This window comes from Nosocomiicoccus ampullae (genome assembly GCF_019357495.1).
In the GTDB taxonomy this organism is placed as follows: Bacteria; Bacillota; Bacilli; order Staphylococcales; family Salinicoccaceae; genus Nosocomiicoccus; species Nosocomiicoccus ampullae.
Map to the genome: position 1 here is coordinate 1,153,432 of NZ_CP079110.1, position 115,343 is coordinate 1,268,774.

The following is a 115,343-nucleotide window of genomic DNA, read 5'->3' on the forward strand; positions in this document are numbered from 1 at the left end:
GTTTAACAATGAGGTTTCTGAGTGCTTTAATAATTTCGTTATGGCTACGTTTTTGAATCAAACAGTGTTCAATATCTACAACGTCTTTACCATTTTTGTGGAATTGTCCAATGACGACATTACCATGCTGTTCTCTGACTGCGAACACTGTTTTATTTCTATAATAGTAAAGTTCATCAAGTTCAACTGTATCATTTACTTTTATATTTTTAATATGACGACGTAACGTATTAAATACCGCTTCTTTTTTAAAATCACGTTCTTCTATATCATTCATATGCTGGACGTGACAACCACCACATTCGTTTATATAAGGACACGGTGGTACTGTGCGATTTTTACTTTTGGTTAAGACATTAGTCACTTTACCTTGATTAAACTTTTTACCAGTACGTGTTAATGAATACTCGACTGTTTCATCTTTTAAAGCACCACGAATAAACGCAAGATGATGATCCTTTACGACTCCTCTTCCGTCATGGGTATAACCGGTCACTATTCCGTTATATATTTTGTCCATATTATCTCCTTATTTCTCTTTAAAAAATATAGAAAATTATCTATAATATTATTATTATGATTTAAGGAGGGTATTATATGAGAGCAAGTAAACTTATGCTTTGGGTGCTGTTTGCTTACTGTCTCGTTACATCGTTTGAACTCGGTCTTCCAGCGATTATTATGACTGGTGTTTCGTTTTTTATTGCTTTAAATTTTACCCTCGTTCGAAATACTCATATTGAAAAGTTTAATGAGACACATGCAACCTCTTTTGAAGAAGAAATTCAAACAATTAAAGAAGATGAAAAGTCAAAGGAATAACTCTGTGAGTTATTCTTTTTTTAATCTCACTTTAATCGCTTGTTTTAAATTAACGAAGTGTGCAGGTAATACTCCACCAAATTCACCATCTAAATTTAACTGAACCTCCTCAAAACTCGTGACATATAATTCTTTTGTTTTAAAATATTTTACCTTTTCATGTTTTAAGTGCTCCCCACGCATTGCAAGTGTTAAAACATGTGCGAGTTCTGCTAAATTCACTTCTTCTAGTATCAATACTGAAAAATACCCATCATCTAATTTAGCATCTGGCACTAGTTTTTCAAACCCTCCAATTGAATTTGTAAGTCCAATTAAAAAAATCATCACTTTACCAGTATAGATGCCTTCATCGTGTTCAATGCGAATAGGAATCGAAGTAATTTGAGGAATTAACTCTATTCCCTTTACGTAATAAGCAAGTGATCCGATGACTGACTTTAAACGACTCGGTGCTTCGTAAGATACTTCTGTAATTTTTCCGCCGCCACCAATATTCATAAAATATTTGCCGTTCATTTGCCCTAAATCAATTGGCGTCGCTTCTCCTTTAATAATAAATTCAAGTGCACCAAAAATATCGTTTGGTATGCCTAGAGCATTCGTAAAGTCATTCACAGTTCCCATTGGGATAATTCCAAGCTCTGGTGGATGATCAAATTGAAGCAACCCATTAATAACCTCGTTTACCGTACCATCTCCACCAACCGCAATGACTAAATCAAAATTTAATTCACATGCAATTTTCGCCGCACGCGTCGCATCCCCTTGGCTTCTTGTACGATGTGCACTTGCGATAAAGTTCGCACGCTCTAAACGGTCAAGCACCTCTGAAAGATTTTCTTCAAACACTTCTCTACCCGCAGTCGGATTGTAAATAATACGCGCTGTCTTCATCCCTTTACACCTACTAACTGTTGTAAACTTAACATCTCACGTTCATTTTCATTTACAAAATAATAGTTAATAATATAGTCTTTAAAATTATTTGTCATTATAACTACATCTTTACTTATATTGTTTAAACGAAATCCTTCTGCGACAAGTATTTCTATATAGTCTCTGATATCTTCATTCTTTTTAGTGACACATAAAATGTTAATTGTATCATCTTTCATTATTTCAGACTGAATATAGTGCACTTCTAATACAATCATACGTACCATTTCAAGTATAGAAAGTGCTGCTTCAGTATATATGTGTTTTATTGTTTTATTTATCATTTAAATCAATCCTATCTCGTAATGTTAATGAATTATATTCGAGAAAATGATATTATTTAGTTTAGATTAGTATATCATATAGGCTATACATATATTTATAATAACGGAGCGATACAATGAAAAAAATAATAGTTGGAGTACTATCACTTGTATTTTTAAGTTTACTTTACTTTAACTTTATTTACGAAGGTAAAAGTAGTATTCAAAACAATGAAGTCACAAAAAATAATGAGGAAACGACAGAGACCTCTGAATCATCAACTTCCTCTGAGACTAAAGAAGACAATGAAGAACAAAAAGAAAAAACTTCTGAACCCTTAGTATTTAACGAAGATGTAATTCAAGAAAGATACGATGAGAATTATAAAAATAACGAACCACTTATCGTAGATGTGGTTTTACCAACATATTATAGTGATTCTTTTATAAATGAGTTAGAAAATACATTCAACTCAAATTCTATTCAGTTTAATCGTATTGATATTGATGTAAACTCAATGGAATTAAGTCAACTAGACGTTCACGAAAACTCAGACATCGTCATTTTAAGTGCATTACAAATACAAGACTATAACAGCGAAGTATTGCCAGATCACGACTTACAAAATGTATTAGATATGTACATGTCACTCCTTGATGATGAAAAAATTGCTGTCGTTTTAAGCGAAGTAAATGTCTATGACCACATCAACTTAGAAAATGCCATTTATGATGACCAAACATATATGAATGACTACGATTACTTCTACGTTGATAATAGCGATGTATATTTAGACGATATGTATGACGATGAGAATAATACGTTAACGAAAGAAACTGAAACAGAAGTCGCTAAAAATATTAAACAGTTCTTCATACAATAAGAAAAGACTTTGCACGATGTGCAAAGTCTTTTTTTAATTTTTATCTCTTATTAATTTCTTCTAAAAGAATTTTATTTACCATTTGTGGGTTGGCTTGTCCGCGTGATTTCTTCATAATTTGTCCAACTAAGAAGCCAATCGCACGGTCTTTACCATCCTTAAAGTCAGCAATTGATTGTGGATTTTCATTAAGTACTTCTTCAACCATTTCACCAAGTACTTTTGGATCAGAAATTTGCTCCATACCGAGTTTTTTAGCTGTTTCTTTTGCTTCTCCACCGTTTTTAATTAGTTCAGTGAATAACTTTTTCGCTTGCTTACTTGAAATCGTACCGTCTTCAATAAGTCCGATCATTTCAGCTAAGTTTTTCGGTGTGATTTCTGTGTCGTGAAGTTCTACTTGTTGTTTATTTAAGTACTCGTTCACACTTGTCATAATCCAGTTTGATGCAAGTTTAGGATCTGCTTGATGTGTTTCAACCATCTCGTTAAAGAAGTCTGAATGTTCTTTTGTGAGTGTTAAAATATCTGCGTCGTATTCTGGTAAACCGTAAGTTTCAATATAACGTGTTTTTAACTCGTCTGGAAGTACTGGAATACTCTCACGTACAGACTCTCTCCACTCGTCACTAATTCTCACTGGTCCAAGGTCTGGATCTCTGAAGTAACGGTAGTCGTCTGCTGTTTCTTTAACACGCATTAAAATTGTTTCGCCAGATTTTTCATCGAAACGTCTCGTTTCTTGCTCGATTTCTCCACCAGACATTAGAACTTGTTGTTGACGTTTTTCTTCGAATTCTAATCCTTTACGTACGTGGTTAAATGAATTTAAGTTTTTTAACTCTGTTTTTGTACCAAATTCATCTTGTCCGTATGGACGAATTGAAATGTTCGCGTCTGCACGCAGTGATCCTTCTTCCATTTTAACGTCAGATACACCTGTATATTGAATGATTGATTTTAGTTTCTCTAAATATTTGTACGCTTCTTCAGGTGTACGGATATCTGGTTCCGAAACAATCTCTACAAGTGCTGAACCATGACGGTTTAAATCTACAAGTGAGTGGTCGTCTTTATGGACTGATTTACCCGCATCTGCTTCTAAGTGAAGACGTGTAATACCGATTTTTTTCTTTTTACCATCGACCTCAATTTCGATATGCCCATGCTCACCGATTGGTTCTTTATCTTGTGTGATTTGGTAAGCACTTGGGTTATCTGGGTAGAAATAATGCTTTCTGTCAAAACGAGTCACTGATGGGATTTCCATGTTTAAAGCAAGTGCTGCTTTCATTGCATACTCGATTGCCGTTTTATTAACGACTGGTAACGCACCGGGATGAGCGAGTTCCATAACAGATAGATTCGTATTCGGTTCTGCACCAAAGTGTGACGGTGCACCTGAGAATACTTTTGATTTTGTATTTAACTCGACGTGAACTTCGAGTCCGATTACTGTTTCAAAATGCATTTATTTAACCTCCAATGTGAGATTTTTTAATTCATCGTGAAGATTAAATTGTTGTTCGAATTTATATGCTGCATTGTAAATCTTACCTTCTTCAAAGTGATTTCCAATGAGCTGTAATCCGATTGGACGATTATCTTCAGTTAAACCACATGGCAGTGAAAGTGCTGGTAGTCCTGCTAAGTTCGCTGGAATTGTTAAGACGTCTGTCATCCACACATTGTCATCTGGTTTTTCAAATTCATGCGCTGGTGCTGCCGTTGTAGGTCCTAAAACAAGATCATATTTAGAGAATACGTCCGCAAATTGTTCTATGATTAAGCGACGTACTTTTTGTGCTTGCTCGAAATACTCTTCAAAGTGACCCGCTTGTAACATGTAAGTTCCTAAAATAATACGGCGTTTCACTTCTTCACCGAAGCCTTCGCCACGTGTTTTCTTATATAAATCTTCTAGATTTTCTGCTTCTGCACGGTATCCAAAACGAATTCCGTCAAAACGTGCTAAGTTAGAGAATGCTTCACTTGAACTTACGATTTCATAAATTGAAATCACTTTGTCTAAATGATCGATACTTATTTCTTCAACTTCAGCACCAAGTGATTTAAATGTTTCAACTGCTTTTTCAACACTTTCACGTACTTCAGCGTTCACATCATCAGTCATAAACTCTTTTACGACTGCGATTTTTAACCCTTTAATGTCATTGTCAATATTTTCAAGAACGTTTACTTCTTCGTCTGCTGACGTACCATCAAACTCATCAACACCGCTTAATACGTCGAGTAAAATCGCATTGTCTTTAACAGTTCGTGTAATTGGTCCAATCGCATCGAATGATGAACCAAATGCAATTCCACCAAAGCGTGATACTCTACCATATGTTGGCTTCATACCGACGACACCATTAAAGCTTGCTGGTTGGCGGATTGAACCTCCAGTATCTGTACCAAGTGCTGCTGGAACGAATCCTGCTGCAACAGCGGCAGCTGATCCACCAGAAGATCCACCTGGAACGAGCTTACTATTCCAAGCGTTCGTTGTTTTCTTAAAGTAAGATGTCTCAGTTGTAGCACCCATCGCAAACTCATCTAAGTTTAACTTACCAAGGCTTACTGAGTTTTCATCTTGTAATTTTTTAACAACCGTCGCATCGTAAATTGGGTTAAAGTTTTCTAGCATTTTAGATGCTGCTGTAGTCGTGATACCTTTAGTTAAAATATTGTCTTTAATACCAACAGGTACCCCGAATAATTTACCAGTCATCTCATTTTTTTCTTGAAGTTCGTCTAATTTAGTCGCTGCTTCAAGTGCTTCTTCTTTAGTAAGACGAATGAACGATTTAATATCGTTATCATGTGCGTCAATTCTATCATATAATCCTTCAACGACTTCTGAAGGTTTTAGTTCTTTATTGTCGATTTTAGAAACGATTTCTTCAACCGTTAAGTTATGAATATTAGTCACAATGACCCTCCTAGGAAATCATTTTCGGTACTTTAAATTGACCTTCTTCTGTTGATTCTGAATTTAATAGCGCTTCTTCTAATGGTACTTGGTTGTTCGGAACATCTTCACGTACAACGTCGTAAATTTCTAATGGATGCGTTGCAGGTTCAACGTCTTTTAAATCCATATTCTTTAAATCTTCTGCACGTGTAATAATATCGCTAATTGATTCAGTATATCGACTGACTTCTTCGTCTGTAAGTTCGATTTTAGCGACATCCGCCATACTCAGAATATCTTCTTTAGTTACTTCAGCCATGATTATCCTCCTTTATGAAACACTTTATAATTTTATCAAAAATTTTATATTTATTCTAATATTTATTATTCCATAATGTAGAGCTGAACATCATCGTCGCCGTTTGACGTAATCGTTGCGTACACTTTTGATTTATCTTGAATCTTTGCAGTGACCTTTGTATTACCAAAATGTTTTTCGACAAGTTCATGAACAAATTGACTAATCCCAATCATTTCACCGCGTGATTCATATTCAAATGGAATTTCTATCGATAATTCTTCAAGCTTACCATCACGCATGACACCTCTACCGACACTTGTTGTAAATGATTTAAAGTAGCTTTCTAATTCTCTATTAAACGCACGGTATTCATTGTTTATTTCTTCAGGTACTGATTTGTCATTGGATGGAAGTAAGACATTTTTTTCATCAATAGTTTCAAATTTATCGATTTTTTCTTCTCCTGGATCAACGACTGCATAGGATACGAAGTTCCCAGGAATAATATCTGTACCTTTTGACTGAATGAACACCGCAAACATTACTTTTTTATCAGCATAATCGCTATTTGCACGTAAACGCTCTAACATTTCACGTGCCATTTCTTCACCTTGTTTTTTCACTTCTTCTAAGTCAAGCTCTTCTTCATATGTCGTACCGTACTGCTCTTTTTGATATAAGTACTCACTATTCATCGCAAGACCAAATGTAATCCCTTCAAATGACTGATTGCCATCTTCATCAACTTTTAAATAATCTTGCTCTAAAATATGTGATAAATAGATCGGTGCATTTTTTGCAAGTTTTTCAGGATCTGTTTCACCGTTACTCGACGGATTTAATCCGAGGTTACTAAATGCACCTGTCTTTTTTAACTCGTCTTCATCCATCTCTTCAATTTGTTCTTCAGAGTATTGGCGCTTTAAGTATTCTCGAGTCATTTCTTCGGACATAATCTGTCCCTCACGAAAGACATAATCATCTGTACTAAAGACTCCTTTAGATAATTCGAATAAGCCTTTCTCGAACGCCTCCATATTATAAGTTGAAACCATATTAGAACTCGTCAATCCTCGTGCAGGTGAAAGTTCATAAGGTAAAACAGATTGATAATATTCTTTAGACGTACTCTTTGTGACACTGTCTTGAACATCTTCTCTTGGAACTGTCTGTATATTTTCATTTTGTTCATTATTTTCTGCTGCGTTTTCAACGTCTACAGAGCTATTTGAGCAAGCTGCTAAAATAAGTGTTCCAAGTGTCATCGTTGTGACTAGTTTTTTCATCTGTTAACCTCCTAATCTTTCGAGTAAATCTTGTTCAGACCACACTGTAATCTCTAATTCTCTCGCACGGTCGAGTTTAGATCCAGCATCACTTCCTGCAACAACGACATCTGTGTTATTTGAAACACTACTTGTCACTTTACCACCGTTTAACTCGATTTTTTCTTTCGCTTCGTTACGTGTCATTTCTACTAATTTACCAGTTAATACAAATGTCATACCGTCAAATTGATTACTTTCGTTTTCTTCTACTTCTTCAGTCATATTAACGTTTTCTGCTTTTAGCTTTTCTATTAAGTGTTTAAAGTCATCGTTAGACGTATATGTCACGATAGAATCTGCGATAACTTCTCCAATTTCAGGAATTTCAATCAATTCATCTTTCGTCTTCTCCATAACGTTATCCATCGTTAAATATTCTTCTGCGATGAGACGGGATGCTTTTTGGCCAAGGAATCGTATACCAAGACCAAATAATAATTTTTGAAGCGGTTGTGATTTAGAATTTTCAATCGCACTTAATAAATTCGTCGCTTTTTTCTCGCCCACACGTTCGAGTTTAACGAGTTTTTCTTTTTCTAACGTATATAAATCCGCCACGTCCTTAATAAGTTCTGCGTCATATAACTGATGAACAAACTTCTCACCAAGACCATCGATATTCATTGCCCCGCGTGACGCGAAGTGAATAATATCTTCAACAATTTGTGCTGGACATGTCGGGTTAATACAGCGAATCGCAACCTCTTCATCTAACTTCACTGCTTCATGGCCGCATGATGGACAAGTGGTCGGTGCTTCATAAACTTCTTGGTCAGAACGCTCTTCATATACCACTCTCACAACTTCAGGGATAATATCTCCCGCTTTATGGATAATTACAGTGTCGTTAATACGAATATCTTTTTCTTCTATTAGTTCATGGTTATGTAGAGATGCACGTGATACTGTTGTTCCTGCCACTCTTACTGGTTCTAAAATCGCAGTCGGTGTAATAACACCTGTACGACCGACAGTAAGTTCAATATCTAATATTTTAGTTTTTGCTTCTTCAGCTGGAAATTTATACGCAGTCGCCCACTTTGGTGAACGTACTGTGTAACCAATTTCCTCTTGTAATTTCAAATCATTGACTTTAATTACGATACCGTCTATTTCATATGGTAAGTCATTTCGATGTTCTACCCAGTAATTGACGTATTCAATAACACCATCGATATCTTTTTTTACTGCGCGCTCTTGATTCGTTTTAAACCCTAACTCATCTAACTTATCGAGTGCTGCACTTTGTGAGTTAACGTTTAAAATTTCAGGGCGTGTCGTACCATATAAAAATATTGATAAATGTCTTTTACTTGTGAGACTAGTATCTAACTGACGCAAGCTTCCAGCAGCTGCGTTTCTAGGGTTTTGAAACACTTGTTGGTTGTTTTCTTCACGCACTTTATTTAGTTTCTCAAACGCACTTTTAGGCATATATGCCTCCCCACGTACTTCAAATTGTTCAGTTAAATTTGTCGTTAATGGGATTGCGTGAATTGTTTTTAAATTCGCAGTTATATTTTCTCCTACTGTTCCGTCACCACGTGTTGCACCTTGAATAAGTTTTCCATCATTATATAAAAGTGATACTGCAAGACCATCAATTTTTAACTCGCACATATATTCCACTTTACCAACCGCTTTTTCGATACGATCGTTAAATGCGCGTAAATCTTCTTCGTTAAATGCATTAGATAAAGACAACATCGCTGTCTCATGTGACACTTTTTCAAACTTATCTAGTACAACGCCACCGACTCTAGTTGTCGGAGACGTATCACTTTTTAATTCTGGATGTTTTTCTTCTAAATCTAATAGCTCGTGGAATAATTGATCATACTCGTGGTCAGATATTGAAGGATTATCTAACACGTGATACTCATAATTATATTTTGTGAGAAGTGTTTCTAACTCCCTCATTCTTTTTTCCATATACAATCAGTCCTTCTTCTCAATTGGTGCAAATTTCGCAAGTAAACGTTTTGGTCCAGCTTTAGAGAATACGATATCTAACTCTTCACTATCCCCAGAACCGTTAATAGCCGTTATCATACCGTCACCAAATGTCTGATGGGTCACTTTATCACCAATATTAAACGATACACCAGAGTTATTTGTAAATACTTGGCTTTTTGCACGAGGCTTACGTTTTTTAGTTGCGCCGGTATAAACAGAAATTAAGTCTTCACCTTCAATTAAATCCGCAGGAATTTCTGACCAGAACTGGCTTTCCATCGCATTATTTGTTTTACCGAAAATTGTACGTGTCGTCGCACGTGAAATAATTAAACGCTCCATCGCACGCGTAATCGCAACGTACATTAGTCTTCTTTCTTCTTCTAATTCTTCCTCAGTATCCATAGATCTAAATGACGGGAATAACCCTTCTTCTAATCCAACGATGAAAATTACTTTAAATTCTAGTCCTTTTGATGCGTGAATGGTCATTAAAGTCACCGCATCTAAATCATCAACATTATCTTGGTCACTAACGAGTGCCATATCACTTAAAAAGTCAAAGAGTAACTCGTCGCCGATTTCATGTGTTTCATCGAATTCTTTTGTAACAGTTTTAAACTCTTCTAAGTTTTCAATACGAGAATTACTTTCTAACGTGTTTTCTTTAATGAGCATATCGACGTATCCAGTATCATGTAGTATTTCATCGACTAAATCAGTAATTGTCATAAATTTAGATTTTTCTTTTAAGTTTTCAAGCACTTCTAAAAGATTCGCCAAGTTTTCAGCATTCTTTTTTGATAGTCCAATGAAGTCTGCATCTTTAATTGCGTCATAAATGCTCGATTCTAAACTTCTCGCGTGATTTCTTAGTGTGTCTATCGTCTTTGGACCAATACCTCGTTTTGGTGTATTTATAATTCTTTCCATCGCAATATCATCATGCACGTTTAAGACGACTTTCATGTAACTCATTAAGTCTTTAATTTCTTTACGCTGATAGAACTTCATACCCCCAACCATATTATATGGAAGTGACGATTTAACAAGTGCATCTTCAATTGCACGTGACTGAGAGTTCGCACGATATAATACAGCCATATTGCTAAAGTTATATCCTTCATTTTTAAGTTTTTGAATTTGTTTAACGATACGCTGACCTTCTTCACGTTCATTTTGTGAAACAATTGATGTAATCTTTTCACCTTTACCACGACTTGTGACTAAGTTTTTCGGCACACGACTCGTATTATTTTCAATGACATTGTTTGCTGCATCTAAAATACGCTGGTGTGAGCGGTAGTTTTCTTCAAGTAAAATTGTCTTAACGTTATCATAATCTTCTTCGAAGTTTAAAATATTCATAATATCCGCACCGCGGAATTTATAAATTGACTGGTCGCTATCACCAACGACACAAATATTTTCGTATTTTTGACTGAGCATATAAACGAGTTTATATTGTGCGTGGTTTGTATCTTGATATTCGTCGACATGAATATATTGAAACTTCGTTTGATAGTAGTTTAAAACACCAGATTCTTTTTCAAATAATTGAATCGTAAGCATAATGAGATCATCAAAATCTAATGCACTATTTCGATATAATACCTCTTGATATGCTGAGTAAATATCTGCATTTAACTTCTCTCTAAAGTCATATGCATTCTCTTTTGCTTCTTTTTCAGTAATTAACGCATTTTTAAAATTCGAGATTGCATTTAAAAATTGACGAGGTGGATACTGCTTTTGATCTAAATTCATCGATTTTAAAACATCTTTAACAACATTTAATTGATCTGTCGTATCTAAAATAGAAAAACTTCTGTCGTATCCAAGCTTATCAATATCTCGGCGTAAAATTCTTACGCACATGGCGTGGAATGTTGAAATCCACATTTGTGACGTGTCTTCTTCTATAAGTTTGTCAACACGCTCTTTCATTTCTTTTGCAGCTTTATTTGTAAATGTAATTGCTAATATATTATAACTCGGTACATCTTTTTCTTGTAATAAGTATGCAATACGGTGCGTCAAGACACGTGTTTTACCACTTCCAGCTCCTGCCATCACAAGGACTGGACCTTCTGTTGTTGTGATTGCTTCACGTTGTGCTTTATTCATTAAAGATAAATCCATTACTCTACCTCATTTGTCGTTTTTAATGCATGTTTAAAGTCGCTATAAATAGAATTTCCAACGACTAATGTTTCTGCGTAAGGCTTTCTCTCTTTAAACTCCTCGCGAGTTTTAATACCTCCGCCGTAAATTAAATGACTGTTATTTACAAGTTCTGAAATTGATTTTAACTGTTCAACACTTATTAATTTCCCACTACATTCTATATATATGTACTCTGATTTATATAACTGATCAATCATCGTGACAAGACTTGTTAATGTCTCATTATCTGGTAAATAGCATTCTGCTTTTTTAAATGCTTTACAATCTTCATTTAAAATAATGTACGGTAGTATTGATACTTCATCGTAATCGATAATTTCATGATACTCATTTAATGCTTCAACGAGTAGTCCGTTATGATACTTCATATTCGTCGTATTAAACACGACAGGAATGAAATAATGATCAAACCCACCAATGACTGAATGTGTGTTTGAAAGTTCAAGTGCTAACGGTACACTGTAACGACGTACACGCGCGAGTAAGTCTAAAACGTTATCTTCTGTAACATTATCTGTCCCACCGACTACAATTAAATCTGTTTTACTTTCAGCTAATTCTTCTAATTCTTCGTCACTAATCTCTTTCGCTGGATCTAACTTAAAGATATGTTTTACGTCGTTTAACATAAGTATCCTCCATAAAATTCAATATTATAATTATAGCATTTTTTTATATGTCATTCTAAATGTACTCATATGAAAATAAAAACTCAGACAAAGACTTGTCTGAGTTTAATAATTATATACCGACTCTTTCAAAAATACGGTCCACTGATTTTAAATAATGTTTATTATCAAATGCATCGTCAATATCTTCTTGAGATAGATGTTTTGTAATTTCTTCATCACTCTCAATTAACGGTTGGAGTGCTTTTTTATTTTTCCAAGCTTCCATTGCACGTGGTTGTACGAGGTCATACGCCGCTTCACGTGACAGTCCTTTGTCAATTAAACCGAGCATGACACGTTGAGAGTTCACAAGCCCATACGACTGTTCAATATTGTTTTTCATATTATCTTCAAAGACGACTAAATTCTTAATGATATTTTTAAAACGATTTAGCATGTAGTTTAACGCAATCGTTACGTCAGGAAGCATAATACGCTCTGCACTTGAATGAGAGATATCTCTTTCGTGCCATAGTGGTACGTTTTCAAACGCTGTCGTCACATATCCGCGAATCACTCTCGCAATACCAGTTACGTTTTCTGACCCTATTGGATTACGTTTATGTGGCATTGCACTGGATCCTTTTTGACCTTTTCTAAATGCTTCTTCTACTTCTCGAACTTCACTACGCTGTAAATGACGTACTTCAACAGCAAACTTTTCTACAGACGTTGCAATTAACGCGAGTGTTGAAATGTAATGAGCGTGACGGTCGCGTTGGAGTGTTTGCGTAGATACACGTGCATAATCTAAACCGAGATGTTTACAAACATACTCTTCAATTTCAGGTGGAATATTCGCAAAGTTTCCAACAGCTCCACTCATTTTACCGACTTCTATATCTTCTCTAGCGAATTTAAAACGCTCTAAGTTACGCTTCATTTCTTCATACCATAATGCAAGTTTAATGCCAAAAGATGTTGGTTCAGCGTGAATACCATGTGTGCGTCCCATCATTAACGTGTATTTATGCTCGTTTGCTTTTTCTTTTAATACGTCTAAAAATTCATTGAGATCATTTTCGATAACATCGTTTGCTTGTTTAATTAAATATCCTTGAGCGGTATCGACAACATCTGTCGATGTTAGACCATAGTGTACCCATTTTTTCTCTGGTCCTAACGTTTCAGAAATTTGTCGTGTAAACGCAACGACATCATGGCGTGTTTCTGCTTCAATCTCCTTAATTCGGTCAATATCAATTTTAGCATTCGGACGGAGTTGTTTTACTTCATCCATTGGAATTTCTCCGATTTCTGCCCATGCTTCAGCTGCTAAAATCTCTACTTCTAGCCATGCACGAAACTTATTTTCTTCAGTCCAAATATTAGCCATTTCTTCTCGAGTATAGCGAGAAATCATGTACGACACGTCCTTTACTTATTTTCGATTAATTTACCTTCGAATATAATTTCTTGATGACTGACTTCTACTCCGTGATCAGTCTCTTTAAACACCGGTTTTTCCATGCGTCTCACTGGCATATAGCCTTCTTCACGCATTTGTTGTAACACTGATTCAATCGTTTTATCTTTTGTAACTTCAAATTTTTTCTTTTTTAACTTCTTTTTATTTTTCATGATGACCGACTTCTTCTAAAATTTCTTCTACTTCTTCTATTTCATACGAAGCGACTTGACGATTACGTACACCTTTCGTCCAGAAACCACCGTGAATTGATTTTGGTTCATATGACACGATAAATGCATTTGGGTCAAGTTCTACAATAGTACTGATTAATTTTTTCTCGTGTCGTCTTGGCGTTAGTATTTGCATCGTCGTACGTTCACCGTCACGGCCGTAACTATAACCATGCGTCACTCCGTAACCTAAATTTCTCAACTGCATCGGTAAATCTTTATCTTTTTCTGCAGTAATTGCGTTAACAACTTGATAACCAAGTGCAAGTTTTTCTTCAATACGAATACCGAGTAAAATTCCCGTTCCAAAACCAAACGCGTATGCGAGTATGTTAATTGGTTTGTCTAAGTTATCTAAAACTAAACCGAGACCAATAATATAGATAAGTGTTTCAAAAATACTGAGTAGTGCTGCAACATATTTATATCCTTTTAACGTAGATATTGTACGCATCGTTAAAAACGTCACGTAAAAAATATTGATGATAAAAATCGTCAGCACCATCAGCCACGCATTTTCACTAATTAATTGTAGCAATCATTATTCCTCCATATTTTGCGGTAAATTATAGCGGTGGTACGCTTTGTCTCGTTTATGTTGACTCGTTTTATATAAATGAAGGATGCGATTAAATGCTTCTTTCGGTACTTCTTTACCTTCTAAAAAGTCATCGATATGTCCATAACTGACTTGTAGTGCTTCTTCATCACTTAAAAGTGGGCGATCAGATTCTAAATCTGCCGTCGGTATTTTTAAATATAAATGTTCTGGACAATTTAAATATTTTAAAATTTGCTGGCCTTGATGTTTATTTAAACCAGTAAGGGGCATAAGATCTGCTGCACCGTCACCAAATTTTGTGTAAAATCCAGTAATCGCTTCTGCAGCATGATCACTGCCAAGTACAACACCTTTTTTATCTGCAGCAATCGCATATTGTACTTTCATACGTTCACGTGCTTTTTCGTTACCAATCACAAAATCACTGATATTAAAACCTGCGTCATTTAAGGCTTTTACACCACTATCAACAGATTCTTTTATATTTATAGTTACATCGTAATCTGGTTGTATAAAGATTATCGCGTCATCGACGTCTTGACTATCAAGTTGTTCACCGTACGGTAATCGCACCGCGTAAAACTCTATTTCTTTTCCTTCAGTACGAAGTTCTTCTACTGCCATTTGTGCAAACTTACCGAGTAATGTAGAATCTTGTCCACCGCTAATACCTAACACAAAACTTTTAATGAAGTCATGATTATATTTATACCCTTTTAAAAAGTCAATAATTTCACGAACTTCTTCTTTTACATTAATTGTAGGCTTCACATGTAATTCTTTTATAATATTTTGTTGAATATCATTCATCAATATCACGCTCAGCAATTTCTTCAATTAGCGATTGTCTGTCTTCCCATAATTGTAAGCTTAAATCCACAGGATAAATCTGAGGGTTTAATAGACGTCTGTTTTCTTCCCATAATTCGTCTAAGCTAGCTATTCTTAATTGATTCATTTTTTCAATTGATGGTGACTCGTAAACAAGTTTACCGTCAATAAAAATATCATATAACTTTTTTACTGCAGTATAGTTTTTAACATATTTACGTTTTACTGGATAAACTGGGTCAAACATAAATAAAGGTGATGAATGATCAATTTCCTCACCGACACGTGTAATATAATCTCCTTCAGATTTTTTAGTGTCATTGTTAATAATACGATACACTTCTTTTTTACCTGGATTCGTTAATTTTTCAACGTTACTTGAAATTTTCATACGATCAACTAAGTGACCATCTTCATCCTCAATCGCACATAACTTATATACAGCGCCAAGTGCTGGCTGATCATATGCGGTAATAAGTTTAGTTCCAATACCATAGCTATCTACTTTAGCACCTTGAGTGAGTAATGACTGAATTGTATATTCATCTAAGTCGTTAGAGACAACGATTTTTGCATCTGTAAACCCAGCTTCATCTAGCATTTTTCTCGCTTTTTTTGATAGATACGCAATATCTCCAGAGTCTAAACGAATACCGACAAAGTTAATTTTGTCCCCGTATTCTTTTGCAACTTTAATTGCAGTAGGAACTCCCGACTTTAATGTGTCAAATGTATCGACTAAAAACACACAATTTTTATGAGTATCTGCATAAGCTTTAAACGCAGAATAATCATCACCAAATGTTTGAACAAGCGCGTGAGCATGTGTACCTGTTGGAGTTAAACCAAACTTCTTAGCAGCACGGACGTTTGATGTTCCATCAAATCCACCGATAATCGCTGCACGTGCTCCCCAAATTGCCGCGTCATACTCTTGTGCACGACGTGTTCCAAATTCCATTAACTGATCATTTGGTACCAGCTCTCGAATACGACTTGCTTTTGTTGCAATTAATGTTTGGAAGTTAATAATATTTAAAATTGCTGTTTCAATTAATTGGCACTCTGCAAGTGGTGCATCTACTTGAATGAGTGGTTCGTTATTAAAACAAATATCCCCTTCTCTAAACGCACGAATTGTCCCTGTGAAATGAAATTTCTTTAAGTAATCTAAGAATTCATCTTCATAGCCTAAACTTTTTAAGTATTCGATATCTGAATCAGTAAATCTTAAGTTTTCAATGTAATCAATGATACGTTCAAGCCCTGCAAATACTGCATACCCATTCTCAAATGGCATTAATCTAAAATATGCTTCAAAAATAGCACGTCTATTATGAATACCCTTGTCGAAATATGTTTTTACCATATTGATTTGATACAAATCTGTGTGTAACATATAGCTATCGTCTTTAAACATGGACTTAACCCCTTATTTTTAGATATTTTTAATTTTTAGAATTAAATTAACAATTATGTACATTATATATGAATTGGCGGGTGAATTAAATGAAATTTACTAGTTTCAGAGCACGCTTCATCGTACTATCCATTATCGTATGTATTAGTGGTTTCTCTCAAGGTATGTTACTTCCATTAATATCATTTATATTTGAATCACGCGGTGTGAGTGCAACATTAAGTGGATTTCATACAGCTGGATTATACCTTGGTGTATTCGTTTCTAGCTTCTTTATAGAAGCACCACTTAGAAAGTATGGCTATCAAAAACTTGTTATTTTCGGCGGAGTCGTCGTCGCAGTATCTTTATTTTTATTCCCAATTTTAGATTCGATAATGTTTTGGTTTATTTTACGTATTATTATTGGTATTGCGGATAACGTATTACATATGTCGACACAAACTTGGTTAACATCCACAACTCCTCAACACAAAATCGGAAAAGTCATTGCCGTTTATGGATTATTCTTTTCTTTAGGATTTATGATTGGACCGAAAGTTGCAGACTTAGTTGTATTTGGTACACATGTACCATTTGTACTTTCGAGTGTGGTAACAATGATGGCTTGGCCACTTATATTTACACTTAAAGGTGCGAGTGAGGCAAAACCTGCGAGTAACAATGTACCAATTACATTTTTATCAACATTAACAAATTTTAAAACCGTGATCGTCTTCGGATGGGCAGCACTTATGTTCCCTATGTTATACGGTTTTTATGAAAGTTCTTTAAACTCAAACTTTCCAGTATTCGCACTTAGAAATGGTTTTGAAATTAGCCAAATCACATGGATTTTACCAATGTTTAACTTAGGTGCGATTCTATTCCAACTTCCAATTGGTTCACTTGGTGACCGAATGGGACGTGGCCGCTTACTTACATGGTTAGTCTCAATTGGAAGTGTTGGATTTTTACTAATGGAATTAAACAAAGAATCATTTGTAATGCTTACAGTTTTATTTGCCTTAACAGGAATCGTTTGTGGTTCAATGTATAGTTTAGGCTTAGGCTATTTAACTGATGTCATTCCTAAAACACATATTGCAGCAGGAAACTTATTAATTAGTATGATTTTCTCAATCGGAAGTATTATTGGACCTGTACTCGGTGGAGCGTTAATCGGAGTATCTGGTGGTACACTGTACTTCTCTTTCTTTACTGCGGTAATGATTCTCGTACTTATTGGAAATGTTATATTCCAACACCAACTGAAAAATAGAATGAATTCATAATTCGTGATAAAATAATAACTAAATTAGACAATTATAAGGAGTAAGATCTTAATGACAGTTAAAATTTTCGGACATAAAAATCCAGATACAGATACGATTACGTCAGCGATTGTCACAGCGACAATTGAAAAAGAACTGGGCGGAGATGCGAAAGCTTACCGCCTCGGTGAAATTAACAAAGAGACAGAATATGCATTAAATTACTTCAACGTAGAAGTACCAGAATTACTTGAATCTGTAAATGATACTGATGAAGTAATGCTCGTTGACCATAACGAATTTCAACAGTCCGCAGACGGTATCGAACAAGCGACAATTACTAGTGTTATTGATCATCACCGCGTAGCGAACTTTGAAACGGACGCACCACTCTACTTTAGAGCTGAACCTGTTGGGTGTACTGCGACTATTTTAAATAAGATTTATAAAGAAAATAATATCGAAATTACAAAAGAAATGGCTGGACTTATGATGTCAGCGATTATCTCTGATACTTTATTATTAAAATCACCAACGACGACAAAACAAGATGAAGAAGCACTTCATGAACTTTCAACAATCGCAGATGTCAACTATGAAACGTACGGTTTAGATATGCTTAAAGCAGGCGCTTCTACGAAAGATAAAAGCGCAAAGACACTAATTACAGGTGACGCAAAGTCATTTGATATGAATGATAATCACGTGCGTATTGCACAAGTAAACGTTGTTGACTTAGAAGAATTATTCGAAAGAAAACAAGAGCTGACTGAAGAAATGCAAAAAGAAAGTAACGAAGAAAACTATGATCTATTCATTTTAGTCGTTACTGATATTTTAGCATCGGACTCAAGAGTAATTGCGATTGGGGAAAACAACACAGTTATTGAACGTGCATTTGACGTTGCGTTAGATGATAACGAAGCTTTATTAACAGGCGTCGTGTCACGTAAAAAACAAGTTGTTCCAAACATCGAAAAAGCTTTTAAATCATTATATGAATAAAACAAAAGTCACTCACATAAATTTATGTGAGTGACTTTTTATTTTAAAAGTATTCGGTTAAATATCGACGTTTTTCCAGTTGGTAACTTCTCTTTAGAACACGCACCTAATATATCATATTCTTTTTCATTTAATGCGTTATTAAAAGTCACTTCGTCAATCCAATTAGAATGTTCATTTTCATCGAAACAATCTGGGTGTATGATTTCTCGGCTTGTATTGTCGATAATAACACGCTCTGATTGACTCGTTTTGTCCACTACTGGAATAAATAAAATAATCATTAAAATAAGTAATATAATAATTGTTTTCTTTTTCATTTGTTATTTAGTATTTATCTTCAATAAATAAGACTGCTTGTTTTTGTTGTTCGACTGCTTTCATTAAATGTTCAGCAAGTTTTGTCGTTGTAATCGCACCAACACCACCTGGAACTGGTGTAATAAACCCAGCAACATCTTTAACTTCATCGTAGTTTACGTCACCAACAAGTTTACCTTCTTCAGTAAAGTTAATTCCAACGTCAATGACAACTGCACCTTCTTTAACGTGCTCTTTTTCAATTAAGTTAATTGCTCCTGCCGCACTCACGATAACATCTGCATCTTTACATTTAGCGACTAGGTCGTCTGTGTATAAGTTACAAGTTGTAACTGTTGCGTCTCGGTTCATCATGAGTAGTGATAATGGTTTACCAACAACGGCACTTGCACCAACAACTGTGACGTTTTTACCTTTTAAGTCTAGATTGTAATAGTCAAAGAATTCCATTACCGCTGCTGGTGTACATGGTTCTAAACGATCATCTGCATTTGTTAATACTTTACCTAAATTCATGACTGTTAATCCGTCAATATCTTTAAATGAACGCATGAGTTGCGCTGTTTTCGTAACACTAATATGTTTTGGTAGTGGTTGTAATAGTAGAATTCCGTTAATTGAAAAATCCCAGTTTATTTCTTTAAACTTGTCTAAAAATTCATTTTCTGAAATATCTTCAGGAAAATGGAATTGCTTTGTTTCAATACCTAATTTTTGGAATCTTTTAACTGCTGCATTTTCATATGAAATCGAATCTTCTAAGTCACCAACACGAACAAATGCTGCTGTAGGTGTGATCCCATGTTCATGAGACTCTTTTACTGCTTGTTTAATCTCATCAGATAAATGTGCAGCAACTTTTTTTCCATCTAAAATTTCTGCCATTATTTTAACCTCCTATTATCTCTTGTGATTATTATATCATAATGTAAATGTGATGATAAAAAATAAAAAACAACCACATCTTTTCAGATATGGTTGTTAGAAAATCTTAATTATTTAGTTTCACGGTGAAGTGTAACTTTGTTTAATCTTGGGCTGTATTTTTTAAGTTCGATACGCTCAGGATTGTTTTTCTTGTTTTTAACTGTATGATAGTTACGGTCACCTGTTTCAGTACATTCTAAAATAACTTGTACGCGCATGATTGTCACCTCTTCAAATAAATTTTGTGTGATTTCCCTTCAACTGGCCAGTTGATCATCAACGGATGATTACAAACATTTAAATCACTTTAACTATATTACAGCAAATACTTTCACTTTTCAAGTTAATTTAAAAATTGACATTTGCTAAATCGTAAGTATTACGATATACTGTTCAAGTATTAAAATTTTGGAGGGAAAAAATTTGAAATTAAGAGCATTACTAATTTCATTAATTGCTGTAATTATGCTCGCTGGTTGTAGTAGTGATTCAAATGATAGCAAAACAACTAGTAACGAAGATAACAACAGCGAAAAACAAGAGCTTAAGGTGTATACAACTGTATTTCCACTTTACAGTATGACTAAAGAAATCGCAGGAGACACTCTAGAAGTAGAATCTGTTTATCCTAAAAACGTTAATATGCATAACTATGAACCATCTCAAAAAGATATTTTAAGCTATGCTAAAGGTGATTTATTTATATACACTAACCATGAGTTAGATCCTGTTGCTAAAAAAATTGATGAAACAATCGGTAACGATGTAGAAGTATTAGAAGCATTCGAAAATAAAGATGAATTCATTAAAGATGAACATCATCATGACCATGATCACGATGGGGATCATGAACATGGTGAACACGAGCATGATCATGAAGGTGAAGACCACGATCATGAAGGTGAAGACCACGATCATGAACATGGTGACCATGACCACGACCATGATCATCACCACGGTGAGTTTGACCCACACGTTTGGTTAGATCCTGAACTTTCTATTCAAATGGCAGAGAACATTATAAACAAACTTGTTGAACTAAATCCAGATGAAGAAGAAACATACGAAGCGAATTACGAAACTTTAAAAGCTGACTTAGAAGATGTATCTAAAGAGCTAGATAAAGCAACAAAAGACAAATCACGTGACACAGTATATATTTCACACGAATCAATTGGATACCTTGCTAATAAATATGACTTTGAACAAGTTGGTATTAATGGTTTAAACGATGATGAACCATCACAAAAAGAATTAACTAAAATGATTTCTGATATTAAAGAAACAAAAACACCATATATTCTAAACGAACAAAATGTATCATCTCGTCTTACAGATATGGTTGCAAAAGAAACAGACGTTGAATTCTTACCATTCCATAACTTAGAAGCATTAACTGACAACGACCCTGAAGATGCTACTTACCAAAGCCTTATGAGAGAAAATATCAAATCACTTGAAAAAGCATTACATGATTAATAAAAAAGACCTTTTGTTTAAATAAACAAAAGGTCTTTTTAAATTTCATTACTGAACTACTCTTCCATTTCTAAACGAATACGTTCAGTGAATTCTTGAATTTCTTCAACATCTTTTTTAACAACAAAGTATGCAACAACTAAACCAATTCCTGTGAATGCTGTTAATACTAAGATTGTTTTAAATAAGAAACTAAATAATCCTTTAATAAGATCCACAATTATCCCCCCTGAATCATTCGAGCAGCAGGTATATCTGCTGGTGCTAATAGTATATTCCCTAATTCTTCTCGTTTTAACCATCTTTTTTCAATATGTTCTTTTAATTTTAAGTCACCTTTTACAACTTTACTATAATAGGTCGTTAATATGACGATACCAAATTCATATTCGTGACGCGTTGTTGTAATTTTATCGAATACTTCAATTTCAGTATCCATTTCTTCTAAAATCTCTCGTTTTAGCGCTACTTTTTCATCTTCATAAGGTTCTACTTTTCCACCTGGAAATTCCCACATATATTCTAAGCTTTTCCCTGGTGGACGCTGTGCAACAAGTATTTCGTCGTTATCATTTACAATAACTGCAGCGACTACATTAATTTCTTTCTTCATGATCTTTATCCTTTATATTGTAATTAATAATTTCAAATCGCAATGATAATGGTACAAATAAAAACATATATATGCCAAATAATATTAAAACAATATATACTCTCGTCGAATTTAATACCGGTAAGTTTGGTACAACAAATATAATTCCAATAATTAATAGTACTAGTGCGATATACTCATACGTAATCGATTTTGTGGAAGGTTCGATATATGTTTTACATTTAGGACAACGTGTTCTTGATCTTGGCTTAATCATATAACCGAGTAATTTTTCTTTGTATGTCCATTTATGACCGCAATACGGGCATATTGCACCGGCTTCTTTTTTCTTTCCCATCAAATCCCCCATTTTTTAAAATTTGATATGCTAGTATAATAGTAATAATCATTAAGGAGTGTTTAACTTGAAAATAGAACTGCGTAAATCGTTGAATACGATTTTGATCATTATTGCGCTAGCGGTCATTTATAGATTCTCGTTACCGTATTTACCCGGTATTTTTAAACCTGCGGTATTTGTATTATTTTTACTCATCGGTTTAATATCTGTAATGAGTATATTTAAAAGGGAGTACGAAGAACATCCATTTGACAAGCACGATGACGATATAAATAATTAAAGTTCTTCAATTCGGTCCCCTTGAGTGAGAGTTTCATGGTTTTTAAAACGAATTCTAATTGAATCTTTATTTAACTCTTTTCCACTCATTATTTGAAAGTGTAGGTGCGGCAATGTTGTCGCACCACTATTTCCTACTTGTGCGATGACTTCTTTTGCTTTTACTTTATCTCCAGGTTTTACTTTTACACTATTACGTTTTAAATGTGCGAGCAAGCTATACTCGTGATTATCGTGCTCAATTATAATATAATTTCCAGATGGCTCCTCGCTATTTACTGTACCTATACGATTATCTAATAAATCTTTTTTTACTTCGACAACTGTACCATCTAATGGTGCTAAAACATCACCTCCATACGCAAAATATGCTTCAAGATCTGCTGGTGCACCGTTATGTTGATACAACTCAATCATATTTGTGAAATCATACGCGTAGCGCTGATTATCACTTTGATAATGATAATTATGGAAAATTCCAATTCCACCTGCTGAAACAACCGCTTCCTCTAACGGAACATAATACTCATTTTTAGTCCAAATATTATCTGTATCGTATTTATGATTTAAATGAAACTCTATACCTACAATATCATTTTTATCAGTAAATGCGACGATTAAAAAATGCGTTTTTTTGTCGTTCATGTAACTGTATCTATGAAAGTTAACTTTTAAAGTGTTATTGTATTTCATGCTTAAGTCGTTAGCTTCTCTATGAAAAATCGTACATAACTCAACGAATTTTTCTTTACTAATATTTGCTTTAAACTGTTCGAACGTTTGATTGTAAATTTCTTTAAAGTTTTCATTATTAAAGTTTTCGCTAAAATTTTCTGGTGTAATCATTCCGGTCACATCCTTAAATGTAAATATAAAATGAAAGCACCCATTAAGAGTGCTTATTATTTATTATTTAACTTATCAATAATTGTTTTCGTTTGATATTCAATCGATTGTAAATCATTCGGTCTAAAATTATACATATCAATATATATGATCTTGGTGTCATCAATATTAAACGCTTTAGCAAGTTGTCCTTGTTTCTCTTTGTTATCTAAATCTTCAGTCGCAACAAATAAGTAATCAAGCTCTGCACTACTGTAATCTTCATCGACATATACCTTACTATCATCACTTTCTAAAATACGTTTAATATATTTCGGTTGTTTAAAGCCTAATATATCAAACACAGCTTCAGTACCGTAACTCGTAAATTCTGGACGTAAATAATATTTGTTGTTCTCCTCTAAGATAACTGCTGCATTTTTGTCCGTTACTTGTTCGTTTAACTCTCGACGAAGTTTTGGAATTTTTTCTAAGAAGTCATCTGCAATTGTTTTTGCTTCTTCTTCTTTATTTAAAATAACACCTAAATAATAAAAATGTGTTAAATAAATTCTCTTTTTATATGGACTAAATGCACTTGTAATGTATCTCATCTCAATAGTTGGTGCGATTTCACCGTACTCACTAGAATACTCATCTGGAGCATAAGTGACTATTAAATCTGGGTTAAGATTTCTAACTTTATCGGTGTCACCTGGAGTAATAAATTCTCCATTTAATTTTTCTTTAACTAAATCTGTATGTTCTAACTGACTGTTAATGCCAGCTGGTGAAACACCTAGAAGTTCAGCATTTAAAGGATCTGCTGCTCTAAAGAGTATAGGTCTCTTGATTGTCTTATTAATTTGTAAATGCCCGGCTTGCTCTGTTGTAATAGTACGCGTTGTTTCGTCACTTTCAACCTCTTGATACGTACTACACCCTACTAGAGTAAAGAATAGTAAGCCCGTCGTAATTAACTTCTTCATGAATTATCCCTACTAATATAACCAATTATAAATATTTCTACTTTTTTAAAAAAGTATGCAATAAGTATTCCAATTAATGTACCAACTACATTTAAAATAACATCGTCAATATTCGTCGTACGTCCAAGGGGCAATATATATTGCAACGTTTCGATACTTATTGAAAGTAAACATCCTAATATACTTGTTAAAAAATCTTTTTCAGTAATTAAATAAATGAAAAATCCGAGTGGTATAAATAATACGATATTCATACCTATGTTGTTGATAATCGCCTCATCAGTACCGTAATAATATAATTCTTTCATCGACTGAAACGGCGCTACATTTAACGTATGGCCTTCTATATTCGTTGGCATCAACGTAATTAAAAGTATTCCAATTACACTCATCATCATACCGACAAAAAGTACAAAGTCTCGCAGCTTTTTATATGTATTTAATCGATATCCAAATTTTCTATTAATATATATTGATATTAATAACAATATTAAAATAAAACCAAAAAAGGTTGGAATTACCGGCCAAAACGCCTCAAATAAAACTGACATTCATCTACTCCAATACTATCCTACATAGACTCACTTATTTTATTATTTTACCACACACTTATTATTAAAGCGTAATTTAAAAGATAAGATAGATAAAAAATGACATTGAGAGTTCTCAATGTCATTACTTTTTCATTACTTGTTTATAGTACATTTCTTTATATTTACCATCTTTAGCAATTAGCGCTTGATGATTTCCTGATTCAACGATGTTTCCTTTATCTAGCAATAATATCTGATCTGCATGTTGTATTGTCGATAATCGGTGGGCAATAATCACTGTCGTACGGTTTGAAGATACAATTTTCATTGCTTTTTGCACGAGTTGTTCTGTTTCACTATCCACGTTAGATGTTGCCTCATCGAGAATTAGTAATGTCGGTTTAAATGCAAGTGCACGAGCAAATGAAATCAGTTGACGCTCTCCAAGAGATAAGGTCGAACCACTTTCTATTAGCTCCTCATGAATTCCGTTTTCAAATCGTTCTAAAATCATTTCTCCCCCAACAGAAATCAGCGCATCTTTTGCTTCTTTTTCAGTGATACTTTCATTACCAAGACGAATATTATATAACAGCGTTCCGTTATAAATATACGGATCTTGCAAAACGATTGCCGTATGCTTTCTCATCGACTGCTTATTAATCGTTTTCGTGTCGACACCGTCAAATAATATTTCTCCACTATCTGGGTCATAAAATCTCATTAGTAAGTTAATAATCGAACTTTTACCAGACCCCGTATGACCAACAAGTGCAAGCGTTTCGTTTTGGTTAACTTTAAAATTAATGTCGTTTAATACAGGGTGTCCTTTAACATAAGAAAAGTTAACATCTTTAAACTCGATATTACCATTAAATATTTTCAGCTCACCAGTGTCTTCTTTTTCTTCTTCTTCGTCGAGTAATTCATATACTTTATTTGTCGCAACTCGTGCTTGTTCGATAACATCAAACACACCAATAATTCCGTATAATGGCATCATAATCTTTCCTGCATAGTCAATCATTAAGTACATAGAACCGATGGACCACGTTGTATTTTGGAATAAAAACATATAACTAAACACAAATATTAAAAACATAAGTACGACGCTCTTTAACGATTCAATTAAGTTCGTGTTTGTTAATGCATTTAATCGTGATAAGCGAACAGAACTTTCATAGTAATCTTCATTCAGTTTTAAAAATTCGTTAAACACTTTGTCTTCGTTGTTAAACGCTTGAATAACACTCATTCCACTGATTGATTCATTAATCGATGCGTTCATTTCACTATTTTTCTCACGTTTTATCATATTGTATTTGTTAGATGCTTTACGATATAAGTATAGCCATAAAAATAATACCGGTAAGATGAGTAGCATGAGTAATCCTGCATATACGTTAACAATAAACGATGCAATAACAACTCCAATAATCGTAAATCCACTTGTGATGAGCTGTGATAGCACTTGAGTAAATACTGTTAAAATCGTTTCAGTATCATTAGTAATTCGCGCAACGACTTTACCTGCTGGTAAGTTATCAAAATATCTCACTGGAAGTTTTTGTATGTGTCTAAATACTTTTAGGCGGATATTTTGAATGACTTTACTTCCGGCTTTTAATGTAATTATTTTAGAATAATAGGCAACTAGACCATTTGTGATTTCAACGAGTAAATACACTAAAAGCATAATGACAATACCTTTAACAACGATATTATCTTTCACTAAATAGTTATCTAAAATAATTTTTAATATAAACGGACCGAATAAATTAAGTCCAACCGCAATTAAACTAAGAAGCGCACCAAATATAAGGAGAGATCGCTGACCGATTGTAAATTCATATAGACGTTTAATTTGGTTCAACCGTCTCACCCCCATGTTTAAAGTACTCATGTTGCGTTTTGTACCATCCATCTTTTTGAGTTAACTCATCATGTGTTCCTGACTGAACGATTTCACCGTCATCAATAACGATAATTTGATCTGCATGTTCAACCGCAGAGAGTCTATGCGTAATAATGATTGTTGTTTTATCTTTGCGTGTTCGTTTTAATGCGTCGATAATATGTGCTTCAGTATTTGCGTCAACCGCACTTAATGCGTCATCTAATATAAGAATTTCTGGATTTTTAATTAAACTTCGCGCAATTGAGATTCTCTGTTTTTGACCGCCAGATAACGCGACACCCTTTTCTCCAACTTTCGTCTCTAAACCGTCAGACATATTATTTAAGTCATTAATTAATGCACTATTTTCAATCGCAGCTTGCAGTTCTTCATCTGTAGCATTCTCTTTACCAAAGAGTATGTTTTCTCTCACTGTTTTACTAAATAAGAAATTCTCTTGAGGAACATATCCAATTAAATCTCTGAGTTCTTCTTTACTAATATCTTTAATCGGCTTCCCATCGATAATGAATGAACCATTTCCTTCAGTATAGTACTTTAAAAATTGCTTAATAAACGTTGTTTTACCGCTTCCAGTTTTACCAACGATTCCAAGTGTTTGCCCTTTTTTCAGTTCAAGATCAATTCCTCTTAAGTTATCTCTAGTAGATGTCGGATATGTAAACGAATAATTTTTAAACGACACGTCGTTATTTTTTACAGCTCCATCAGATAATAAGACGTCATCCGTTTCGTATAATACGTCTTCAATTCTATTTAATGATGCGCGCCCTCTTTCAGTAATATCTAACATCATTCCAAATGCAAACATTGGCCAAATCATCATATTTAAGTAAATATTAAATGTTATAAATTCTCCAAGCGTAACGATATCATTTTGGATAAAATAAGCACCCGCCGCAAACGAAATGATAAATGATGATGCGACAATCAATGTTGTGACTGGTTCAAATAGTGCTTCTAATCTTACAACTTTCATGACACGTTCAATGTAATTTGATGTCATCGCTTTAAAATCGTTATATTCTTCATTTTCTTGAACGTAACTTCTCGTTACTCTTACACCTTCAACGACCTCTAGTACATTATTATTCATTTTACCGAATGCTTCTTGTGCAGTCATATGATGATCCATAATCTTTCTACCAATTTTAACTTCAGTCACAATTAATAATGGAAGTGGTAATAGTGCAATAATCGTTAATACAGGATTAACGACGACCATCATCGTGATTAAAATAATCGTTCCGTATATTAGCGTATCTAAAATTGTAACAATTCCAGCCGTTGTTCCCATCGTAACACTGCGTAAATCATTCGTAATTCTTGCCATTAAATCTCCAGAGCTATTTCTTTCATAAAAAGACGGAGACATCGCCAAATATTTTTTTACTAAGCGCTTACGTAAAATCGCATCGATATGATACCCTGACTGAGAAATATAATATATGCTTAAAAATGTAAGCAAATAAATTGATATAATAACAACAGAAAACAATATGAGAATATTTCTCATTAGCGTGACAGATAATGTTTCTGTCGTTATAAAATCGATTGTTTTCCCAATAATCAGTGGTGGCATAATTTCAAGTAAATTTAAAATAATTGCGGACACTAAAATTATAATGAATTTAAATTTATGCTTTTTATAGTACCAACTGATTTTCTTTAAAAAAGTAATCATCACATACTCCTTTCTTCTATATAATTATGTATAAAAATAGGAGGGAATCATCCCTCCTACTAATGATTTAACTATATATTACGATTTTTAAAATAATTATTCAATACAATTATTCTTCGCCACGTGCAGCTTCATCAGTAATTAAAATAACATTATCATGGTTATGAAGAATAGATGCCGGAACATCTTCAGACACTTTTCCACTTACGAATAATTCACGTGCACGTTGTTTATTATCTCCTGAAATAAGTAAGATAATTTGCTTAGCTTTCATAATCGTTTTAAGTCCCATCGATAGTGCTTCTGTTGGAACGTCTTCTTTCTTCTCAAAAAATCTTGAGTTATCTTCAATTGTTTCATCAGTTAACTGAACTTTTCCTGTTAATGATTCAAAGCTCGTACCTGGTTCATTAAACGCAATATGACCATTACGTCCAATTCCTAATACTTGAATGTCGATACCAGTTTCGTCGATTAATGATTCATATTCTTTTACTTCTTTATCTAAATCACTTGCGACACCATTTAAGATATTGATATTTTCTTTAGGAATATCTAATTTACTAAATAAGTGTTCGTCCATAAAATAATGATAACTTTGATCGTCGTCTTCATCTAGACCAACATACTCATCTAAGTTGAATGTCGTTAAGTGTGATAAATCTAATTTTTCATCGTTAATAAGTGTTGCGAGTACTTCATACATCCCTTCTGGTGTTGAACCAGTCGCAAGCCCTAACGAAAATGTTTCGTTCTCTTTTAATGCGTCAAAAATAATTTGTGCCGCTTCACGACTCATATCTTCATACGTTTTCGTTTTAATTTCTTTAAAATTTGTCATTGTTTGCCTCCACTAAACTACAGAGTTGTAACCCTTTGTTACATTCAGTACTTAACTACTATCTACGTTAAGTATTCATACATTATATTCCTTTTAAAATTAACTGTAAAACGATAACTGTAAAATATCATAGATTGATATAAAAATAAGTGCGAAGAGTACAATTAATGAAATCACACCATATACAAATAACCACGCCGGATGATTGTAGTCCTTTGTGATATCTTTACGTTTAGATGCATGTAAAACTCCACCTAATATCACAGGTATAATGAGTCCATTTAATATTGACGCTACATTAATGAGCATCACATCTTCTCCAGCAAGTAAGTAAACGAACCAACTCGTTAATACAATCATCATTAAAATCGTATCAATATGAGTTTTAATAATGACGTTTACTGGCTTAATAAACGTTCCAATCGTATAAGTTGCTCCGATAATTGAAGAAATAGAAGCAGCAATAAATAAAATTCCAAGTGCATATATGCCTAGATCACCGAAAATTTCTAAAAATGCCCCTTCTAATATACTATCTTCAAAGATAATGACATTTTTATTCGTTAACCCTAGAATTGTTAAAAATAATATAAAGCGTACGGCAGTTACAATTAGCACACTAAAAACTGCTGCTTTTGTCACTTCTTTTTTATATTGTTCACCTGTTACACCAACGTCAATTAAACGGTGCGCACCTGAGAAACTAATATATCCTCCTATAGATAACGCGACCATCGTTGCAATTGACGTAATCGTATTAAATTCAATGTCTGGAATCACTGTACGTGCAAATACGAGTGAATATGGTACGTCAAACATAACAAATAAGAAACTTAATAAGATAATTGATGCGATAAAACTAAACAATACGATAATAAAAGTATAAAGTGTCATCCGATTTTTATTGAATAAAAATATTAATATCCCAATTAATATACCAATGGATGCACCGAGTTTAACATCGATATTAAATAATAAACTCATCCCGATCCCAAGTCCTGCAATGTTTAATATATTAAAAGCAACTCCACCTAGTAATACAAGCACCGACGTAAATGGCAGAGATTTTGGGATAATTTTTTCAATGACAATATTTGCAGGTTGATTCACTGCAGTGAGTATTCTCCAAATGTTCATTTGAATACCTAACTCGATAATTGCAGTCATTATAATAATAAATGCTAAATTCTCTTTAAATTGGAACGTATCTTCAGCTGTCGATAATAAAAATAAAGGACCAATTGAAGCGGTGGCCATTAAAAATATCGCACTAAATATTTTACGTTTAGTTGTAACAGTTTGATTCATGACCCTCACCTCAATTGACCCTTTTTAATAAAGTGGTTTTAATATGTTATTAAATTGTTGTGTAACAAATAGCTTACGTCCTAAAAAGCGTAAATAAGTTCCGAAATTACTCGTTTCAACATCTGATGAAATTACAAGTTCAGAACGTGACTCTACTGGCACGACGTTAATCATCGTGTGAAGTAAAAAGTCAAAACCATAAATCGTAAACTCTAAACGACGATTTTCAACATGTTTTGTAACTTTTCCTAAATAAGTCTGCCCATTAAAAGTAATTTGAAATTTTGTTCCTTCTCTTCTTAAGTCTTTTGATTCAGATACGTATTTAATCGCTGATAGACCTTCAATTGAATCGATGAGTGTTTCATCTGATGATAAATACTCAAAAAATGTTTCTGGCAGCAGTTCTAACTCTTTGTTGTGAAAATATAGTTGAAGTTTCATTGATTTCTCCTCTTATCTTAAATAATAAAGTTACCAAGCACATCGTTTACGTCGTGTACAACTACGAATGCAGATTCATCATTTTTCTTAATGACACGTTTTAATCGACCGAGTTGGTTTTTGTTAATAACAATATATAACACATCTTTGTTTTCTTGTGTGTAATATCCTCTACCATGCATGATTGTTACACCACGCTTAATATCTTTTGTGACGTGTTCAGCGAGTAGTTCTGGTTTATTTGAAATAATCGTCACTGCTTTTTTAGGATTCATACCTTCGACAATGAAGTCCATTACTTTTGTTGCAACGTATAATGCAATTATAGTAAGTAGTACTCTTTCTAAAGGAATTACTGTTAGACCTGAAAGTACAACAAGTAAATCAAAGAACAGTAACGCATAAGAAACATTTACATCTAAATATTTGTTTGCGATACGTGCTAAAATCGTCGTACCAGCAGTCGTTGCACCTACTCTAAAAATTAACCCTATACCGATACCGATGAACATTCCACCAAAAATCATATTGACAATGACGTTTTCAAATTGCATTTGCCAAGTCTCTGTAAACCAGAGCATCAGTGATGTCATTGGTATTGAGAATATTGTATAATACATCGCGCGTCTCGATAAAAATTTAAAACCAATCGCTAAAATAATCGAGTTAATAATTAAGTTCGTTAGTGCAGTAGACCAACCAAACGCATAGAAAAGTATGATCGATATCCCGATAACCCCACCTTCAGCGAGGTTTCCACCGATCATAAACGTATTAACTCCTACTGCGAATATAAAAGAGCCGATAGTGATAACGATTGCGTTAATTAATGTTTGAACAGTCCAATTTTTATTAAATGAAAGCTTTCGCTTGTTAAAACTTTCAATTTTTTCTTTTTTATTCGCTTCCATTTAACCGACTCCTTTTATTAATAGTATAGGTTTAATTTTATAAGATTTGAGAACTTTATTCAATGCACTTATCGAGTTAATTCACACCTTTGATATAATTGACACAATAAAAGAAAGGAGAATTTTAATGAAATCAATGACCCCATTCTTAATGTTTGACGGACGTGCGGAAGAAGCAATTTTATTTTATAGATCAGTGTTTAAAGATTTTGAAGTTGTGTTTATAAACTACTTTGAAACAGGCGATATGAAAGGCAAAGTAATGCAAAGCCTTGTCAATATTCATGAAAACAACATTATTATTAATGACGCTTCAATTACTCATGATTTTTCATTCACACCATCTATGAATTTTTTCATCGAATGTGAAAGTGAACAAGAACAAATTGATTTATATGAAAAACTTAAATCAAAAGGCTCAATATTAATGCCATTAGATGATTACGGCTTTAGTAAGCAATATGCATTTGTCACTGACCCATTTGGTGTTGGTTGGCAGTTAAATTTATCTGAATAAATATAAAAAAACCGAAGTCTAAGACTTCGGTTTTAATCTATATTACGTATTCATTAATAAAAATACGAATTATCCAAGTAATTTAGAGAAAATATTTGTAAATTTACGGTTAGATTTACTTTCTTTAAGAATTTTATTGTTTAAAGCTTCTGTTTTATATTCTTTAATACGTTGTTCAACCGGAATAATGTTAGTAGTATACAATTTGTTTCCTCCTGATTTTTATTATTTATTTCATTTAGTTATTTTCTTTACTGTCTTAATTATAGGCTTTATATCAACGTTTATCAATGTTTTTGATTGTTTAAATACAAAGTAAATCTATTAATAATATTCTGTTATTTCAAATACTTTATTTTAAAAACGAAATATAATTTCTTTTATTTTTATAATTAATTAAATTATACATATAAATGTATATTAATACGTATGATAACGTTTTAACATGACTATTATAAGTTTTTAGATAATTAATACAAATTTACGTAACATTTTACACTGAAATTTTAGTGTAAAATGTATACGTTTTCTCAAAATTCATTAAAAAAAGAATGTGCTTTCACACATTCCTTTTTACTTATTTTTTGTTCCTATTTTTAAATATCGCTGTACTTAACACGTGTGGTATGTCGTAACTATCTTTTTTCTCAGTACTTTGAAGCATATTATCAATTTCTGTTAATACTGATTCCTTTCGATGATCACTAAAACGAGATAGCCAAGAAGACGTCTCAATTCTCTTTAGCCATTCTTCATCTGTAAATTTTACTTGGTAATCTTTCTTAAAAAGATTTGTTAAGTCAAATTTATGATAGTTAAAGTCACTAAACCATTCGACTGGGAAGCTGTTAATCATTTGAATTGAGTATTTTTTAGATCCTGCTGGCTCTAATTGATTGTATTTAGAATTAGAACGAATAATTCTCATTGTTTCTTTCATCATTGAATTATTTACTCTAAACCCTATATCTGAAATAATCATTAAGCCATGTGGTTTTAATAATCTTTTCACTTCTTTTACTGCTTCATTTGAGTCGAAATATTGCCATGCACGAAGTGCGAAAATTATATCGTACCCCTCATCTTCAACAAGACCTGTATCTTCTGCGACTCCATCATAAAATGTTACATTTTTACCATTCGTATAGCCCTTACCCATATTTCTAAATACTTCACTCGGCTCTAACGCGTCAACAACTACACCTTTATCTGAAAGCATTGCTGATAAAAACCCGGGACCGGCACCAAGGTCTAATATACGTTTACCATTAATATCTACACCCATTTGCTTCAATCCATCAAAAAGTTCTTCTGGAATATCGTTACGACTATTAAAGTATTCTTCTTCAAAATTTTGTAGCTTAAAACTCATTCGTTATCCATCCTTATAATTCAATCTGTTTTATTGTATTCTCACTATAATTAACGGTATGATTAATAGATAATTGTCTATGTATAAATTTGGGGTGAATCGTTTATGTCTAAAACGTTACTTGCGTTTACATTAATTGCGCTAATGATTTTATTATCCTACTGGGGTGTGACATTTGTTGCACCGAATTTTGGTTACGCACGATCAGTCGCAATATCTATTATATTAGGAAGTGTAGCAGGATTCTACATATATACTATTATTGATAACAATTATTTAGATTAACGAGGAGGGTCTTCCCTTGGAAAAGCCAACAGAAAAACCGGATTACCGGTTGATTATCATTTTAATTAGTGGTGCATTTATTGCATTTTTATCAAACACATTTTTAAACGTCGCATTACCATCGATTAAAAATGACTTTAATATTTCAACAGGAAGCGTTCAGTGGGTATCAACGTCATACATGCTAGTTGCTGGGATTATTATACCAATGACCGCTTACTTCATGAACCGTTTTAGTGCGAAAAAGATATTCTTAAGTGCGATGGGATTATTTTTAATTGGAACGACAATTTCAGGACTCTCATTTGCATTTCCAATGTTAATTGCCGGACGTATGATTCAAGCAACCGGAGCTTCTATTTTAATGCCCTTACTTATGAATACGATGATTCGTAGTTTCCCTCCTGAAAAACGCGGAACTGCGATGGGGTTATTCAGTTTAGTTATGTTCTTCGCACCAGCAATTGGTCCGACACTTTCAGGGATTATTATTCAAAAACATGATTGGCATGTATTATTTTTAATGATGATTCCTTTATTAATCATCATTTTGGTTTCTGGTTATATCTTACTTCCAGACGTAACCATTCAAAAGAAAGCCGTGATGGATATTCCATCGGTGATTATGTCAACGATTGGATTCGGTGCTTTATTATACGGACTCGTTTCAGCGGGTAACAATAAGCTTCTAGCGATAGAGACATTTGTTCCAATACTCATTGGTGTAATCGTCATTTACTTCTATGTCATAAGACAAATGAAATTAGAAGTACCAATGTTAAATTTTAGAGTGTATAAGTACCGTATGTACTTACTTGGTACACTAATTAGTATGGCGACAAACATGGGATTATTTGCCGGAATGATTTTAATTCCAATATTTTTACAAGACATTCAAAATAGAACACCACTAGAGACAGGCCTTCTAATGTTACCGGGCGCATTAATTTTAGGTTTCTTATCTCCAGTATCTGGAAAATTATTTGATATGTATGGCCCTAAAGTAATGGCGATTACTGGTTTAGCACTCGCAACAGTCACAACTGCATTTTTAGGTCGTCTTACAATTGACACAAGTTTTACTTATATTTTAACAATTTACGTTATTCGAGCATTTGGTATGACTCTAGTTAACACACCAGTGATGACAAACGGAATGAATGATTTACCAAGAGATCTAACACCAGATGGATCTTCACTCAACTCGATGCAAAACCAAGTGTCTGGAGCTGTAGGGATCGCCCTACTCATTTCAGTTATGCAAGGATATGTAAACTTTAAATTAAGAACGATAGATTATGTAACACCTGAAATTGAAAACGAAATAATGATTCAAGGTATTAACTTAGCATTTAACGTCGGAGCAGTATTTATGGGGCTTGGACTCATTACTGCATTCTTTTTAAAGCGTGTCTCAAGTGACGATACTCTGGATAGTAAATCATTCTCTGCACGACCTGTTGGAGAAGCACGAAAAATAAACCGTAAAGAAGATTAATCTTCTTTACGGTTATTTTTATCGTTCAGCAATTCTTTTTACGATTTCAACGATTGTTTTTGAAGCTTTTTCCATATCATCAACCGATGTAAATTCATGTCTACCGTGCATATTTTCTGTACCAGTAAATATATTTGGTGTCGGTAATCCCATATATGATAACTGAGAACCATCTGTTCCACCACGTACTGGACGAATGATCGGTTCGATACCAAGTGATTCCATCGCTTCTTTTGCGATATCCACGATGTAAAATTTTGGTTCAATTTTTTCTTTCATGTTGTAGTACTGGTCATTTAATTCTAATAAGACGTTTTCTTTACCATATTTAGATTGGTATGCTTCAACAATTTTTCTCATATGATTTTTACGTGACTCAAAATTATCTTTATCGAAGTCACGAATAATATATTCTAATTCTGTTTCATCAGTTGATCCGCTAATATTTAATAAATGGAAGAAACCTTCATATCCTTCACTATGTTCAGGTGTATCTGTTTCGTCAAACTCTAATGCAAATTTTGAAGCGATTGTGAGACTATTTACCATTTTACCTTTAGCAGTACCTGGATGAATATTTTTGCCTTTAATAATCACTTTGACACCTGCAGCATTAAAGCTTTCATACTGAAGCTCACCGACTGGTCCTCCATCAATCGTATAGGCAAAGTCTGCATTAAATTTCTCAACATCAAACTTATGAGGCCCGCGACCGATTTCTTCATCTGGTGTAAATGCAACGCGGACGTCACCATGTTTTATATCACTATTCAAAATTTCTTCAGCTGCAGTGACAATCGCAGTAATTCCTGCTTTGTCGTCTCCACCTAAAAGTGTTGTCCCATCAGTTGTAATAAGTGTATGTCCATAATAATTTTTTAAATTTGGAAAATCTTTTTCTTTCATAACGATATCGTTTTCTCTATTTAAAATAATGTCTCCACCGTTATATTCAACAATTTGTGGGTTAACATTTGTTCCTGTAAAATCTGTTGCGGTATCGACGTGTGCTAAAAATCCAACAGTTTCCGCGTCGACGTTTCCAGGAATAGTTGCAAATAAATACCCATTATCATCTAACGTAATTTCTTTTAATCCTAATTCTTCCAGTTCATCTTTTAGCATAATTAAAAGATCCCACTGCTTACTTGTCGATGGTGTTGTTTCACTACATGCGTCCGACTGTGTATCTACTTTTGCGTAGCGAATCAGTCTTTCTGTTAATTTTTCTTTCATGAAATTCCCCCTTTTACATTATTATACCGAACTTTTAAAACCCTGAATCAAACTTAATATCATTTTTCTCATTATATTTTTCAATACTTAAATCGATTAACTTATCAAGTAATTCACTATAAGGAATACCGCTTTCTTCCATCAGTTTTGGATACATTGAAATGGATGTAAATCCTGGTAACGTATTAATTTCGTTGACGATTACTTCGCGAGACTCTGTTAAAAATACGTCGACTCTCGCGTAGCCTAAACAATCTAATGTGCGATACGTATTTTCAGCGACTGCTCGAATTTTTGCCGTTTCATCGTCCGTTAATTTTGCAGGAATAATTAATGTCGCACCGTCATCTGTTAAATATTTTGATTCGTAATCATAAAAGTCAACGTTAGAGACTATTTCTCCCGGAACTGATACTGTTAACTCATCATTACCAAGTACAGATACTTCAATTTCTCTCCCGACAATCGCCGCTTCGATGAGTACTTTATCATCAAAATCGAAAGCACTATTTAAAGCGTCGTTAAATTCTTTTTCATTATTGACTTTACTCACACCAACAGATGACCCTTGGTTTGCTGGTTTTATAAACATCGGTAACCCGAGCGCTTCTTCGATAAGATTATAATCAACCGCTGATTTCTCGTAGCGATGAACGACAACACCGTCTGCAACTTGAATGTGATGATAGTCTAATAGACGTTTTGTAACATCCTTATCCATCGCAACAGCACTACCTCTTGTGTCACAACCAACATAGGCAACGTTCGCACATTCAAGTAATCCTTGTACGTTTCCATCTTCACCGTAAGTTCCGTGGAGTACTGAAAAAATTGAATCGAGTTTTATTTTTGTCGTTTCAGTCTCAAATTGTTGCCCAGGAACAACTTTCATTGTTTCCTTCTCCTCGACTAACGTTAAGTCAATTTCTGAAAGGTTAGTTGTTGTGACCCACTCACCTGTTTTTAATACATGAATTAAACGTACATTATATTTCTCTTTGTCTAACGCATCTAATACACTTTTTGCTGATCGTAATGACACTTCATATTCAGTGGATTTCCCACCGTAAATTAAACCAATATTTAACTTTTTCATAATTAAACGTCCTTTATAATAAAATCGTCTATATTTTAGCATAAACAATATTTCTAAATCATCTAATTTTAAGTTTAGACTATTTTTAATATGATATACTTTTTGTATTACATTATAAAGGAGAACTGTCATGAGGCGATTTTTTTCATACTACAAACCTTATAAAGGCTTATTTATGTTAGATTTTTCATCGGCAGTTTTTGTCGGGTTGCTTGAATTATTATTTCCACTTATCGTTAGTGGATTTATAGATAATCTACTCCCAACAGAGAACTTTAAACTAATATTCATAGCAACTCTTGGATTACTTGCGGTATACATTTTGAATACTTTTTTACAATATATTGTGACGTACTATGGACACTTACTTGGAACTAATATTGAAAGAGATATACGTAACGACTTATATAGTCACATTCAGTACTTATCTTATCGTTACTTTGATAATACGAAAACCGGTAAACTATTAACACGATTAACAAATGACCTTATGAATATCGGTGAGATAGCCCACCACGGTCCTGAAGATTTATTTATTGCGATAATGACGCTATTAGGCGCTTTCGGGATTATGCTTTGGATCAACCCAGAACTCGCTGTTATATCATTTGTCATTGTTCCACTTATTCTAGTTATCGCGATTTACTTCAACAAAAAGATGACAGTCGCATTTAGAGAGTTATTCGGACGTGTGTCTGAATTTAACCACCTCATTGAAGATAAAATCGGTGGCATTCGCCTCGTTCAAGCATTCGCACGTGAAGAAGATGAAATTAAAGCGTTTAAGGAAATTAACAGAAACTTTAGAAAAACAAAATTAAAAGCGTATAAAATTATGGCATTAAATAACTCAATTTCTTATATGCTCATGCGTTTTGTGACAGTGTTTATTTTAATTGCCGGTGCGTACTTTGTATTAAACGATAAAATTTCTTACGGAGATTTTGCGGCATTCATTTTAATTTCTAATATTTTATTTAAGCCACTTGAAAAAATTAACGCAGTCATCGAACTATACCCAAACGGTATCGCAGGATTTAAACACTTTACTGAAACGATGAACGAAGTATCTGATATTCAAGAAAAAGAAAACCCAATTATTTTAAAAGATACAACAGGTGAAATTACATATGAAAATGTTAATTTCTCATATGAAGATAAAAAAATATTACATGATTTATCGTTTGAAGTGAGTAGCGGAGAGACAGTAGCACTCGTTGGTCCGAGTGGTGCAGGTAAAACGACAATCACCAACCTTTTACCACGATTTTACGATGTCACGAGTGGCTCAATCAAAATCGATGGTGTCGACATTAAAGAGTACTCTCTAAAATCTTTAAGAGAAAATATCGGTATCGTCCAACAAGATGTCTTCTTATTCTCTGGAACATTAAGAGAAAACGTCGCTTATGGTAAACCTGACGCGACAGATGAAGAGATTTACGATGCACTCTATAAAGCACAACTGAAAGATCTCGTAGATAGTTATGAGGACGGTCTCGATACAATTGTCGGAGAGCGCGGGGTTAAATTATCGGGTGGACAGAAACAAAGAATTTCTATCGCAAGAATGTTCTTAAAAAATCCACCAATTCTAATACTAGACGAAGCAACAAGTGCGTTAGACACTGAAACTGAAAGAGAAATTCAATCTGCATTAAATAGACTCGCAGTCGGTCGTACAACACTCGTTATCGCACATAGACTCGCAACAATTAAAAATGCAGACCGTATTTTAGTTGTGACACCAAATGGAATAGAAGAATCTGGTAGTCACGAAGAACTATTAGAAAATACCGAAGGAATTTACCGCGCGTTACACGACGCACAATTTGCAGCTCTTTAAATAAAATAACCATCCCTTATTAAAAGGGATGGTTTTTTATAACCAAATTGTTTTTTCTTTTTTGTCTGTACGTTTTCTACTAAGCTCTTTTGCATTATCGTTTTCTCCGAAGAATATAGCTCCAACGACTTCTTCGTCTTCTTCTATACCTAATGCTGATTTTACTTCTTTACTATTATAAACAGGTCCAGTTTTCCAAATCGAATCGATACCCATGCTCGTCGCTTGAATGAGCATATTTTGAATCGCAGCGCCGACTGCTAATATGTCTTCTTCATATTTACCACGTGTTTTATTTTTATTTTTACTATAGACTGCTAAAATGACTGTTGGTGCGACCATTGTTTTATTGACCATTTTCACTTTCATACGTTCAAATTCTTCTTCAGTAATATCTCGATTTTTTTGGAATTCCACCGCAGCATCATAGAACTTCTGCATATTATCACCTTGCATAACAAAAAACTTCCAAGGCTCTGTAATATGGTGATTTGGTGCTTGGATTGCCGCTTCTATAATCGTTTCAACCGCTTCTTTAGAAATCGGTTCAATTTTCTTAAATATTTTTGTACTTTTTCTATCATAAATTGGTTTAATAACGTCCATTAACAATTCTCCTTATTGAAATTCGTGTAGTGATTCAAATTGTATATTTATTTCATCACCAATGTCTATATTATTCTCTCTAGTGAGTAAGACAAGTCGCTGATTTTTATATGTAAATGATACAAATATATCTCCACCAATTTTGTTTACGTCTATCACTTGTACTTTAATACCGTCTTCTACAATATAAATGTCTTCTCGTCTCACCCCACAAAGTTTACCATGATATTTAAAAACATTCATCGGATGAGTTCCGAAAAACTGTGCGACAAACGGATTATTCGGATGACTATATACTAGAGATGCGTCACTAAACTGCTCGACTTCTCCGTCATTAAGAACGAGTATTTTATCGCCTAATTTCATTGCTTCATTATGATCGTGTGTGACATAGATAATCGTTTTTTTCTCTTCAGTTTTAATACGTAAAATAAGATCTGTAATTTCACGCTTTAAACTTGTGTCAAGACTCGCAAGTGGTTCGTCCATTAATATAATATCCGCATTTGTCGCAAGACTTCTAGCGAGGGCGACACGCTGCCTTTCTCCGCCTGAAAGTTCATGTGGGCGCTTATTTAAATGGTTAAAAATATCCAGTTCAGTCGCAATCGTTTCAACATGCGTTGTTAACTCCTCTTTACTCATATTTTTCTTAATACTAAATTCGATATTTTGTTTTACTGTTAAGTGTGGGTATAATGCAAGATTTTGAAAGACAAACGTTAAATTACGATCTTTTGGCTTGGAATAGGTCATATTTTTATTTTCTATAAAAACTTCACCGCTTGACGGTTCTAGAAGTCCAGCGATTATTCTTAAAATCGTACTTTTGCCAGACCCAGACGGTCCAACAACTGCGAGGCACTCCCCTTCTTTAATATTAAAACTCACATCATTAAGTGCAGTGCTCTCTTTAAAGTACTTACTAATATTATTTAATTTAACTTTACTCATAAATCTATTATACATAATACACTTACTTATTGAACTATCTTGAAAAATTTAGCATAATGTAAGTGATAGGCAATATATGCTTAATAATATTTTAGGAGTGGGAATTCTTTCATGTCACATTTAGACAAAGTAACAAATGGTAATGGATTTATTGCAGCGTTAGACCAAAGTGGTGGTTCAACACCTAAAGCTTTACGCTTATATGGTATCTCTGAAGATAGCTACGATACTGAAGAAGAAATGTTTGATCTTGTACACAAAATGCGTACACGCATCGTGACGTCACCAGCATTTACGAGTGACAAAATTTTAGGTGCAATTCTTTTTGAACAAACAATGGAAAGTAAAGTAGATGGTAAATACACTGCTGAATATTTAACTGATAAAGGTATCGCACCATTCTTAAAAGTAGACAAAGGACTTGCAGATAAAGAAAACGGTGTTCAGTTAATGAAACCAATGCCTGAACTTGATGAGTTATTAGACCGTGCAAACGAACACGGCATCTTCGGTACAAAAATGCGCTCAGTTATTCATGAAGCAAATGAAGATGCAATTAAAGAAGTTGTAAAACAACAATTCGATATCGGTAAAAGAATTTTAGACAAAGGTTTAGTACCAATCATCGAGCCAGAAGTTGATATTCACTCAGAAGATAAAGAAAAAATCGAAGACATTATGAAAGTTGCGATTTTAGACGAATTAGACAAATTAGAAGAAGGACAAGACGTCATGCTAAAACTGACAATCCCTTCAGTAAGAAACAACTTTAAAGAATTAGTCGAACACCCACGTGTGATTCGTGTTGTTGCATTATCAGGTGGGTATAGCCGTGCAACAGCAAACGAACTATTAAAAGAAAACGATGGTATCATCGCAAGCTTCTCACGCGGATTAACAGAAGGATTATCCGTCGATCAAACTGATGAAGAATTCAACAACATGCTTGAAGATTCAGTAGAAAAGATCTACGACGCTTCAGTAAATAAAAAATAATTAAACATGATAAAACCGAAATGCACTGACCCCCTAAATCCGGACACGGATTTAGGGGGTTATTCGTATGTCAAAGTATAGTTATGATTTGAAGTTAGAAATTATAAGAAGATATGAAGAAGGTTTTGGAGCAATCATTCTTTCAAAAGAGTTTAATATAAGCCATGACACGATCAACAATTGGATAATGGCTTATAATCTCTATGGCGAAGTTGGTTTAAAGAAAAGTTTATCTAAAACACGTTATTCTGGTGAGTTTAAGTTATCCGTATTAAAATATAGGATAAATAACGAAACTTCCTATTCAGAAACAGCTCAAGTCTTTGGAATCAAGAATCCATCTACAATAGCTGGTTGGCAGCGAAAGTATGATTTGGAAGGCTTTAGTGGTTTGTGTGGTACTTTAGGAAGACCTAGAAAACGTGAGGGAACGACTATGCCTAAGAATAACGATGAACCAAAAGAACTATCAAAGTCTGAGAGAGAAGAACTTATTGAACTAAGAGAAAGAAATGAGTACCTCGAAGCAAAACTGCTTTACCAAAAAAAGTTGGATGCCTTGCTTCGGGAAAAGCGTGCTCAAACAAAGAAAAGACGCAAGTAGTACTAGAAGTAAGGCAAATTAAAACAGAAGTTAAACTGAGTACTTGGTTAGAGATTTCTGAGTTACCAAGATCTTCATTTTATGAATGGAAAGAAAAATTAAATCAGGTAAATGAATCTGAGCAGCGATTAGTTCAACAAATACAATCCATCATTCAAGAATCTAGATTTACTTACGGCTATAGAAGAGTTGTACTCGCACTAAAGAATCTAGGTATTATTGTGAACCATAAAAGAGTGCTCAGACTTATGAAGAAGTACAATTTATTGTGTACGAAATTCACAACAAGAAGTAGAAAGTATAGTTCGTATAAAGGTGAAGTTGGAAAAATTGCAGATAATGAGCTAAACAGAGCATTTAACGTAGATCAGATGAATGAAGTTTATGTCAGTGATGTAACTGAGTTCAAAGTGGACAACTCAGATGTAAAAGTGTATCTCTCACCCATTATGGACTTATATAATAGTGAGATTGTGTCATTCAGTATCTCTACATCACCTACAGTAAAATTTACTTGTGAGTCCCTAGAGAAAGCTATTAAGAAGCTGCCTATAGAGCATAATCTCATGATTCATACAGATCAAGGGTTTCATTATCAGCATGTCAAATGGACACAATTACTAGAGCAGAATAATATCAAGCAGAGTATGTCTAGACGTGGAAATTGTTTAGATAATTCACCTATGGAGAATTTCTTTAGTTTGCTTAAACAAGAAATCTATTACGGTGTTAAATATCAAAATGTTCAAGAATTAATCGAGGCATTAGAAGAATATATTGATTGGTACAACAACAAAAGAATAAAAGAGAAATTAAATGGCCTGTCTCCTGTTCAATACAGGAAACAAGCCATATAAGAATTCACGGACAAGAATGTCCGGATTTATGGGTTCGGTACAAAATCAATAACGATTTCGGTTTTTTTGTTTATTTCGTTCGTCTTATAATCATTATTATGATACCGTTAAAGTCAATATAACAAAAAGTAGGTTTAATTATGAAGCTAGATATTTTATACGAAGACAACCACGTCATTGCTGTAACAAAACCAAATAATATCCCCGTTCAAGCAGATAATTCTAATGATAAAGACATGCTGACAATTGTAAAAGAATATATTAAAGAAAAATATCATAAACCAGGCAACGTATTTTTAGGACTTGTCCATCGTCTTGACCGCCCTGTTGGCGGTGCGATTGTGTTTGCGAAGACTTCTAAAGCTGCGAGCCGACTATCCAATGAGATTCGTAAAAATACATTTGAGCGCAGTTACGTCACTGTAGTAGAAGGACATCTAAAGAGTAATGGCACGCTAAAAGATTATTTAGTCAAAAACCGTAAAACGAACACATCTTTTGTCGCGAGTAAAGGTGCAAAAGATGCTAAACACGCAGTGCTTGAGTATAAAACTATCGGTCTAGATGAAGCACTCAGTCTACTCGAAGTTAAACTTCATACTGGTCGTTCACATCAAATCCGTGTACAACTATCAAATCAAAATGCTCCAATTTTCGGAGATCAACGATATAACAAAAATAGTAAAGTCGGCGAACAAATCGCTTTATGGAGTTCTGAAATTAAATTTAAACATCCAACTAAAGATGAAGTTATTACAGTTACAAGTACTCCTCCAAACCGCTATCCCTGGAATAGATTCACGAATTAAGTCAAATAGACTTAATTCGTGTCTATCATTAACGTTCCGTAACTTGCAACGAGCTTTACTTTATACTCTCCATTTCCAAGTACTTTTCCATCAATTTCCTCATCGTATCCATCGATAATAAGTGCACCGAACTGTTCTTTTAGAATTAACTCTGCATTATCAAACATCTTATCTAGCGTAATCATCGCATTACCTGTTGCGACTTTACCGTCGATATGCTGATCTTGATTTACATTATCTAAAACGAGTTTCCCAGTGCTGACGTTAAATTTTAAATGCTTTGTATCAACGTCATCAATTCTCATTTCTCCTGTTTGTAGATAACACGTTAACGTATCTGCTTCTACTTTTTTAATAATCACTTGACCTACATCATTTTTAAATTGTATATCTTTCGCTTTTATAGAATCCGCATGAATTGAACTGTAGTGCTGAATCATTTCAACGCGATCGATTTTTTTATCTGGTAAATATATTTCTAAACGCGTGTTTTTACTTGCATGAGACAGTTTTAAATTAAGACTAAATACACCTTCGTTAACTTCATATTGAAATTTCTCCAAATCGATATCTTTCGTTACGTTAAAATGTAGATACTCATCATCCGACTCATAAACATAGACAGGAACAAACGTCGTTTCAAACTTAAAGTGTGTAACATCGTCATCTACCGTCAAATCTTTTTTATTAAATAAATATTTTTCAGCTAGTGTTTCCGGAGCACCTAACTCGTTAATTAATGCGTCATCGTCATCTTTTTCTCGAAATCGATTCAATAACGAATCGATTATTTTATCTTGTTGTTTACTAGTTAATGATTGTAAATGGTACTTCACAGTTCCTAAATACTCATAACGGTCCATTTAGTAACACCTTTCTTTTTTAAACTTTTTCTTTTCTTAGTTATACTAATAAGTAAATTCGTAAGGGAGATTTTTTAATGACTTTATTTAATCATGATTCATTATACTATAGCGAAAAAGTAAAACAAAAAGAAGTTAGTGTAACAGAGCTCGTCGAGCGTGCGTTACATAATATCGAACATTACGACGATATGAACGCTGTCATTCATATACAAAAAGATCAAGCGCTTAATATCGCAAAAGACATGGATAAAAAGTTAGAAAGTTTATCTTCTGAAAATATAAAAGACTTGCCTCCATTTTTCGGTGTTCCAATTCTTGTTAAAGATCTTGGACAAGAAGAAGCAGGCATTCCAGCGACGAATGGATCAAAACTTTTTAAAGATTATATTCCGAAAAGTTCAAGTAACTTCGTGAAACAATTAATAGAGAACGGATTTGTCATTGTCGGACGTACAAACGTGCCTGAATTTGGATTTAAAATGATTACTGATTCTAAATTATACGGTAATTCATATTCTCCATTTGGTAAGCCCTTAACATCTGGTGGATCTAGTGGTGGTGCTGCCGCAGCTTTAAAACGAGGCCTGGTCCCTGCTTCATCTGGCAGCGATGGCGGTGGTTCTATTCGAATACCCGCAAGTTTAAACGGTCTTATTGGACTAAAACCTACAAGAGGACGTACAACAAGCGGTCCAGGAAGTTACAGACAATGGCAAGGTGCGTCAATCGATTTCTTTTTAACAAAATCAGTCCGAGAGACATATGAATTACTTAAAGTAATGGACAATCGACCGATCGCTTCTCCATACTTACCTCCAAACTTAAACCTTAATGGTCTGAGTAAACCTAAAAAGAGACTTAAAATTGCATATAGCTATGAATCACCGATTGGTTCTGAAGTCAATCAATCCGCAATTGATAGTTTGAATGATGCAGTAGAAAAACTTAAAAAGCTTGGACATATAGTTGTCGAAGATAATGTACCAGTAGACGGGCAACAAGCTATTCATTCGTATTTTACTATGAACATGGTTGAAACCGCTGCGATGTTTAAAGATATGGAAAAAGCTTTAGGTAGAGAAATTAAAAAAGATGATGTTGAGCTTATTTCTTATGGAATGTATAACGCAGGACTAAGAGTACCAGGATGGATGTATACTCAGTCTTTAAACTACTGGGATACGCTAAGTGATTTATATCATAGTTTCCTTGACGATAATAATTATGACTTTTATTTAACACCAACAATGAATGGCCCAACAAAAGATATCGATGCTTTTAGTCCTTCAAAAGAATCTATTGAAAAATTACAAAATATAGAAAACTTGTCTGATGAAGAAACGTCTTATATATTTGAAGAAGTATTCAAAGTAAGTAGCATGTACAGTCCATATACTTGGACGATAAATTTAACTGGTCAACCGGCAATTAGCCTTCCAATGTATGAAACAAAAGATGGACTACCAATAGGCAGTATGTTTATTGCACGTAAAGGTGAAGAAGATAGATTACTAGAACTTGCGTATGAGTTAGAAGAATCCGGGTTTATTAAATCAAATATTCACGAAACTAAATAATAATTTCATTTAATTTCTTAGGAGGTATATATGAAAAGAAAACCTACATTTATTGAGTCGATATCATGTTTTATTGTCCTTGCTGCTTTAATCGGAATTGGATTTGGTATATATGAAATCCCTATTCAACCCCTACTTTTAATTACAGCACTATATTCAGCTGTAATTGCTTTAAGAGTTGGTGTGTCTTGGGATGAAATGGAAGATAATATTATTAAAAACCTAAAAACAGCAATGCCAGCAATTTTCATTATTTTTGTCGTCGGTATTATAATTGGAACGTGGATTTACTCTGGAACTGTACCGATGTTAATTTATTATGGCTTAAAATTAATTCATCCGAGTTACTTTTTAGTTATGGCATTTGTAATTGTCGCGATAGTTTCAGTCGCAACAGGAACAGCTTGGGGATCTACAGCGACGGCTGGAGTTGCACTTATGGGAATAGCAACTGAGTTAAATATACCACTTGGTATTGCTGCGGGTGCGATCATTTCAGGTGCGATTTTTGGAGATAAACTCTCTCCACTTTCAGATACAACAAACCTTGCAGCTTTAGTTGTTGAAACAGATCTTTATACACATATAAAACATATGCTCTGGACAACAGTACCGGCTTCTATTGTAGGTTTAATAATTTGGTTTATTGTAGGTCGTCGTTTTGAAAGCGAGAGCGTAAATGCATCGAGTGTCAATAATTTATTAAATCAACTTGATGATATATACAACTTTAATTTATTTATGTTGTTACCTTTTATATTGATACTCTGGGGCGCTTTTACAAGAAAACCGATTGTTCCAGTCATGTTTTTATCTTCATTACTTGCGATTATTATTGGTACTTTGTCTAATGGTTTTTCGATTGTTGACGGTGTTACTTCAATGGCCAACGGTTTTACTACAGAAATGATAGATAGTAAAACAACATATTCTGAATCTATACAGTCTCTTCTAAACCGCGGAGGTATTTTTTCTATGACCACAATTGTAGTTACTATATTTTGTGGATATGCCTTTGCTGGAATTGTAGAAGTTGCGGGTTGTTTAGATACTATTTTAAATTCATTTTTTAAGTATATTAAGAGTAAAGCTGGCCTAATTGCGTCAACAATTTTAGGTAGTTTAATTATCATTTTTACATCAGGAGTTGCATCTATTTCTATAATAATGGTCGGTGTACTTATGAGAGATGCTTATAAAGATCAAAATTTACCACCTGAAACTCTGTCACGTACACTAGAAGACTCCGGGACTATGGTTCTTGCTTTTGTCCCTTGGGGTGTGTCAGCTATATATTATTTAGAAGTACTCGGCGTTGGAGTCAATGAATATGCTATATGGGCGATTCCTTGTTATTTATGTATCGTATTTGCACTTATATATGCAATCACAGGCATTGGACTTGGTACAAAAGAAGAAAAACCTAATTGATAGTAAGCGTTCGCTTATTGTTGTATTGATAATTTTCTGCTATCATTTATACATTATTATAGGAATGGAGATTATTATGGACCTTTTAAAACAGCGCATATTAAATGACGGTGAAGCATTAAACGAAAACGTACTTAAAGTCGACTCTTTTTTAAATCATCAAATTGATCCACTTTTAATGAAAGAAATTGGACAAGAATTTATTCATCGATTTGAAGACGTCGAATTTACAAAAGTTTTAACACTTGAATCTTCAGGTATCGCACCATCCGTAATGGTCGGTATGCTTTTAGATATTCCTGTTGTATTCGGTAGAAAAAGACAATCATTAACATTAAATGATAATCTATTCACTTCACAAGTATTTTCATATACTAAGCAAGAAACAAATACGATTGCAGTGGCGAAAAAGTTTTTATCTAAAGATGATAAAGTGCTTATTATCGATGACTTTTTAGCGAATGGTGAAGCGGCAGGTGCTTTAGTTGATGTTGTAGAACAATCAGGCGCAGAACTTGTCGGTATTGGAATCGTCATCGAAAAAGCATTCCAAAGCGGTGGTAAAATCTTACGCGATAAAGGTTACCGTGTGGAGTCACTCGCTCGTATTGAATCAATGTATGACAAACAAGTCAAATTTGTTGGTGACAATTAATGGCACTTCAGCAAAATTTAAAAGATGCATCGCTTGGACTTCAACATGTCCTCGCGATGTATGCTGGTGCTGTTATCGTTCCACTCATCGTTGGTTCTTCCATAGGACTTTCAACCGCACAACTTACATATTTAATTTCAATTGACATAATGATGTGTGGTGTCGCATCAATTTTACAAGTGCGGAAAAACAAATTCATGGGAATCGGACTGCCGGTCGTTTTAGGATGTGCCTTTACCGCTGTCGGACCGATTATTAATATCGCAAATACATACAGTATTGAAAGTGTCTATGGTGCAATTTTATCTGCAGGGTTATTTGTCGTTATTATCGCGAAATATTTTAGTAAACTGATAAAATTCTTCCCGCCCGTCGTAACGGGATCTGTCGTAACAATTATCGGGTTAACACTGATTCCTGTAGCGTTAAATAACTTCGCTGGCGGACAAGGTGCCGATGATTTTGCATCACTTGAAAACATTGGTCTCGGGTTTATTACGTTACTCATTATTCTTTTTGTCTTAAAATTTGCCAAAGGATTTTTCGCGTCGATTGCGATTTTAATTGGAATTGTCGTCGGTACAGTTATTGCGGCATTTTTCGGACAAGTTGATGTATCTCCAGTAAAAGAAGCATCATGGTTACATTTACCTGCCGTCTTTTACTTCGGAACGCCAGAATTCCATTTAGTGCCAATACTGACACTTATTTTAGTTGTAATGGTCAGTTTAGTTGAATCTACAGGTGTATATTTCGCACTCGGCGATATTACCGATAAAGAAATTCGTGAAGCAGATTTAAAACGTGGATACCGTGCAGAAGGTTTTGCGATTATGCTCGGAGGACTATTTAACTCTTTACCATATACAACATTCAGTCAAAACGTCGGACTCATTCAGTTATCTGGTGTACGTAAATTGAAAATTATTTACATCGCTGGAGTTATGCTAATGATTCTCGGTCTGATGCCAAAAATAGGTGCAGCAACACTCGCAATACCTGATTCAGTACTAGGTGGCGCGATGATTGCAATGTTCGGAATGGTCAGTGCGTACGGAATTAAAATGCTTAGTACAGTAGACTTTGATAACCAAAACAACTTAATGGTCGTCGCGATTTCAGTCTCATTTGGACTCGGTGTCACTGCAGTGCCAGATGTATTCAGCAGTTTACCATCAAGCATCTCAGTTATCACAGAAAGTGGTATAGTTATGGGAAGTTTAGCAGCGATATTTTTAAATGTCGTATTAAACTTTAACCTAGAAGCAAATGATGACATAAAAGATCAAATATATGAAGCGGCACCAGATGAAGAAAAATAGGCACACTCTTTATGAGTGTGTCTTTTTATATGAAATCATTAATGAAAAAATTTTTTCGTAGATGATTTAAGATATCGTTAACGAAAAACTAAACTCGTTGACAGAGAACGAAGTATCGTCAATGAGTTTTTTTATCATAGACAGTTTGAAGCATATCGTCAACGAAAATCGAAATTTCGGTGATTTCGTAAACAATACTCTAATTATCGTAAACACCACAAAATCTCATTGACAATAGTACCTTTATAGAGGTACGAGTATCTAATTTCGTTGACGATTTCTGTGATTTACACCAATCGTCGGTTAAAAGTAATTTTCACCGACGCAGATTGGAGTATCGAATGCGAGATTTCTGTTCGCCGATAGTACTCAACAAATAGTCGGTGAAATTCGCTATTTCCATTTTTAGCCGACGATACTCTCTTTATTGTCGGTGTATTAGAAACTCACCGCCGATACTCCGCATAGCATCGGCTAATTTTTTATCCGCAGACAATTCTCTTTATCTAGCTTAATAAGATAAAAAGCCTCTTCAAATACTAATTTCTATAAATCTAATCTTTCTTAAACGCGAGTATCCCAGCACTTACAAAAAATAAAATCCCTGGTATGATGTAAAATAAAAATAAAAATCCACCCAGTTTTTCTGGTATAAAATTCGCCAGCAGCAGCATTACAAAGCTAATGACTAACAGTGTAAATATTGTATTTCTAATTTTCATTATAAAACCTCTAACTCTTAGTATGTATTTAAATTATACCAATCTATACGATAAAAAGCCTAGTTCACTTGGAACTAGGCTTAGTTATCTTTTACATCATCCCTGGCATGCCGCCGCCCATGCCCATGTCTCCGATGTTTTCTTCTTCTGGAATGTCTGCGACGACTGCTTCTGTTGTTAAGAACATTGATGCGATTGATCCTGCGTTTTGGAGTGCTGAACGTGTGACTTTTTTAGGGTCAACGATTCCCGCTTCTATCATGTTGACCCATTCGTCTGTTTCTGCGTTATACCCGAATCCGTTTGTCTGTTCTTTTAGTTTCGTTACGATGACTGAACCTTCTAGTCCAGCGTTTTCTGCGATTTGTCTTACTGGTGCTTCGAGTGCTTTTAGTACGATGTTTATACCTGTTTTTTCATCGCCTTCTGCGTCTAGTGATGCGACTTTGTCATATATTTCGACTAACGCTGTACCACCACCTGCAACGATTCCTTCTTCAACTGCTGCACGTGTTGAGTTTAATGCGTCTTCAATACGGTGTTTACGTTCTTTCATTTCTGTTTCAGTTGCCGCACCGACTTTAATAACTGCGACTCCACCAGATAGTTTTGCAAGACGTTCTTGTAGTTTTTCTCTATCGAAACTTGAGTCTGTTTCCTCAAGTTGAGCTTTAATTTGAGATATACGTCCAGTAATCGCGTTTTCGTCACCGCTTCCTTCAACAATTGTCGTATTTTCTTTATCGACATGTACTTTTGAAGCAGTACCAAGCATATCTAGACTAGCATCTTTTAACTCTAGTCCTAGGTCTTCAGTAATCACTTGTCCGCCTGTTAAGACCGCGATGTCTTCAAGCATTGCTTTACGGCGATCACCAAATCCTGGTGCTTTTACAGTAATTGCTGTGAATGTTCCGCGTAATTTGTTTAATACAAGATTCGCAAGTGCATCCCCTTCTACGTCGTCTGCGATAATTAAAATTGGACGACCTTGTTGAACGACCTGCTCTAAGATTGGCAGTAAGTCGTTTTGGAAGTTCGTAATTTTTTTATCGGTAATTAAGACGTACGGATTATCAAGTTCAGCAATCATTTTCTCTGAGTCAGTCACCATATATGGAGATGAATATCCACGGTCAAACTGCATACCTTCAACAACTTCTAATTCAGTATTTAACCCGCGAGACTCTTCGATTGTAATAACACCGTCATTACCGACTTTTTCCATCGCTTCAGAGATGAATTCTCCGACTTCTTTGTCGTTTGCTGAAATTGCACCAACTTGAGCGATTGATGCTTTATCTTGTACTGGTTTAGAAATGTCTTCTAGTGCTTTAACCGCTTCTTCAACTGCTTTAGTAATTCCACGGCGAATGCCAACAGGGTTTGCGCCTGCTGTCACGTTTTTAAGACCTTCTTCAATCATCGCGTGCGCGAGAATTGTCGCTGTTGTAGTTCCGTCACCAGCGATGTCGTTTGTTTTTGTCGCAACTTCAGATACGAGTTTTGCACCCATATCTTCAAAGCGATCTTCTAACTCGATTTCTTTTGCGATTGTGACACCATCATTTGTAATGAGTGGTGCTGTAAATTGTTTATCTAAAACGACGTTACGACCTTTAGGTCCAAGTGTCACTTTAACTGCGTTTGCAAGTTTTTCAACACCCTGTAACATCGATTGACGTGCATCTTCAGAAAATTTAAGTTCCTTAGCCATTCATATCTCTCCTTATTCTACTACTGCTAAAATATCTTGAGCGGGTACGATTAAATAACTTTTACCTTCGTAATCAACTTCTGTTCCTGTAAATGAGTTGTAGACGACTTTGTCACCTTCAGTGACGCCGATTTTTACAACTTCACCGTTATCTAACGTACGTCCAGGTCCGACTGCGACAACTACACCGTAGACCGGTTCTTCTTTTGATGAATCTCCAGTTAAAATAATACCTGAAGATGTAGTTTCTTCTTTTTTATCTTTACTAATATCTAAAATCACTCTATTTTCTAAAGGTCTTAACATCGTTTGAGTCCTCCCCAATAATCGTTTTTTAGCACTCATCAATGTGATTTGCTAACTGATTTTTATAATACATCAAAGATAGTCAAATTTCAAGTTATAGCATTTAGTTTTCATGTTTTATATTGTAAAATGGTACTATTGTCTAGAGACTTATTTTAAGGAGTTTGTATATGAATAGAACTATATATAGTTTATTTATCGTCGTAATGTTTGGAGTTATTCAAATCGCTGGTATTCCAATCCAACTTTATATCGCACTTAAAAATCCAGGCGCGAGTGTTCAAGAAATTTTAAGCTTATATATGCCGTATCAGTTCGTCATTTACGTTGTCGGACTTATCGTTATTTTAATTTTAGGTAATATTCATAAAGATAAAAATATCTTTGAAAGAGGCGCTAAAACACCACCTCTACAAACAATCGCATGGATTTTTGGTGGTTTAATACTCGCATACGTTGCACAAATCATTACCGCACAAATTAACTTCCGTCTGTTAGGAAATCCAATGGAAAGTGAAAATACAAAACATATTATGGAAATGATTTCTAACATGCCATATATGATTTTATTTGTTGCTGTAATTGGTCCGATTATCGAGGAATATGTATTTAGACGCGCAATTTTCGCTGAAATATACGAGAGACTACCGATGAATAAAGTCGCTGCATTTTTAATTGCAGGTTTAATTTCAGGAATTGTTTTTGCATTCGCGCACTTTGATTTTACGCATATTTTAATTTACGTCGGTATGAGTTATGTTTTTAGTTTTGTCTACGTAATGACGAATCGACTGCTCGTTCCAATCGTCGTTCATATGTTAATGAATGGATGTGTTGTATTACTACAACTCACATTTAAAGATCAAATTGAACAATTAGAAGAACTTCAAACGAACGGCTTAATTATCATTAAAGCCATATTCAATACGATAATATAAGTAAAACTCTCAAGAATTTCTTGAGAGTTTTATTTTAAATACATTCGGTAAAATTTTACAGATTTTACCGAACATGCACTTTTATATTTATATCTATTATTTGAAACAATATCATATAGCTTATCTCTAAAACCTTTAGGAATAAGCTTTAGTATAATGATTGGCTTAAATAATTGATTTGCATCCATCAACATATGAATGACCGCGTTTGACTTATTGTATATTTTATCTTTAGAGAGATACGACACACTTTCAGTGTCGATATTAAATGGGAGTTGTTTAAACCATTCACTATTAAAGTCCGTAATATACAAGTCATCATTTTTATTCACTTTAACTACTAGATTGATAAATCGACTGCATAAATTACAATCTCCGTCATATATGAGTACTTTTTTCATAACATTACTCCAATACATTAAAGTTTAAATATTAATATAAACAAAACCCCTTTAAGTATAACTTAAAGGGATTTCTATTGGACTCTATTTAATTTTACACTTTTTCAATTGTGATTGTCCATGACGCATCATCTAACTGCTCAAATTCAGTTACATTGTAGTTATTTTCAGCTGCCCAGTTTGGTAAAGCTTCTGTTGCTTGAGTGCAGTCAAAATCTATTTTTAAAGCATCTCCAATATCTAATGTTTCCATTTTCTTTTGTGCTTCGATTAAAGGAAATGGACATACCATTCCTACAGTTCCAAGTTCATAAACCATAATATATCTCCTTATTAATTAGATTGTACCGGTGTTTCAATTGCTTGTTTCATTGGTTTTACATATAAGAAATAACTCATAAACCATGTACCAAAAATCATAAATGGTAATGAAATCCATCCTTGCCAAGACATCGCTGCTGTTGCAACAAGTCCATTACCAATTGTACATCCGCCTGCACATGCTGCACCGAATCCCATTAATGCTCCTCCAAAGACTGAGTTTCTAATTGTTATTTTATCTGGTAATCTCCATTTAAATTCTCTTGAGCCTCTAGCAGCAATATAAGATCCAACGAAAATTCCTAGAATTAAGAAAACTCCAAAGTCTAAATAATTTACATCTCCACTTGTTATGAACATAACTAAGTTTGATGATGGTGTTGTAATTCCTAAGCCACTCTCTCTTCCTGTTGAATATGAAATTGGCCAAGTGATAAGCGCAATAATTCCAATTAGAATTGCTGCAGTGAATGGGTGGAATCTACGCTCAAAAAAGAAGTGACGAGCTCCGGTAAATTTTTGTGGTAAACTTGCACGTTGTTTCTTAGGCTTTCTTAAAGTTTTAATGACAAAATATAATGTGACAGCAGTAAGAATCAATACTAATACGGTAAATGGAATTCCTGTTGTTGATACCATATCTGCATTTCCAACAGTCTTACTGTTCATACCTTCCATCACTGGTTTTAAAAGTCCATTTTTTGTCATCGCTGCGAATAACGCATACATTGCGAGTGCAATCCAACTTCCTATTAAACCTTCACCTGCACGATACCATGTACCTGTTGCACATCCACCTGCAAGAACGATACCGATACCAAATAAAAATGCTCCGATAATTGTACCTATTAAAGGAAATGTGCCATTATCTATTGTTAATACACCAAACCCTGTTAGAGCAATTAAACCAATCGCTTGTATTGTAATTGCAATCAGTAAGGCATAAAACATATTGTTATTTTTTTGAACGTACATATCTCTAAATCCACCAGTTAAGCAGAACCTAGTACGTTGCATTACGAATCCTAAAAGGATTCCGACTATTAGCCCACTTACTATAGTCCAAATCATAAAACATCCTCCAAATAATTCATATTTAAATGCTATGAATTAATGTAATATATAAATCATAGTAAGTCAATAGGAATTACTTATAAAAAATTCCGAGTGATTAGTCACTCGGAAAATTGAACTATACTGCTAGACTCATTCTTGGTCCAAATGCTTCGTAATGTACTTTACTCATATCATATTCATTGTCTAGAGAAGCATTAATCATCGCTTGGTTAAATGCTAATGAACCTGATATATAAATTGAATAATCATCATAACCACTAATATCATTTGCTGTTAAATAGCCATCGTCTTTAGTATATCTAATGGTGATATTTACTTTGTCTTTTAATGATTCTAGTTCTTCTTTAAATGGTAGTGTTGTTTCATCAGTCGTCGATATGATTAAATCAATGTCTTTATTATATTTTACGGCACTCTCTACCATAGACATAATCGGCGTTAAACCAACTCCTCCAGCAATAAATAATAGTTTTTCATCTGAATGATCTAGTAAGAAATCACCAGCTGGTGCTGAAAGTTCAATAATATCTCCTTCATTTAATTCATCAAATAAATAATGAGAGACTACGCCTGCTTCGTCTTTTTCACCTTCACGTTTAACGGCAAATTGTAAACCATCCGCTGTATTAATAGAACAGATCGAATAGTGTCTTAAAGCTTCGTAGGGGTAATCTTTTGGTTTAACTTTAACTGTAATATACTGACCTGGAATGATTTCAGGTAATGCTTCATCATTTTGAACAGTGAATCTAATCACATCATCTGTTAAATACTCTTTTTCTTTTACAATGAATGGTTTAAACCCGTCCCAAGCTGCTTCTTCATACATTTTTTCTTCTACATCAATAAATATTTGAGCAATCTGATTATAATACTTTTCCCAAGCATTCATAATGTCATCAGTAGCTACATCACCAAGTACTTCTTTAATACCGATGAGTAAATATTTACCGACAATAGGGTAATGTTCTTTTTTTACATTTAATGCACGATGCTTATGACCGATTCCAATGACTGCTGGTACAATCGCTTCTAAATCGTCGATGTGTTCAGCGGCTGCAAGTACTGTGTTTGCAAGTGCTTTTGGTTGATCTCCAAACTTTTGATTTGTTTGGTTAAACATGTTTAATAATTCGTCATGGTCTTCGAACATACGCTGATAAAATGTGCTCGTAATTTCACTACCATGTTCTTTTAATAATGGAACTGTTGCTTTAACGAGATCTTTTTCTTCGTTCGTTAGCATGTTATCCCTCCTCACTTAATTTTAACATCTATAAATTCATGTAACATAAAAAACCTTGACATTTTTATGTCAAGGTTAGTCTAGAATCCACGGCCAGCGCCTCCGCCACCGCCGCTTCCTCCGCCGAAGCCTCCAAAGCCACCGCTTCCGCCAGAGAATCCACCACCACTTCCACCTGAAGGGAAGAATATCGGTGTTCCACTACGGCGATAAGACGGACGTCGTCTACCTCCACGTGGTGGGCCACCTCGGTTATTTTTATTCACAATGTAAAATAATATTGCAATAACAATTACTAAAACGAGCGTATTAAATAAAAATGTATAAAACTCATCATCATTAGAAGTTTCTTCTGGTTGTTCATTTGTAAATTCGCCGGTTTCTTCATCGTATCCATAGGCATTTAAACTTTCTTCGTATAGTGCTTTATAGAGATTTTTTAATGCTTTGTCGTAATCTCCTCGTTTAGCATCTTCTAGTGCGTAGTCGTCGATAATTTTACCGATTTTAGCATCATTTAAATACCCTTCAATTTCATAACCTACTTGAACGTCAATTCCTCGGTTATTAAATTCATTGTTATTATCATTATTAAAAAATATAACAATGCCGTTATCTTTTTCCTTTTTACCAACACCGTATTCTCTTAATGCACGTAGTGCAAAATCTTGACGGTGTTCTTGACCAGTTGACGGCATCGTTAAGAGTAGCATTTCAACACTTGTTCCTTTTTCTAAATGGGTACCAAGTTCATTTAATTCGTTAATTGTTTCAGAAGTTAACACTTCTGCATTATCTTGAACGAAATAATGATTTTGGTTAAGTTTCGGTAGATCTACACGCGCTGCTTCAGCAGATGGTGCAATTAATATAAAGATGAGAAGAAGTGGAAATATCCGCTTCATTACTCATCACCAGAGTTATCCTCTTGATTCGTATTAAAATCTACGCCTGGTACTTCTTTAGCATCTTCACTTGCTTCAAAGTATGGTTTCTTCTCAAAATTAAACACACCAGCGATAATGTTACCTGGGAATAAACGAGTTTGTCTGTTATATTCTTCAACTGCTTCGTTATAATCTTTACGTGCAGTCGCAATTCTATTTTCAGCACCTGCGAGTTCATCACGCAGTCCTGTAAATTGTTCACTTGCTTTTAGGTCTGGATAGTTTTCAGCTACTGCGAGTAAACGTGATAATGCACCTGTCATTTCATCGTTTGCTTCACTTAATTCACTCACACCTTCAGCACCTGCTAAACGAGCACGCGCATCCGCAACGTCTTCAAATACTTCTTTTTCGTGTGATGCATAGCCTTTTACCGTTTCGACTAAGTTTGGAATTAAATCTCCACGACGTTGAAGTTGCGTTTCAATTTGTGATTCTTTTTGATTCACTGTTTCATCCAGTTGAACGAAACTGTTATACTTTGGCATGATTAACATTGCTAAAAAAATAACAACCGCAAGTACCACACCAATAGGTACTAGAAATTTTTTCATATTTAAACTCCCTTTATTTAAATCTATATTTATTATACTAAATTAACAAAGTACTCTGCTACTTTAAGAGCGTAAACTTTATTAATATAGTATAGTAAAATAATAGTAACATAAAAAATAGGAGTGAAAATGATGGTTACAAAATTTGAAGATTTTAAATATGAACGTCCGGATTTTGATCTATTTTCTAAAGAAGTCGATGGCTTATTAAACGCTTTTAAGAAAGCGGATTCTTTAGAATCTCAACAAACTGTTATCAATCAGTTTAACGATAAAATTAAACATATTTACTCTATGGTAACAATCGCAACAATTCGTTCTTCAATTGATACGAAAGATAAATTCTATTTAGAAGAACGTGAATTTTACGATAAAAATTTACCTGTGCTTTCAGCAATCACAAACGATTATTATGAAGAACTTCTAAACAGCCCGTTTCGTAAAGAGTTAGAAGAACTATACGGTAAACAATTATTCTCATTAGTTGAAAATAAACTGAAAGGTTTCGATCCGAAAGTTAAAGACTTAATGAGTGAAATTAACGCACTAGCTTCTAAATACTCAATTTTACTTTCTTCAGCAGAAATTAAATATGACGGTAAAAAACTCGCGTTAACTGAGTTTGCACCGTATATGATTAACGACGATAGAGATGTTAGAAAGTCAGCAATTCACGCGAAACAAAAATTTATGAAAGAGCACCGCGATGAAATTGATGAAATTTACGACGAACTCGTGAAAAAACGTCATGAAATGGCTGTTGCGCTTGGCTATAATAACTATACTGAACTTGGTTATATTCATATGAACCGTATCGATTACGACCGCAGTATGGTAGAAAACTACCGCCAGCAAGTGAAAGACTACGTCGTTCCTTACGTAACTGAATTAAGAAAACGTCAAAAAGAAAGAATCGGCGTAGAAGATTTAAAATATTACGACTTAGCATATGAATTTAAATCAGGTAACCCAACACCTAAAGGTGGCACTAAAGCAATTATGGAAAATGGTGCAAAAATGTACAAAGAGCTTTCTAAAGAGACCGATGAATTTTATACATTTATGTCTGAAAGAAACCTTTTTGATGTTGAAGCAAAAAAAGGTAAAGAAGGCGGTGGATATTGTACTTTCATCGAAGACTATAAAGCGCCGTTTATCTTCTCGAACTTTAACGGTACTCAAGGAGACATTGAAGTGTTAACTCATGAAGCAGGACACGCATTCCAAATGTATTCTTCTCGTAACTTCTCTGTACCTGAATACATTATGCCAACACACGAAGCATGTGAAATTCACTCGATGAGTATGGAATTCTTTACGTATCCATGGATGGAATTATTCTTTGAAGAAGAGACAGATAAGTTTAAATTCTCTCACCTCGCAGGTGCATTAGAATTTTTACCGTATGGAGTGGCAATTGATGAATTCCAACACGTCGTATATGATCATCCTGAATTAACGCCAAAAGAGCGACGTGAAGAATGGAAGAAAATTGAAGCTGTCTACCTTCCAGATAGAGACTATGAAGATATTCCTGGATATGTAGATGGTGCTTTCTGGCACGGACAAGGTCACTTATTCGATATGCCATTTTACTACATTGACTACACACTCGCACAAGTGTGTGCATTACAATTCTTTAAACGTGCAAATGAAGATTTCGACAACGCGTTTAAAGACTATTTAACACTATGTAAACTTGGCGGTTCTTTACCATTTGGTGAACTAGTGAAAGCAGCGAACTTAAATTCACCATTTGAAGATGGTACGTTAAAAGAAATTGTTGAATACGTAAAAACGCACTTAGATAACATTGATGATAAAAACTTATAAAAAATAGGGTCACTAACGTGACCCTATTATTTTCTAATTTTAACTTTTGAAGATTTTCTAAATAATAAAAGTAACCCTGATGTTAATAAAACAATTTCTAATACATAGATTAATTCTATATTTTCATGAATACCTGTATTTGGTAATTCTTTCGCGCCATGTGGTGTTTTCTTTTTACTATCTTTTTTATTGTTATTTGTTTTACCTTTCGAGTGATCTTCTTTTGATACTACTGTGTTGTCTTCGACAACTTCACTAGAGTTATTATCAAATTCTTGTTGAGTGTTGACATTCGTATCGTAATTATTATAATCACTAGGTTTTTCTTCTACACGAACTGCATCAAGCACTTGTTCGTCAGATTCTTTTAACTGTTTATCAATCTCATTTGGGCTGTTTAGTTCACCTGAACCCGAACCTTGTGGTGGTGTGTCTACATTACCATTATTATCATTATTTTCTTTAGGTGCTTCTGGGGTGTTTTCTGTAGGTGTTTCAGTCGTACCATTTTCTTGATTTTCATTTTGACCTTCTTCTTGGTCATTTGACTCTTCTCCGGACACATTTTCACCAGCACCTTCATCGACAGCGTTTGTCTCGATTTTTGGAGATGTTTCTACAGCATCTTCTTCAGCATGAACTGGTTGTACCGAAATGATAATATTTAATAAAAATATAGTAGATAATAATTTTAATGCTCTCACACCTATGCCCCCTTCTATGTATTTCTTGATACTAAGTATAGTAAATTGGTATTTATTAATCTACCGAAATAATCATTTGTTACAAAAGCTTAACGATGATGAAATAATCACTTAACAATTACTTTAAAACATTGATGTTTTTATATTTACTCGTATATAAAAATAAAATGTCTAGTACCATAAAAAGACCAATTCTACTCGTCATCATAAGTTCTGTATTTGTTTCTTCTTCAGTAAATGAAATCGTATAATCAGATTTCGCTTTTATTTGGTTTAAATCATTTGTAATCGCTAAAGTCTTAATTGGATAGTCATTGACAAGACGTAGAGCTTTAACAATTTCTGGGTTATAGTCAGTGCTTACAGTAATTAACAAATCTTTTGAAGTGGGTGTTTTAAAACGATGTCTTAATGTTGTTAAATCATTTACGACGTATACCGATGGATGTATTTCGAGCAATTTATTTTGAAAATCTAAACAGATAAACTGACATTCTCCTGTTCCAAATAATACAATTCTCTCTGCTTTATTAATTAGCACTGCCGCTTCAATTAATTCTTTACGATCGACAAGTGTCTCATTACTATGTAACGCTCTTAAAGAATTTTGGAATACTTTTTGAAAGATCATCGATTCTTTATCTTTTGAAAGATTAATGTTTCTAGATAACGGGTGAGTGTCTAGTTCTTGGAGTTCTTTCGTTAATTCAATTTTTAACGACTTAATTCCCGTTAATCCGAGCCTTTTACTAAAGCGGATAACTGCTGCGTCACTCGTACCACTTTCTTTTGAGATTTCTTGCACAGTCATTTCTATAACTTTTTCTGGATGATTTAATATATAATCTGCGATTTTTAATTCTACAGGGGTAAACGTTTCGTATCTTCTACGAATAAGTTCTAGCACGGAAAACATTTAATCATCCTCCAGTGTATATATGATTAGATTTTTTTACGGCTCGTTAAAATAGGATTCTCTTTAAACTTTCCTAATTTATAATGCGTCATCTCAACGAAACAATCACCGTCTTCAGTCATTACTTCAACTCCGACAGATTCTTCTCGCGGAAAAATTCTTGCTGTCATCGTATGTTCTCCACCATTTATAAATATTTCTATAGAAGATTCATCCATAAATATTTGTAAATGTTCTAATGGGCGATTTAATACTTTACTTCTTTTTGTTCCGTCGACATTTGAAATTAACGCACCACTAAACGTACGGTCTAACGTAATTCGATTTTCATCAGTATTATAATGAATAATCGTCTCCTCACGGTTACTCTTTCTTAACATGAAATTAAGTTCTCTCGCGTTGTTCTCTTTAATGTCAATGTTTAATTCGTAACTCGATCCATAAAAATCTGTCAGCTGTTTTCGATGCTCATTAAAATATCCCATTGCTGTAAGCTTTTCTTTACGTAATGATTTTAAATTTGGATGCGGCGTTTGAATTAAAAAGTCGTTAGACACGTTTAACACGCGAGGCAGTGTTAATGCATTTTTCCAACCATCAACCTCTGTAGGATACTTACTTTCATGGGCGGACATCCAAGCGATTAATACACGTCTACCGTCTTTATCAGTTGATGTCACTGGACGATAAAAATCAAAGCCAGAGTCAAATTCCCTATAGTCATCGTGATTAACAAATAACGATCCGTATTCAAAATCGTTAATCATATATCCAGACTGATAAATATTCCAGAACAAGTCTTTATATTTATCGAGACCTCTTGGGTTAATTATTAACACTTCTGCATCGTCTAAATGAAACAATTCTGGTGATTCCCAGAAGTATCCAAACATATCGTAGCCAGTATTAATTTCTCCAATGAATTTTAAATCATTTAAACTTTTACCACGGTACATAATGATTCGCCCAAATTCATCACTATTCATCGTACCAATCATCATGTTAATTTCACCGTCAAAAGAAAATACGTACGGATTTCTAAAATATGTATTATAGCCAGGTTCAATTTCTCTTAAAATTGGTGTAGAAAATTTTTTAACATTAAAATCAGTATCTACTGTTCCAGCCAGTTGATATGTATGTATACCATCATTTTTCTCTTGCTCACCAGTGAAGAAGAGTGTTAATTCATTATTAATTAACGATAAACTGCCACCATATAAATTATACTTATCGTATAAATCGTCTGGTCGAACTTTTATACCTTCATTATTAAAGTGGACTAAGTCCTCACTTGTTACGTGATATAAGTATTTCTCTTCGTCTGTTACAGATGGCGTCCATTCATAAAATAAGTGGTATAACCCGTTAATGTAAAAGAAACCACAAGGCGCACCAAGCTTACCCATTACTGGTTGAACATGATAGTTTAATCGCCATTTACTTGTCATTGTTGTTTTAATCATCTCTTCAGTTTCAAAGGAATCAAAGTCTTCAATACGCCCCATAGTTATTAGTCCTCCTCTAAGGATTGTTTCAGTGCTGCTTCTTCTGCTTTTAAGTATCGTCTATATCCTAGATACCGAAATACTAATTTCATAAAGTAAAATCATTGGTAACGTAAGTAAAAAGTGCGTCATAACATCTGGTGGTGCGATTAGTGCTGCTACTACAAATAAAATGAAGTACGCATATTTTCTATTTTTCTTTAAAAACATCGGTGTTATAATCCCGAGTTGTGTTGCGAATAACACTAAAATCGGCATTTGGAATATTATACCAAACGGTAATACTGTACGAACTAAAAATCCGAAGTAATCATTAATGCCAATCGTACTTACAATACCCATTTCAATCGATAGACTAAATGTAAATTTTACAATATATGGTACGACAATATAATACGCAAACACCATCCCAAGTAACATAAGTAAAAATGCGATTGGAATGTAGATTAGTGTCACTTGACGCTCTTTTTCGTATAATCCAGGACTTACAAATGCCCAAAACTGATATAAAACAACAGGTAATATAATTATAAATGCGATGATGACAATCATCGTTAAATATATTCTTAATGGATCTGTTACGTTAAATGCATGCATCTCGGTCATTTCAAGCCACGGTGCATGTTGTAAATAATTTACGAGAGGCTTTGCAAAATAAAACCCAGCAAACAGTGCTGCAACAAAGAAGTACGACGTAAACAATACACGCTTACGTAATTCTTCCACGTGCTCCATTATTTCTTTTTTCTCGTGCATAAAGCCACCTCACCTAAAAAAGGTGGCACGCGCCACCTTTTTTATAAACTATTTTTGAACTGTTTCGTCTTCTTTTTTAGTTTGAATCTTAACGACTTCTTCTTTTTTGTCTTTATCATCTTCAGTTGAATCTTCGCCTAAACCGTTAAATCCTTCTTTAAATTCTTTAACAGTTGTACCAACTGAACGACCAAGCTGTGGTAATTTAGTTGGACCGAAAATTAAAAGAGCAACTGCTGCAATTATGATTAAACTAACCGGAGCGACAGCTCCTAAAGTCATAGGAATAAATACACTCATTTTTTCCCCTCCTAATACTTATGCTTCATATAGAATAATAGCGCCTGCATTTCAACGCTTAAATCTATGTTATGTACAGTTACTTTCTCTGATACTGCGAGTTTTTCTGGCGTAAAGTTTAGAATACCTTTAATACCATAGGACTCTATATCATGTGAAAGCTCAACACCAACTTGACCAGGTACAGTTAAAATCGCTATTTCAGCGTTGATTTCTTTAATTACAGATTCTAATTCACTAATATCTATAACTTCAACACCATTAATTGTACTTCCGACAATTTCTTCGTCTATGTCAAAGGCAACTGCTATATTTATTTTATCATGAATTTTTGTAAAATTATAGTTAAGTAATGCACTACCTAAATTACCTGTACCAATTAAAATAACATTTTTAATACCGTTACCTTGGACTTGTTCAGAGAAAAACTTAACAAGTGCTCGGACATTATATCCGTAGCCTTTTCTACCAAGCTCTCCGAAGTATGAAAAGTCACGTCGAATTGTTGCGGAATCTATATCAAGTGCTTCACTAATTTCACGTGAAGACACGCGGTCGACACCATTTTCTTCACTTTGCTTAAAGAATTTGAAGTATAAAGGCAATCGATCTAATGTCGCGTTAGGAATTTTCCTCTTCTTTAACAAAAGACTCACCTCATAATTATTGTCATTTAATTATATCATACAATTTTGTATGTTTTAGGATTTTTCATCGTATTTTTAATAGATTACATGATACACTACACTTACTAAGAAAGAGGGATTACATATGATTGTCATGAGTTTACAAAACATCCAAAAGAACTACGGTTCGACCGAGATTTTAAAAAATATTAGTTTAGAAGTGAAATCGAGAGAAACAATTGGAATTGTCGGTGGAAATGGTGCTGGAAAAACAACGTTAATGAAAATTATGGCAGACGAATTATCCTATGATGGCGGTCATATATCTACTCCAAAAGATATATCGATTGGTTATTTAACACAAGAAATGTCTTTAGAGTCAGATAAAACCGTATTAGAAGAAATGAACCTCGCATTTAAAGACGTATTAAAAGCAAAAGATGATATCGACGAAGTTACAAAATGGTTAACAGACCACGAATATACGCATCCTGAATATGAAGAGAACGTCAAACGGTTAGAGTACTTACAAAACTTTTTTGAACAACATAACGGATATACAATCGATGTTGAAATTAAAACAGTAATTACAGGACTTAACTTTTCTTTAGAAGACTTACATCGCCCAATTAGTGAATTCTCTGGTGGGCAAAAAACTCGCCTTCAACTTGGAAAAATGCTTTTATATCGCCCAGATATACTACTACTCGATGAACCAACGAACCATTTAGATTTAGAAACTGTTGAATGGTTAGAGAAATACTTAAATCGTTATACGGGATCAGTTGTTGTGATTTCACACGACAGATTTTTCTTAGATAGAATAGTAGATAAAATTTATGAGATTGAATTTAATCAAGGTACACTATATCTCGGTAATTACACAGATTATCAAAATGAAAAACAAAAAACATACGAACGTCAATTAAAAATGTATGAGCGCCAACAAAAAGAAATCCAAAGACTTGAGGACTTTGTAGATCGTAACATTGCACGTGCTTCAACGAGTGGGATGGCAAAAAGTAGGCGTAAAATGCTTGAACATATGGACCGAATCGATTCACCAACACGTGACACGAGACAAGCAAAGTTCCATTTTGATATTGAAAAAGAAAGTGGAAACGATGTTTTACGAGTGAAAGATCTCGCAATTGGTTACGATAATGTGTTAAACGAAAAGTTAAACTTCTTTGTGGAAAAAGAAGATCGATTACTTGTTCTAGGGCCAAATGGTATTGGTAAATCGACATTAATTAAAACGATTGCTAAAAAGTTACCAAAACTCGGAGGCGAGATTACGTACGGGACAAATGTTTCAATCGGATACTATGACCAAAAACAAGCAGAGTTTTACTCTAGAAATACGATATTAGAAGAATTATGGAAAGAATATCCACATTTTCAAGAGCAAGACATTCGTAAAATACTCGGTCAATTTTTATTCACACAAGACGATGTCAATAAGCATGTCTATCAGCTAAGCGGTGGAGAAAAAGCGAGAATTCAACTCGCAAAACTAATGCTACAAAAAAATAACTTATTACTACTCGACGAGCCGACAAACCACTTAGACATTCAAAGTAAAGAGATGCTCGAGTCAGCGTTGATAGATTATCCAGGCACTTTAATCGCCGTATCACACGACCGTTATTTCATTAAAAAACTCGCTAATCGCATTATGGAGATGGATGTTAATAAAACTAAAATTATTAACGGTGATTATGAATATTATGTTCATAAAAAAGAAGAAGAAAATGCTCAGCTATTATTTGAGGATAATAAAGACGAACATGTAACAAACGATGATTACGAAAGACAAAAAGAGCGCCGTAGTATTATGCAAAAGCTATCTAGAGAAGGAGAATCGCTAGAACAATCCATTGAAAAAATCGAATTAAAAATTGAAACAATTGAGACAGAAATGACAGACCCAGAAGTTTTCAACGATTTTGAAAAGGTAAACGAATTAAATGAAATGTTAAATGAACTCAAAGAGAAACTTGAAGAAAAGTTATCCCGATGGGAAGAAATAGAGTTAGAGCTTGCAGAATTTGAATAGTTCTCCACAAAATCTTTTATATTTTACACAAGTAATCCATAAGTTATGCACAGAGTTATCCACAGCTGTGTATAACTTTTTTATTTTGATTTATTCTATGTATTGGATCGGTGGTGACACGAGAGATTTAGATGGTTTATTGATTTATCGGAAGTGATAGTGTGATTTTCTACTATCTCTTTCGTTAGATTGTCTTTTATCGTAAGTTATAGTGTAGTTATACACTATCTTTATAGTTAAACGCAATTTTATCGCAAATGATAGTGTACTTCTATACTATCTCTTTGGTTAGACTGCTTCTTATCATAAGTAATAGTGTACTTTTCTACTATCTTTTCTGTTAGACAACTTCTCTACTCTCCTCAACTAATAAAAAGCTTTTTCACAACAAAAAAAGATTCTACTCCTGATATATCAGAAATAGAACCCTTCATATTACTTATTTACTTTCTTTACGTCTTCTTCCTGTTAGGAATAGCCCAAGTCCTACAAATAGCGCTGTAATACCATAAATTAAGCCTTTTTGATCCATTGCTTCACCAGTATTTGGTAACTCACTTTTATCATTTGATTCTGTCTTCTCAGCTACATTTGATTGCCCCTCAGATTTATCGACAACTTTTGAATCAGATTTATCAGTAGTAGATGAATTACCCTTATTCCCTTCACTTGCTACTTTACTATTATCTTTAGTGTTAGCAGGTGGTGTAGTTGAATTATCTTCTTTGTCAGTCTCTAAATCTTCGTCTAATTCTGAATTCTCTTCATTACCATTCGTATCTTTTTCTACTTTAGACTCATCTTGCTCTGTCTCATCATTTTGGTCTTCTGATGTTGCTGGTGATTGGTTTTCTTTATCAGATGATTCTACTTGTTCTGAGTCTTGTCCTTTATCAGTTTCAGAATTTTCTGGAGATGTAGTAGATTCAGATGAATCATCCTTATCTGTTTCATCTGGTGCTGGTGATTGATTTCCTTGATCAGGTGATTCTACTTGCTCTGAATCTTGTCCTTTATCAGTTTCTGGATTTGCTGGAGGTGTAGTAGATTCAGATGAATCATCCTTATCTGTTTCATCTGGTGCTGGTGTTTGGTTTTCTTGATCAGATGATTCTACTTGTCCTGGCTTTTCCTCTTTATCAGTTTCTGGGTTTGCTGGAGGTGTAATAGATTCAGATGAATCATCCTTATCTGTTTCATCTGGTGCTGGTGTTTGGTTTTCTTGATCAGATGATTCTACTTGTCCTGGCTTTTCCTCTTTATCAGTTTCTGGGTTTGCTGGAGGTGTAGTAGATTCATCTGGTTGTTCAACTTTTTCATTACTATTATTGACTTTTTCTGGGTCAATATCTTCTGCGTTATATGATTTATCGTATGATTCTAAAGAGTTGTGATAAGTAGGCATACCACTTTCATCAAAACTAGCATTATCTTCTAAAATTTTCTTACGTTTTTCATAATCATCTGCGAAAACTTGAACTCCATACCAAGTAACTTTACCATTATCCTCATGACGATAAGAACCGTAGCCCATATCAGTTCTACTTGCTAACATATTCTCGTTATGACCTTTAGAATTTCTCCAACCATTAAACGCATAAACATCAAATTCTTCTTGCGTTAAATCACTTTCTACTTGATAAATATTCTCAGCAATGTAACCATCGTAATCAGCGTCAAACTCTCTCTCGTCACCATATCTATTCTCATATTGTTGTGTAACTGTTTGACCATCTGGCGTATTATGAGTGAAGTAACCCTCTTGTGCCATATTTTGTGCTTTCCAATTCGCAAAATCTGTTAATTGATTATTATTCTCCACAGGAACGTCATTATAATCACCGTAACCATCTGGTTGTGTTTGCTCAGCTCTATGGTTATTTACCCAATCTACCATTTCATCATCTTGCCAATTATCTTCGCCAACTTCGTTTGCTTTCGCAACAAATTCCGACGATAAGTTTGTGATATCTTCAGATACAGGTAAATGTCCTCCACTAATTAATAATGCCGCCGTTGCTGATGATACTAACATTTTCTTTTTAAACGTCATTTAAAACCATCCTTTTAAATTTTATTGTTTAATTATACAATGTTGTAATATTATTTATGTTCAGTTTAATCTTACACTAAATAAAAATAATTGTCATTCAAATTTTAAAAATAAAAAACACATCAGAATTACTGATGTGTTAATATACTTCTTCAATCTCTATATAGTTTTGTCCATTTAAATTTAAATCTGCGAAGTCTCCGCGTTTAAACTGTTCATACGCAACCGCTCCGATCATCGCTGCATTGTCAGTACAATATTTTAAACTTGGAATATATAGCTCTATATTATTCTTTTTTGTAAGTGTTTCAAATCGCTCTCTTAATGCACTGTTTGCTGCAACTCCTCCTGCAATAATAAGTGTTTCTATATTTTCGTCTTTTAATGCACGCATCGTTTTTGTTGTTAATACATCAACTACACTCTCTTGAAAACTTCTAGCAACATCTGCTTTATTGATTTCGATGTTTTTCTGTTTTTCGTTATGAAGTTTATTGATGACATGTGATTTTAGGCCACTAAAACTAAAGTTATAACTATCATCTTGAAGTGCACGTGGAAAATCATACGTATCTTTTCCTTCTTTTGATAATCTATCGATTTCTGGACCTCCTGGATACGGTAGTCCTATAACTCTCGCAACTTTATCATAAGCCTCTCCGACAGCATCATCTAAGGTTTCACCAATTACTTCAAAATCTAAATGATTGTTCATCTTTATGAGCTCTGTATGTCCACCTGAAACGATTAATGAAATAAGTGGAAATTTAATCTTATGCTCGAGTTGATTCGCATATATATGTCCGGCAATGTGATGGACTGGAATTAGTGGTAAATCGTGTGCGAATGCAAATGCTTTCGCTGCATTAACCCCAACAAGTAATGCACCTATTAACCCTGGTCCATATGTTACTGCGACTGCATCGAGTTCTTTTGCTGTAAGGTTAGCATTCTTTAGTGCTTCTTCAATGACACGAGTAATCATTTCAACATGGTGTCTTGAAGCAACCTCAGGAACTACACCACCAAAACGTTTATGACTTTCTATTTGGCTTTGTACGACATTTGATAGTACTTGATTTCCATTTTCAATAACACTTGCTGCTGTTTCATCACAACTCGTTTCAATCGCCAATATTTTAATATTTTTCTCCATCTAATCTCACCCACATGACATGTGCATCTTTTCCGATACCATAATAATCTTTTCGTATTCCACCATATATGAATCCTTTTGATTCATATAAATGAATCGCATTTTCATTGTTTACATTAACTTCTAAAGATAACTGCTTTACTGAAGGCTGACAATAATCAATGATAAAGTCCATTAGCTGACTCGCATAACCATTCCCACGTTCTTCAGGCTTAATTGCAATTGTTGTAATTTGCGCATCGTCAATTACAATCCAGACACCGATATAACCAATCACATTATTATTTTTTTCTAATACAAAATAGTGTGCAAATTGATTTTTATGAATTTCATGAACGTAGGTCTCTTTTGTCCATGGTGAATCGACAAATGATACAATCTCGATATGTTGTACATCTAATATATCTTTAGGTTCCATCTTACGAATATTTACTGATTCTTTTGCCAATTTCTCTCTGCCTCAGTCAGTCGTAGATAATTTGGAACAACGTCATGTGCATCCACTTTCTCTAACACGGATTCATCCATGCCTATAATTGAAGCGATTCTCGGTGTTGTATGCACACCATCTACTTCAAATGATTGTTTTTCTAGCGTATTATGCACAACGACCGCACCATATTTTAAAACGAATTTGGAATATTCTTCACCAGTTCTTAGTTTTGGCTCTTCTAACACATTTACACCTGTTTGATCAACATCATAAACCGCACTAAAACAATTACCACGTCTCGCATCCATCATTGGTGCGACAACTCCTCTATAACTCGCTCCAAGAACAAGTAGACTTGAAACAGTATAGATTGGTATATTTAAAGCTATTGCCAATGTTTTTGCAACAGTAACACCGATTCTTAATCCAGTATAGCTACCAGGTCCATTTGCAACTACAATTCTTTCCAAACGAGATTTATCAAGTTTTGCTAACTTTAAAACTTGATCAATTGCAGGCATCAATGATTCAGAGTGTGTACCAGAAACATTCATATTAATTTCCGCAAGCAAGACTTCATCAGCAATAGCTACACTTAATGCACGATTTGATGTATCAATATATAATGTCTTCATTTATAATTCACCTACTATACGATCATATACTTCACCTTTAGAACATAAAGTAAATCGTCTCTTATCTGTAGTTATATGTTCGATATGTATCTTTAAATACTCATCTGGCAAGTATTCTTCAATAAAATTATACCATTCAATTATTGTAATATCCTCATTATTGAAATACTCCTCAAAGCCTAAATCCTCATCGCTATCTTCTAGTCGATAACAATCCATATGATGGACTTTAAATTTAGGTAAATTATAAGACTTAATAATATTAAATGTTGGAGATGTCATTACTCTTTTCACACCTAAAGATTTACCTAATGCTTGTGTAAAAGTTGTTTTACCAGCACCAAGATCTCCACTTAATAAAATAACTGTTCCAGATTCAATAAGATTAGCTAATTTACTCGCTAACTCCTTAGTGTCATTTAAATCGTTTATATTAATAGTTTTTTTCATAATAAACTACCTCAAAATTAAAAAAAGTTATAAAAAAAGGAGACCCTATTGGGTCTCCACTGAGTGCCTAGCGACGTCCTACTCTAGCACGGGCAAACCGAACTACCATCGGCGCTGGAGAGCTTAACTACTGTGTTCGGCATGGGAACAGGTGTGGCCTCTCCGCTATCGTCACTAGACAATACACTCAAAACCAAATAGAAGCAATTCGTAGATACACGCTTTATCATATTGAATAAGTCATCGATGAATTAGTATTTGTCCGCTGAGTATGTCACCATACTTACACGCCAAACCTATCAACCAGATCGTCTCTCTGGCATCTGTAGGGAAATCTCATCTTGAGGGGGGCTTCATACTTAGATGCTTTCAGTATTTATCCCGTCCATACGTAGCTACCCAGCTATGCCGTTGGCACGACAACTGGTACACCAGTGGTATGTCCATCCCGGTCCTCTCGTACTAAGGACAGCGCCTCTCAAATTTCCTACGCCCACGACGGATAGGGACCGAACTGTCTCACGACGTTCTGAACCCAGCTCGCGTACCGCTTTAATGGGCGAACAGCCCAACCCTTGGAACCGACTACAGCTCCAGGATGCGATGAGCCGACATCGAGGTGCCAAACCTCCCCGTCGATGTGAACTCTTGGGGGAGATAAGCCTGTTATCCCCGGGGTAGCTTTTATCCGTTGAGCGATGGCCCTTCCATGCGGAACCACCGGATCACTAAGTCCGTCTTTCGACCCTGCTCGACTTGTTGGTCTCACAGTCAAGCTCCCTTATACCTTTACACTCTTTGAATGATTTCCAACCATTCTGAGGGAACCTTTGAGCGCCTCCGTTACACTTTAGGAGGCGACCGCCCCAGTCAAACTGTCCACCTGACACTGTCTCCGTACCGGATCACGGTACCGGGTTAGAACCGCAAGTACACCAGGGTGGTATCCCACCAGCGTCTCCACATACACTGACGTGCATGCTTCTTCGACTCCCACCTATCCTGTACAGGTGTACTCGAGATTCAATATCAAGCTACAGTAAAGCTCCACGGGGTCTTTCCGTCCTGTCGCGGGTATCCAGCATCTTCACTGGAACTATGATTTCACCGAGCCTCTCGTTGAGACAGTGCCCAAATCGTTGCGCCTTTCGTGCGGGTCAGAACTTACCTGACAAGGAATTTCGCTACCTTAGGACCGTTATAGTTACGGCCGCCGTTTACTGGGGCTTCGATTTGTACCTTCGCTTACGCTAAGTACGCCTCTTAACCTTCCAGCACCGGGCAGGCGTCAGCCCCTATACGTCACCTTTCGGTTTGGCAGAGACCTATGTTTTTGATAAACAGTCGCTTGGGCCTATTCACTGCGGCTCATTTTCATGAGCACCCCTTCTCCCGAAGTTACGGGGTCATTTTGCCGAGTTCCTTAACGAGAGTTCGCTCGCTCACCTTAGAATTCTCTTCCCAACTACCTGTGTCGGTTTGCGGTACGGGCAGTCTAACACTCGCTAGCGGGTTTTCTTGGCAGTGTGAATATCGATCTTCGGGTCATTTCCCTCCGCATCATGACTCACCTTACACTCATGCCGGATTTGCCTGGTATGACAGCTTGTCACTTGCACGCACGTCCATTTGTGCGATTCGATTCTCCTCCTGCGTCACCACTTCACTCATACGTGTTACACCGGTACAGGAATTTCTACCTGTTGTCCATCGCCTACGCTATTTGCCTCGGCTTAGGTCCCGACTTACCCAGAGCGGACGAGCCTTCCTCTGGAAACCTTAGTCATTCGGTGGACGGGATTCTCACCCGTCTTGCGCTACTCACACCGGCATTCTCACTTCTATACGCTCCACTTTCCCTCTCGGTTTGGCTTCAATGCATATAGAACGCTCTCCTACCATCCTTACGGATCCACAGTTTCGGTAATATGTTTAGCCCCGGTACATTTTCGGCGCAGCGTCACTCGACTAGTGAGCTATTACGCACTCTTTAAATGATGGCTGCTTCTAAGCCAACATCCTAGTTGTCTGTGCAACGCCACATCCTTTTCCACTTAACATATATTTGGGGACCTTAACTGGTGGTCTGGGCTGTTTCCCTTTCGACAATGGACCTTATCACCCACTGTCTGACTCCCATACATCTCATCGATGGCATTCGGAGTTTGTCTGAACTCGGTAACCCGGGATGGGCCCCTTATCCAAACAGTGCTCTACCTCCACGATGATAATATGAGGCTATACCTAAATATATTTCGGAGAGAACCAGCTATCTCCAGGTTCGATTGGAATTTCACCCCTACCCACAACTCATCCGGTCATTTTTTAACATAAGTCGGTTCGGTCCTCCATCCAGTGTTACCTGGACTTCAACCTGGTCATGGGTAGATCACCTGGTTTCGGGTCTACACACACATACTATTCGCCCATTTCAGACTCGCTTTCGCTACGGCTCCACATTCCCTGCTTAACCTTGCATGTATGCGTAACTCGCCGGTTCATTATACAAAAGGCACGCCATCACCCACTTAGGGCTCTGACTACTTGTAAGCACACGGTTTCAGGTTCTCTTTCACTCCCCTTCCGGGGTGCTTTTCACCTTTCCCTCACGGTACTGGTTCACTATCGGTCACCAAGGAGTATTTAGCCTTAGGAGATGGTCCTCCCAGATTCCGACGGAATTCCTCGTGTTCCGCCGTACTCAGGATACTTCTAGTGCACTTCAATTTGTCGTGTACGGGACTGTTACCCCCTATGGTTAATCTTTCCATATTATTCCACTAAATCGTCGTGTCACACGTTGAAGTCCTACAACCCCAGTCTATACTGGTTTGGGCTCTTCCCACTTCGCTCGCCGCTACTACGGGAATCGTGTTTACTTTCTCTTCCTCTGGGTACTAAGATGTTTCAGTTCCCCAGGTCTACCTCTCATATACTAATCAGTTCATATATGAGTGACATTATTAAATGCCGGGTTCCCCCATTCGGATATCTTCGGATCACAGCTTACTTACAGCTCCCCAAAGCATTTCGGTGTTTGTTCCGTCCTTCGTCGGCTCTTGGTGCCAAGGCATCCACCGTGCGCCCTTCACTACTTAATCGTAATGAATTTGTGAGAGAGTATCTCTACTCTATCGCGCGTGTATTTTGAACTTGTCGTTCTCGGTTTCTACGCTTGAAATCATATTTTTATATATAATCTTTGCTTCTATTTGGTTTTCAATGTACTGATGAGTGATAACACTCAAAACTGAATACAATATGTCAACTTTCCGTTCCATTATCCTTAGAAAGGAGGTGATCCAGCCGCACCTTCCGATACGGCTACCTTGTTACGACTTCACCCCAATCATCGGTCCCACCTTCGACGGCTCCCTCCAAATGGTTAGGCCACCGGCTTCAGGTGTTACCAACTTTCGTGGTGTGACGGGCGGTGTGTACAAGACCCGGGAACGTATTCACCGTGGCATTCTGATCCACGATTACTAGCGATTCCAGCTTCATGGAGTCGAGTTGCAGACTCCAATCCGAACTGAGAACAGTTTTATGGGATTCGCTTGACTTCACAGTTTCGCTGCCCTTTGTTCCTGCCCATTGTAGCACGTGTGTCGCCCAAATCATAAGGGGCATGATGATTTGACGTCATCCCCACCTTCCTCCGGTTTGTCACCGGCAGTCACTCTAGAGTGCCCAACTTAATGATGGCAACTAAAGTTAAGGGTTGCGCTCGTTGCGGGACTTAACCCAACATCTCACGACACGAGCTGACGACAACCATGCACCACCTGTCTCTCTGTCCCAAAGGGAAAATCATGTCTCCATGACGGTCAGAGGATGTCAAGATTTGGTAAGGTTCTTCGCGTTGCTTCGAATTAAACCACATGCTCCACCGCTTGTGCGGGTCCCCGTCAATTCCTTTGAGTTTCAGCCTTGCGGCCGTACTCCCCAGGCGGAGTGCTTAATGCGTTTGCTGCAGCACTAAGGGGCGGAAACCCCCTAACACTTAGCACTCATCGTTTACGGCGTGGACTACCAGGGTATCTAATCCTGTTTGATCCCCACGCTTTCGCACATCAGCGTCAGTTGCAGACCAGAGAGCCGCCTTCGCCACTGGTGTTCCTCCATATCTCTGCGCATTTCACCGCTACACATGGAATTCCACTCTCCTCTCCTGCACTCAAGCGAAACAGTTTCCAATGACCTTCCCCGGTTGAGCCGGGGGCTTTCACATCAGACTAATCTCGCCGCCTACGCGCGCTTTACGCCCAATAATTCCGGATAACGCTTGCCACCTACGTATTACCGCGGCTGCTGGCACGTAGTTAGCCGTGGCTTTCTGGTTAAGTACCGTCACACAGTAAGCAGTTACTCTTACTGTCGTTCTTCCTTAACAACAGTGCTTTACGATCCGAAGACCTTCTTCGCACACGCGGCGTTGCTCCGTCAGGCTTTCGCCCATTGCGGAAGATTCCCTACTGCTGCCTCCCGTAGGAGTCTGGACCGTGTCTCAGTTCCAGTGTGGCCGATCACCCTCTCAGGTCGGCTACGCATCGTCGCCTTGGTAAGCCGTTACCTTACCAACCAGCTAATGCGCCGCAGGCCCATCCTTAAGTGATAGAAATCCACCTTTCAACTTCTATACCGTTGTATAAAAGTATTATCCGGTATTAGCCACGGTTTCCCGCGGTTATCCCAGTCTTAAGGGTAGGTTGCCCACGTGTTACTCACCCGTCCGCCGCTCGATGATTACGGTGTCCCGAAGGACGGTGCAATCAGTCGCGCTCGACTTGCATGTATTAGGCACGCCGCCAGCGTTCATCCTGAGCCAGGATCAAACTCTCCATAATTAAGAGTTCTCTAGCTCTTTTATCGCGTTTTATACTAGTCGCTCTAGTTGTGTTACTTCTTCATTTAAAAGTAACCTCTTTATCGGAATTAACGTTGACATATTGTCATTCAGTTTTCAATGTTCAATGTTTAAAATAAATGGAGCGGGTGAGGAGAATCGAACTCCCGACATCAGATTGGAAGTCTGAGGTTTTACCACTAAACTACACCCGCGTTTTGCTTCAACTCTTACTATTATACAGACATTATTTTTAATGTCAACAGTAAAGTTGAAATATTTTTAATAAGTCGTGAACTTCTCTCGTTCACTTTTATTATTATACATTATCTTTTATATATTTGCAAGAATAAATTTTAATGCGGCTGAGAGGACTTGAACCTCCACGGGATAAACTCCCACTAGGCCCTCAACCTAGCGCGTCTGCCGATTCCGCCACAACCGCTTATCAAGATAACGATATCTATTATATTCGCTTTATATTTCTCTGTCAATACGATTGTTTAGATTTCTCAATATTTTTTGTTTTTATCAGTACCTATATCAAATACCTACTTTAAATAATATATGTTTTACATCTATATAATGAGGGAATTATAATTTTGTACTAATTTGCAAGTCAAAATTTAGTATGCTATACTTTATTTAGAATTATTCTAATTTAAATTTGGAGGTTCATTATGTCTGAACATTATAATCCTGAAGAAGAAAAGTTAACGACTCTATTTGGTAATCCTGTAGGCGATCGTGAAAATACTGCTACTGCTGGTCCACGTGGTCCATTAGTTATGCAAGATCCTTATTTCTTAGATATGATGGCGCACTTTGACCGTGAAGTAATTCCAGAGCGTCGTATGCATGCTAGAGGTTCTGGTGCTTACGGTACATTTACGGTGACAAACGATATAACTAAATATACGAAAGCAAATATTTTCGCAGAAGTTGGTAAGAAAACTGAAATGTTTGCACGCTTCTCTACTGTAGCTGGTGAACGTGGTGCTGCTGAAGCTGAGCGTGATATTCGTGGTTTCGCTCTTAAATTCTATACTGAAGAAGGAAACTGGGACTTAGTTGGTAACAACACACCTGTATTCTTTTTCCGTGACCCTAAATTATTCCCAAGCTTAAACCACGTTGTTAAACGTGATCCACGTACAAATATTAATAATCCAAACTCACAGTGGGACTTCTGGACATCGTTACCTGAGGCGCTTCACCAGGTGACAATCCTAATGACTGATCGCGGTATTCCGTCAGACTTCCGTCATATGCATGGATTCGGTTCACACACGTACGCAATGATTAACGAAGATAACGAACGTGTTTGGGTGAAATTCCACTTTAGAACGCAGCAAGGCATCCGTAACTTTACAGCTGAAGAGGCTGAAGAAGTAGTCGGAAAAGACCGTGACTCATCACAACGCGATCTTTATAACGCGATTGAAGATGGAGATTTCCCTAAATGGAAAATGTACATTCAAGTAATGACTGAAGAACAAGCTAGAAATCATTACCACAATCCATTCGACTTAACAAAAGTATGGTATAAAGGTGAATACCCATTAATCGAAGTTGGTGAATTTGAACTCAATAAAAACCCTGATAACTACTTCGCAGAAGTAGAACAAGCAGCGTTCGCACCAACAAACATTATTCCAGGTCTTGGATTCTCACCTGACAAAATGTTACAAGGACGTTTATTCTCATATGGAGATGCGCAACGTTACCGTTTAGGTATTAACCATCACCAAATCCCTGTAAACTCACCTAAAGGTGCAACAAACGTGTGCCCATTCAGCCGCGATGGTGCTATGAGAGTTGACGGAAACTTAGGTTCACATATTAACTATTATCCAAATAGTTACGGTGCACACAACTCACAAAAAGATAAAAAGCAACCTGAATTAGACTTAGAACTTGGTCAAGTATATGAGTATGACTTCCGTGAAGATGATGATAATTACTACGGACAACCAGGTAAATTATTCCGTCTCCAGTCTGATGAAGGAAAACAAACAATCTTTAAAAACACTGCGATTGAAATGGAAGGCGTAGAGGAGCACATTAAGAAACGTCACATCTTTAACTGCTACCAAGCAGATGAAGAGTACGGTAAAGGTGTTGCAGAAGCACTTGGCATCGACATCAACGATGTTGACCTTGTAAATGGAGATCATCCATTTGAAGGTAAACCAGTACAAGTTAAAACAGATAACTAATATAGATTAAAGAGTGAGGATTGCACTGACCCCCTAAATCCGGACACGGATTTAGGGGGTTATTCGTATGTCAAAGTATAGTTATGATTTGAAGTTAGAAATTATAAGAAGATATGAAGAAGGTTTTGGAGCAATCATTCTTTCAAAAGAGTTTAATATAAGCCATGACACGATCAACAATTGGATAATGGCTTATAATCTCTATGGCGAAGTTGGTTTAAAGAAAAGTTTATCTAAAACACGTTATTCTGGTGAGTTTAAGTTATCCGTATTAAAATATAGGATAAATAACGAAACTTCCTATTCAGAAACAGCTCAAGTCTTTGGAATCAAGAATCCATCTACAATAGCTGGTTGGCAGCGAAAGTATGATTTGGAAGGCTTTAGTGGTTTGTGTGGTACTTTAGGAAGACCTAGAAAACGTGAGGGAACGACTATGCCTAAGAATAACGATGAACCAAAAGAACTATCAAAGTCTGAGAGAGAAGAACTTATTGAACTAAGAGAAAGAAATGAGTACCTCGAAGCAAAACTGCTTTACCAAAAAAAGTTGGATGCCTTGCTTCGGGAAAAGCGTGCTCAAACAAAGAAAAGACGCAAGTAGTACTAGAAGTAAGGCAAATTAAAACAGAAGTTAAACTGAGTACTTGGTTAGAGATTTCTGAGTTACCAAGATCTTCATTTTATGAATGGAAAGAAAAATTAAATCAGGTAAATGAATCTGAGCAGCGATTAGTTCAACAAATACAATCCATCATTCAAGAATCTAGATTTACTTACGGCTATAGAAGAGTTGTACTCGCACTAAAGAATCTAGGTATTATTGTGAACCATAAAAGAGTGCTCAGACTTATGAAGAAGTACAATTTATTGTGTACGAAATTCACAACAAGAAGTAGAAAGTATAGTTCGTATAAAGGTGAAGTTGGAAAAATTGCAGATAATGAGCTAAACAGAGCATTTAACGTAGATCAGATGAATGAAGTTTATGTCAGTGATGTAACTGAGTTCAAAGTGGACAACTCAGATGTAAAAGTGTATCTCTCACCCATTATGGACTTATATAATAGTGAGATTGTGTCATTCAGTATCTCTACATCACCTACAGTAAAATTTACTTGTGAGTCCCTAGAGAAAGCTATTAAGAAGCTGCCTATAGAGCATAATCTCATGATTCATACAGATCAAGGGTTTCATTATCAGCATGTCAAATGGACACAATTACTAGAGCAGAATAATATCAAGCAGAGTATGTCTAGACGTGGAAATTGTTTAGATAATTCACCTATGGAGAATTTCTTTAGTTTGCTTAAACAAGAAATCTATTACGGTGTTAAATATCAAAATGTTCAAGAATTAATCGAGGCATTAGAAGAATATATTGATTGGTACAACAACAAAAGAATAAAAGAGAAATTAAATGGCCTGTCTCCTGTTCAATACAGGAAACAAGCCATATAAGAATTCACGGACAAGAATGTCCGGATTTATGGGTTCGGTACAGATTCACCTCACTCTTTTTTTTACATAAAAATATGCCTCCATCACTGGAGACATACTTTAAAGTTAGTTTTTCATAGTTAGCGCAATTCTTTTTTTCTTTTCATCAACTGATAGTACTGTAACTTCTACGATATCTCCACTACTTACAACATCGAGTGGATGTTTAATATAACGATTTGCAAGTTGTGATATATGCACAAGTCCATCTTGATCAACACCTACGTCTACGAATGCACCGAAGTCTGTAACGTTTCTCACTGTTCCAGATAATTTCATACCTTCTTTTAAGTCTGAAATTTCTAAGACGTCACTTTTTAGAATCGGTGTATCGTACTTATCACGAATATCTCTAAGTGGTGCGATTAAGCTATCGATTATATCGTTTAACGTTGGAAGCCCGATATCATTCTCTTCACTATATTTACGTTTATCGAGTGTATTTAACTTTTCTTTAATACTCTCTTCACCAAGTTCGTCAATTGACGCATCAATTTCTTTTAATAAATTATACGTATTTTTATATTGCTCAGGGTGAATTGGTGTTTGATCTAACGGTTCTTCTCCCCCAACAATTCGTAAAAATCCAACAGCTTGCTCAAATGTTTTCGGTCCAAGACGTTTTACTTTCTTAAGATCTGAACGTTTTGTAATTCCTTCCGTTTCTCTAAACTCTACAATATTTCTTGAGATTGTTTTGTTTAAACCAGAAACATGTTCAAGCAATTTATAAGATGCTGTGTTTACATCTACACCTACTTGGTTTACTGCTGTCTCTACTACAAAGTCTAGAGACTCGTTTAAGAATTTTTGGTTAATATCATGTTGATATTGACCAACCCCTAATGATTTTGGGTCAATTTTAACAAGCTCTGCAAGTGGATCTTGAATACGTCTCGCAATTGAAACTGCACTTCTTTCCTCTACTTCAAAGTTTGGGAATTCCTCACGTGCTAAATCCGATGCTGAATATACTGAAGCTCCTGCTTCATTGACAATAATAAATGGTATATCTAGTTCATGAGTTTTTAAGAAGTTCGCTACGAACTCTTCGGTCTCTCTAGATGCTGTTCCGTTACCAATCGCAATTAAGGTTACACTATGTTTCTCGATAAGATCTTTAAAAATCGCTTCACTTTTCTCTGTATTTTTAGAGCTGTGTGGATAAATCACATTCTTATCTAAAAATGTACCATTGCTATCGATAACTGCGAGTTTACATCCTGTTCTAAATGCAGGATCCACCCCTAAAATTGTATGGTTTTTAAGCGGTGGTTGTAACAGTAAACTTTTTAAGTTCTCTTCAAAAATATTTACAGCATGAGTTTCTCCCTTTTTCGTAATATCATTTCTTACTTCACGCTCTAAACTTGGTAAAATAAGACGTTTTAAACTATCTTCAATCGTTTCTTTAAGAATATCTTCGGCTTTACTATTCTCACTTATCTCTTGACGATATAAGTAACTTATTATTTTTTCATCGTCATGGTTAAAACTGATACGTAACACATTTTCTTTTTCTCCACGATTCATTGCTAGAATTCTATGTGATGGGATAGTTTTTACACGCTCACTATAGTCGTAATACATTTCGTAAATACTTTCTTTATCATCATGGCCCTTTTTCTCAGTTGAAGCAATTTTTGAATGATTGTTAATGACACTTAATATGTACATTCTATGTTGAGGATTATCTGAAATAATTTCTGCAATAATATCTTTTGCGCCCTCAATCGCTTCTTTAACTGACTTTACTTCATCAGTTATATAATTTTCTGCTTCTTTTAATAATTCTTCTTCACTCATTTCTTGTTTGTAAAGAAGCGTTGCTAACGGCTCTAAACCTTTTCTTTTTGCTTCCGTCGCACGTGTTTTTTTCTTTTGTCTAAATGGGCGGTATAAATCTTCGACTCTTGCCTGAGATGTTTGACGTAATATTTGATTTCTTAAGTCCTCTGTCAATAACCCTTGCTCATCGATTAGACGTATAACGTCTTCTTTTCTCTTTTCTAACTCTTCAAGGTAATGATATTCATCTGAAATTTCCTTAATTGAAACTTCGTCGAGTCCACCTGTTTGCTCTTTTCTATAACGTGCGATAAAAGGAACTGTCGCATTGTCTTTTAGCATGTTTAATACATTTTCAATATATTCGTTTTTTATTTTTAATTTTTTTGATAACTCTTTGACTAATTGTTCGTTCATAATTTCCTCCTAAATAAGAAAACCTAATCAGGATTGATTAGGTTTCATTATCCGAATACTTTACAGATTCTTTTAATTTTTTAAGTGCTGCACGTTGTAAACGTGAGACGTGCATTTGACTTAATCCAATTTTTTCACCGGTCTCTTTTTGACTAAGACCTTCTAAAAATGTATAACGAATAATCTGTTGTTCTCTTTCAGATAATATTGGCAATAGCTTTTCAATAAGCATACGTTCTTCGCTTAATTCGTAGTTTTCGTCTTCACTACCCATTACGTCGAGTAATGTAACTGAAGCTCCTTCGTTATCAGCATCAATCGTATAATCTACACTAAGGGCATTATAGCTTTGACCCATTTCCATTGCCTCTAACACTTCTTCCTCAGTCGAATCTATATATTCCGCAATTTCTTTAACTGAGGGCGAGCGTCCTAATTTATTTGTCAACTCGTCAGTTGAACGTTTAATTTTGGGGCCTAATTCTTTAATACGCCTCGGAACATGTACACTCCATGTCTTATCACGTAAGTAACGTTTAATTTCTCCAAGGACTGTCGGTACAAGATATGCCTCAAATTTACGATCAAATGACAAATCAAATCTTCGAATCGCGCCTAAAAGACCAATCATTCCGACTTGAACAAGGTCTTCATGATGGGATTGCCCTTTTGAATAGCGATATGCTAAAGATTCGATAAGCTTTTCATAATGATATACTAGACGGGTCTGTGCCTCATCACTGCCAGTTTCTTGATAATCAGTGATTAAGCGATTGATCTCATCTCTTGAAAGCTCTTTTCTAGTTTGTGATTCCATCCTTATGCACCTGACCTTCGCCAATATACTTGACCATACTGATTGTCACGCCTTCAGAGCGTTTTACGTTCACATCATCCATCAGTGATTCAATCAGGAATAAACCGAGGCCTCCTTCTCTTAAAAAGCTTATTGAGTCCGTTTCTGTGTATGGTCCAATTTCTTCTTTTACTGTTTCATAGTCGAAACTCTGTCCTGAGTCTTGTACTATGATTTCTACTTGCTCTTTACTTACGGCAAATCCAATTGTTATTTCATTGTCATTGTCTGAATATGCATGCTTTACCGCGTTAGTGACTGCTTCACTTACCGCTATTTTAGTATCTTCAATTTCTTCATACGACGCATCTACACTATTTAATACACCTGATAATGTTAAACGTACGAGTCCAACATACTCTGGTTTTGAGGGAATCTTCATTTCTATATACTCATATTTTTTAGTCATTTGAATTAACTCCTGATTTTGTAATGTGAATTAAATCATATAAACCTGTTATTTCAAACAGTTTCATAATACGTTCATTTGCACCGGATATTCTTAACTCTTTATTGTATTTGTTTAAGTCTTTTAATGTTCCAACAAAAAGACCAAGCCCTGTTGAATCCATATATGTAAGATCTGTTAAATCAACGTGTAAGTTATGAGTCCCTTCTGATACGATTGGACTAAGTACTTTTTTTAATTCTGGTGCTGTGTAAATATCAAGTTCTCCTCCGACTTGAACATAAAACACCTCAGGTTGTTCTCTTACTTCAATCTTAATGTTCATAACAGTAACTCTACTCCATTCACAAATATATATAGTATATAGATACCCTCATATGTCGAAGTTAAACGTTAACTTTTCGCTTTTATTAAAAGCATCGTTAAATCATCTTTTCTCGTTTGATCTTGCATACGAGTTAAATTCTCATATAAATACTGAACGATATCTTGTGGATGCTTATCCCGATTATCTCTAATCATATATTTAACATCTTCCATGTCGATAAACGACCCGTCATGTTTTCTTAACTCAGACACTCCATCTGTATAAATAAAAATCATATCATTATCATTTAATTTTACTGTATCTTCATCATATGAAACGTCTTCTATGACACCTAACACAAGTCCTCTTGTGTTCAACGTCTCAAATACATCATCTTCATAACGATAAATAAAAGCTGGTTCATGTCCAGCGCTAGAATAGTTCAACTCAAAATTATTATAATCATACACACCATAAAACATCGTAATAAACATATTTTTATTGATGTTCTTTTCAACTAAAGTATTAATTTTCTCTAACACTCGGTTTGGTCTATAAGTAAGATGTGATAACTCTAATGAGAATTTTAACATTGCCATCGCGATAGCTGCAGGAATCCCAGAGCCTATTACATCTGCAACCGCAAGTCCTATTTTACCATCCCTTTTGTCTAAAATTGTAAAATAGTCACCATTCACTTTACTTGCAGCTACACTTATCGCACCAAGTTGTGTATTTTCAATTGACGGTATACTTGACTTTAACATTGTTTGTTGTACATTAGCTGCAACATCTAGCTCTTGGTCATGATGGTTAATTTGATTTAGCATCGCACGGTAATCACGGTATGTAAACCCGAAAGATATCATCACTTCTTCTAATATTTCTAAAGATTTTTTGATTTCTTCACCGTCGTTAATATGTAAATGATTTAACATTTGAATATGTAAAGATACAATTTCCTCAGGAGAAGTGTCTATTTCAATGACATTTTGACTAAATGTTTGTGCACGTGCAATTGCTTCATCGACAGCATCGTCATAAATAAATAGCTTTAAAATCGTTTCGTATTCTTCTGTAAGCTTATCGATGTATGTCACGAAAACTCCTCCTCACTTTAATGTTTAACATGATGTTTTTTACTTTTTTTATTCTTTTTAGGATTTTCAGATAGTCCTAAGCTAATGCTTAAAGCAGCATCAACTTCTTTCATTTTTTCATTATCTAAATATGTAAGCTTTTCTTGTAACCTAGTTTTATCTATCGTTCGTATTTGCTCTAGAAGGATAACCGAATCTGTTTTAAAATTGTATTTTTCAGCATTCACTTCTACATGTGTTGGGATTTTCGCTTTATCAATTTTTCCTGTAATCGCAGCGACTATTAAGGTTGGAGAGAACTTATTCCCAACATCGTTTTGAATAATAACAACAGGGCGTTTACCGCCCTGTTCAGAGCCTTGAACTGGAGAAAGATCAGCTAGGTATACTTCTCCACGTTTCATCTACTCACCATCTTTATCATTATTATTTAAATATTCATTTAGAAGCTTTTGGGAGTAGATTTGTTCCACCTCACATTCAAGATGAAACCCCTCTCTAGCGATTATTAAGTTCAATTCTGACATCTCAATGTAACCATCTTTCATAGACTGGATTAAATTTTCGTCTAACATATATGAACTCAAAACAACCATCTCCCTATAATATCCTCATTTTAACACATTTAGAATATTCATTTAATTTATTTTAAAATGTCATTTGAAATAGATACCTGGTCTGACTCCTTGTAAATACGCGGTAAACGTCTTGTTAATAAACATGTTGATTCGTATGGAATTGAACCGACGTGTTCGCTAAATCGTTCGAGTGATTGCGGACTGTCATAGTCATTATCGATAATAATTACTTCATCGCCAGCTTTCGCATCAACTTCAATCATCGAGGCATCCATACATACCCTACCGACAATTGGACGATTCTCACCATTTACTTTAACCGCGTAACCAGAATGTTGTCTTAGTAAACCATCTCCATATCCAACAGGAATTGTTGATATTTCTGTATTTTTATCAACAATGTATGTCTCATCGTAGCCAACAAAATCATTTTTTACTAAATGATGTGAGTCAACAACATGAGTGATGAGTCTTAAAGCAGGACTGAGATTAATATTCGATTTTTCTTTTACCATTAAACTCGGATAATATCCATATAAAGAAATCCCGATTCTTACCGCATTTGTATATTCCTCATCAAATAATAGTGCACCTGCTGAGTTTAAAGCATGGATATATTTTGGTCTTTCGACTTGGTCAACTATTTCTTTAAACTTATCGAGTTCTTTTTGTGCACCGTAAGATGTTGATGACGCGAGCGCGAGATGAGAAAAAATACCTTCATAAACGAAATGGTCTGAGTCTTTAATTAGCTGGATCATCTCTTTAATTTCTTTGACACTATCTGTACCATAACGGTTCATGTAGCTATTGACTTTAATATGGATCCAGACGTTTTTATCATATTCTCTGGTATTGTTTTCTAACGCCGCTTCAAGCCACTTAGCATTCGGTGCCGTTAGTGCAATTCTATGCTGAATTGCTTTATTAATATGCTCTGGATTTATAATGCCTAGTACGAGAATTTTTGATTTAATGCCATGCATGCGTAACTCAATAGCTTCATCTAATGTACCGACCGCAAAAAAGTCAACACCTTTTCCTTCGAGAAACTGACATACTTTTTCTGCACCATGTCCATACGCATTTGATTTTACAACCGCAATAAATGTCTTATTTTCATGTAATTGACTCATTTTTTCATAGTTTTGATAAATACGGTCTAAATCGACTTCGACATAAGCATCTCTAAAAAACCTATCTTCCATATTCCATCCCGTCCTTTAATCTATAATAATTACCGTTGCAGTCGCATACATTTTAGAATGTGATATTGAAATTAATGCAGAGCGCCCGTTAATGTATGGTTTACCATTATCCTCATTTAAAATTTCAATATGCTTAAAGTTTAATTTGCCTATACCTGTTCCAACTGCTTTTGCATATGCTTCTTTTCCTGCAAATCGTCCTGCTAAAAATTCTAACTTTCTTCTATTACTTTTAATATTATTATAATTATTAAATTCTATTTCGCTTAATATTCTGTTTGCAAGTCGATCATTTTTGTTTGCCTGATTTATACGGTCGATTTCAATAATATCTGTTCCGAGTCCTTTAATCATCTTCGTCCACCCTACTACGTTTTACTCTAACGATTTCTCTTATACTACTTCTCAATTCATCTGCACGATTTTTTTCAAGTTCAGGGATATACGTGCCGCCTCCTGCGGTTGAAATTTCTATACCTTTTAGGCCGAAGCGCTTCATAACAGGACCTTCAGTAACGTCGACGTTTTGTATTCTAAACAGTGGAATAACGATATGTTTTTTGTTAAAAATTCCGCTATTTACAACAAGTACATCGTCAGTGACTTGAAACTCAAAGTATTTATAAAATAGTCTCGGATAAACCAACATATTATATAGTACCTCATATAAAAAGAATACGGCTGCGATACCAATGACGACAAATGCTGGTATTTTTATAAATGGAAAAAAGTAAATAAGCACAAGTCCTATAATAATTACTGCGACTGATATTAAACTTTTAAAAACGGCTTGGAGTCTCCAGTAATTAATCGCTTTTTTAGATACTTTCTCCATCAGCTACACCCCTTTTTACATAATCAAATATCTCATTCGCTTCCTCAATTTCTAGATGTTTAACTTCAACAACTTTTGGTGTAAAACCTGCTGCTGTTTTGACATCAATAGTTCCAAGACCTGCTCGGTGTGTGAAAAATGTTTGCGTAATGGAAGTATCGATGATTTTACTTCGTTTAATAATATAATGTTTTCTTATAAATGAAGACGTCGTTAACATATTTAAATCTCCATTATCGATCAACGTTCCACTATTTTTAGCTGAGTAAATCCCGCTAATAACTGTTAGTACACAAAGTAAAATACCAATAGCAAGTACAATATAAAATGGAATCATATAATCTTTATAGTAAAGTAAACTACATACTGCCGAGAAAATGATAAATAAAATAGCAAGTGTCACCTGGAAATATCGTCTATATGAACGTAATGGAACGTTTGGTTCTGGTCTTGTAATATTATATTCACTAAAATACGTATTTAAAAATTCATAGCTATCTTTTTGTTTTATAACTGGTGTTAAAATAACATCTCCACTATCTTCAAGATTAAAATCATTGCTCGTGATTCCAACATTTAACGAGTGAATCTTTAATAATCGACTAATTAGTCCGCCTTCTTCTACAGAAATATTTTGAATACGATTCTTATTTACAGTAATTGTTTTTCTCTCAAGTAATCCATATTGAATAATAAAATCATCATTATGCTTTGTAATCTTGTACCCATAATATCTGACATACATAATAATTCCACCAATAATTACTCCGACAAATAGAAGTACAATTACAAATGCAACTATTATCGGGACGATGAAATGACCGACAATCCCTTGCATTGTTTCAACCACATTCACAATGACTTTATCGAGACCGATATAACTAAGCCCCCCAAATAGTGCCGCTAAGAAAATACCGAGTCCTCCACTTGTTGCAATGAGAAGTAACATTTCTTTTGGAGAAATTTGAAATATGACTTGACCTTCAGAAATTGCCTCCTCTACTTTTTCTTCAGCACCTTCATCAAGTTCGCTAGTTTCAGTATGAGCTGGTACTTCATCTTCTTTTTGTTTATATAGATATGTACGAATTGATTCTGCCATATCATATTTTACGCCAGGTAACGTGATACTTTCACCAGGGCTTTTTATGTCTACGACTGCCGCGTTAAAGATCCGTGCAATAATTGGTTGAGTGATATCGATACTTTGAATGCGTTCGATACTTAATTCACGTTCTTTTTTAACGAATAATCCCGATTTATAAATCACTTTGTCAGATTCGATCCAATATCGAATCGTCCAATCTTTAATAATTCCTGCGATGATTAAAAATATACTAAATATGAGTAATATTAATGCAAATATATTTTCTGATAAAAATCTGTAATCTAGTTTTCCTGTTAATAAGTTAAAAAATGTAATTAAAAATATATACCAGTAGTTTTTAAATACGTCTACAACTGTAATAAGATATGCTACTGGATGAAGTCTATGCATATTAGACATCGCTATCTACCTCTTTTAGACGTGTGATAATTTTATCTTTTAAAGTTAACGCACGTGTTGTTTCAATTTCTGGTAAATTCACTGTGTATGCTGCGTTAGTTAACTCGATTTTTGCAAGGTTAAATCTTCTTGCGATAAATCCTCTTTTAACTTCAACAATTTGAACACGTTCAATTGGATATAACGCAGTAGTTATGTATAAAAATCCTTTTTTAACGATTAAGTAATCCTCATGTACTCCGATTTTCGTAATCTTTGTATAAACTATCGGACGTAATATAACGAAAATTACGACATACATAATAATTAAACTAATAAAAATGATAATAGATAATTTAAAATAAAAACTAAAAAAATATGCAATTACTATGTATATAGTAGGAATTAAAAATAATAGTAACCCATTTAATAATGCCTTAAGCTGCATATATGGTCGTAGGTTTTTATCTACCGACTCCATCGACTCACTCCTTTTCACTTATTATACATGACTTAATTTTCATAATAAATTAAAAAAAGCGCCTGTCGGCGCTTCTATTATTTCATGAATTGCTTAAATGTTTTATTGTCAGAACGCTTTTTTCGACTTGTATTTCGTTTGTTCGGTTTACGTCGGTTGTTACGTTCATTCTTTTTGCCGCGATTAAAATCTTTGCGTTTACCATTAGACTGCTTAGATGATGCACGTCTTGGTAATGGCTTTTCAAATGACAATTGAATTGCATCATCTTCTTTATCATTTATATATTCGCTAACGAATGCTGTAATAATATCTAACGGATCGAACGTTTCAACTAATTTTCTAGATAGTTCGTATACTTCTTCGTCGATTTCTTTACCTTCATATTTTCTAACTTTGTCAATCATAACTTCTGCTTGTGCAGCTTTGACTTCTTCTTTAAATGGTGGTCTTAACGGACGAATCGTCTTACCTTTCGTCTCTTCGATTAAACGTAGATAACCCATCTCAATTGGGTTAACAAATGTTAAAGCAACACCACTTTCACCCGCACGTCCTGTACGACCGATACGATGCGTGTAACTTTCTGCATCTTGTGGAATATCAAAGTTATATACATGTGTCACACCTGTAATGTCTAATCCACGTGCAGCAACATCTGTTGCAACTAAAATTTGAAGTGCATCATTTTTAAACTTTTTTAACACTTCAAGACGTTTTGACTGTGTAATATCACCGTGCAGTCCTTCTGCTAAATATCCTTTTGCAATTAACGCACTTGTTAGCTCGTCCACACGACGCTTCGTACGACCGAATACAATCGCAAGTTTTGGACGATGAACATCTAGAAAATCAACAAATACGTCTAGCTTTTCTAATTCTTTAACTATCGTATAATATTCTTCAATCTGAGGGTCTGATTGATTATGATTCATCGTTTTTACGATTTTTGGTTGGCCCATAAACTTAGTGACAAGTTCTTGAATTGCTTTAGGCATCGTTGCACTGAATAATAATGTTTGACGGTCTTTTTCTGGCAAACGACTCATAATAAATTCAACATCGTCGATAAAGCCCATGTTCATCATTTCATCTGCTTCATCAAGTACAAACTTCGTAATATGATTTAGTTTTAACGTTTTACGGTTAATATGATCAATTACACGTCCCGGTGTACCAACAATAATTTCAGGTTTTCTCTTTAACTCAGAAATTTGGCGTTCAATAGATACTCCGCCGAATATGACAGACACTTTTAATTTTTTATACTTAGAAAATTGTTTGAGCTGTTCACTCACTTGCATTGCAAGTTCTCTCGTCGGTGCTAAAATAAGTGTTTGAGTACCGTGTCCACGTTTAACTTTTTCTACGATAGGAATTCCAAAAGCACCTGTTTTACCTGTACCTGTTTGTGCTTGCCCTAAAATATCTCTACCCTCTAATGCGAGTGGAATACTTTCTTCTTGTATAGGAGTTGGTGTTTCAAACCCCATTTCTTCAAGTGCAAGTATCGTTTCGTTACTTACACCAAGTGATTCAAAAAATTTCAACTTTTAGTCTCCTTTGACTGTTTAACTATTATCTCTAAATGTATAACTACTTAATGCTATCACTTTAATTTGTATTATACAACAACTATTCACTAATGAGACGCTCGAGTCTCATGCCTCTTGATGCTTTTAACAAGACAACTGTGTCTTCATCTTTTAAATCATCGATTTTTTCTTTTAACTCGTTAATATTGTTAAAATGATTTGTATTATCACTTAACACAGTACTATTAATGATTTTAGCTGCGTCACCATACGTAAATATGTGCGTGAAGTTATTATCCTCATTAATATACTCTCCAACTTCACGATGTAAATTTTCGCTATAACTACCAAGCTCTAGAATGTCACCAAGTACGAGTATCTTTTTCTTATAGTTTAAATGTCTAACAGTATCAATTGCGCTTTTCATTGAAGACGGACTTGCGTTATACGCATCGTTTATAATGAGTGCGCCTGTATGATCTAAATGCTGTTCCATTCTCATATTCGTGATTGTTAGTCCCTGTAAACTTTCCTTCACACTTTTCTTATCAATATTGAAAAACTCACTAATCGCAATCGCAAAGCTTGCGTTTACTGCATTATGCTTACCAAGAGACGGTATGTTATACGTTTCATCTTGTAATGTAAACGTAACACCTGACTGATTTTCTTTAATACCTTCGACAATTAAATCATTATCATCAGTCATTCCAACAGTTACTTGATCATAAGATGTGTTTTTATTTACAAGTTTTTTCAGCTCATCATAATCGTTTGAGTAGATAAATAACCCATCTTCTTTTAAATCGTCAACAATTTCATATTTTGCTTTTGCGATGTTTTCTCTAGAGCCTAGTTTTTCGATATGAGATTCTCCAACATTAGTCAACACTGCGATATCTGGTTTTGCGACTGATGATAAGTAATGGATATCACCTAAGCTATCCATACCCATTTCTAAAATTAAAATATCTGTATCGGTCTTTGTGTTAAAGACCGTTAACGGGAGACCAATTTCGTTATTATAGTTCCCAATTGTTTTTTGCACTTTAAAATGTGGTCTTAATACACATTCAACCATATCTTTAGTCGTAGTTTTTCCATTAGATCCAGTGATTGCGATTACTTTAACATCTAATAACTTTAAATATTCTCTCGCAATGTCCCCGAGTGCTTTTTCAACATCATCGACGATGATAAGTGGTGCATCGATATTTTCTTTTTCAGATAAAGAAACAACTGCCCCTGATTCAATCGCATTTAAAATAAAGTTATGCCCGTCAACGTTTTCTCCGATAAATGGTGCGAACATATTATTTTTTTCAATTGTTCTCGTATCGATTGAAACACCAGAAATAAAAGTTTCTTCTATTTCTTTTGCTTTATCATTTAGCTTTCCGTTACAAAACTTTGAGATTTTTTTAATTGATAGTGATATCATATGATTCATTCCTATAATTTTATTAAAATACTGTTATAATTATTAATGGACGAATTGTCCTACATAATTAGATTACCATAGATTTAGGTGAAGCAATTGAGTCAAAAAAAGTATTCAAGAAAAAACTTTAATATACTAACACGTATCGATTGGACCCTTATTTTTATCATTCTCATTCTCGCTACGATTAGTATTTTGACTATTAAAAGTGCAATGACCAGTGAGCAATATACAACTAACTTTGCTGAAAGACAGCTACTTTTTTACTTATTCGGTTTCTTTATTGCATTTGTCTTAATGGTGATTCCATTCCATTTTTACAAAGACTACATATGGGGGATTTATGCGTTCGGAGTACTTAGCTTACTCTTTTTACACTTTTCTCCTTTTGAAAGTTTAACACCAATTATTAATGGTGCAAAGAGTTGGTATCAATTTGGGTTCTTTAGTATACAACCTTCAGAATTCATGAAGATTATTTATATTATGGCTCTTGCGTACGTGATCAGTCAGCATAATAAATATAAAATCGATGATGAGTTATCTTTAGATGTAAAATTAATCGGTAAAATGATTGTCGTTTCGATTCTTCCGATGATTTTAACATTGTGGCAAAACGACTTAGGAACAACCCTTGTAATGCTTGCAATATTTTTTGGTATGGTACTTGTTTCCGGTATTAGTTGGTGGCTAATTTTACCAGTAGTATTTATCGTAAGTACAGTTGGTATATCGCTAATATTAGGAATTATATATCGTCCAGATCTCATCGATAAGCTCGGTGTCCACGCGTATCAATTCGACAGAATTTACTCATGGCTACAGCCTGAAAAATACCTTTCAGATAGTGGCTTCCAATTAATGAACTCACTAATCTCTATTGGTTCTGGGGGAGTTACTGGCCGTGGTTATATGGATGGAATTATTTACATTCCTGAAAACCATACGGACTTTATATTTACAATTGTCGGTGAAGAATTCGGATTTATTGGTACAACGCTAGTTATAATCGTATTATTTGCATTACTTTTAAGATTATTTAAAATATCATTACTTACACACGATAGTTTCGGTGGATATTTCATCATTGGATTTTTATCGTTATTATTTTTCCATATCTTCCAAAACATTGGAATGACTATTCAAGTCGTTCCGATTACAGGTATTCCACTTCCTTTCTTAAGTTACGGTGGTAGTGGTCTATGGGCGAACATGGTTGGTATTGGAATTGTATTGAGTATTTACTTCTATGAAGTATCTGGAAATAAGGAAACTCGTTTTAAGAAATAAAAAAACGCAAGCTTTCGCTTGCGTTTCTTTAAATATTATTTTCGTTTAACTTTAGCTGTTCAACGTTAGAAATACGATTCATAATCTCAAGTCTTGAAGGGGCAACGGATACCTTGATGCCAAGTTCTTTCAATACTCGAACCGCATCTTTTAGTTTAGATTTGTCATTTTGCTTCATAATGACACTCCCTTACTTCGAGTTAATTATAATTATACAGACCTAGTAGTAATATTACTATACTATTTCAAAAAAACTTTTTTACATATTTGTCACAACTAAATGAAAATAAGATGAGAGGAGCTTAATATTGGATATTTTACTCACGTCACGCAACTTTTTACAATCTATTGCTGACTTTTTTACATCACTGCCTTATGCGGCTATCTTTACATTTGTAATTTTACTCATTAACTTTCTACTCGCGATTGGTATGATTTTCTGGGAACGTAAAAGTGCACAAAGCGTTTGGGCCTGGCTACTCGTATTATTCTTCTTACCAATTATAGGCTTTATATTATACGTTCTCTTTGGACGTACGATATACAATAAAGAAATTTTTAAAGTTACAGAAAAAGATAAGATTGGTCTTGAAGCACTTGTCACTGAACAGCTAGAAGATATTAAAATGGATAAACTCACACTTCCTACACCACAAGCGAAAAAACATCGTAAACTCGTCCATATGTTACTCAACAATAATCAGTCATTCTTAACATCTAATAATAAAGTTGAAACATTTTATGAGACGACAGAATTTTTTGATCAAATGCTCCAAGATATTGAAAATGCACAAGATCATATTCATTTTCAATTTTATATTTTTAAATTAGACTCACTTGGTCAAAAGTTTTACGATGCACTCGTTAAAAAACAAAAAGAAGGTGTCGATGTTAAAATCTTATATGACGACATTGGATCTCGTTCTTTAAAACTTAAAAACTTTAAAGAACTACGTGACTACGGCGGTAAAGTCGAAGCATTCTTCCCAAGTCGACTCGCATTAATTAACCCACGTATGAATAACAGAAACCACCGTAAAAACGTCATCATCGATGGTAAAATTGGATATACTGGTGGAACAAATGTCGGTGAAGAATATATAGGACTTAGTAAAAAGTTTGGTTACTGGAGAGACACACATATACGTGTTCAAGGTAATGCAGTAAAATCTCTTCAATTAAGATTTATGCTCGATTGGAACTCACACGCAACGCGCGATAACTTATCACATCACCCACGCTATTTCCCTGAAATACCTGTCATTGGAGATACGGCAATGCAAATTGCGGCGAGTGGTCCTGACGAAGATTGGCAACAAATCAAATATGGGTATATAAAGATGATTAACTCTGCAAAAAAATCAATTTACATTCAATCACCATACTTTATACCAGACTCTTCCATGATAGAAGCAATCAAAATTGCACTTCTCTCTGGAATCGAAGTTAATATAATGATCCCCCCATTCCCAGACCATCCATTCGTATATTGGGGAACATATCATAACGTTGGAGAACTCGCGATGATTGGTGCGAATGTATATATTTACGAACGCGGATTCTTGCATCAAAAAGTGATGATTATTGATGACGAAGTCGTGTCCATTGGTTCTTGTAACATGGACAACCGTAGTTACGCATTAAACTTTGAAGTTAACGCATTTATATTTGATGAAAAAGAAGCAATTCAAAATAGATTACAGTTTGAAAAAGACGCATTATACTCTAAAATATTATCTCCTGAAGTTTATAATTCAAGAAGCAAGTGGATTAAATTTAAAGAAGGTATCGCAAATTTAATTGCACCGATACTATAATTAAAAATCCCGATTTAGCAAATTGCTAAATCGGGATTTTTGTATTATTTACGTTTCTTATTCGGTTTAACTTTTGCACCTTGACGTTTTCTTTCTTTCTCAGCTTGTTCTTTATAGTGTGCTTCTAAAATTGGTGCCATTTCCTCATCGACTTTTTTACGGTAGTATAAGTTACCAATAATCGTTTGAAGAACTAAGAACGCACCACCAACTGCCCAGTATAATGGTAAAGCTGAAGGTGAAATGAATGAAATCCATAAAATCATCAGTGGTGAGATAAACATAAATAATCTCATTTGTTTTTGTTGTTCTTCAGGTAAGAACATCATTGAAACATAAGCTTGTATTGCGTAAACTAAAACCGCAATTGCGATCATAATAAAACTACGCTCTGTTAAATCCATCCATAAGAAATCTGGGTATTTTGTAATACCACCTGGTGATGGATATTTTAAAGCGAAGAATAATGCCATAACGATTGGCATTTGAATTAAGATCGGTAAACACCCAACGTTTAACGGGTTAATATCATGCTTTTTGTATAAAGCCATCATCTCTTGTTGCACAGCCATTTTTTCTTCTTGTGTTGTTGCAACTTTCATACGGTGCTGAATATCTTCCATTTCAGGCTTAACGATTTTCATTTTTTCACGCATCATCATTTGGTTTTTATATGTTTTCATCATAAATGGAAAGATGATTAAACGAACAATGAGTGTTAAAACAATAATCGCTAGACCGTAGTTATGGTTTAAATTATCACCGAGCCAATGAAGTAAGTTATCCATTGGTTGAACAAATGTATTAAAGAAAAAACCATCTCTGTTTTCAGGCTCAGAATAGTCACATCCTGCTAAAAACAAGACGAGGCCCATCGTTAACGGAAATAGCCATTTTTTAGCCATAATTTCACCTCTAATTTTATATACAAGAGTGATTGTACCATACTTAACATTACATTTACAGAGAAAATATAACGTGTTTCCTTACTCAATGTCTATAAAATGATTAATTGGACCATCTTTTTTTCCGATGTCTAAACTATTTTGTAAACCTAACGTGACGTAGCGTTTTGCTTTTTTAAATGCATTCTCTAAACTATTCCCTTTCGCAATTTCAGCAGTAATCACTGCTGAGAATGTACTACCGCTTCCACGTTTATTTTTCGTATCGACAATTTCTTCAGTTAGCGTTAACGAATTGTTTTTTGTAAATAGATAGTCACAAGCTTTACCTGTAATGTTACTGTCATTAATAATGACTGCTTTTACTCCAATTTCTCGCAGGAAAATTTTAGCCGCAGTATCGATATCTTTTTCTGACTGAATATCAATCCCTGTAAGTGCTTCTGCTTCTTTAAGATTCGGTGTCACCACTGCCGCATGGTGGAGAAGTTCTTTCGTAAGTATGGCTGTCGCCTCTTGAGATAAAATTCTCTCGCCTTCTCTAGAAAAGATATACGGATCGACAACGAATGGAATATGATAGTTTTTTACATATTTCGTAATAGTTTCAATCATATAAATACTTGTAATCATTCCGGATTTCATTGTAAATGGTATAGAATCTTCAAAAATACTCTTCAATTGCTTTTCTAAAAAGTCATCTGGAATATTTAAAATTTCTTGAATCCCTTGAGAGTTTTGAGCAGTTAAATTTGTAATTGCTGACATACCGTAAACATTTAAATTTTGAAATGTTTTTAAATCTGCATTAACACCTGAACCGCCTGTTGGGTCATAACCAGATATTGTAAGTGCTACTGGTAAAGTCATAATAATTCTCCTCTATTTTACAAAGTGCGTCTTAATAATCGACTCTAAAACGATTGGAAGCTCTTTAAATGCACTTGGCTTTAAAATTCTTTCTGTTACCTTATGCGCATCTTTTCCAATCGGTCCGCAGTTTAGTACGGGTGCGGAAATTTCTTTTATATCTTCAAATGGTATCATATATGTCGTATTAAATGTCGGTGTGTTGTAACTGAACATTTGGTCACTTTCATAACTCGTATCATATTTTACATAACTTAAATCACATATACCATTAAAAAAGTGTATATGTTCAACTTCACGATTTAAATTTTTACTTGTTTTTTCAATTGTTTTAATGATATCAGTGACAAGAACATCTTCAGAACTATTTGTCGCTGGATAATACGGTGGCGTGAAAAAAGTGACGACTGTCGGTCCGATATGACGCATAGACATCATAAGTTTATCGACCGCTTCAATACATTGTAAATGATCATCTTGATTTTTTTCGACACTATTTAATAGTTCGTGTACTTTATCTCTACCGTGAGTGTCAATTGCTTGTTCAATTAACTCTTCATATTTTAGTGTGTTGATTGTCATGTTGTTATCTTTATATATACCGTCATCAAACGTGTGCATGACTTCTTCAGCATCTTTTACTGATGATTTTACGAGCTCGTTAAATGTATTAAAAATATCTGCTGCTGTTTTCTTAAATATAAATAGATTATATAAACTAACTGTTCTAAAGGGTGTTTGAACATCGTACTGATCTTTTAAATCACGCATCATGAGTGATACTGGAAGTGGTGTGGATTCATTCTTATACGTTTCTGTAAATGAATCATTATATTCAATTTTTCTATTGATAAAACTCATTAACCAGTTTGAACTAATGCCATTCATTGCATTACCTACGTGTGTTTCTTTCCCATACACGTACACTGAAGGCATAAGTTTACCAATTGTACCTGAGTATATGTAGTGAGTATTTGATCCAGATGCTTGCTGGAATGTTGGTTCACTATTTAAGTGCAGTACAATATCTAAATCTTTTTCTTTACGAATATCATTTAACTTTTTAACCGCAGCTCGCATCCCTTTAGAACTAACTTCTTCATCGGGTACTGTAATTAAAATAAGGTTAATATCCCAGTTTTCAATCGCCGCTTTTTCGATTAAAGACATATGAAGCATTAAACCTGGCTTCATATCCATACTTCCGCGTCCAAAGTAATAATCATCTGTTTCAATATCTTTTATAGCATCTTCGTTTAAATAAGTATGATCTGACTTAAATATTTCTGTAATTTTATCGATATTAAATGCATCATTTTTATAGTCTCCAAAATCTTCAATACCAACCGTATCGAAGTGACTAATTAAAACGACAGTATCTTTAGTATTATTCGATTCATAATGTGCGAGAACTGCTCGTCTATCGTCTGTAGTATATGCGAAATGGATATTTTCTTCATTGGATTTAAAGTAATCTGTTTTTAATAGTTCATTTTTCACTAAGTCAGGGAATTGTCTTTCTCCCTCAGAATATGTCACTGAATTGTGCTTTACGAGTTTTTTTAAAAGATTGATTCGGTCTTTCTCTGTTTGCCATATAGCCATTACCATTAAACTTCCTCCTATTAGAAAAATATCTAATATAAGCGTACAACTTCTTCATTGTAATTGAAAGCGTTTTTATAATAAAGAAAATAAAAACCGATTAACTGAATGTTAATCGGTAAACTTATAATTATAAGTTTGCACCACATACTGGCCAAGGTGCTGAGCCTCTTTGTTCATATAACATTTGTGCTCGCATTGTTTGCTCTTCAGCTGATGCTTGTGAAGCAACCCCGCTTCCACCTACTGATTGCCAAGTGCCCGCGTCAAATTGATATAGACCATGATATGTACCACTTGGATCTACGGCGCTTGCGTTACCACCTGATTCACATGCTGCAAGTCCACCCCAGTTTAAACCGTCATTTGCTGGTGCTGAAGCTTGTGATTCTTGTTGAGTGTTTTCTTCGTACTCTTCAATTACATTTTCCTCTACCGGTTCATTGTACGTTTCAACATCTTCAACCACATCTTCTTCAAAAACTTCTACAGCTTCTTTAGTTTCTTCAACTTCCTCTACCTCTTCAACAGGTGCTGAAGCGTTCGCTACTGTATTTTCTTTATCTTCTTTCTTTTTCGCTTTTAGATCTTTTGCTGATAATTCTTTAGCTTTAATGTCACGATCAGCTTTTAATTTATTTTCTTTCTTTATTTCTTGAATAGATGATCTATATTCAGTTCCAATAGTTGCTAATGCGTCATCTTCTTTAATTGTAGATGAACCCTCTTTTGCATTTGCTGCCATTCCGATACTACCAGTAGCAAGTAATAATCCAGCTGCACCTAAACTCATAACTGATTTTTTCATAATCTATATATCCCCCACGAAATTATTTCTCATTAATAAATAAATTTTTCAAAGACGAATACTATACTAACAAATAATCCCATTTCATAGGTTACAACTATATAAAGCTTTTACCTATTTTTTACAGAAATGTTACAATTCAATCTCATAATTTTAATATATCTAAAAATTTAAAAACCCTAAGATTATTAGACGCAGCTCTAAAATCTTAAGGTTTTTTGAGTGTGTGAGTATGAAAAGAATCTACATTTTTCTTATTAAAGCAGTGGTTTAATCAGACAAATTTAAGGGAATTAACTCATCAATTATTTGAACTAAAATGTATGTGTTCTCCTTTCTTAAAAAGAATATACACCGACTATTCATATTAAACAAATATCAATTTTTAAAATTTCTAACTGATAATTGGCTATATTTTAATTATTCTTCATATATTTTTTATAAACTTAAGTTATTTATAATATAAAAATTAAAGTTAGCATATAAAAAAAGATCCAGCTTTATTTAGCTGGATCTGATATTGCAAATGTAATTTCACATTGACAAGCAATCTTATCTCCGACTTTCGCAATAGCTTTTCCTTTACCAATTGGTCCTTTTATACGTGTAATTTCTACTGTTAACTCTAACGTATCTCCAGGTGTTACTTGGTGTTTAAAGCGGCATTTATCAATACCTGCAAAAAATGCAAGTTTACCTTTAAATTCTTCTTCTTGTAGTAGTGCTACTGCTCCTGTTTGTGCAAGTGCCTCTACAATTAACACACCTGGCATTACTGCATATTCTGGGAAATGCCCTTCAAAAAACGGCTCGTTCCCAGATACTTGTTTTATACCGACCGCTTTTTCTCCAGGGACAATTTCTTCGATACGGTCAATCAAAAGAAATGGTGGGCGATGCGGGATTATCGCTTTTATTTGATCGTAAGTAAGCATAATAACTATCCTCTCATTAAGTCTCTAATATGTTGCCACGTTTCAATTCTAAATACTTCAAACGGATTACTTAATATTCCGTAGCCGATCATCAAACCAATCACAACGAGCATTAATGCTACATAAATATAGAGTAATAATCGTACTAACATCGGAAATCTGCGGTGGACAATCTTAGTCTCTTTTTTCATAACTCACCTCAAAATTAGACATGCTCTAGTTCAGACTCTGTGACACGTTCGATATCCGCACCTAAAGCCTTCAATTTCTTATGGAAACCAACATATCCACGGTCTAAGTGATGAAGCTCTGTGACAATTGTGTAACCTTCTGCAACTAATCCTGCGAGTATTAAAGCTGCAGCTGATCTTAAGTCTGTCGCTCTAACTCTTGCACCGTGTAATTCTTGACCACCACGGATGACTGCGTGGTTATCTTGTAGTGAAATATCAGCGTTCATCGTATTGAATTCTGTCACGTGCATAAAGCGGTTCTCAAAGATTGTTTCTGTCACAATACTCGTACCATCTAGCGTTAATAACAGCGCCATTAATTGACTCTGCATATCAGTTGGAAATCCTGGATGTGGCAATGTTTTAATATCTGTTGCTTTTAATGGTTCCGATGAGATAACTCGAACGTTATCACCTTCTTCAACAAACTTCACACCGATTTCTTCTAATTTAGAAACAACCGCGCTTAAATGTTCAATTACGATATTTTCAATTAAAACATCGCTTCTAGTGATTGCTGCAGCTACCATGAACGTCCCTGCTTCAATTCTATCTGGAATTACTGTATGCTTAGTGCCTGTTAATTCCTCTACACCAGTAATCTTAATGTGACCAGTACCAGCACCAATAACTTTACCACCCATACGGTTAATATAGTTTTGAAGATCTACAATTTCTGGCTCCATCGCTGCATTTTCAATATGCGTCACACCATCAGCAAGTGCTGCACCCATCATTAAGTTTTGAGTCGCACCAACACTTGGGAAGTCTAAATGAATTTTAGAACCTTTTAATCGACCTTCTGTTTTACCTTCGATAAAACCATCTGTCGTACTAAATTCAACTCCCATCTTTTCAAAACCTTTTAAGTGCTGTTCAATTGGTCGACTACCAATCGCACAACCTCCTGGCATCGCAACTTGACAGTGACCATAACGACCAAGTAATGGACCCATAACGAGCATTGATGCACGCATTTTACTCACTAAATCGTACGGTGCTGAAATGGATAATTCTTCACTTGCATCTATATACACTCTATTTTTTTCTAATTTTACATCTGCATTTAATACACTTAATAAATCAACTAATGTTTTACAATCTGATAATTCTGGAACGTTTGAAATAACAGATTCACCTTTTGAAGCTAAGAGAGACGCTGCTAATATTGGCAGAACTGAGTTTTTAGCACCTTCGATTTTTACACTACCACTCAGCTTGCGCCCACCCTTAACAATAATTCTTTCCATATTCTCACTCCACATAATACTCAATAATTTAATTTTATAGACTTACTTCACTAGTGTAAAGCATTTAGCCAAATAGTAGCTGAAGGTTTTGTGTTTCTACAAATATATCTATGATGAAATTTGACATGCTTGTACCTAGTAGGATTGCTACTAGTATATAAAACATTCTAATTTTTGCTACATGTCCTTTTTTAAAAATCATATCGACTTTTAAACAATCTAATATATAAAACGCAAAAATTGAACAAGCAATATGTAATATAATTTTCATGAGAGCAATTTGAGATAAAAACATTTAAAAACTCCTTAAAAAAAGTCTAAGGTTTCCCTTAGACTTTTTTACTATTTATATTCTGAAATATTCAAACGGTTAATCGCTCTTTGGAATGCGAGTTCGGCACGAACTTCGTCAATCTCTTCTTCTTGAGCACGTTTTAAGAGTTCTTCTGCTCTTTTTCGTGCTGCAAGTGCACGATCTGTGTCAATGTCTTCTGCAAATTCTGCTGCTTGAGTTAATACTGTAACTTTATCGCCTCGAATTTCTGCAAAACCATCTGTAATCGCTAGATATTCAAATTGACCGTCGATTTTAGCTCTTACGCTTCCGATCTTTAAAGGTGTGACTGTTGGAATATGGCCTGCCATAACCCCTAGCTCACCTTGTGTTGATTCCAAGATGACAATTTCACAGTTATCATCAGTAAAAACAGAACCGTTAGGAGTAACTACATCTAATGCAATTGTACTCATAAAACTAACCTCCTGTTATTAAACTTCTGCACCCATCTCGCGAGCTTTTTCAAGAACTTGTGACATATCTCCAACAAGTCTAAACGCGTCTTCAGGTACATGGTCATATTTACCTTCTAAGATTGCTTTGAAATCTTCTACAGTTTGAGAAACCGGAACATATGAACCTTTTTGACCTGTAAATTGTTCAGCTACGTGGAAGTTCTGACTTAAGAAGAACTGAATACGACGTGCACGTGCAACGACTTCTTTGTCTTCTTCTGATAACTCGTCCATACCTAAGATTGCAATAATATCTTGTAATTCAGAGTATTTTTGTAATGTTGCTTGAACTTCACGAGCAACGTTGTAGTGTTCTTCACCAACGATTGCTGGTGATAATGCACGTGATGTTGATGCAAGTGGGTCTACCGCAGGGTAAATACCCATTTCTGAAATTTTACGTTCTAAGTTTGTCGTCGCGTCTAAGTGTGCGAATGTTTGAGCTGGTGCTGGGTCAGTATAGTCATCCGCTGGTACGAATACTGCTTGAATTGACGTAACTGATCCTTTGTTTGTTGAAGTAATACGTTCTTGAAGTTGCCCCATTTCTGTAGAAAGTGTCGGTTGGTAACCAACGGCAGATGGGATACGTCCAAGAAGTGCTGATACCTCTGAACCTGCTTGCGTGAAACGGAAAATATTGTCGATGAAGAGTAATACGTCTTGACCTTCTACGTCACGGAAGTATTCTGCCATCGTTAATCCTGTTAATGCAACACGCATACGAGCACCAGGTGGCTCGTTCATTTGACCAAATACCATCGCTGTCTTCTCGATAACTCCTGAGTCAGACATTTCAAAGTATAAGTCGTTACCTTCACGTGTACGCTCTCCAACACCAGCGAATACTGAAATACCACCGTGTTCTTGAGCGATGTTGTGAATTAATTCTTGGATTAATACAGTTTTACCTACTCCGGCACCACCGAATAATCCAACTTTACCACCTTTAGTGTAAGGTGCTAATAAGTCTACTACTTTAATACCAGTTTCTAAAATTTCTGTCGCTACTGACAGATCCTCAAATTCTGGAGCGTCTCGGTGAATTGGATTTCTGAGTTCTGATTCAGGAATTTGACCTTTAAGGTCGATAGTTTCACCTAAAACGTTAAATACACGTCCTAAAGTGGCATTACCAACAGGTACTGATATAGGTTTACCAGTGTTTACTACTTCCATACCACGCTGAATACCATCTGTAGAACTCATAGCAATTGTTCTTACTGTGTTGTCTCCACGGTGAAGCGCAACTTCTAAAGTAAGTGCAATTGAATCTTCTTCAGTTTCACCTTTATGATCTATTGTGAGTGCGTTCATTAACTCAGGTAATTGACCTTCTTCAAAACGCACGTCTACAACAGGTCCCATAACTTGGACCACGTGTCCTAAAGCCATTTGAGTTCCTCCTATAATTAATTATTCTTGTGCTTGTGCACCACTTACAATTTCTGTAATTTCTTGTGTAATTGCAGCTTGTCTTAGTCTGTTGTAAGACAATGTTAAATCACCAATCAATTCGTTTGCGTTATCCGTAGCAGCTTTCATCGCTGTCATACGGGCAGCATGCTCACTTGTTTTCGCTTCAAGTAAAGCACCATATATAATAGCTTCAGCATATTGTGGTAATAACTCTGAAAGTATCGTTTCTTTATCTGGCTCGAATTCATAAGAAGCGAGATGAGTGTACTCATTGTTCGTTTCTAAATCCTCTTCAGACATTGGAAGTAACTTTCTAACTGTTACTTTTTGTTCAAGAATACTAATGAACTCGTTATAAATGATATGAAGTTCGTCGATTTTTTCTTCTTCGAACTCACGAATTGCTGCTGCAGCTATTTTTTTCACATCCGAAAATGATGGCTGATCTGGTAACCCGAGACGGTAGTCATCAATCTTATAGCCACGTAGTTTTAATACGTCATATCCCATTTTACCGAGAACCATAAGTGATACTTCGTCTTGGTTACCGTTATGGCGTTCATCTATTTCTGTCGTTATTGCTTTAATAACGTTTGCGTTGTATGGACCTGCTTTACCCGTATCACTTGAGATTACAATGTACCCAACACGCTTGACAGGACGCTCTGTTAACATAGGGTGAACACTATTTCCACCTGCAGCAATCGCTTGGATTGTTTCTTCCATTCGATCCATATATGGACGGAAATTTTTAGTGTTTTGTTCTGAACGACCGAGTTTTGAGTTCGCGACCATGTTCATTGCACTCGTTAACTGACTCATTTTTTCAGTTGAATTAATGCGCCCTTTAATTTCTCTTAATGAAGCCATGATTTCACCATCCTTTATATCAATAGTGTCATATATTATTTGCTACTGTTAAATAACTTTTTAAAGTTGTTAATTGCGTTGTCGAATGCATCCTCTTCTGGAAGTGCATCTGTTTCACGAATACCGTTTAATAATTCTTTGTTGTTAGCGTTTAGCCACTCTAAGAATTCTTTTTCGAAACGTGTGATATCTTGAACTGCGATATCATCTAAGTATCCATTAACTAGTGCGTAAAGAATCGCAACTTGCTCTTCAACAGGAAGTGGTTGGTTTTCACCTTGTTTAAGTACTTCAACTGTACGCTTACCACGCTCTAACTTAGCTGCTGTTGCTTTATCTAAATCAGAACCGAACTGAGCGAATGCTTCTAACTCACGGTAAGCCGCTAAGTCTAAACGAAGTGTACCAGCAACTTTCTTCATCGCTTTAATTTGTGCTGAACCACCGACACGTGATACTGAAAGTCCTGCGTTGATTGCTGGACGTACACCCGAGAAGAATAAGTCAGACTGTAAGAAAATCTGGCCGTCTGTAATCGAGATTACGTTTGTCGGTACGAACGCAGAAATATCTCCTGCTTGCGTTTCAACGAATGGTAACGCAGTAATCGAACCGCCACCTAAATCATCATTTAATTTCGCTGCACGCTCAAGTAAGCGACTGTGTAGGTAGAATACGTCCCCTGGGAATGCTTCACGACCTGGTGGACGGCGTAATAGTAATGACATTTCACGGTAAGCTTGCGCTTGTTTTGTTAAGTCATCGTATACGATTAGTACGTGTTTACCATTGAACATGAACTCCTCACCCATAGATACACCAGCATATGGCGCGATGTATAGTAATGGAGCTGGGTCAGATGCACCTGCACTTACTACGATTGTGTAGTCTAATGCACCGTGCTTACGGAATGTTTCAACAGTTGAACGTACTGTAGATTCTTTTTGTCCGATTGCAACGTAAATACAAATCATATCCTCATTTTTTTGGTTTAAGATTGTATCGATTGCAAGCGTAGTTTTACCTGTTTGACGGTCTCCGATGATTAACTCACGTTGACCTCGTCCAATTGGTACTAAAGCGTCAATCGCTTTAATTCCTGTTTGTAATGGTTCAAATACCGATTTACGGTCCATTACACCTGTAGCTGGACTTTCTACAGGACGAGCTTTTGTTGTACTGATTGGACCTTTACCGTCAATTGGTTGTCCAAGTGGGTTTACAACACGACCGATAAGTTCTTCACCTACTGGAACTTCCATGATTTTACCAGTACGTTTAACTTCGTCGCCTTCTTTAATATCATAATATGGTCCAAGAATAACGATACCAACTTCGTCTTCTTCAAGGTTTTGAGCTAGGCCTAACACACCGTTAGAAAACTCAAGTAACTCTCCCGCCATCGCATCGTTTAAACCATGAGCAACTGCGATACCGTCACCAACTTCAGTAACTGTACCAACGTCCGACACTTCCATGTCAGCTTCATAGTTTTCTATTTGACTTCTGAGAAGAGCACTAATTTCATCAGCCTTGATTGCCATAGAAATTTCACTCCTTAAATATTCTTCGTTCTTTTAAAACGGTCTTTAACTTTTCTTAGTTGCAGTAGAACTGAGTCGTCGTATACTTTAGATCCAACAAGTACTCTAAATCCACCGATTAAAGATTCGTTTATTTTGTTTTCAATCAATAATTTGTCATATCCTGTTTTCGCTTTAAAAATCTCTCCGATTTTAGCAATTTGTTCCTCTTCTAATGGATATACAGATTCGATAATGACATTTGCTTGATTGTGATGTTCGTTATAAAGATAAGTAAATTCTTTTTGAATATCAGAAACAATTGAGAATTGTTTTTTCTCAGTCAATACAAGTAACATATTGAACACATATTGATTTGTCCCTTTGAAGCTGTCACGAATCGTAGTTAGCTTTGTTGCTTTAGAAATTTTAGGGTTAATCATGAATTCTTCAAGCCCCTTAACTTCTTCCACAACTTTTTTTACCTCAGTTAAATCTGTTAGTGCTTCTTCGAGTTCATTATGTTTGTTAACTACGTCAAACAGGGCATTTGCATACTGTTTAGCTAAACTCATTATTTATCCCCTGCTTCCTGTAGGTACTTGTCAATGAGATCTTTTTGATCTTGTGGAGACAATTCTTTTTGTATAACTTTTTGAGCAATTAATACTGATAAGTCAGCAACTTGGTCGTTAATTTCACGAACTGCTTTCTTTTTCTCTTGCTCAATATCTTTCTCTGCATCAGACATAAGTCTTTTAGCATTTATTGTAGCTTCATCAATAATAGATTGTTGTTGTTTTTTCGCTTCTTCACGAGACTTTTCAAACATTTCGCTAATTTCAGCTTGCGTGTTAGAAAGGATTTCCTCGTTTTTCTTGCGAAGTTCTTCTGCATCACGTTTCGCATTTTCAGCGCTCTGGATATCATCGTGAATTAACTGCTCACGATCGTCCATCACTTTTTTAACTGGCTCCCATACAAAATATGAAAGAGCAAAAAGTAGTACTAAGAAGCTCACGAGTAAGACGAGTCCTGTACCAAAAGCCGTTGGAATCGATGATGGTGCAGCGCCTAAAATTAGTAGTTCCACTATGTACACTCCTTTCAAGAAAGTTCACAATACCAAGGTTACATAAGAAATGGCGAAATCTAGCAAGACTTCGCCTCTAATTATTTATAGTGCGAACATTAATAAGAATGCAATAACAATCGCAATAATTGGAGTCGCCTCAACTACCCCAACACCGATGAACATGATTGTCATTAATGGACCACGAGATTCTGGTTGACGTGCAACACCTTCAACTGTTTTCGAAACAACTAAACCAATACCTAACGCACCGCCAAGTCCTGCAAGACCAGCTGCGATACCTGCTGCTAATAAAGCCATAAAAAACTTCCTCCTAAATATGTTTATATAATTTTTTATTTTTTATATTAATGGTCATCTTGCATCTTATGTGCTAAATAAACCATTGATAACATAACGAAAATAAATGCTTGTAAAGCACCTATGAATGTTTTAAATCCTTGCCATACCATCATCGGTATGATACCACCAGCAAATCCTAAAATACCACCTGTCGTTACAAGTCCAAGTAGTAGTGTAAGTAGGATTTCTCCAGCGTAAATATTTCCGTATAAACGTAAACCAAGTGTTAAGTTATACGTGAACTCTTCAAGAATTTTAATTGGTACTAAGAACCAAACTGGACGTCCATAGTCTTTTGCATACTCTTTAAATCCTTTCATCTTCACACCGTAATAGTGTGTGAGAACTATCATGAGTCCTGCAAGTGTTAACGTTACAGTTGGATCAGCCGTCGGTGATTTCCACCACAGATTGTTTTCGGGCGACACAAAGGTAAATGGTATACCAATAAAGTTTGCCACGAATATGAATGAAATTAATGTGAGCGCAAAGAAGTGAAAGCGCGCACCTTCACGCCAAGCAATATTACTTGAAATGATACCTTTAACAAAGTTCATTAACCATTCAACAAATAGTTGAGGTTTACCAGTTGGCTTAATCGCTAAATTTCTTGTTAAGAAAAACATTAAGAAGAAAACGACTAAACAAGTGACAATAATCATGAAACTAGTTGCTAAATCAAAGACGATAGGTATGCCACCGATGTTAATCTCATACGTCGGACTTCCGTGATCCATTTCTTCACCTCTTTCATTGTCTAAAATGTCTAACTGCATTCACAAATATAATCACGTATGTAGTCATAAGACCAACCGTTATCGCAATCATATTTAAGTCAGCACTAAATTTATACCAAATTATACAGGCGAGAATGACAAGAATCACTCTTGTAACTGTACCAGTGGTCAAAATTCTTTGCTGATGATGCAATGCTTTATAATAGTTGGAATACCAACTAAATGCCATAAACACTGAGATAATCGTACCGAGTATTAAACTTCTGACGATTAATCTGTCGAGAAAAATTAATGACACAAACTCCAGAACAAAGACTATTATAAATGGCTTCGTAAAAAAGTTTGAAAATCCTTTTAAAAGTGTCATTTTACATGTTCCTTAAGTGTAATCTAGGCATATATGTATTGATTGCACACTAATAAAGTGTACCCAATTATATACCCTAGTGTCAACGCATTTATTGCTAATTTAATAACATATTAACTGTTACTAAAATCTTTTGGTCTTTCTGATATTAAACCGTAAAAATAGCAAATACTCTCAATTATTCGAATACTTGCTTGACCATCTCCGTATGGATTTTCTACGTTTGAAATTTCTTTATATAATTTTTCATTTCTTAATAGCTCATTTGTACTATTAACGATTTCATTATAATCAGTACCAACGAGCTTTAGCACACCACTTTCAACACCCTCTGGGCGTTCAGTTACATCTCTAAGAACGAGTACAGGTTTATTTAAAGATGGTGCTTCCTCTTGAATTCCACCGGAATCCGTTAAAATGATCTCACTTTTTGCTGCAAAATTATGAAAATCTAGCACTTCAAGTGGTTCAATTAGCTGGATGCGTTCATGATTTAAATATTTAGATGCAAGTTCACGCACTTTTGGGTTTTTATGCATTGGATAAATTATGACAACGTCACGGTGTGTGTTGACTATAGTTTTCATCGCCTGGAAAATCCTTTTCATCGGTTCTCCAAGGTTTTCTCTTCTATGCGCGGTGAGTAAGATGATTCTTTTACCTTCATATTCATCTAACACGCCGCTTTTATACGATGAGGTTACTGTCGTATTTAGCGCGTCAATTACCGTATTACCTGTAACAAATATAGAATTACTACTTACATTTTCATTAAGCAAATTATTTTTTGCACGAATCGTTGGTGCAAAGTGTAAATCTGACAAACGGGTCGTCATTTGCCTATTTAACTCTTCAGGATACGGTGCATATTTATCATATGTACGTAAACCAGCTTCTACATGACCAACACTTACCTCTTGATAAAATGCAGCGAGTGCTGCTGCAAATGTTGTTGTAGTATCTCCATGGACGAGTACCATGTCTGGTGCTTCTTCTTTAATTATCGATTCAATTCTCTCTAGAACACGACTTGTAATGTGAGAGAGCGTTTGGTTCGCTCTCATCACATCTAAGTCATAGTCTGGAGTAATATTAAACGCCTTTAACACTTGATCTAACATCTCACGGTGTTGCGCTGTGACAACGACAATTGGTTCAAGATGTTTAGATTTTTTCAACTCATTAACAAGTGGCGCCATTTTAATCGCTTCTGGTCTTGTACCAAATACGACCATAATACGCTTTTTCATAATATTACTCCTTATAATTATTTCGTGCCAAAAAGACGGTCTCCAGCATCGCCAAGTCCTGGGATAATATAGCTATTTTCATCGAGTTTTTCGTCAAGTGCACCAATGTAAATATCAACATCAGGATGTGCTTTTTCTAATGCTTTCACACCTTCAGGTGCTGCGATTAAGCAAATAAATCTAATTTTAGTTGCACCGCGTTTTTTGATTGCAGAAATTGCTTCTATTGCACTTGCACCTGTTGCGAGCATTGGGTCGATGACTAGAATGTCTCTTTCTTCGATATCACTTGGAAATTTCGCATAGTACTCCACTGCTTCGAGTGTTTCTGGGTCACGGTACAAGCCAATATGCCCAACACGTGCCGATGGAATAAGTTTATGAATACCTTCAGTCATTCCTAATCCAGCACGTAAAATCGGTACTAAACAAATCTTTTTACCACTTAAACGTTTTGCAATCGTTGGGCCAATTGGTGTTTCAACCTCTACATCTTCAAGTGATAATTCTCTAGTAATTTCATAAGCCATAAGCATTCCAACTTCATCAACGAGTTCTCTAAACTCTTTTGTAGAAGTGTTTTTGTCACGGATATACCCGAGCTTGTGCTGAATTAATGGATGATCCATTACGCTTACTCTTGTCATAGTCTCTCTCCTATTTGTGATCGTATAACGGGAATTTTTTAGTAAGAGCCACTACTCTATCGTGGATTCCATCTAAGCTTTCTCCGTTTTTCTCTTTAGTTAATGTTTCGATGATGATGTCTGCAACTTCTTCCATTTCCGCTTCTTTAAATCCACGAGTTGTCATTGCAGGTGTCCCCATACGTAAACCACTAGTTACAAATGGTGATTCAGTTTCGAATGGAATTGTGTTTTTGTTTGCCGTAATTCCAACTTTGTCTAACGCTTCTTCTGCTTGTTTACCAGTTAAACCGAATACTTTTGTATCTACTAATACTAAGTGATTTTCAGTACGTCCAGAAACAATTCTTAAACCGTTCTCTTGTAATTTTTCTGCAAGTACTTTTGCATTTTTAATTACTTGCTCTTGATATTCTTTAAATTCAGGTTGTAGTGCTTCGTTAAATGCAACTGCTTTTGCTGCAATAACATGCATTAAAGGACCACCTTGAATACCAGGGAAAATGTTTGAGTCAATCTTTTTCGCATGTTCCTTTTTAGTTAAGATAATTCCACCACGTGGCCCACGAAGAGTTTTATGCGTTGTTGATGTTACAAAGTCTGCATATTCAACTGGGTTAGGATGTAATCCAGCTGCAACTAATCCAGCGATGTGTGCCATATCCACCATTAGGTAAGCACCAACTTCGTCTGCAATTTCTCTAAACTTTTTAAAGTCGATTTGTAATGCATATGCACTACCACCAGCGATGATTAATTTCGGCTGTTCTTTAATTGCAATTTCACGTAATTCATCGTAATCGATTGCTTCATCTTCTTTAGATACTCCGTAACTTACGATGTTAAATAATTTACCACTAAAGTTTACTGGTGCACCGTGTGTTAAGTGACCACCGTCAGATAAATTCATACCTAAAATTGTATCTCCAGGGTTTAACACAGAGAAATACACTGCCATGTTTGCTTGAGAACCAGAGTGTGGTTGTACGTTTGCGTGTTCCGCTCCAAAGATTTCTTTTAGACGATCGCGTGCTAAATCTTCAGCAATATCAACATATTCACATCCACCGTAATAACGTTTATTTGGATAACCTTCGGCATATTTGTTCGTTAATACGCTACCTTGTGCTTCTAGTACTGCTTCTGATACGAAGTTTTCTGAAGCGATTAACTCAATATTTTCGTTTTGACGATCAAATTCCTTTTGAATTGCATCATATAACTGTTGATCTTCTTGCTTAATGAAAGACATTTTTAAACCTCTCCCTTAATCATTTATAATGTGCGCGTTCTCCACCGATAAGTTTTGGACGCGACTTTGCTAGTGTCACTTGTGCCTCACCGAGTTGTTTAGTAGCAACTCTAACTGGCACCTGTACATGTTTAACATGCATACCAATTAATGTTTGCCCGATATCAATACCTAAGTCAACTGTCGCATGCTCAACAACAGCACTGTTATCTTGGTGATGATATGCATACTCACTTAAGCTTCCACCTGCACTACGGTGTGGTACAACAGATACTACTTGAGTTTCTAGATGATTTCTTTTGACAGATTCTCTTGTTGTCGTAAGCGCACGGTTGATATGTTCACATCCTTGGAAAAAGATGTCTAAGTCATAGCGTTTTTTAACGTCTTGAAATGCATTAAAAATAATTTCGGCAACTTCTATCGAACTATGTTTTCCGATATGTTTACCTTGCACTTCTGAAGTAGAACATCCTATTACTAATGACGCTTTTGAAAAGAAAAAGTCAATTTCCTCTAATTCTTCAATTAGAGCATTTAATTCATCCTTCAATTTTTTCAATTCTACGCTCATGTCTACCACCCTCGAATTCTGTGTTTAACCAAATATCAACGATATCGAGTGCTAAACCTGTTCCAATTACACGCTCACCCATATTTAATATGTTCGAATTATTATGTTCACGTGTTGCATGCGCAGAAAATGTATCGTGAACAAGTGCCGCACGAATACCTTTATACTTATTCGCTGCAATATTCATGCCGATTCCAGTGCCACAAACGAGTATTCCACGGTCATATTCGCCGTTTTGTACTGCTGTTGCGACTGGCTTGGCATAATCGGGATAATCCACGGACTCTGTTGAGTTTGGACCTGCATCTTCCACATCGATACCTTTTTCTTTAAGGTGTGAAACAATCGCAGTTTTTAAATTGTATCCACCGTGATCTGAAGCAACAATTACTTTCATTGAAATCATCTCCTATTCATATTATACATGCTTAATTTATAGTTTCAAAACGATTCCTAAATGACTATTTTATTCTATCTATATAATTTTTAATCTCGTTAAACGTATGATTATACATGTCGATATTTCCACCAAAAGGATCCATAATATCGCCTGATTCACCAGCGTATTCACTGAGTAAATGTACATCTGCATCAGCATTTAATTTTTTCACTTGATATTTATGACCTTCAGTCATGACAAGAATCGTAGATCCGAGAGTATCTTCATAAGTCAGTTGTTTTGGCTTTGTTGGTGATACAAGATTATTTTCTTGAATAATTTTTTTGCTATTTTCATTTACCACACTAGACGTTACAAATAGGCCTCTTGATTCGACTGGCAAATCAGTCAAAGTTTTCATGTAACTTTCAGCGAGTGGACTTCTACACGTATTACCTGTACAAACAAATATAATCATTTATATCACCCTTTAATAATCGTGTTACCCGTCGCTTTATATATACGATTCATTAGCGCTTCAGTTTCACTAGTTTGTTTAAATCCATAAATGTAAATAATTTCAACATCTGAAGCGTCCATATGTCTCAGTGCAGCATATAGATTTTTCGCCGCTTCTCTATAACTCTCTTCATCTCTACAAAGGCTAACAAATTGCATATTCTTATCGACATATTGTCTAACGGTTTCTGGTGCGATGACACCGACTTTTTCTTTTGAAATATCGTCTGGCACTTTCAAATTCGTATTTGAATTAATGCCACCTTCAATGACAATCATCGGC

The 115,343-nt window shown here is 35.1% G+C and carries 120 protein-coding genes, 2 tRNA genes, 3 rRNA genes and 2 pseudogenes (2 of these 127 only partly in view); 26 read left to right on the top strand and 101 right to left on the bottom strand.

Translation table 11 applies throughout. From position 1 onward, the window contains the following. A protein-coding gene (rlmD, locus tag KPF49_RS06040) for a 23S rRNA (uracil(1939)-C(5))-methyltransferase RlmD (RefSeq protein WP_183675067.1) crosses the window boundary here: on the bottom strand, nt 1-520 show its 5' end (the start). 806 nt of this gene lie to the left of the window's left edge; 520 of the gene's 1,326 nt are visible here — the first part of the coding sequence; its start codon is at nt 518-520; its stop codon lies off the left edge, out of view. 77 nt (nt 521-597) lie between these two features. Here rlmD and KPF49_RS06045 point away from each other — a divergent pair, with 77 nt between their 5' ends. Further along, a complete protein-coding gene (locus KPF49_RS06045; RefSeq protein ID WP_183675069.1) occupies nt 598-822 on the top strand; it encodes a hypothetical protein in 225 nt (74 codons plus the stop codon). A gap of 9 nt (nt 823-831) precedes the next feature. On the opposite strand, the gene KPF49_RS06050 is transcribed toward KPF49_RS06045, so the two are convergent. Together KPF49_RS06050 and KPF49_RS06055 are read right to left on the bottom strand one after the other, a co-directional pair. Next, nucleotides 832-1,719 carry a diacylglycerol kinase gene (locus KPF49_RS06050; protein WP_183675071.1) on the bottom strand — a complete coding sequence of 296 codons (888 nt, stop codon included), beginning with the start codon at nt 1,717-1,719 and terminating at the stop codon, nt 832-834. Then, nucleotides 1,716-2,045 carry a hypothetical protein gene (locus KPF49_RS06055; protein WP_183675073.1) on the bottom strand — a complete coding sequence of 110 codons (330 nt, stop codon included), beginning with the start codon at nt 2,043-2,045 and terminating at the stop codon, nt 1,716-1,718. Before KPF49_RS06055 ends, KPF49_RS06050 begins: the two co-directional genes overlap by 4 nt. Before the next feature lie 116 nt (nt 2,046-2,161). Here KPF49_RS06055 and KPF49_RS06060 point away from each other — a divergent pair, with 116 nt between their 5' ends. Continuing rightward, a complete protein-coding gene (locus KPF49_RS06060; RefSeq protein ID WP_183675075.1) occupies nt 2,162-2,908 on the top strand; it encodes a hypothetical protein in 747 nt (248 codons plus the stop codon). Nucleotides 2,909-2,948: 40 nt separating this feature from the next. Here KPF49_RS06060 and gatB read toward each other — a convergent pair whose 3' ends face one another. From gatB to KPF49_RS06120, 12 genes are all read right to left on the bottom strand, one after another. Beyond that, nucleotides 2,949-4,379: an Asp-tRNA(Asn)/Glu-tRNA(Gln) amidotransferase subunit GatB gene (gene gatB / locus KPF49_RS06065; protein WP_183675077.1), complete on the bottom strand. Its 1,431-nt coding sequence runs from the start codon at nt 4,377-4,379 to the stop codon at nt 2,949-2,951. Then, nucleotides 4,380-5,834, bottom strand: a complete 1,455-nt coding sequence (gatA, locus tag KPF49_RS06070) for an Asp-tRNA(Asn)/Glu-tRNA(Gln) amidotransferase subunit GatA (RefSeq protein ID WP_183675178.1) — start codon at nt 5,832-5,834, stop codon at nt 4,380-4,382. A gap of 19 nt (nt 5,835-5,853) precedes the next feature. Next, on the bottom strand, nt 5,854-6,144 hold the full coding sequence (gene gatC / locus KPF49_RS06075; RefSeq protein ID WP_183675079.1) for an Asp-tRNA(Asn)/Glu-tRNA(Gln) amidotransferase subunit GatC: 291 nt from the start codon (nt 6,142-6,144) through the stop codon (nt 5,854-5,856). A gap of 65 nt (nt 6,145-6,209) precedes the next feature. Beyond that, nucleotides 6,210-7,412, bottom strand: a complete 1,203-nt coding sequence (locus tag KPF49_RS06080) for a CamS family sex pheromone protein (protein ID WP_183675081.1) — start codon at nt 7,410-7,412, stop codon at nt 6,210-6,212. Between the two features lie 3 nt (nt 7,413-7,415). After that, a complete protein-coding gene (gene ligA / locus KPF49_RS06085) occupies nt 7,416-9,386 on the bottom strand; it encodes an NAD-dependent DNA ligase LigA (protein WP_183675083.1) in 1,971 nt (656 codons plus the stop codon). A 6-nt stretch (nt 9,387-9,392) separates the two neighbouring features. After that, entirely contained in the window at nt 9,393-11,552 is a 2,160-nt protein-coding gene (pcrA, locus tag KPF49_RS06090; RefSeq protein ID WP_183675085.1) for a DNA helicase PcrA, read from the bottom strand. Further along, nucleotides 11,552-12,226: a heptaprenylglyceryl phosphate synthase gene (gene pcrB / locus KPF49_RS06095; RefSeq protein WP_183675087.1), complete on the bottom strand. Its 675-nt coding sequence runs from the start codon at nt 12,224-12,226 to the stop codon at nt 11,552-11,554. The genes pcrA and pcrB overlap by 1 nt, the downstream gene beginning before the upstream one ends. Nucleotides 12,227-12,338: 112 nt before the next feature. Beyond that, a complete protein-coding gene (gene purB, locus KPF49_RS06100) occupies nt 12,339-13,631 on the bottom strand; it encodes an adenylosuccinate lyase (RefSeq protein WP_183675089.1) in 1,293 nt (430 codons plus the stop codon). Nucleotides 13,632-13,645: 14 nt separating this feature from the next. Beyond that, nucleotides 13,646-13,849 carry an NETI motif-containing protein gene (locus tag KPF49_RS06105; protein WP_183675091.1) on the bottom strand — a complete coding sequence of 68 codons (204 nt, stop codon included), beginning with the start codon at nt 13,847-13,849 and terminating at the stop codon, nt 13,646-13,648. Next, on the bottom strand, nt 13,839-14,414 hold the full coding sequence (locus KPF49_RS06110; RefSeq protein ID WP_183675181.1) for a DUF2179 domain-containing protein: 576 nt from the start codon (nt 14,412-14,414) through the stop codon (nt 13,839-13,841). The genes KPF49_RS06105 and KPF49_RS06110 overlap by 11 nt, the downstream gene beginning before the upstream one ends. 36 nt (nt 14,415-14,450) lie before the next feature. Then, entirely contained in the window at nt 14,451-15,281 is an 831-nt protein-coding gene (nadE, locus tag KPF49_RS06115) for an NAD(+) synthase (RefSeq protein ID WP_183675094.1), read from the bottom strand. Then, complete coding sequence (locus KPF49_RS06120) at nt 15,274-16,722, bottom strand: nicotinate phosphoribosyltransferase (RefSeq protein ID WP_183675096.1); 1,449 nt, start codon at nt 16,720-16,722, stop codon at nt 15,274-15,276. Before KPF49_RS06120 ends, nadE begins: the two co-directional genes overlap by 8 nt. A gap of 89 nt (nt 16,723-16,811) precedes the next feature. Here KPF49_RS06120 and KPF49_RS06125 point away from each other — a divergent pair, with 89 nt between their 5' ends. Both KPF49_RS06125 and KPF49_RS06130 read left to right on the top strand, forming a co-directional pair. After that, entirely contained in the window at nt 16,812-17,996 is a 1,185-nt protein-coding gene (locus KPF49_RS06125; protein ID WP_183675098.1) for an MFS transporter, read from the top strand. 51 nt (nt 17,997-18,047) lie between these two features. Continuing rightward, nucleotides 18,048-18,980 (top strand): manganese-dependent inorganic pyrophosphatase, encoded by a 933-nt coding sequence (locus tag KPF49_RS06130; RefSeq protein WP_183675100.1) that lies wholly within the window; start codon nt 18,048-18,050, stop codon nt 18,978-18,980. A gap of 38 nt (nt 18,981-19,018) precedes the next feature. Here the strand turns inward: KPF49_RS06130 and KPF49_RS06135 are convergent, their stop codons facing one another. The 3 genes from KPF49_RS06135 to rpmG all read right to left on the bottom strand — a co-directional run bounded on the left by KPF49_RS06135 (nt 19,019) and on the right by rpmG (nt 20,446). Continuing rightward, nucleotides 19,019-19,300 carry an alpha-amylase gene (locus KPF49_RS06135; protein WP_183675102.1) on the bottom strand — a complete coding sequence of 94 codons (282 nt, stop codon included), beginning with the start codon at nt 19,298-19,300 and terminating at the stop codon, nt 19,019-19,021. 7 nt (nt 19,301-19,307) lie between these two features. Beyond that, nucleotides 19,308-20,186: a bifunctional 5,10-methylenetetrahydrofolate dehydrogenase/5,10-methenyltetrahydrofolate cyclohydrolase gene (locus KPF49_RS06140; RefSeq protein ID WP_183675104.1), complete on the bottom strand. Its 879-nt coding sequence runs from the start codon at nt 20,184-20,186 to the stop codon at nt 19,308-19,310. A gap of 110 nt (nt 20,187-20,296) precedes the next feature. Beyond that, nucleotides 20,297-20,446: a 50S ribosomal protein L33 gene (gene rpmG, locus KPF49_RS06145; protein ID WP_040929001.1), complete on the bottom strand. Its 150-nt coding sequence runs from the start codon at nt 20,444-20,446 to the stop codon at nt 20,297-20,299. Between the two features lie 205 nt (nt 20,447-20,651). Here rpmG and KPF49_RS06150 point away from each other — a divergent pair, with 205 nt between their 5' ends. After that, the gene (locus KPF49_RS06150; RefSeq protein WP_246562711.1) at nt 20,652-21,707 is read left to right on the top strand and encodes a metal ABC transporter solute-binding protein, Zn/Mn family; all 1,056 of its coding nucleotides are present in this window, start codon (nt 20,652-20,654) and stop codon (nt 21,705-21,707) included. A 56-nt stretch (nt 21,708-21,763) separates the two neighbouring features. Here the strand turns inward: KPF49_RS06150 and KPF49_RS06155 are convergent, their stop codons facing one another. The 3 genes from KPF49_RS06155 to KPF49_RS06165 are packed head-to-tail and all read right to left on the bottom strand — an operon-like array spanning nt 21,764 to nt 22,657. Next, nucleotides 21,764-21,925, bottom strand: coding sequence for a hypothetical protein (locus KPF49_RS06155; protein ID WP_183675107.1), 162 nt, complete (start codon nt 21,923-21,925; stop codon nt 21,764-21,766). Between the two features lie 2 nt (nt 21,926-21,927). Beyond that, nucleotides 21,928-22,320, bottom strand: coding sequence for a (deoxy)nucleoside triphosphate pyrophosphohydrolase (locus tag KPF49_RS06160; RefSeq protein ID WP_183675110.1), 393 nt, complete (start codon nt 22,318-22,320; stop codon nt 21,928-21,930). Then, a complete protein-coding gene (locus KPF49_RS06165) occupies nt 22,304-22,657 on the bottom strand; it encodes a TIGR04104 family putative zinc finger protein (protein WP_183675114.1) in 354 nt (117 codons plus the stop codon). The genes KPF49_RS06160 and KPF49_RS06165 overlap by 17 nt, the downstream gene beginning before the upstream one ends. A gap of 67 nt (nt 22,658-22,724) precedes the next feature. Here KPF49_RS06165 and KPF49_RS06170 point away from each other — a divergent pair, with 67 nt between their 5' ends. Next, a complete protein-coding gene (locus KPF49_RS06170; RefSeq protein WP_183675116.1) occupies nt 22,725-22,940 on the top strand; it encodes a hypothetical protein in 216 nt (71 codons plus the stop codon). On the opposite strand, the gene KPF49_RS06175 is transcribed toward KPF49_RS06170, so the two are convergent. From KPF49_RS06175 to KPF49_RS06215, 9 genes are all read right to left on the bottom strand, one after another. After that, on the bottom strand, nt 22,937-23,785 hold the full coding sequence (locus KPF49_RS06175; RefSeq protein ID WP_183675119.1) for a M23 family metallopeptidase: 849 nt from the start codon (nt 23,783-23,785) through the stop codon (nt 22,937-22,939). The genes KPF49_RS06170 and KPF49_RS06175 overlap by 4 nt on opposite strands. A gap of 56 nt (nt 23,786-23,841) precedes the next feature. Continuing rightward, a complete protein-coding gene (locus KPF49_RS06180) occupies nt 23,842-24,753 on the bottom strand; it encodes an ABC transporter substrate-binding protein (protein WP_183675122.1) in 912 nt (303 codons plus the stop codon). Further along, on the bottom strand, nt 24,750-25,304 hold the full coding sequence (locus tag KPF49_RS06185; protein ID WP_183675125.1) for a VanZ family protein: 555 nt from the start codon (nt 25,302-25,304) through the stop codon (nt 24,750-24,752). The genes KPF49_RS06180 and KPF49_RS06185 overlap by 4 nt, the downstream gene beginning before the upstream one ends. A gap of 124 nt (nt 25,305-25,428) precedes the next feature. Further along, entirely contained in the window at nt 25,429-27,168 is a 1,740-nt protein-coding gene (locus tag KPF49_RS06190; RefSeq protein WP_420874583.1) for an ABC transporter ATP-binding protein, read from the bottom strand. Next, nucleotides 27,146-28,888, bottom strand: a complete 1,743-nt coding sequence (locus KPF49_RS06195) for an ABC transporter ATP-binding protein (RefSeq protein ID WP_183675128.1) — start codon at nt 28,886-28,888, stop codon at nt 27,146-27,148. The genes KPF49_RS06190 and KPF49_RS06195 overlap by 23 nt, the downstream gene beginning before the upstream one ends. A gap of 109 nt (nt 28,889-28,997) precedes the next feature. Continuing rightward, on the bottom strand, nt 28,998-29,729 hold the full coding sequence (gene nagB, locus KPF49_RS06200; protein ID WP_183675131.1) for a glucosamine-6-phosphate deaminase: 732 nt from the start codon (nt 29,727-29,729) through the stop codon (nt 28,998-29,000). 99 nt (nt 29,730-29,828) lie between these two features. After that, the gene (locus tag KPF49_RS06205) at nt 29,829-31,037 is read right to left on the bottom strand and encodes a divalent metal cation transporter (protein ID WP_183675134.1); all 1,209 of its coding nucleotides are present in this window, start codon (nt 31,035-31,037) and stop codon (nt 29,829-29,831) included. Nucleotides 31,038-31,061: 24 nt separating this feature from the next. After that, nucleotides 31,062-31,481: a hypothetical protein gene (locus KPF49_RS06210; RefSeq protein WP_183675136.1), complete on the bottom strand. Its 420-nt coding sequence runs from the start codon at nt 31,479-31,481 to the stop codon at nt 31,062-31,064. Nucleotides 31,482-31,498: 17 nt separating this feature from the next. Continuing rightward, complete coding sequence (locus KPF49_RS06215) at nt 31,499-32,392, bottom strand: YitT family protein (protein WP_183675139.1); 894 nt, start codon at nt 32,390-32,392, stop codon at nt 31,499-31,501. Nucleotides 32,393-32,519: 127 nt separating this feature from the next. Here KPF49_RS06215 and KPF49_RS06220 point away from each other — a divergent pair, with 127 nt between their 5' ends. After that, the gene (locus tag KPF49_RS06220) at nt 32,520-32,909 is read left to right on the top strand and encodes a VOC family protein (RefSeq protein WP_183675142.1); all 390 of its coding nucleotides are present in this window, start codon (nt 32,520-32,522) and stop codon (nt 32,907-32,909) included. 69 nt (nt 32,910-32,978) lie between these two features. On the opposite strand, the gene KPF49_RS08135 is transcribed toward KPF49_RS06220, so the two are convergent. Both KPF49_RS08135 and KPF49_RS06225 read right to left on the bottom strand, forming a co-directional pair. Next, the gene (locus tag KPF49_RS08135) at nt 32,979-33,113 is read right to left on the bottom strand and encodes a hypothetical protein (RefSeq protein ID WP_257713872.1); all 135 of its coding nucleotides are present in this window, start codon (nt 33,111-33,113) and stop codon (nt 32,979-32,981) included. A gap of 373 nt (nt 33,114-33,486) precedes the next feature. Further along, the gene (locus KPF49_RS06225) at nt 33,487-34,281 is read right to left on the bottom strand and encodes a class I SAM-dependent methyltransferase (protein ID WP_183675145.1); all 795 of its coding nucleotides are present in this window, start codon (nt 34,279-34,281) and stop codon (nt 33,487-33,489) included. A 105-nt stretch (nt 34,282-34,386) separates the two neighbouring features. Here KPF49_RS06225 and KPF49_RS06230 point away from each other — a divergent pair, with 105 nt between their 5' ends. After that, the gene (locus KPF49_RS06230) at nt 34,387-34,566 is read left to right on the top strand and encodes a hypothetical protein (RefSeq protein ID WP_183675147.1); all 180 of its coding nucleotides are present in this window, start codon (nt 34,387-34,389) and stop codon (nt 34,564-34,566) included. A 16-nt stretch (nt 34,567-34,582) separates the two neighbouring features. Beyond that, nucleotides 34,583-36,064 carry an MDR family MFS transporter gene (locus tag KPF49_RS06235; protein WP_183675150.1) on the top strand — a complete coding sequence of 494 codons (1,482 nt, stop codon included), beginning with the start codon at nt 34,583-34,585 and terminating at the stop codon, nt 36,062-36,064. 18 nt (nt 36,065-36,082) lie between these two features. Here the strand turns inward: KPF49_RS06235 and pepT are convergent, their stop codons facing one another. Both pepT and KPF49_RS06245 read right to left on the bottom strand, forming a co-directional pair. Then, the gene (gene pepT, locus KPF49_RS06240) at nt 36,083-37,300 is read right to left on the bottom strand and encodes a peptidase T (RefSeq protein WP_183675153.1); all 1,218 of its coding nucleotides are present in this window, start codon (nt 37,298-37,300) and stop codon (nt 36,083-36,085) included. Nucleotides 37,301-37,334: 34 nt separating this feature from the next. After that, nucleotides 37,335-38,396: a D-alanine--D-alanine ligase family protein gene (locus KPF49_RS06245; protein WP_183675156.1), complete on the bottom strand. Its 1,062-nt coding sequence runs from the start codon at nt 38,394-38,396 to the stop codon at nt 37,335-37,337. 130 nt (nt 38,397-38,526) lie between these two features. On the opposite strand from KPF49_RS06245, the gene KPF49_RS06250 reads away from it, so the two are divergent. Next, the gene (locus KPF49_RS06250) at nt 38,527-40,242 is read left to right on the top strand and encodes an ABC transporter ATP-binding protein (RefSeq protein WP_183675159.1); all 1,716 of its coding nucleotides are present in this window, start codon (nt 38,527-38,529) and stop codon (nt 40,240-40,242) included. Between the two features lie 36 nt (nt 40,243-40,278). Here the strand turns inward: KPF49_RS06250 and KPF49_RS06255 are convergent, their stop codons facing one another. Both KPF49_RS06255 and KPF49_RS06260 read right to left on the bottom strand, forming a co-directional pair. Beyond that, nucleotides 40,279-40,848 (bottom strand): nitroreductase family protein, encoded by a 570-nt coding sequence (locus KPF49_RS06255; RefSeq protein ID WP_183675163.1) that lies wholly within the window; start codon nt 40,846-40,848, stop codon nt 40,279-40,281. 12 nt (nt 40,849-40,860) lie between these two features. Next, entirely contained in the window at nt 40,861-41,817 is a 957-nt protein-coding gene (locus KPF49_RS06260) for an ABC transporter ATP-binding protein (RefSeq protein WP_219490088.1), read from the bottom strand. 96 nt (nt 41,818-41,913) lie between these two features. Between KPF49_RS06260 and KPF49_RS06265 the strand changes: the two genes are divergently transcribed. The 4 genes and pseudogenes from KPF49_RS06265 to KPF49_RS06280 all read left to right on the top strand — a co-directional run bounded on the left by KPF49_RS06265 (nt 41,914) and on the right by KPF49_RS06280 (nt 45,068). Next, the gene (locus KPF49_RS06265; protein WP_183675169.1) at nt 41,914-42,798 is read left to right on the top strand and encodes a fructose bisphosphate aldolase; all 885 of its coding nucleotides are present in this window, start codon (nt 41,914-41,916) and stop codon (nt 42,796-42,798) included. 67 nt (nt 42,799-42,865) lie between these two features. Then, the gene (locus KPF49_RS06270) at nt 42,866-43,402 is read left to right on the top strand and encodes a helix-turn-helix domain-containing protein (protein WP_219490066.1); all 537 of its coding nucleotides are present in this window, start codon (nt 42,866-42,868) and stop codon (nt 43,400-43,402) included. Further along, nucleotides 43,402-44,259: pseudogene (locus KPF49_RS06275) on the top strand (IS3 family transposase); the annotation flags it as partial. The gene KPF49_RS06270 and the pseudogene KPF49_RS06275, both read left to right, overlap by 1 nt. Before the next feature lie 140 nt (nt 44,260-44,399). Beyond that, entirely contained in the window at nt 44,400-45,068 is a 669-nt protein-coding gene (locus KPF49_RS06280) for an RluA family pseudouridine synthase (RefSeq protein WP_183675478.1), read from the top strand. A gap of 11 nt (nt 45,069-45,079) precedes the next feature. Here the strand turns inward: KPF49_RS06280 and KPF49_RS06285 are convergent, their stop codons facing one another. Continuing rightward, entirely contained in the window at nt 45,080-45,931 is an 852-nt protein-coding gene (locus KPF49_RS06285; protein WP_183675476.1) for a DUF4097 family beta strand repeat-containing protein, read from the bottom strand. Between the two features lie 77 nt (nt 45,932-46,008). Here KPF49_RS06285 and KPF49_RS06290 point away from each other — a divergent pair, with 77 nt between their 5' ends. The 4 genes from KPF49_RS06290 to KPF49_RS06305 all read left to right on the top strand — a co-directional run bounded on the left by KPF49_RS06290 (nt 46,009) and on the right by KPF49_RS06305 (nt 50,919). After that, nucleotides 46,009-47,511 carry an amidase family protein gene (locus tag KPF49_RS06290; RefSeq protein WP_183675474.1) on the top strand — a complete coding sequence of 501 codons (1,503 nt, stop codon included), beginning with the start codon at nt 46,009-46,011 and terminating at the stop codon, nt 47,509-47,511. Between the two features lie 30 nt (nt 47,512-47,541). After that, nucleotides 47,542-48,942 (top strand): Na+/H+ antiporter NhaC, encoded by a 1,401-nt coding sequence (gene nhaC / locus KPF49_RS06295; RefSeq protein ID WP_183675471.1) that lies wholly within the window; start codon nt 47,542-47,544, stop codon nt 48,940-48,942. Nucleotides 48,943-49,018: 76 nt separating this feature from the next. Then, nucleotides 49,019-49,597 carry a xanthine phosphoribosyltransferase gene (locus tag KPF49_RS06300; RefSeq protein ID WP_183675469.1) on the top strand — a complete coding sequence of 193 codons (579 nt, stop codon included), beginning with the start codon at nt 49,019-49,021 and terminating at the stop codon, nt 49,595-49,597. After that, on the top strand, nt 49,597-50,919 hold the full coding sequence (locus KPF49_RS06305; RefSeq protein WP_183675468.1) for a nucleobase:cation symporter-2 family protein: 1,323 nt from the start codon (nt 49,597-49,599) through the stop codon (nt 50,917-50,919). Before KPF49_RS06300 ends, KPF49_RS06305 begins: the two co-directional genes overlap by 1 nt. Nucleotides 50,920-51,473: 554 nt before the next feature. Here the strand turns inward: KPF49_RS06305 and KPF49_RS06310 are convergent. From KPF49_RS06310 to KPF49_RS06320, 3 genes are all read right to left on the bottom strand, one after another. Next, nucleotides 51,474-51,641 (bottom strand): hypothetical protein, encoded by a 168-nt coding sequence (locus tag KPF49_RS06310; protein WP_183675466.1) that lies wholly within the window; start codon nt 51,639-51,641, stop codon nt 51,474-51,476. A gap of 91 nt (nt 51,642-51,732) precedes the next feature. After that, nucleotides 51,733-53,358 carry a chaperonin GroEL gene (groL, locus tag KPF49_RS06315; protein WP_183675464.1) on the bottom strand — a complete coding sequence of 542 codons (1,626 nt, stop codon included), beginning with the start codon at nt 53,356-53,358 and terminating at the stop codon, nt 51,733-51,735. A 12-nt stretch (nt 53,359-53,370) separates the two neighbouring features. Continuing rightward, entirely contained in the window at nt 53,371-53,664 is a 294-nt protein-coding gene (locus KPF49_RS06320; RefSeq protein WP_183675462.1) for a co-chaperone GroES, read from the bottom strand. Between the two features lie 170 nt (nt 53,665-53,834). Between KPF49_RS06320 and KPF49_RS06325 the strand changes: the two genes are divergently transcribed. After that, nucleotides 53,835-54,602 (top strand): CPBP family intramembrane glutamic endopeptidase, encoded by a 768-nt coding sequence (locus KPF49_RS06325; protein WP_183675460.1) that lies wholly within the window; start codon nt 53,835-53,837, stop codon nt 54,600-54,602. Nucleotides 54,603-54,631: 29 nt separating this feature from the next. Here the strand turns inward: KPF49_RS06325 and KPF49_RS06330 are convergent, their stop codons facing one another. The 6 genes from KPF49_RS06330 to KPF49_RS06355 all read right to left on the bottom strand — a co-directional run bounded on the left by KPF49_RS06330 (nt 54,632) and on the right by KPF49_RS06355 (nt 59,148). Then, a complete protein-coding gene (locus tag KPF49_RS06330) occupies nt 54,632-55,003 on the bottom strand; it encodes a thiol-disulfide oxidoreductase DCC family protein (protein WP_183675458.1) in 372 nt (123 codons plus the stop codon). A 94-nt stretch (nt 55,004-55,097) separates the two neighbouring features. After that, the gene (locus KPF49_RS06335; protein WP_183675456.1) at nt 55,098-55,322 is read right to left on the bottom strand and encodes a sulfurtransferase TusA family protein; all 225 of its coding nucleotides are present in this window, start codon (nt 55,320-55,322) and stop codon (nt 55,098-55,100) included. Nucleotides 55,323-55,336: 14 nt separating this feature from the next. Continuing rightward, the gene (locus KPF49_RS06340) at nt 55,337-56,395 is read right to left on the bottom strand and encodes a YeeE/YedE family protein (protein WP_183675455.1); all 1,059 of its coding nucleotides are present in this window, start codon (nt 56,393-56,395) and stop codon (nt 55,337-55,339) included. Nucleotides 56,396-56,516: 121 nt separating this feature from the next. Further along, nucleotides 56,517-57,647 carry a globin domain-containing protein gene (locus KPF49_RS06345; protein ID WP_183675453.1) on the bottom strand — a complete coding sequence of 377 codons (1,131 nt, stop codon included), beginning with the start codon at nt 57,645-57,647 and terminating at the stop codon, nt 56,517-56,519. An 80-nt stretch (nt 57,648-57,727) separates the two neighbouring features. Next, the gene (locus KPF49_RS06350) at nt 57,728-58,552 is read right to left on the bottom strand and encodes a TPM domain-containing protein (protein ID WP_183675451.1); all 825 of its coding nucleotides are present in this window, start codon (nt 58,550-58,552) and stop codon (nt 57,728-57,730) included. Continuing rightward, nucleotides 58,552-59,148, bottom strand: a complete 597-nt coding sequence (locus KPF49_RS06355; RefSeq protein WP_183675449.1) for a LemA family protein — start codon at nt 59,146-59,148, stop codon at nt 58,552-58,554. Before KPF49_RS06355 ends, KPF49_RS06350 begins: the two co-directional genes overlap by 1 nt. A 132-nt stretch (nt 59,149-59,280) precedes the next feature. Here KPF49_RS06355 and KPF49_RS06360 point away from each other — a divergent pair, with 132 nt between their 5' ends. Further along, on the top strand, nt 59,281-60,981 hold the full coding sequence (locus KPF49_RS06360; RefSeq protein ID WP_183675447.1) for a M3 family oligoendopeptidase: 1,701 nt from the start codon (nt 59,281-59,283) through the stop codon (nt 60,979-60,981). 26 nt (nt 60,982-61,007) lie between these two features. Here KPF49_RS06360 and KPF49_RS06365 read toward each other — a convergent pair whose 3' ends face one another. The 6 genes from KPF49_RS06365 to KPF49_RS06390 form a co-directional block, all read right to left on the bottom strand. After that, nucleotides 61,008-61,685: an LPXTG cell wall anchor domain-containing protein gene (locus KPF49_RS06365; RefSeq protein ID WP_183675445.1), complete on the bottom strand. Its 678-nt coding sequence runs from the start codon at nt 61,683-61,685 to the stop codon at nt 61,008-61,010. Nucleotides 61,686-61,803: 118 nt separating this feature from the next. Continuing rightward, nucleotides 61,804-62,601, bottom strand: coding sequence for a MurR/RpiR family transcriptional regulator (locus tag KPF49_RS06370; RefSeq protein WP_183675443.1), 798 nt, complete (start codon nt 62,599-62,601; stop codon nt 61,804-61,806). Nucleotides 62,602-62,627: 26 nt separating this feature from the next. Continuing rightward, complete coding sequence (locus KPF49_RS06375; RefSeq protein WP_183675441.1) at nt 62,628-64,109, bottom strand: sucrose-6-phosphate hydrolase; 1,482 nt, start codon at nt 64,107-64,109, stop codon at nt 62,628-62,630. A 60-nt stretch (nt 64,110-64,169) separates the two neighbouring features. Next, a complete protein-coding gene (tatC, locus tag KPF49_RS06380; RefSeq protein WP_183675440.1) occupies nt 64,170-64,865 on the bottom strand; it encodes a twin-arginine translocase subunit TatC in 696 nt (231 codons plus the stop codon). A gap of 48 nt (nt 64,866-64,913) precedes the next feature. Beyond that, complete coding sequence (gene tatA / locus KPF49_RS06385; protein ID WP_183675438.1) at nt 64,914-65,165, bottom strand: twin-arginine translocase TatA/TatE family subunit; 252 nt, start codon at nt 65,163-65,165, stop codon at nt 64,914-64,916. Nucleotides 65,166-65,176: 11 nt separating this feature from the next. Continuing rightward, a complete protein-coding gene (locus KPF49_RS06390) occupies nt 65,177-65,812 on the bottom strand; it encodes a redox-sensing transcriptional repressor Rex (protein ID WP_183675436.1) in 636 nt (211 codons plus the stop codon). A gap of 124 nt (nt 65,813-65,936) precedes the next feature. Between KPF49_RS06390 and KPF49_RS06395 the strand changes: the two genes are divergently transcribed. After that, nucleotides 65,937-67,850 (top strand): ABC-F family ATP-binding cassette domain-containing protein, encoded by a 1,914-nt coding sequence (locus KPF49_RS06395; RefSeq protein ID WP_183675433.1) that lies wholly within the window; start codon nt 65,937-65,939, stop codon nt 67,848-67,850. Between the two features lie 439 nt (nt 67,851-68,289). On the opposite strand, the gene KPF49_RS06400 is transcribed toward KPF49_RS06395, so the two are convergent. From KPF49_RS06400 to KPF49_RS06445, 10 genes are all read right to left on the bottom strand, one after another. Further along, nucleotides 68,290-69,903 carry a CAP domain-containing protein gene (locus tag KPF49_RS06400; protein WP_183675431.1) on the bottom strand — a complete coding sequence of 538 codons (1,614 nt, stop codon included), beginning with the start codon at nt 69,901-69,903 and terminating at the stop codon, nt 68,290-68,292. A 139-nt stretch (nt 69,904-70,042) separates the two neighbouring features. Continuing rightward, a complete protein-coding gene (gene tsaD, locus KPF49_RS06405) occupies nt 70,043-71,059 on the bottom strand; it encodes a tRNA (adenosine(37)-N6)-threonylcarbamoyltransferase complex transferase subunit TsaD (RefSeq protein ID WP_183675429.1) in 1,017 nt (338 codons plus the stop codon). Continuing rightward, nucleotides 71,043-71,507, bottom strand: coding sequence for a ribosomal protein S18-alanine N-acetyltransferase (gene rimI / locus KPF49_RS06410; protein ID WP_246562714.1), 465 nt, complete (start codon nt 71,505-71,507; stop codon nt 71,043-71,045). The genes tsaD and rimI overlap by 17 nt, the downstream gene beginning before the upstream one ends. Next, a complete protein-coding gene (gene tsaB / locus KPF49_RS06415) occupies nt 71,489-72,127 on the bottom strand; it encodes a tRNA (adenosine(37)-N6)-threonylcarbamoyltransferase complex dimerization subunit type 1 TsaB (RefSeq protein WP_183675427.1) in 639 nt (212 codons plus the stop codon). The genes rimI and tsaB overlap by 19 nt, the downstream gene beginning before the upstream one ends. After that, complete coding sequence (gene tsaE, locus KPF49_RS06420) at nt 72,128-72,577, bottom strand: tRNA (adenosine(37)-N6)-threonylcarbamoyltransferase complex ATPase subunit type 1 TsaE (protein ID WP_183675425.1); 450 nt, start codon at nt 72,575-72,577, stop codon at nt 72,128-72,130. It abuts the gene before it with no gap. A 65-nt stretch (nt 72,578-72,642) separates the two neighbouring features. Then, nucleotides 72,643-72,756: ribosomal RNA gene (gene rrf / locus KPF49_RS06425) — 5S ribosomal RNA — on the bottom strand. A 52-nt stretch (nt 72,757-72,808) separates the two neighbouring features. Next, nucleotides 72,809-75,678 (bottom strand): 23S ribosomal RNA (locus KPF49_RS06430). 189 nt (nt 75,679-75,867) lie between these two features. After that, a 16S ribosomal RNA gene (locus KPF49_RS06435) occupies nt 75,868-77,424 on the bottom strand. Together the 16S, 23S and 5S rRNA genes with 2 tRNA genes alongside form the textbook arrangement of a ribosomal RNA operon. Nucleotides 77,425-77,564: 140 nt before the next feature. Continuing rightward, nucleotides 77,565-77,638, bottom strand: a tRNA-Gly gene (locus KPF49_RS06440). 145 nt (nt 77,639-77,783) lie between these two features. Continuing rightward, nucleotides 77,784-77,868: transfer RNA gene (locus tag KPF49_RS06445), tRNA-Leu, on the bottom strand. Between the two features lie 235 nt (nt 77,869-78,103). Here KPF49_RS06445 and KPF49_RS06450 point away from each other — a divergent pair. The 3 genes and pseudogenes from KPF49_RS06450 to KPF49_RS06460 form a co-directional block, all read left to right on the top strand. Continuing rightward, nucleotides 78,104-79,642: a catalase gene (locus KPF49_RS06450; RefSeq protein WP_183675523.1), complete on the top strand. Its 1,539-nt coding sequence runs from the start codon at nt 78,104-78,106 to the stop codon at nt 79,640-79,642. Between the two features lie 67 nt (nt 79,643-79,709). Then, the gene (locus KPF49_RS06455; RefSeq protein WP_219490066.1) at nt 79,710-80,246 is read left to right on the top strand and encodes a helix-turn-helix domain-containing protein; all 537 of its coding nucleotides are present in this window, start codon (nt 79,710-79,712) and stop codon (nt 80,244-80,246) included. Further along, a pseudogene (locus KPF49_RS06460) lies at nt 80,246-81,103 on the top strand (IS3 family transposase); the annotation flags it as partial. The gene KPF49_RS06455 and the pseudogene KPF49_RS06460, both read left to right, overlap by 1 nt. 105 nt (nt 81,104-81,208) lie before the next feature. On the opposite strand, the gene KPF49_RS06465 reads toward KPF49_RS06460, so the two are convergent. The 14 genes from KPF49_RS06465 to KPF49_RS06530 form a co-directional block, all read right to left on the bottom strand. Further along, nucleotides 81,209-83,347 (bottom strand): Tex family protein, encoded by a 2,139-nt coding sequence (locus KPF49_RS06465; RefSeq protein WP_183673975.1) that lies wholly within the window; start codon nt 83,345-83,347, stop codon nt 81,209-81,211. Between the two features lie 37 nt (nt 83,348-83,384). Continuing rightward, nucleotides 83,385-84,170 carry an RNA polymerase sigma factor SigB gene (gene sigB, locus KPF49_RS06470; protein WP_183674004.1) on the bottom strand — a complete coding sequence of 262 codons (786 nt, stop codon included), beginning with the start codon at nt 84,168-84,170 and terminating at the stop codon, nt 83,385-83,387. Further along, complete coding sequence (gene rsbW, locus KPF49_RS06475) at nt 84,148-84,612, bottom strand: anti-sigma B factor RsbW (RefSeq protein ID WP_183673972.1); 465 nt, start codon at nt 84,610-84,612, stop codon at nt 84,148-84,150. The genes sigB and rsbW overlap by 23 nt, the downstream gene beginning before the upstream one ends. Continuing rightward, on the bottom strand, nt 84,605-84,937 hold the full coding sequence (locus KPF49_RS06480; RefSeq protein ID WP_183673970.1) for an STAS domain-containing protein: 333 nt from the start codon (nt 84,935-84,937) through the stop codon (nt 84,605-84,607). Before KPF49_RS06480 ends, rsbW begins: the two co-directional genes overlap by 8 nt. Before the next feature lie 68 nt (nt 84,938-85,005). Further along, complete coding sequence (locus tag KPF49_RS06485; protein ID WP_183673969.1) at nt 85,006-86,019, bottom strand: SpoIIE family protein phosphatase; 1,014 nt, start codon at nt 86,017-86,019, stop codon at nt 85,006-85,008. A 17-nt stretch (nt 86,020-86,036) separates the two neighbouring features. After that, nucleotides 86,037-86,423 carry a type II toxin-antitoxin system PemK/MazF family toxin gene (locus KPF49_RS06490; RefSeq protein ID WP_183673967.1) on the bottom strand — a complete coding sequence of 129 codons (387 nt, stop codon included), beginning with the start codon at nt 86,421-86,423 and terminating at the stop codon, nt 86,037-86,039. Then, on the bottom strand, nt 86,424-86,606 hold the full coding sequence (locus tag KPF49_RS08085) for an antitoxin MazE (RefSeq protein ID WP_375781554.1): 183 nt from the start codon (nt 86,604-86,606) through the stop codon (nt 86,424-86,426). It lies immediately after the preceding gene. 56 nt (nt 86,607-86,662) lie between these two features. Next, nucleotides 86,663-87,805 carry an alanine racemase gene (alr, locus tag KPF49_RS06500; RefSeq protein WP_183673965.1) on the bottom strand — a complete coding sequence of 381 codons (1,143 nt, stop codon included), beginning with the start codon at nt 87,803-87,805 and terminating at the stop codon, nt 86,663-86,665. A 15-nt stretch (nt 87,806-87,820) separates the two neighbouring features. Continuing rightward, nucleotides 87,821-88,159: a holo-ACP synthase gene (gene acpS / locus KPF49_RS06505; RefSeq protein WP_183673963.1), complete on the bottom strand. Its 339-nt coding sequence runs from the start codon at nt 88,157-88,159 to the stop codon at nt 87,821-87,823. Further along, nucleotides 88,152-88,640: a PH domain-containing protein gene (locus KPF49_RS06510; protein ID WP_183673961.1), complete on the bottom strand. Its 489-nt coding sequence runs from the start codon at nt 88,638-88,640 to the stop codon at nt 88,152-88,154. The genes acpS and KPF49_RS06510 overlap by 8 nt, the downstream gene beginning before the upstream one ends. After that, nucleotides 88,624-90,147, bottom strand: coding sequence for a PH domain-containing protein (locus KPF49_RS06515; RefSeq protein WP_183673959.1), 1,524 nt, complete (start codon nt 90,145-90,147; stop codon nt 88,624-88,626). The genes KPF49_RS06510 and KPF49_RS06515 overlap by 17 nt, the downstream gene beginning before the upstream one ends. Further along, nucleotides 90,140-90,607, bottom strand: a complete 468-nt coding sequence (locus KPF49_RS06520) for a PH domain-containing protein (RefSeq protein WP_183673957.1) — start codon at nt 90,605-90,607, stop codon at nt 90,140-90,142. The genes KPF49_RS06515 and KPF49_RS06520 overlap by 8 nt, the downstream gene beginning before the upstream one ends. Before the next feature lie 77 nt (nt 90,608-90,684). After that, entirely contained in the window at nt 90,685-92,157 is a 1,473-nt protein-coding gene (locus KPF49_RS06525; RefSeq protein WP_183673955.1) for a DEAD/DEAH box helicase, read from the bottom strand. A gap of 85 nt (nt 92,158-92,242) precedes the next feature. Further along, the gene (locus KPF49_RS06530) at nt 92,243-93,583 is read right to left on the bottom strand and encodes a UDP-N-acetylmuramoyl-tripeptide--D-alanyl-D-alanine ligase (protein WP_183674002.1); all 1,341 of its coding nucleotides are present in this window, start codon (nt 93,581-93,583) and stop codon (nt 92,243-92,245) included. A gap of 96 nt (nt 93,584-93,679) precedes the next feature. On the opposite strand from KPF49_RS06530, the gene KPF49_RS06535 reads away from it, so the two are divergent. After that, nucleotides 93,680-94,873 (top strand): FtsW/RodA/SpoVE family cell cycle protein, encoded by a 1,194-nt coding sequence (locus KPF49_RS06535; protein ID WP_183673953.1) that lies wholly within the window; start codon nt 93,680-93,682, stop codon nt 94,871-94,873. 28 nt (nt 94,874-94,901) lie between these two features. On the opposite strand, the gene KPF49_RS06540 is transcribed toward KPF49_RS06535, so the two are convergent. Next, entirely contained in the window at nt 94,902-95,051 is a 150-nt protein-coding gene (locus KPF49_RS06540) for an Lmo0850 family protein (RefSeq protein ID WP_183673951.1), read from the bottom strand. Between the two features lie 169 nt (nt 95,052-95,220). On the opposite strand from KPF49_RS06540, the gene cls reads away from it, so the two are divergent. After that, a complete protein-coding gene (gene cls, locus KPF49_RS06545) occupies nt 95,221-96,690 on the top strand; it encodes a cardiolipin synthase (protein WP_183674000.1) in 1,470 nt (489 codons plus the stop codon). A gap of 44 nt (nt 96,691-96,734) precedes the next feature. Here cls and yidC read toward each other — a convergent pair whose 3' ends face one another. The 24 genes from yidC to KPF49_RS06665 all read right to left on the bottom strand — a co-directional run. Next, nucleotides 96,735-97,595, bottom strand: coding sequence for a membrane protein insertase YidC (gene yidC, locus KPF49_RS06550; RefSeq protein ID WP_183673949.1), 861 nt, complete (start codon nt 97,593-97,595; stop codon nt 96,735-96,737). Between the two features lie 81 nt (nt 97,596-97,676). Then, entirely contained in the window at nt 97,677-98,465 is a 789-nt protein-coding gene (thiD, locus tag KPF49_RS06555) for a bifunctional hydroxymethylpyrimidine kinase/phosphomethylpyrimidine kinase (RefSeq protein WP_183673947.1), read from the bottom strand. A 12-nt stretch (nt 98,466-98,477) separates the two neighbouring features. Further along, nucleotides 98,478-100,076: a M20/M25/M40 family metallo-hydrolase gene (locus KPF49_RS06560; RefSeq protein WP_183673945.1), complete on the bottom strand. Its 1,599-nt coding sequence runs from the start codon at nt 100,074-100,076 to the stop codon at nt 98,478-98,480. Nucleotides 100,077-100,200: 124 nt separating this feature from the next. Continuing rightward, nucleotides 100,201-100,878 carry a transglycosylase family protein gene (locus KPF49_RS08140; protein WP_183673943.1) on the bottom strand — a complete coding sequence of 226 codons (678 nt, stop codon included), beginning with the start codon at nt 100,876-100,878 and terminating at the stop codon, nt 100,201-100,203. 500 nt (nt 100,879-101,378) lie between these two features. Next, nucleotides 101,379-101,813 (bottom strand): 3-hydroxyacyl-ACP dehydratase FabZ, encoded by a 435-nt coding sequence (fabZ, locus tag KPF49_RS06570; RefSeq protein ID WP_183673941.1) that lies wholly within the window; start codon nt 101,811-101,813, stop codon nt 101,379-101,381. 5 nt (nt 101,814-101,818) lie between these two features. Next, a complete protein-coding gene (locus KPF49_RS06575) occupies nt 101,819-102,004 on the bottom strand; it encodes a DNA-directed RNA polymerase subunit beta (protein WP_183673939.1) in 186 nt (61 codons plus the stop codon). A 14-nt stretch (nt 102,005-102,018) separates the two neighbouring features. Further along, nucleotides 102,019-103,296, bottom strand: coding sequence for a UDP-N-acetylglucosamine 1-carboxyvinyltransferase (gene murA, locus KPF49_RS06580; RefSeq protein ID WP_183673937.1), 1,278 nt, complete (start codon nt 103,294-103,296; stop codon nt 102,019-102,021). Between the two features lie 64 nt (nt 103,297-103,360). Next, a complete protein-coding gene (locus KPF49_RS08095; protein WP_183673935.1) occupies nt 103,361-103,591 on the bottom strand; it encodes a DUF1146 domain-containing protein in 231 nt (76 codons plus the stop codon). Nucleotides 103,592-103,638: 47 nt separating this feature from the next. Next, nucleotides 103,639-104,046 (bottom strand): F0F1 ATP synthase subunit epsilon, encoded by a 408-nt coding sequence (locus tag KPF49_RS06590; RefSeq protein WP_183673933.1) that lies wholly within the window; start codon nt 104,044-104,046, stop codon nt 103,639-103,641. 18 nt (nt 104,047-104,064) lie between these two features. Further along, a complete protein-coding gene (gene atpD / locus KPF49_RS06595; RefSeq protein ID WP_183673931.1) occupies nt 104,065-105,483 on the bottom strand; it encodes a F0F1 ATP synthase subunit beta in 1,419 nt (472 codons plus the stop codon). A 21-nt stretch (nt 105,484-105,504) separates the two neighbouring features. Continuing rightward, nucleotides 105,505-106,377, bottom strand: a complete 873-nt coding sequence (gene atpG / locus KPF49_RS06600; protein ID WP_183673929.1) for an ATP synthase F1 subunit gamma — start codon at nt 106,375-106,377, stop codon at nt 105,505-105,507. A 35-nt stretch (nt 106,378-106,412) separates the two neighbouring features. Then, on the bottom strand, nt 106,413-107,921 hold the full coding sequence (gene atpA, locus KPF49_RS06605; RefSeq protein ID WP_183673927.1) for a F0F1 ATP synthase subunit alpha: 1,509 nt from the start codon (nt 107,919-107,921) through the stop codon (nt 106,413-106,415). A gap of 14 nt (nt 107,922-107,935) precedes the next feature. After that, nucleotides 107,936-108,475 carry an ATP synthase F1 subunit delta gene (atpH, locus tag KPF49_RS06610; protein WP_183673925.1) on the bottom strand — a complete coding sequence of 180 codons (540 nt, stop codon included), beginning with the start codon at nt 108,473-108,475 and terminating at the stop codon, nt 107,936-107,938. Then, entirely contained in the window at nt 108,475-108,993 is a 519-nt protein-coding gene (locus tag KPF49_RS06615; RefSeq protein ID WP_183673923.1) for a F0F1 ATP synthase subunit B, read from the bottom strand. Before KPF49_RS06615 ends, atpH begins: the two co-directional genes overlap by 1 nt. Nucleotides 108,994-109,077: 84 nt before the next feature. Next, complete coding sequence (atpE, locus tag KPF49_RS06620; protein ID WP_183673920.1) at nt 109,078-109,293, bottom strand: F0F1 ATP synthase subunit C; 216 nt, start codon at nt 109,291-109,293, stop codon at nt 109,078-109,080. A gap of 47 nt (nt 109,294-109,340) precedes the next feature. Further along, a complete protein-coding gene (atpB, locus tag KPF49_RS06625; RefSeq protein ID WP_183673998.1) occupies nt 109,341-110,072 on the bottom strand; it encodes a F0F1 ATP synthase subunit A in 732 nt (243 codons plus the stop codon). A gap of 13 nt (nt 110,073-110,085) precedes the next feature. Further along, the gene (locus KPF49_RS06630; protein ID WP_219490091.1) at nt 110,086-110,439 is read right to left on the bottom strand and encodes an ATP synthase subunit I; all 354 of its coding nucleotides are present in this window, start codon (nt 110,437-110,439) and stop codon (nt 110,086-110,088) included. 113 nt (nt 110,440-110,552) lie between these two features. Further along, entirely contained in the window at nt 110,553-111,689 is a 1,137-nt protein-coding gene (wecB, locus tag KPF49_RS06635; protein ID WP_183673916.1) for a non-hydrolyzing UDP-N-acetylglucosamine 2-epimerase, read from the bottom strand. 17 nt (nt 111,690-111,706) lie between these two features. Next, nucleotides 111,707-112,336: a uracil phosphoribosyltransferase gene (gene upp, locus KPF49_RS06640; RefSeq protein WP_183673914.1), complete on the bottom strand. Its 630-nt coding sequence runs from the start codon at nt 112,334-112,336 to the stop codon at nt 111,707-111,709. A gap of 10 nt (nt 112,337-112,346) precedes the next feature. Beyond that, nucleotides 112,347-113,588 (bottom strand): serine hydroxymethyltransferase, encoded by a 1,242-nt coding sequence (gene glyA / locus KPF49_RS06645; protein ID WP_183673912.1) that lies wholly within the window; start codon nt 113,586-113,588, stop codon nt 112,347-112,349. A 19-nt stretch (nt 113,589-113,607) separates the two neighbouring features. Beyond that, nucleotides 113,608-114,162, bottom strand: coding sequence for a TIGR01440 family protein (locus KPF49_RS06650; protein ID WP_183673910.1), 555 nt, complete (start codon nt 114,160-114,162; stop codon nt 113,608-113,610). Further along, nucleotides 114,131-114,559: a ribose 5-phosphate isomerase B gene (gene rpiB, locus KPF49_RS06655; RefSeq protein WP_183673908.1), complete on the bottom strand. Its 429-nt coding sequence runs from the start codon at nt 114,557-114,559 to the stop codon at nt 114,131-114,133. The genes KPF49_RS06650 and rpiB overlap by 32 nt, the downstream gene beginning before the upstream one ends. 64 nt (nt 114,560-114,623) lie before the next feature. After that, a complete protein-coding gene (locus KPF49_RS06660) occupies nt 114,624-115,019 on the bottom strand; it encodes an arsenate reductase/protein-tyrosine-phosphatase family protein (protein ID WP_183673906.1) in 396 nt (131 codons plus the stop codon). 5 nt (nt 115,020-115,024) lie between these two features. Beyond that, nucleotides 115,025-115,343, bottom strand: partial view of an L-threonylcarbamoyladenylate synthase gene (locus KPF49_RS06665; protein WP_183673904.1) — the end only. 737 nt of this gene lie beyond the right edge of the window; only the last 319 of its 1,056 coding nucleotides appear in the window; its start codon lies off the right edge, out of view — the gene reads right to left on this strand; the stop codon is at nt 115,025-115,027.

Excerpts from the sequence above, each read along its gene's own strand:
- KPF49_RS06305 (WP_183675468.1), top strand. The coding sequence starts at position 49,597 with ATGGCACTTCAGCAAAATTTAAAAGATGCATCGCTTGGACTTCAACAT.
- ligA (WP_183675083.1), bottom strand. The coding sequence starts at position 9,386 with ATGGAAAAAAGAATGAGGGAGTTAGAAACACTTCTCACAAAATATAAT.
- KPF49_RS06230 (WP_183675147.1), top strand. The coding sequence starts at position 34,387 with ATGTCTAAAACGTTACTTGCGTTTACATTAATTGCGCTAATGATTTTA.
- rsbW (WP_183673972.1), bottom strand. The coding sequence starts at position 84,612 with ATGACTAAAAAATATGAGTATATAGAAATGAAGATTCCCTCAAAACCA.
- KPF49_RS06045 (WP_183675069.1), top strand. The coding sequence starts at position 598 with ATGAGAGCAAGTAAACTTATGCTTTGGGTGCTGTTTGCTTACTGTCTC.
- gatB (WP_183675077.1), bottom strand. The coding sequence starts at position 4,379 with ATGCATTTTGAAACAGTAATCGGACTCGAAGTTCACGTCGAGTTAAAT.
- fabZ (WP_183673941.1), bottom strand. The coding sequence starts at position 101,813 with ATGCTTACTTACGATCAAATAAAAGCGATAATCCCGCATCGCCCACCA.
- tatA (WP_183675438.1), bottom strand. The coding sequence starts at position 65,165 with ATGAGTGTATTTATTCCTATGACTTTAGGAGCTGTCGCTCCGGTTAGT.
- KPF49_RS06185 (WP_183675125.1), bottom strand. The coding sequence starts at position 25,304 with ATGTCAGTTTTATTTGAGGCGTTTTGGCCGGTAATTCCAACCTTTTTT.
- KPF49_RS06560 (WP_183673945.1), bottom strand. The coding sequence starts at position 100,076 with ATGGTAATGGCTATATGGCAAACAGAGAAAGACCGAATCAATCTTTTA.
- KPF49_RS06140 (WP_183675104.1), bottom strand. The coding sequence starts at position 20,186 with ATGGCAGAAATTTTAGATGGAAAAAAAGTTGCTGCACATTTATCTGAT.
- KPF49_RS06255 (WP_183675163.1), bottom strand. The coding sequence starts at position 40,848 with ATGGACGTTATTAAACCAATTTATGATAGAAAAAGTACAAAAATATTT.
- KPF49_RS06590 (WP_183673933.1), bottom strand. The coding sequence starts at position 104,046 with ATGAGTACAATTGCATTAGATGTAGTTACTCCTAACGGTTCTGTTTTT.
- KPF49_RS06400 (WP_183675431.1), bottom strand. The coding sequence starts at position 69,903 with ATGACGTTTAAAAAGAAAATGTTAGTATCATCAGCAACGGCGGCATTA.
- tsaB (WP_183675427.1), bottom strand. The coding sequence starts at position 72,127 with ATGAAGACATTATATATTGATACATCAAATCGTGCATTAAGTGTAGCT.
- KPF49_RS06355 (WP_183675449.1), bottom strand. The coding sequence starts at position 59,148 with ATGAAAAAATTTCTAGTACCTATTGGTGTGGTACTTGCGGTTGTTATT.
- KPF49_RS06050 (WP_183675071.1), bottom strand. The coding sequence starts at position 1,719 with ATGAAGACAGCGCGTATTATTTACAATCCGACTGCGGGTAGAGAAGTG.
- KPF49_RS06210 (WP_183675136.1), bottom strand. The coding sequence starts at position 31,481 with ATGAAACTTCAACTATATTTTCACAACAAAGAGTTAGAACTGCTGCCA.
- KPF49_RS06285 (WP_183675476.1), bottom strand. The coding sequence starts at position 45,931 with ATGGACCGTTATGAGTATTTAGGAACTGTGAAGTACCATTTACAATCA.
- KPF49_RS06650 (WP_183673910.1), bottom strand. The coding sequence starts at position 114,162 with ATGAGCGTAGAATTGAAAAAATTGAAGGATGAATTAAATGCTCTAATT.
- KPF49_RS06660 (WP_183673906.1), bottom strand. The coding sequence starts at position 115,019 with ATGATTATATTTGTTTGTACAGGTAATACGTGTAGAAGTCCACTCGCT.
- KPF49_RS06110 (WP_183675181.1), bottom strand. The coding sequence starts at position 14,414 with ATGGTGCTGACGATTTTTATCATCAATATTTTTTACGTGACGTTTTTA.
- atpE (WP_183673920.1), bottom strand. The coding sequence starts at position 109,293 with ATGGCTTTATTAGCAGCAGGTATCGCAGCTGGTCTTGCAGGACTTGGC.
- KPF49_RS06125 (WP_183675098.1), top strand. The coding sequence starts at position 16,812 with ATGAAATTTACTAGTTTCAGAGCACGCTTCATCGTACTATCCATTATC.
- KPF49_RS06480 (WP_183673970.1), bottom strand. The coding sequence starts at position 84,937 with ATGAACATTAAGATTGAAGTAAGAGAACAACCTGAGGTGTTTTATGTT.
- KPF49_RS06250 (WP_183675159.1), top strand. The coding sequence starts at position 38,527 with ATGAGGCGATTTTTTTCATACTACAAACCTTATAAAGGCTTATTTATG.
- groL (WP_183675464.1), bottom strand. The coding sequence starts at position 53,358 with ATGGCTAAGGAACTTAAATTTTCTGAAGATGCACGTCAATCGATGTTA.
- rpmG (WP_040929001.1), bottom strand. The coding sequence starts at position 20,446 with ATGCGCGTACAAGTTATTTTAGAATGTACTGAAACAGGTGACCGTAAC.
- KPF49_RS06180 (WP_183675122.1), bottom strand. The coding sequence starts at position 24,753 with ATGAAGAAGTTAATTACGACGGGCTTACTATTCTTTACTCTAGTAGGG.
- glyA (WP_183673912.1), bottom strand. The coding sequence starts at position 113,588 with ATGTCTTTCATTAAGCAAGAAGATCAACAGTTATATGATGCAATTCAA.
- purB (WP_183675089.1), bottom strand. The coding sequence starts at position 13,631 with ATGATTTCTCGCTATACTCGAGAAGAAATGGCTAATATTTGGACTGAA.
- KPF49_RS06515 (WP_183673959.1), bottom strand. The coding sequence starts at position 90,147 with ATGTCTAATATGCATAGACTTCATCCAGTAGCATATCTTATTACAGTT.
- KPF49_RS06120 (WP_183675096.1), bottom strand. The coding sequence starts at position 16,722 with ATGTTTAAAGACGATAGCTATATGTTACACACAGATTTGTATCAAATC.
- KPF49_RS06160 (WP_183675110.1), bottom strand. The coding sequence starts at position 22,320 with ATGAAGAAAGAAATTAATGTAGTCGCTGCAGTTATTGTAAATGATAAC.
- KPF49_RS06330 (WP_183675458.1), bottom strand. The coding sequence starts at position 55,003 with ATGAAAAAAGTACTCATATATGACGGAGATTGTAATTTATGCAGTCGA.
- atpH (WP_183673925.1), bottom strand. The coding sequence starts at position 108,475 with ATGAGTTTAGCTAAACAGTATGCAAATGCCCTGTTTGACGTAGTTAAC.
- wecB (WP_183673916.1), bottom strand. The coding sequence starts at position 111,689 with ATGAAAAAGCGTATTATGGTCGTATTTGGTACAAGACCAGAAGCGATT.
- KPF49_RS06055 (WP_183675073.1), bottom strand. The coding sequence starts at position 2,045 with ATGATAAATAAAACAATAAAACACATATATACTGAAGCAGCACTTTCT.
- atpB (WP_183673998.1), bottom strand. The coding sequence starts at position 110,072 with ATGGATCACGGAAGTCCGACGTATGAGATTAACATCGGTGGCATACCT.
- KPF49_RS06530 (WP_183674002.1), bottom strand. The coding sequence starts at position 93,583 with ATGATATCACTATCAATTAAAAAAATCTCAAAGTTTTGTAACGGAAAG.
- gatC (WP_183675079.1), bottom strand. The coding sequence starts at position 6,144 with ATGGCTGAAGTAACTAAAGAAGATATTCTGAGTATGGCGGATGTCGCT.
- KPF49_RS06130 (WP_183675100.1), top strand. The coding sequence starts at position 18,048 with ATGACAGTTAAAATTTTCGGACATAAAAATCCAGATACAGATACGATT.
- nagB (WP_183675131.1), bottom strand. The coding sequence starts at position 29,729 with ATGACAAATTTTAAAGAAATTAAAACGAAAACGTATGAAGATATGAGT.
- KPF49_RS06225 (WP_183675145.1), bottom strand. The coding sequence starts at position 34,281 with ATGAGTTTTAAGCTACAAAATTTTGAAGAAGAATACTTTAATAGTCGT.
- KPF49_RS06080 (WP_183675081.1), bottom strand. The coding sequence starts at position 7,412 with ATGAAAAAACTAGTCACAACGATGACACTTGGAACACTTATTTTAGCA.
- atpA (WP_183673927.1), bottom strand. The coding sequence starts at position 107,921 with ATGGCAATCAAGGCTGATGAAATTAGTGCTCTTCTCAGAAGTCAAATA.
- KPF49_RS06165 (WP_183675114.1), bottom strand. The coding sequence starts at position 22,657 with ATGGGAAAGAAAAAAGAAGCCGGTGCAATATGCCCGTATTGCGGTCAT.
- KPF49_RS06195 (WP_183675128.1), bottom strand. The coding sequence starts at position 28,888 with ATGATTACTTTTTTAAAGAAAATCAGTTGGTACTATAAAAAGCATAAA.
- KPF49_RS06325 (WP_183675460.1), top strand. The coding sequence starts at position 53,835 with ATGAATAGAACTATATATAGTTTATTTATCGTCGTAATGTTTGGAGTT.
- KPF49_RS06540 (WP_183673951.1), bottom strand. The coding sequence starts at position 95,051 with ATGAAGCAAAATGACAAATCTAAACTAAAAGATGCGGTTCGAGTATTG.
- KPF49_RS06105 (WP_183675091.1), bottom strand. The coding sequence starts at position 13,849 with ATGAAAAATAAAAAGAAGTTAAAAAAGAAAAAATTTGAAGTTACAAAA.
- KPF49_RS06280 (WP_183675478.1), top strand. The coding sequence starts at position 44,400 with ATGAAGCTAGATATTTTATACGAAGACAACCACGTCATTGCTGTAACA.
- KPF49_RS06575 (WP_183673939.1), bottom strand. The coding sequence starts at position 102,004 with ATGAAAAAAGAGACTAAGATTGTCCACCGCAGATTTCCGATGTTAGTA.
- KPF49_RS06455 (WP_219490066.1), top strand. The coding sequence starts at position 79,710 with ATGTCAAAGTATAGTTATGATTTGAAGTTAGAAATTATAAGAAGATAT.
- KPF49_RS06205 (WP_183675134.1), bottom strand. The coding sequence starts at position 31,037 with ATGAATCAAACTGTTACAACTAAACGTAAAATATTTAGTGCGATATTT.
- tsaE (WP_183675425.1), bottom strand. The coding sequence starts at position 72,577 with ATGAAAAAAACTATTAATATAAACGATTTAAATGACACTAAGGAGTTA.
- KPF49_RS06220 (WP_183675142.1), top strand. The coding sequence starts at position 32,520 with ATGAAATCAATGACCCCATTCTTAATGTTTGACGGACGTGCGGAAGAA.
- KPF49_RS06245 (WP_183675156.1), bottom strand. The coding sequence starts at position 38,396 with ATGAAAAAGTTAAATATTGGTTTAATTTACGGTGGGAAATCCACTGAA.
- rpiB (WP_183673908.1), bottom strand. The coding sequence starts at position 114,559 with ATGAAAGTAATTGTTGCTTCAGATCACGGTGGATACAATTTAAAAACT.
- KPF49_RS06370 (WP_183675443.1), bottom strand. The coding sequence starts at position 62,601 with ATGTTTTCCGTGCTAGAACTTATTCGTAGAAGATACGAAACGTTTACC.
- yidC (WP_183673949.1), bottom strand. The coding sequence starts at position 97,595 with ATGGCTAAAAAATGGCTATTTCCGTTAACGATGGGCCTCGTCTTGTTT.
- KPF49_RS06360 (WP_183675447.1), top strand. The coding sequence starts at position 59,281 with ATGGTTACAAAATTTGAAGATTTTAAATATGAACGTCCGGATTTTGAT.
- KPF49_RS08140 (WP_183673943.1), bottom strand. The coding sequence starts at position 100,878 with ATGAAAAAATCAGTTATGAGTTTAGGTGCAGCTGGATTATTACTTGCT.
- KPF49_RS08095 (WP_183673935.1), bottom strand. The coding sequence starts at position 103,591 with ATGTTTTTATCTCAAATTGCTCTCATGAAAATTATATTACATATTGCT.
- tsaD (WP_183675429.1), bottom strand. The coding sequence starts at position 71,059 with ATGGAGAAAAATATTAAAATATTGGCGATTGAAACGAGTTGTGATGAA.
- thiD (WP_183673947.1), bottom strand. The coding sequence starts at position 98,465 with ATGACTTTACCAGTAGCACTTACAATATCTGGTTATGACCCAACAGGC.
- murA (WP_183673937.1), bottom strand. The coding sequence starts at position 103,296 with ATGGAAAGAATTATTGTTAAGGGTGGGCGCAAGCTGAGTGGTAGTGTA.
- KPF49_RS06310 (WP_183675466.1), bottom strand. The coding sequence starts at position 51,641 with ATGAAAATTAGAAATACAATATTTACACTGTTAGTCATTAGCTTTGTA.
- KPF49_RS06340 (WP_183675455.1), bottom strand. The coding sequence starts at position 56,395 with ATGATTTGGACTATAGTAAGTGGGCTAATAGTCGGAATCCTTTTAGGA.
- nhaC (WP_183675471.1), top strand. The coding sequence starts at position 47,542 with ATGAAAAGAAAACCTACATTTATTGAGTCGATATCATGTTTTATTGTC.
- nadE (WP_183675094.1), bottom strand. The coding sequence starts at position 15,281 with ATGAATGATATTCAACAAAATATTATAAAAGAATTACATGTGAAGCCT.
- KPF49_RS06320 (WP_183675462.1), bottom strand. The coding sequence starts at position 53,664 with ATGTTAAGACCTTTAGAAAATAGAGTGATTTTAGATATTAGTAAAGAT.
- KPF49_RS06510 (WP_183673961.1), bottom strand. The coding sequence starts at position 88,640 with ATGGAGAAAGTATCTAAAAAAGCGATTAATTACTGGAGACTCCAAGCC.
- atpG (WP_183673929.1), bottom strand. The coding sequence starts at position 106,377 with ATGGCTTCATTAAGAGAAATTAAAGGGCGCATTAATTCAACTGAAAAA.
- upp (WP_183673914.1), bottom strand. The coding sequence starts at position 112,336 with ATGACAAGAGTAAGCGTAATGGATCATCCATTAATTCAGCACAAGCTC.
- KPF49_RS06215 (WP_183675139.1), bottom strand. The coding sequence starts at position 32,392 with ATGGAAGCGAATAAAAAAGAAAAAATTGAAAGTTTTAACAAGCGAAAG.
- KPF49_RS06490 (WP_183673967.1), bottom strand. The coding sequence starts at position 86,423 with ATGAAACGTGGAGAAGTATACCTAGCTGATCTTTCTCCAGTTCAAGGC.
- pcrB (WP_183675087.1), bottom strand. The coding sequence starts at position 12,226 with ATGTTAAACGACGTAAAACATATCTTTAAGTTAGATCCAGCGAAAGAG.
- KPF49_RS06300 (WP_183675469.1), top strand. The coding sequence starts at position 49,019 with ATGGACCTTTTAAAACAGCGCATATTAAATGACGGTGAAGCATTAAAC.
- KPF49_RS06520 (WP_183673957.1), bottom strand. The coding sequence starts at position 90,607 with ATGGAGTCGGTAGATAAAAACCTACGACCATATATGCAGCTTAAGGCA.
- pcrA (WP_183675085.1), bottom strand. The coding sequence starts at position 11,552 with ATGGATTTATCTTTAATGAATAAAGCACAACGTGAAGCAATCACAACA.
- KPF49_RS06060 (WP_183675075.1), top strand. The coding sequence starts at position 2,162 with ATGAAAAAAATAATAGTTGGAGTACTATCACTTGTATTTTTAAGTTTA.
- KPF49_RS06350 (WP_183675451.1), bottom strand. The coding sequence starts at position 58,552 with ATGAAGCGGATATTTCCACTTCTTCTCATCTTTATATTAATTGCACCA.
- alr (WP_183673965.1), bottom strand. The coding sequence starts at position 87,805 with ATGGAAGATAGGTTTTTTAGAGATGCTTATGTCGAAGTCGATTTAGAC.
- KPF49_RS06290 (WP_183675474.1), top strand. The coding sequence starts at position 46,009 with ATGACTTTATTTAATCATGATTCATTATACTATAGCGAAAAAGTAAAA.
- pepT (WP_183675153.1), bottom strand. The coding sequence starts at position 37,300 with ATGAAAGAAAAATTAACAGAAAGACTGATTCGCTACGCAAAAGTAGAT.
- KPF49_RS06265 (WP_183675169.1), top strand. The coding sequence starts at position 41,914 with ATGTCACATTTAGACAAAGTAACAAATGGTAATGGATTTATTGCAGCG.
- KPF49_RS06345 (WP_183675453.1), bottom strand. The coding sequence starts at position 57,647 with ATGCTAACGAACGAAGAAAAAGATCTCGTTAAAGCAACAGTTCCATTA.
- KPF49_RS06395 (WP_183675433.1), top strand. The coding sequence starts at position 65,937 with ATGATTGTCATGAGTTTACAAAACATCCAAAAGAACTACGGTTCGACC.
- tatC (WP_183675440.1), bottom strand. The coding sequence starts at position 64,865 with ATGCACGAGAAAAAAGAAATAATGGAGCACGTGGAAGAATTACGTAAG.
- KPF49_RS06465 (WP_183673975.1), bottom strand. The coding sequence starts at position 83,347 with ATGAACGAACAATTAGTCAAAGAGTTATCAAAAAAATTAAAAATAAAA.
- KPF49_RS06260 (WP_219490088.1), bottom strand. The coding sequence starts at position 41,817 with ATGTATAATAGATTTATGAGTAAAGTTAAATTAAATAATATTAGTAAG.
- atpD (WP_183673931.1), bottom strand. The coding sequence starts at position 105,483 with ATGGCTTTAGGACACGTGGTCCAAGTTATGGGACCTGTTGTAGACGTG.
- KPF49_RS06450 (WP_183675523.1), top strand. The coding sequence starts at position 78,104 with ATGTCTGAACATTATAATCCTGAAGAAGAAAAGTTAACGACTCTATTT.
- KPF49_RS06335 (WP_183675456.1), bottom strand. The coding sequence starts at position 55,322 with ATGGTTTATGAACTTGGAACTGTAGGAATGGTATGTCCATTTCCTTTA.
- KPF49_RS06630 (WP_219490091.1), bottom strand. The coding sequence starts at position 110,439 with ATGACACTTTTAAAAGGATTTTCAAACTTTTTTACGAAGCCATTTATA.
- KPF49_RS06135 (WP_183675102.1), bottom strand. The coding sequence starts at position 19,300 with ATGAAAAAGAAAACAATTATTATATTACTTATTTTAATGATTATTTTA.
- KPF49_RS06375 (WP_183675441.1), bottom strand. The coding sequence starts at position 64,109 with ATGGGGCGTATTGAAGACTTTGATTCCTTTGAAACTGAAGAGATGATT.
- KPF49_RS06270 (WP_219490066.1), top strand. The coding sequence starts at position 42,866 with ATGTCAAAGTATAGTTATGATTTGAAGTTAGAAATTATAAGAAGATAT.
- KPF49_RS06175 (WP_183675119.1), bottom strand. The coding sequence starts at position 23,785 with ATGATTACACCAGAAAATTTTAGCGAAAACTTTAATAATGAAAACTTT.
- acpS (WP_183673963.1), bottom strand. The coding sequence starts at position 88,159 with ATGATTAAAGGACTCGGAACAGATATTATTGAAATCGACCGTATAAAT.